The organism is Pseudomonas sp. CH235 (assembly GCF_004368175.1).
In the GTDB taxonomy this organism is placed as follows: domain Bacteria; phylum Pseudomonadota; class Gammaproteobacteria; order Pseudomonadales; family Pseudomonadaceae; genus Aquipseudomonas; species Aquipseudomonas paraglycinae.
In genome coordinates this window covers 1-94,083 of record NZ_RRZJ01000022.1, presented here as the reverse complement: position 1 = coordinate 94,083, position 94,083 = coordinate 1, and the positions used below count along the sequence as shown (strand labels likewise).

Here is a 94,083-nt window from a genome sequence, read left to right as displayed (position 1 = left end):
ATTCCAGGGCATGGTCAGCACCTCCTGACCATGATTGATACCTGTAAACCATGTCCCCGGTCTCAAACGTAAAGGATGTACCCGGTCTTTACCCACCCCAGCCCTCTCCCCCAAGGGGGCGAGGGGGGAAAGGGAGCCGATCTCCATGGGTTTCTAAACCTGAGTTCGACACAAGGTTTTCAGGTCGGCGTAACTCGAACATTCAACTCCGTCAGTCCCCTCTCCCTCGGGGAGAGGGCTAGGGTGAGGGGAAAGGCTTCACGCGGAGGTACTGACCAACGAACCGGAAGTACCGCTATCCGAATCCTGCAACGCCGCCAACAACGCCGCCGTCGCCGTCTGCAATGAAGCCGACGTCGTCGCAATCTGCGACTGCGCCGCCGCAACATCCGCCGCCTTGGCATCCTGGCTTTCCTGCTTCGCCTGAGCCGCTTGCAGCGCCTTTTGCTCTTCCTGCAACTGCTTCTGCAACTCGGCAATCTGCTTGCGCAGTTCTTTCACGGTATCCGATTCTTCGCTGCTGGAACTGCTGTCCCCCGCCGGCGCCGCGCCACCGCCCGCCGCCACTTTGCTGGTGTCGGCTTTCACGCCGGTGCTGGCCGCCGCTGAGGTGGAGGTGTCGTCGGCCGTATCGGCAATCGAGGTTTTGCTGGTGGGCGTGGTGGCGGTCTGATTGATCGAAACAGACGTGATGCTGACCATGGGAAATCTCCAATGCCGGTTATAGATAACCGGGCATCGGCGGCGGTCTGCACCAATTGAGATCGACTGTGTACCGACTCGGTAACCGAACCGGTACACAGTCACTGGCCGGTCAGACGCTCAGGCGAGCGGTGACGTCGTTCAGTTGGCCGGACAGGCCGTGCAGGTTCTGGCTGGCGCTTTCGGTGCGCTGCACGTTGTCGAGGTTGGTGCTGGCGATCGAGGTGATCTCGGTCAGGTTGCGCGAGATGTCTTCGGCGACCGAGGTCTGTTCCTCGGCGGCGGTGGCGATCTGGCGGTTCATGTCGCGAATCGCTTCCACCGCGTGGGTGATGCGCTCGAGCATGGCGCCGGCCTGGGTCACTTGCTCGACGCTTTCATCGCTGCGGGTCTGGCCGCTGTCGATGGCCTGGGCCGCGTCCACCGCACCGGTCTGCACGCTGTGGATGATCTGGTTGATCTCAATGATCGACTCCGCCGTACGCTGCGCGAGGTTGCGCACCTCATCGGCGACCACCGCAAAACCACGCCCCGCTTCACCGGCACGGGCCGCTTCGATGGCGGCGTTGAGCGCCAGCAGGTTGGTCTGCTCGGCGATCCCGCGAATCACTTCCAGCACCTTGCCGATGCGACCGCTGTCAGCTTCCAGACGACGGATCACGGTGGCGGTGTTGGCGATTTCGCCGCGCATCTGGGTGATGCTGTGAATGGTGCTCTGCATGACCTTCTCGCCCTGCTGCGCGGACTGGTCGGCATCGTCGGCCGCACGTGCAGCGTCAGCCGCATGACGGGCGACTTCCTGGGCGGTGGCGGACATTTCGTTCATCGCCGTGGCCACCTGATCGGTGCGGCTGAACTGCTCGTTGGTGCCGCCGGCCATCACGGTGGCGATGGCGTTCAACTCGCCGCTGGCGCTGTCCAGATCCTTGGCGCTGCGTTGCAGATGATTGAAGGTTTCGGCGAGGAAATCGCGCAACGTGTTGGCCGCTGCGGCCAGGTTACCCAGCTCGTCCTGACGGTCGCTGGACACACGCTCGACCAGACGCCCCTTGCTCAACTGGGTGACGTAGTCGATGAGTTTGCGGATCGGCTCGACCAGGTTGCGGTTGACCAGCCACAGGCTGAGCAGACCGATCAGCAAGCCTGACGCGAGCATCACCAACAGCCCCAGCCACACAGTGCGGTCAGCACTGGCGCTGATCTGCGCCGATTGCTCGGTGCCCTGCTTGCGCAGCTCGGCGACCAGCTCGCTCATCTGGTCGCTGACGGCACGGTCGACGCCTTTGACGGCGGCGTCCCCCGCAGTCGGATCGGCACCGGCGGCGACGTAGGCATCACGGCCCTTCTGGTACGCAGCACCAAGCAGACGGTGTTCTTCGCGCAGGCGATCAATGCGGGTTTTCAGCGCAGGCTCGAGGCCTTTCTGGTTGGCCAGCTCACCGAGGATGCCCTGCACATCGCGCTGACGGTCTTCGAACTGGCCCCAGTACTTGGCCAGATCCGCCGGTTGCTTTCCGCGCAGCAGAACGTTTTTCCACTCCTGAACCTGCACCTTGAATTGCAGGTTGGCTTCATCGATCAGTTGCGAGGTGTGCAACGGACCTGCGATCAATTGGCTGTAGTTCTGCACGCCGTTGGACAGGAAATGAAAGCAGGCCAGCGCGATCAACAGCATCGCCAGCAGGCTGCCGCTCAGCAGGGCGAGAATTTGCGCTCTCAGGGATTTTTGCAGCATCACAGGTACTCAGGACAGGGATGAGGCACGCCCGGTAAGACGTGAATTGTTGCCGGACATCCGTGTCGGCGGACCTTGGCTCATGGCCGAAGGCGCGCAACCTAACTCATGCGTGATCGGCGTTCCAGCGCCCTTCTTGAGAAAAATCCGACCCTCGGTAACGCGTTGATTTGACGTCATTTTGCTGTCACACAAACGTCATGTGACATTGCGATGATGCGGCTCAGGTGAATCTGCAAATCCCGCGACAGACGCCTCCTCGCAGCGAGCCTTCATGAACCACAGCCTCGATATCAGTCATCGTGATCCTGACCTGTTCGGCCTGCTTTACGGCTTTCGCTTTCGCCCCGGCGAACGCGGGCGCGAGGTGGATTCGGCGACCGCCCTGCGCTGTCTGCAAGACGACAGCGAGGGCGATGAATTTCTCTGGCTGCACCTGAACCTGGCGCACGCCGCGTGCGAGCGCTGGATGAAAAGCCATCTGCAATTGCCCGAAGAGTTTTTCGAAGCGCTGCACGAAGGTTCGCGCTCGACCCGCATCGAGCATGTGGATTCGGCGTTGCTGGCGGTGGTCAACGATGTGGTGTTCAACCTCAGCAGCATGGTGTCATCGGACGTGTCGACGCTGTGGGTCTGCGTGCGCAGCAAACTGATCGTCAGTGCGCGCCTGCAACCGCTGCACTCGGTGGACAAGCTGCGTTCTTCGGTGAAGTCCGGCGAGTGCTTTCGTTCGCCGCTGGAACTGCTGGTGCACCTGCTGCGCGATCAGGGCGAAGTACTGACCCAGATCGTGCGCAAGACCAGCATGAGCGTCGATCAGGTCGAGGACGAATTGCTCTCCTCACGACTGTCGACCAACCGCGCCGAACTCGGCGCCAACCGGCGGGTGCTGGTGCGCCTGCAACGGCTGCTGGCGCTGGAACCGGGTTCGCTGCTGCGCCTGCTCAACCGACCACCGCCGTGGTTGCAGAAGGAAGACGTGAAGGAGTTGCGCAAGTCCACCGAGGAGTTCGCGCTGATCATCAACGACCTGACCGCCCTCGGCGAGCGGATCAAGCTGTTGCAGGAGGAGATCGCCGCCAACCTCAACGAACAGAGCAACCGCACGCTGTTCACCCTGACCGTGGTCACGGTGCTGGCGCTGCCGATCAACATCATTGCCGGTTTCTTCGGCATGAACGTCGGCGGCGTGCCGCTGGCCACCGATCCGGAAGGGTTCTGGATTCTGGTGGCGCTGGTGGCGACGTTTACCGTGATCGCCGGGCGCTGGGCGTTTCGCAAGCGGCGGGATTACTGACTTACTTTGCAAGATCGTTCCCACGCTCCGCGTGGGAATGCATCAGGTGACGCTCTGCGTCACAGGGACGCGGAGCGTCCCGGGCGGCGTTACCACGCAGAGCGTGGGAACGATCGTCGCATTGGATCTTCATCGCCCTTCAGATCAGCGGCGCGGCTAATCCGCTAAACACTGATCTGTCGCAGCCTCTCTGTAATATTTAGCAACGATCATGGGCGACACTCCTTCCCCCGCTCAGGATTGTCCTCCCATGGCTACTCCCTCCCTGACCGCCAGCCCGGCCCCCGCTGCCAGTGGCAGGCCGGCCCTCGACAAGAAAACCGGCCCGTTCACCTACGTAGTGTTTTTCGCGGTACTGGCGATGGGGATGCTGTTCACCGCCTACAGCCTGATGCACGACATGCACGAACTCGGCACGGTGGTCACCACCTGGACGCCGTTCCTGCTGCTCGGCGTGGCGTTGTTGATTGCGCTGGGCTTCGAGTTCGTCAACGGTTTCCACGACACCGCCAACGCCGTGGCCACGGTGATCTACACCCACTCGCTGCCGCCTAATGTGGCCGTGGTGTGGTCGGGTTTCTTCAACTTCCTCGGGGTGCTGCTGTCGAGCGGCGCGGTGGCGTTCGGCATCATCGCCCTGCTGCCGGTGGAGCTGATTCTGCAGGTCGGTTCGTCCGCCGGTTTCGCGATGATCTTCGCCCTGCTGATCGCGGCGATCCTGTGGAACCTCGGCACCTGGTGGCTGGGCCTGCCGGCCTCGTCATCGCACACGCTGATCGGTTCGATCATCGGCGTCGGCGTAGCTAACGCGCTGATGCACGGCCGCGATGGCACCAGCGGTGTGGACTGGGCCCAAGCGACCAAGATCGGTTACGCGCTGCTGCTGTCGCCGCTGGTGGGCTTCGGTTGTGCGGCGCTGTTGCTGCTGGCGCTGCGCGCGTTCGTGAAGAACCGTTCGCTGTACAAGGCGCCGGAAGGCAACACCCCGCCACCGTGGTGGATTCGCGGTCTGCTGATCCTGACCTGCACCGGCGTGTCCTTCGCTCACGGTTCCAACGACGGCCAGAAAGGCATGGGCCTGATCATGTTGATTCTGGTCGGCACCCTGCCGATGGCTTATGCGCTGAACCGCACCATGCCGGAAGAACAGTCGCTGCAATTCGCCGCTGTCGCCCAAGTGACCCAGCAAGCGCTGGTGAAAAGTGCGCCACTGCCGGCACCGGCCGATCCGCGCGCTGTGCTCTCCGACTACGTGCGCAGCAAGGAAGCCACGCCGCAACTGATCCCCGCCCTCGCCTCCCTGACCGGACACATCGGTGAAGAAGTCAAAGGCTACGGCTCGCTGGCGAAAGTCCCGGCCGAGGCCATGGGCAACGTGCGTAACGACATGTACCTGGCCAGCGAAACCATTCGCCTGATGGACAAGAACAAGGTCGGCACCTTCGACGCCGACACCAGCGGCAAGCTGCAACTGTTCAAGCAACAGATCGACAACGCCACGCGGTTTATTCCGCTGTGGGTGAAGATCGCAGTGGCGATTGCTTTGGGGCTGGGCACCATGGTCGGCTGGAAGCGGATCGTGGTCACGGTCGGCGAGAAGATCGGCAAAACCCACCTGACCTACGCCCAGGGCGCGTCGGCGGAAACGGTAGCGATGCTGACCATCGGCGCCGCCGACATGTTCGGCCTGCCGGTGTCGACCACTCATGTGCTGTCCTCGGGCGTGGCCGGGACCATGGTCGCCAACGGTGGCGGTTTGCAGATGAAGACCATCCGCAATCTGCTGATGGCGTGGGTGCTGACGTTGCCGGCGGCGATTCTGCTGTCGGGCAGTTTGTATTGGCTGTTCACCCAGATCTTCTGATCCAGCCGAATCCCTGTGAGAGCCTTTACTCCCACAGGGATTTGCGGCAGAAATCAGAGCGTCGAACGAATCAAATCCCCCAGCCAGTCCATGAACACCCGCACCCGCAACGGCAGATGCCGCTGCCTCGCGTACAACAGTGAAATGCCCATCGCCGGCGCGGTGTATTGCGGCAGCACCGTCACCACCTCGCCGGTATCCAGATAGGTGTTCATGCCGGTACGCGGCACCTGGATCAGACCGAATCCCCCCAGACACGCCGACTCGTAGGCATCGGTGCTGTTGACCGTCACACTGCCCGCCATTGGCACCCTGTGAACCTGCCCATCCTGCTCGTAGACAAACCCATCCGAACGCGAACCCAGCACCCCCACGTAATGCACCAACCGATGCTGCGCCAGATCTTCCAGAGTCTGCGGCACGCCATAGCGCTCCAGATACGCGGGGCTGGCGCAGTTGATCATGCTGAAGTCCCCCAGGTGCCGCGCCACCACCGACTGATCGGGCTGCGCGCCGATGCGCACCACGCAATCGAAACCTTCGGCGAGCAGGTCGACCCGGCGATCGGTGCTGCTGATTTCCAGCTCCAGATTCGGATGACGGGCCATGAATTCCGGCAGCTTCGGCATGATCAGCCGTCGCGACAGAATGTTCGGCATATCGACCCGGATCCGCCCGGTCAGCGACGCTTCGTCCTGGCGGAACAGGTTCTCGATTTCGTCCATGTGCGACAGCAGATCCTTGCTTCGCTCGTACAGCGCAAGGCCGTCCTGAGTCGCCTGGACCTTGCGCGTCGTGCGTTGCAGCAGCCGCGTGCCGAGCAGGGTTTCAAGCGCCTGTACCTGCTCGGACACCGTTGAACGCGGCAGCCCGAGACTCTCCCCCGCCATCGTGAAACTCGACAATTCGCTGACCCGGACGAAGGTGCGCAGCAGTTCCAGTTTGTTCATGGGCCACCCATTGATTGTTCGGACAATCCGACCAGTGATTCCGGTTTCAGTCTGTTTATCACCTCACAGCGGATAAATAAACTGTGCCCCATCAACCGTCACTGCCATCGAGGAAGACCCATGAACCGCAAAATCGCATTGATCACCGGTGCCAGCCGTGGCCTCGGCAAGAACGCCGCCCTGCACCTCGCCGCGCAAGGCGTGGACATCATCGGCACCTACAACAGCCGCGCCGATGAAGCCCAGGCGCTGGTGCAGGAACTGGAAACCCTCGGCGCCCAAGCCGTGATGCTGCAACTGGATGTCGGGCGCAGCGAAGGTTTTGCCGATTTCGCCGTGCGGGTCGAGCAGGCGCTGCAACAACTTGAACGTCCGCGCTTCGATTTCCTGATCAACAACGCCGGGATTGGCGTGCATGCCTCCTTCGCCGACACCACGCCGGAGCAGTTCGACCTACTGATGAACGTGCAGTTGAAAGGGCCGTTCTTCCTCACTCAGCAACTGCTGCCGCTGATCAACGATGGCGGGCGGATCATCAACATCTCCAGCGGTCTGGCCCGCTTCACCCTGCCGGGTTACGCGGCTTACGCGGCGATGAAAGGCGCGATGGAAGTGCTGACCCGTTATCAGGCCAAGGAGCTGGGGGCGCGGCAGATCGCCGTGAATATCCTGGCACCGGGCGCCATCGAAACCGACTTCGGTGGCGGCGCGGTGCGCGACAATTCGGCGTTGAATGCGATGGTCGCCAGCAACACCGCGCTGGGCCGGGCCGGGCAGCCGGATGACATTGGCGGTGCGCTGGCGCTGTTGCTGTCGCCGGGGGCGCAGTGGATCAACGGTCAGCGGATTGAAGCGTCGGGCGGGATGTTTCTCTAAACCCTGCAAAAACCCAGGACAAAAAAATCGCAGCCCTCACAGGCTGCGATTTTTTTTTCAGTTCTGGCAGACGCTGCGCATCACCAGCCGCTCGCGCACCACGTCATAACCCCAGTGGTAGATGTAGGTGTACGGCAGGAAGAACAGCAGCACGCCGATGTCGAGCAGGAACGCCTGCCACAGACTGACCGACAGCCACCAGGCAATCAGCGGCACGCCCATCACGATCAACCCGCCCTCGAACAGCAGCGCGTGCGCCACTCGCACCCAGGCATTGTGAGCGATGTTCCAGCGCTTGAGCATCCGGTCGAAGAAGCCGTTGAACACCACGTTCCAGCCCAGGGCCAGCAACGCGATTGCGATGGTGACGGCGCCCATTTCGACCAGCGGTTTGCCCATGATCCACGCCAGCAACGGGGTACAGATCAGGATCGCCAGCAGTTCGAAACCGATGGCCTGGAAGATACGCTCAGTGATGGATTTGTTGGCAGTCATGGCCGAAGTCCTCTGTGAAGATGGTTGCCATGATCCAGCACCGAACCGATACTTCATAACCAATAACCATCGATCAAGGCGATAGTTCATGGCATCTCAGGAAGTGTTGCTGGCGTTTGTCCAGGCGGCGACTCAAGGTTCGTTTTCGGCGGCGGCGCGCAAACTCGGGCGCAGTCAGTCGACGGTGAGTGCGGCGGTGGCCAGTCTTGAGATCGATCTGGACCTGGTGCTGTTCGACCGCAGCAGCCGCAAGCCGACGCTGACCCCGGCCGGCCACGTGATGCTACAACGGGCCGAGGCGATTCTGTCGGCCACCAGCCGACTGGAAATGACTGCCCGGCAATTGGCCCAAGGTGTTGAGCCGAAACTCACGGTGGCGATTTCCGACACTTATCAGTCCGACCGTTTCGAAGCCGCATTGGTGGGTTTCGAGCAGCGTTATCCGGATCTGGAACTGGAATGCCTGATCGCCGAGTGCGATGACCTGGTCGAACTGGTGCAGCGCGGTCGGGCGCATCTGGCGTTTGCCGAGATGCAGGACAACTACCCGCCGGACCTGGCAACCGCGACCGTCGCCGAGCGCACTGAAATCGCCTTGTTTGTGGGTCGTGGGCATCCGTTGGCGACTCAGGAATCCATCGATCAAACGGTCCTTGAGCAGCATCGCGAACTGCGCCTGGCCACCATCGTCAATCCCTATGACAGTCGCGGCAAAGGCCGGGTGTGGTCGGCACCGAGTTACCTGATGCTGCTGGAAATGGCCGAGAAAGGTTTTGGCTGGGCCCCGCTGCCACGCTGGCTGGTGGAGCGTTTCGGCAATGATTTGCTGGTGGAACTGAAGGTGCGCGGCTGGCCGAAACCGGTGTTCGTCGATGCGCTGTGGTCGCGGCTGTACCCGCCGGGGCCAGCGGGCAGCTGGTTGCTGAGCAAGATGCTGGAATAGCTCAGGCCGCCTCGATGGCTAGCGGGCGGTTCACCTGAAAATACGTGTGCAACCCGCGCATCGTCGGCAACTCCAGCGCTTGCGCTGCATAGCACAATCCCACCCGCCGGGTCGGCGCCGGCAGGTGCAGCGCGCGCACGACGATGCGTTCATGCCTGCTGACAAGCGACTGCGGCAACATCGCCACGCCGACACCCGCCGCCACCATGTGCAACGCCTGTTGCAGTGAACCGGCATGCCCCGCCACCGCTTCCGGCGAGCGTCCGTACAGCGCCATCAACCGCTGATGTGAAGGATGCTGTGGGCAGGTGATCCAGTCCTCGATCGGCGCCCAGCCGGCCTGCGCGTTTGCCATCGGATGATCGAGAGGCAGCGCCATCACATAGGACTCTTCCCACAGCGGCAGGAACAGTTCGTCCTCGCAGCACATTTCCTCGACCGCCAATCGACCATCGCCGTGACAGCCCTCTTCCAGGGTCAGCAACAGATTGGGCAACGCCTGATGGGCCATCCGCACGAAGGCTTCGATGTGACTGGCGGCGATGTCGCCTTCGATGCCGAGGGTCAGCGGCGCACGGTTTTCGCGGCCGCGAAACATCCGGCTCAGTGCCTCGGACTCGGCCACCATCCGCCGTGCCTGCGGGTATAGAAGACGCGCTTCGTCGCTGACTTCCACACCACGGGGCTGACGCACGAACAGCGTCGCGCCGAGTTCTTCTTCCAGCTGTTTGATGGTCACCGACAACGTGGGCTGACTGATGAACAGCCGTTGCGCGGCGGCGGTGATGTTGCGTTCCTCGAACACCGCGAGGAAGGCTTTGAGATGGCGGATATCCATAGGAGATTCCGATAGCAGACAGAGGAATAAGGCATTTTTCAGCCTCCAGCGGACTAAATATACTGCGTCACGAATCTGGTTATTTGTTTTTCTTATCTCAGGAGTTCAACCATGAGCAAGCCATTGATCATCATCACCGGCGCCAGCTCGGGCATCGGCGAAGCCACCGCCCGCCGCTTGAGCGCTGCCGGCCATCCGCTGCTGTTGCTGGCCCGGCGCATCGAACGCCTCGAAGCAATGGCCCTGCCGAACACCCTCAGCCGCCGCGTCGACATCACCGACCGCGCCGCGTTGCTGGCCGCTGTGGCCGAGGCGGAAGCGCAGTTCGGCCCTGCCGATGCACTGATCAACAACGCCGGGGTGATGCTGCTGGGCGAGATGAGCAAGCAGGACCCGGCGCAGTGGGACCAGATGCTCGACGTCAACGTGAAGGGCCTGCTCAATGGCGTGCACGCGGTGGTCGCCGGGATGATCGAGCGCAAGCACGGCACGATCATCAACGTCAGCTCGGTGGCCGGACGCAAGACGTTCCCGAACCATGTGGCGTATGTCGGCACCAAGTTTGCGGTGCATGGGTTGTCGGAGAATCTGCGTGAAGAGTTGTCGCCGCATAACGTGCGGGTGACCACGATTGCGCCGGGTGCGGTGGAGACCGAGTTGCTGAGCCATACCACGGATGAGGCGATCAAGACCGGGTATCAGGCCTGGAAGCAGGACATGGGTGGCACGGTGTTGAGTGCCGAGGATGTGGCGACGGCGATTGCTTATGCGTATGGGCAGCCGCAGGGGGTTTGTATTCGCGAGATTGTGATGGCTGCGACTCGGCAGCAGGCCTAAAAGCTAAAGGCGAAAGGCAAAATCAAAAGCGCCCTCACCCTAACCCTCTCCCGAAGGGAGAGGGAACTGACCGAGGTGTCTTACGTCATACATCGACTTGAAATATCGAGTCGATTATGGATTCAGAGCAAATCTCTCACGTCGGCGCATATCTCCAATATTCCCGGATCGGTTCCCTCTCCCTCCGGGAGAGGGCTAGGGTGAGGGCAAGCGATCCAAAGCCGAAAGCCGCCCCTCGATAAACCGCCGCTCCGGCTCTTGCCGCGTCAATTCCAGGGCACGCCGATAAGCCGCCCGCGCCTCCTCAACCCGCCCCAACTGCCGACAAAACTCCGCCCGCGCCGAATGCGCCAAGTGGTAATCCTGCAACTCCCCACGCTCCAGAATCCCTTCAACCAGGGTCAACCCCGCCAGCGCCCCGTCACGCTTGGCCACCGCCACCGCCCGGTTCAACTCGATCACCGGCGACGGCACCGCCCGCAACAAAACGTCATACAGCCCGACGATCTGCACCCAGTCCGTCTCCCCTGCCGTCGGCGCTTCGGCATGCACCGCCGCAATCGCCGCTTGCAGGCAGTACGGCCCGAAACGTCCCGTGGTCAGCGCTTTTTCCACCAGTTCACAGCCTTCGGCAATCAGCTCGGCATTCCACAATCCGCGATCCTGATCATCCAGCAAAATCAGTTCACCGCTTGGCGTCGAGCGCGCCGACCTCCGCGACTCATGCAACAACATCAACGCCAGCAGCCCCATAACTTCCGGATCCGGCAATAACTCCAGCAACAACCGCCCGAGGCGGATCGCCTCGCGGGTCAGGTCTTCGCGGGTCACCTGAGCGCCGCCGGACGCCGAATAACCCTCGTTGAACACCAGATAAATCACCCGCAACACGCTGTCGAGGCGCTCGGGCAATTCGCTCAGGCTCGGCACTTGATAAGGAATTTTCGCGTCACGAATCTTCGCCTTAGCGCGCACGATGCGCTGGGCAATCGCCGCCGGGGCCGAGAGAAATGCGCGGGCGATTTCTTCAGTGGTGAGGTCGCAGACTTCACGCAGGGTAAGCGGTACTTGCGCGTCCGCCGCCAGCGCCGGGTGGCAGCAGGTGAAGATCAGGCGCAGGCGATCGTCTTCCACGTCTTCGGCGTCCCATTCGGACTGTTCCAGTTCTTCCAGTTGCGCCAGCAATAACGGCTGCGAGGCCTTGAACCGTGCGCGGCGGCGCAGCACGTCGATCGCCTTGAAGCGCCCGGTGGACACCAGCCAGGTTCGCGGATTGTCCGGCACGCCGTCGCGCTGCCAGCGCTCGACCGCGACGAAGAACGCCTCGTGCAGGGCTTCTTCGGCGAGGTCGAAATCGCCGAGCAGGCGGATCAGGGTCGCGAGGATCCGTCGCGAGTCTTCGCGATAGACCTGCTCGACCCGCGCCCGGACCTCAGACATTCAACTGGCGCACGGGACGCACTTCGACGCTGCCGACCCGGGCCGCCGGAATGTTGCCGGCGACCTGAATCGCTTCGTTGAGATCCCGCGCGTCGATCAGGTAGAAACCGGCCAACTGCTCCTTGGTCTCGGCGAACGGGCCGTCGGTGATCGACAGCTTGCCGTTGCGCATGCGCACCGTGGTGGCGGTCTGCACCGACTCCAGCGCTTCGGCGGCAACCATCCGGCCGCTGCCCTGGATCGACTCGGCGTAGGCCCAGCACTCGGCATCCTCCGGGCTGTCGGGCGACGAATGCAGCAGGCGCTCATCGCTGTAGACCAGGCATAAATACTTCATGGCGTTCTCCTGAATCGGACGGATCAACTATGGCTGAAGATCAGGGTTTCACATCGAACAGGGTCGCGCCGCTCATCGGGTCGAACGGTGCAGACCAGTGCTCGTGGGCGATCTTCCACACCCCGCCAACCTGCCGGTAGCACGCGGTAACGCGCATCCAGCAACTCTGGGTTTCGCCCTTTTCATTGGTCCCGCCGCAGTTGGCGACCCAGTGGGCGAAGGCGATGTTGTCGGCGGCCTCGATCGCGATTTCGTGGAACTCGAAGATGTGCGGGCCGGGGCACATTTCCATGCAGTCCACCCAGTGCGCGCGGTAGGCCTCCTTGCCCTTGAATTGCAGGGCCTTGATCGCATCGAACGAGAGGATGTCGTCGGCGTACAGCGCCATGACTTTTTCCACGTCCTTGGTCATCACCGCCTCGCGGTAGGTGTCGATCAGGGTTTGAATCTGCGCTTGCGTACTCATGGGGTTTCTCCCTGGTTTTTGTTGTGAAGACACCCTTAGTCGTTCGGCGATTTGCCGGATCGACAGTTGAAACAAAAAAATTCCGGAGAAGACAAACTCGCTAGAATCCGAGGCTCATCTTTGTAGGAAAAAGGAAATTCCCGTGTCAGCCCGACTCGTGCCTTACGAAAGCCTGAACGCCACCCAACGCCAACAGGTCGAGGCGATTGAAATCCACGCCGAGCAGATCAAGTTCTCCGGCGATATCCATGGCGCCCTGCACACGCTGCTGTCGAAACCCGGCCCCGGCGTGAAAGGTTTTGCGCTGCTGGCCGAAGACGTGCCGGTGGCGTTCCTGCTGCTCAAACGCCCGCCGGTCCTGCCGGAATGGGCCGACGAACACAGCGCCACCCTGCATGCGTTGCAGGTCGATCACCGCGCACAGGGCAAGGGTTACGGCAAGGCCTGTCTGCTGGCGTTACCGGAAGTTGCGCGCCAGGCCTGGCCGGAAATCAAAGGGCTGGAACTGTCGGTGGACGCCGACAACGACGCCGCGATTGCGCTGTACGCCAAGTACGGTTTCGTCGACAGCGGCGAAGCGTACAAGGGTCGCATCGGTTACGAGCGGCGCATGGGGCTGTTCTTCTAATCGTCGAGGGAGCAACGATGATCGATTCAATCGAAGCGCTGGAAGCCATTTACGGATTGCCCCACGAACGGGCGGTGCGCAAGCAGATCGATTTTCTCAACGAGGACTATCAGGCGATGGTCCGGGTCTCGCCGCTGGTGATTGTCAGCTCAGTCGGAGCTGATGGCATCGACGGTTCCCCGCGCGGTGATGCGCCGGGGTTTGTGCGGATCATTGACGAGCGCACCCTGGCCCTGCCGGATCGTCCGGGCAACAACCGCATCGATACCTTGCGCAACGTGTTGCACGATCCGCGAGTGTCGCTGCTGTTCATCATTCCGGGGATCGGCGAGACGTTGCGGGTCAACGGTACGGCGAGCATCAGCGCTGATCCCGACTTGCTGGAAAGCTTCGCGGTGAACGGCAAACCGGCGCGCACGGTGCTGCTGGTGACGGTGGAGGCGGCGTTCTTTCATTGCTCCAAGGCATTCGTGCGTTCGGATGCGTGGAACCCTGAAACCCACTTGCCGCGCTCGGCGCTGCCGACGGCGGGCGCGTTTCACAAGCGTCTGAATGATGGGCAGTTTGATGCCGAGGCCTATGATCGCGAGGCCCCGGCCAGAGTACGTGACACCCTCTACTGACCCCGCCCACCGATCGTTCCCACGCTCTGCGTGGGAACGATCAGGTCAGGGGTTCTTCTTCAAAGGGTCAGGATCATCTCGTGCCACGCCATCCCGCCGTGGTCGGATTCGGACGGTTTGATGTAGGCAAAACCGAATCCGGCGTACAGCGGGATATGCCGTTCCTTGCACATCAGGTGGATCGTCGCCTTGCCCTGCTCGCGCATGCGTTCGATGAACTCGCCCAGCAGGCGCTTGGCCAGACCCAGGCCCTGATAATCCGGGTGCACCACCACCGACATGATCACCACGTTCGGCCCCGCCGGGTCGTGGCCGATCAGTTCCTTGAATGCCTCGTCGGACATCTGCACATCAAACGCTGCACCGGAGTTGATGAACCCGGCCACCTGCCCGTCCACCTCGGCGACGATGAAACCGTCCGGCCAGGTGGCGATGCGCGTGGCGATCTTCTCGCGGGTCGCGGCTTCGTCGCCCTCGTAGGCGAGGGTTTCGATGGCGTAGCAGCGGTCCAGGTCGGCGGCGGTGACGTGGCGGATGACGGTGTTCATGGCGGCTCGAAATCAGTGGAACAAGGCCGCCAAGGATAAAGGAATAAGGTGTTCATATCGATCCGCACGGGCGGCGTAAAGCCTGCGTATAAGCGCTTTTCTTCGGATTCGGGACGGTCTATTTCTGACGCCTGTCTCTGATCACCCGAGGGGGGAACCGTTTATGAGCAGCGTTGAGATCGGTTTGTTGATGGTGTTGGGCATCAGCTTCTTCGGCTTCATTACCCTGGGCATCGACCTGTTGCGGGCACGACGGATCAAGGGCAAGTGAAACTCGACCGGCAGCGCGAAGCGGGTTCGCGCTGCCGGTTGCCGATCAGGTTTTCTTTTCCACCGGGACGCAGATTTCCAGCTTGCCGGTATTGAGCTTCGGGTTGAAATCGGCGCTGTAGCGTTCCAGCTCCGGGGCGTTGAGCCCTTTGTATTCGGAATTCGGCAGCCAGGTGTTGTAGATGTAGTCAATGGTCTGCGGCAACTGATCCAGCGAACCCTTGTGTTCGAACACCGCGTACTGACGCGGCAGGACTTCGATCCACGGATACTTTTCCTGCGGGAAGTCGTCCAGCTTGCGGATTTCGACCCCGGCCATGTAATCGAAACCGCCGTTGCCGTCGAAATTGCTGCAGACACCGTAGGTCACTTCACCCTTCTGCCCCGGAATATTTCCGATGTGCGGGATCAGTTTTTCCCACAGCGCAGGGATGTCCTGAACGGTCTCTTGAGTGAAGCGATCGCGAAATCCTGCAATCAGCAGGAAGTGTCCATGTTCGAAGCGAGGTTCAGCCACTTCGACGCGTTTTTGCTCATCCATGACTCGACTCCTTGAACGAAAAAAGTGGGTTCGGCTGGGAGTATAGAAGCCAAACCCGATTCGCACATTTACAGCGTATGCAGGGCCTCGGCGGCGCCGGAACCGACGAACTCGTTATAACCGGATACGATCACGTAGACCGCGAAATAGCAGAAGATCGCTGCAGATGCCATGTAGGAATAGCGCAGGAGTTTGTCGCCCAGCAACTTGCCGCCATGGCTCGCGGCGAAGCACAGGCCTGCCGACCACAACAGCCCGGCGCACAGGAAGCCGCCGAGGAACAGCGCCGAGCTCAAAGGACCGCCGCCGCCGGAACGGGCGATCAACGTGCCGCCCACTGCCGCGAACCAGAGGATGGCGCTGGGTGACGACATGGCGAGAAAGATCCCACGGAAGAATTCCTTGCGATGGGAGTTCTGGCCCACTTCGGCGGTCGCCGCCAATTGCGCTTCGTGATGGATCGCCGAATAGATCATCTTCGCCGCGAAGTAGATCAACAGTGCCGAACCGCCGATCCACAACACCCAGCGCACGGTTTCGTATTGCAGCAGAACGGTCATCCCGGCCAGCGCCAGCACCGCGTAGATCAGGTCGCCGACGCAGGTGCCGAGGCCCAGTGCGAAGCCCTGAAAATAGCCGCGCTGCATCGCCAGGGTGATCATCGCGATGTTGGCCACGCCGATGTCCAGGCACAGCGAAAGGCTCAGCAAGAAGCCGCTGGCGAATTCCATTAACCGTTTTCCTTGGGAAAAATTTGTTTACAAAGGCGCTGGACAGTCTGCCATCGCTGCCCTTATCGTCCGCCACAGGTCACCGCAGTGACCAGCGTCGCTCGGACGGTTCCGGGCGCTTACGTTATCCGAGGCAACAATGGCTGAACAAGGTTCGCCGCGCCGCTTTGCGCGCATAGATCGACTCCCCCCTTACGTTTTCAACATCACCGCCGAGCTGAAGATGGCCGCCCGACGTCGCGGCGAAGACATCATCGACTTGAGCATGGGCAACCCCGACGGCGCCACGCCGCCGCACATCGTTGAAAAACTGGTGCAGGTTGCACAACGCGAAGACACCCACGGTTACTCCACGTCCAAGGGCATTCCGCGCCTGCGCCGGGCGATTTCCAACTGGTACAAGGAACGCTACGAGGTCGAGATCGACCCGGAAAGCGAAGCCATCGTCACCATCGGTTCCAAGGAAGGCCTGGCGCACTTGATGCTGGCGACCCTGGATCAGGGCGACACGGTACTGGTGCCTAACCCGAGCTACCCGATTCACATCTACGGTGCCGTGATTGCCGGCGCCCAGGTGCGATCGGTGCCGCTGGTGCCGGGCGTGGACTTCTTCGCCGAGCTGGAACGGGCGATTCGCGGCTCGATCCCGAAACCGAAGATGATGATCCTCGGCTTCCCGTCCAACCCGACCGCGCAGTGCGTGGAACTCGATTTCTTCGAGCGGGTGATTGCTCTCGCCAAACAGTACGACGTGCTGGTGGTGCACGACCTGGCTTACGCCGACATCGTCTACGACGGCTGGAAAGCCCCGTCGATCATGCAGGTGCCGGGTGCCAAGGACATCGCGGTGGAGTTCTTCACCCTGTCCAAGAGCTACAACATGGCGGGCTGGCGCATCGGCTTCATGGTCGGCAACCCGGAACTGGTCAGCGCTTTGGCGCGGATCAAGAGCTACCACGACTACGGCACGTTCACCCCGCTGCAGGTGGCCGCGATTGCTGCGCTGGAAGGTGATCAGCAGTGCGTACGCGACATCGCCGAGCAATATCGCCAGCGCCGCAACGTACTGGTCAAAGGCCTGCATGAACTGGGCTGGATGGTCGAGAACCCGAAAGCTTCGATGTACGTCTGGGCGAAGATTCCCGAAGCCTACGCGCACCTCGGCTCGCTGGAATTCGCCAAGAAGCTGCTGGCCGAGGCCAAGGTCTGCGTCTCGCCGGGTGTCGGCTTTGGTGAGTACGGCGACGATCACGTGCGCTTTGCGCTGATCGAAAACCAGGACCGGATTCGCCAGGCAGTACGCGGGATTCGCGGGATGTTCCGGGCGGATGGCCTCGTGACCAAATCCTGAGGTGATGATCGTTCCCACGTCGAGGCGTCGAACCGTCTGCGTGGGAATGCCTCAATGGACGCTCCGCGTCCGCTTTGGGACGCAGAGCGTCCCGGGCTGCATTCCCACGCGGAGCGTGGGAACGATCCAGGCACAAAAAAACCGCATCGCTGCGTTTTTTTTGTGTCTGGCGTTCGAGGTTAAACGAACAGCGACAGCAACAGAATAAAGCCCAAACCCACCACCGACAGGATGGTTTCCATCGCCGTCCAGGTCTTGAAGGTCTCGGCCACGGTCATGTTGAAGTACTGCTTCACCAGCCAGAAACCGGCGTCGTTGACGTGGGACAGGATCAGCGACCCGGCACCGGTGGCCAGCACCAGCAACTCACGGTTCACGCCCGGAATCATCCCGACCACCGGCACCACAATGCCCGCGCCCGTGATGGTAGCCACGGTGGCCGAACCGGTCGCGATGCGGATCACCGCTGCCACCAGCCACGCCAGCAGGATCGGCGAGATCTGCGCGCTGACCGCCATGTGGCCGATCACGTCGCCCACGCCGCTGGTCACCAGCATCTGCTTGAAGCCGCCGCCGGCACCGATGATCAGGATGATCGCGGCAGTTGGCGCCAGGCTCGCGTCGAGCCATTTGAGCATCTGCTGAGAACCGATGCCCTGCTTGTAGCCGAAGGTGTACAGCGACAGCAGCAATGCCAGCAACAGTGCCGAGATCGGGTGACCGATCATGTCCATCCAGGTGCGGAAGAAATGACCGTCCGGCAGCGCCACGTCGGCGAAGGTTTTCAGCAGCATCAGGAACACCGGCAGCAGCACGGTGACCAGGGTGATGCTGAAGCTCGGCAGATTGGCCGAATCGTTTTCACGGGCCAGTTGATCAACCAGTTCCTGGTTCGGATGACCCGGAATGTGCTTGGCGATGAACGTACCGAAGATCGGACCGGCGATGATTGCAGTCGGCAGTGCGACGATCAGACCGTACAGAATGGTCTTGCCGATGTCGGCACCGAACACGCCGATGGCCAGCAGCGGGCCCGGGTGCGGCGGCACCAGACCGTGCACGGCGGACAGGCCGGCGAGCAGCGGGATGCCGATCTTGATGATCGACACACCGGTGCGGCGAGCCACGATGAACACCAGCGGAATCAGCAACACGAAGCCGATTTCGAAGAACAGCGGAATGCCCACCAGGAAGGCGGCGAACATCATCGCCCACTGGACCTTGTCCTTGCCGAAGGCGCGGATCAGGGTCTGGGCGATCTGATCGGCACCGCCGGATTCGGCCATCATCTTGCCGAGCATCGTACCCAGCGCGAGGATGATGCCGACGAAACCGAGCACGCCACCGAAGCCGTCCTGGAACGCCTTGATGATGGTGCCGATCGGCATGCCGGAGGTCAGGCCGAGGAACGCGGCGGCGATGGTCAGGGCAATGAAGGGGTGAATCTTGAATTTGGTGATCAGGACGATGAGTCCGATCACCGTAACCACTGCATCGAGCAGCAGGTAGGCGTCATGGGACATGCCAAACATGAGGGGGTGTCTCCTGGTTTGTTGTTGTTATTAAAGCGGGTTAATCAGAAGTCGCATGGACAGCGCTATCTTCGCAATCACACTCATACCGCCTGTTTCAGGCCATGGGCCTGCCACCAGACGTGGGCTTGCGATGCGAGCTCTTCAACGCTGTGGATCGAAGCATTCAGGGCCAGGGTCAACGGCTCGCCCTTGGGCGATTCGAGGGTGGCGAACTGGCTTTCGATCAAGGTGGCCGGCATGAAGTGGCCCGGACGGTGGGACACACGTTCGGCGGCGACTTCAGGCGTCAATTCGAGGAACACGAAACCCAGGCCCGGCAAGGCGCTGCGCAGCACTTCGCGATAACTGTGTTTGAGGGCCGAGCAAGTCAGCACCGGGCGTTCGCCCAGGGCATCGACGCGACGCAGTTCATCGCACAGGCTGTCGAGCCAGCCGGCACGGTCTTCGTCATTCAGGGGGATCCCCGCGCTCATCTTTTCGATGTTCGCGGCCGGATGGAAAGTATCGCCTTCAATGGCAGTGGCGCCGCTCAATTGGCACAGGGCCTCGCTGACGCACGTCTTGCCGCAACCGGCAACGCCCATGATGACCAGGGCGGTGATGGGATGATTCATGTAACACCTCAGCGCGCAGACAGCGCTACCTTTGCTAGCTATGACTCTAGTGCACAGGCAGAAGTTGCCGACGCCTTCTTGTCGTTTTTTTGGGTTGCAGCAGGTTTTGTCGGTACGCCAAAAAGCGAGGATCAGGCAGGACCTCGCTTACGCATTTGCAGCTGCATAAGGACAGCGCTACCTTAGTGCCTTGATTTTTGTTTGGCAAGCCGCCCGATGACCACCCCTAAAAACGATAAAAACACCCGCACCACCGGCCGTCCCACCCTCAATGAAGTCGCCCGTCTGGCCGGCGTCAGCCCGATTACCGCCTCCCGCGCCCTGCGTGGGGTCAGCACGGTTGCCACCGAACTGGTGGAGAAAGTCCAGAAAGCCGCGCTGGAACTCAACTATGTGGTCAACCCCGCCGCCCGCGCTCTGGCCTCGGCCCAGAGCCATTCGGTGGTGGTTCTGGTGCCTTCGCTGTCCAACCTGTTGTTCATCGACACCCTGGAAGCCATTCATCGGGTACTGACGCCCAAAGGTTTCGAGGTGCTGATCGGCAACTTCCACTATTCCCGCGATGAAGAAGAAAACCTGCTGCGCAACTACATGGCCTATCAGCCACGCGGTTTGCTGCTCACCGGCTTCGACCGCACTGAAAGCTCGCGGCGGATGATCGAGGCCAGCAACATTCCCTGCGTGTACATGATGGAGCTGGACAGCGCGGCCGGGGTGAACTGCGTCGGTTTCTCCCAGCTCAGCGCCGGGGAAACGGCTGCCGAACATTTGCTGTCCCGTGGCCGCAAGCGTCTGGCGTACATCGGCGCGCAGCTCGATCAGCGCACCCTGCTGCGTGGCGAAGGCTTTCGCAAAGCGCTACAGAAGGCCGGTCGCTACGACCCGGATCTGGAAGTGCTGACCCCGCGTTCATCGTCCGTGGGCCTGGGCGGCGAGTTGTTCCTGCAACTGCTGGCGGCGCATCCGGATGTCGATGCGATCTTCTTCGGTAACGACGACCTGGCTCAGGGCGCCCTGCTCGAAGCGCTGCGCAACGGGATCAAGATCCCCGAGCAAGTGGCGATCCTCGGCTTCAACGACCTGCCGATGTCGGAACACATGGTGCCGCGCCTGAGCAGCATCAACACGCCCCGCGAAGCGATCGGCAAGCGAGCGGCGGAGCAGATGCTGACTCTGATGGCCGGCAATAGCGTGGCGCGGCCGGTCGAAGACATGGGGTTCGAACTGAAGATTCGCGAGAGCACCTGACCCCGCACGGCAATAACCTGTTGATCGTTCCCACGCAGAGCGTGGGAACGATCACCGGCCGAGTATTTCAACAAGCGCCAGCGCCCCCTTCTGCAACGGCTGGCTCTTGAGCCACACCGCGTGCACCGGCAGCACCAGGCCGTTTTCGATATTGCGGAAGTTCAACCGTTTCAGCCGTCCGCTATCGAGCCACGGCTGCACCACCGACAGCGGAAAATTGCCCCAGCCCAACCCAGCCTCGACCATTTCCAGTGCTGTCTCCAGATTGTCGGTGCGCCAGTGGGATTCGGCCACCAGCGGCCGGGTTTCGCTGATCGGCAAGTCGCGGCTGCCGACGACGATCTGCCGCACATGCACCAGGTCCTCAAGAAACAGATCCTGCCCCTGCAACAACGGGCTGTCCGCCGCCAGCGTGGCGATCATCCGCTCACTGCCGACAAACTGAAAACGCTCCAGCACATTCACGCTCAACCCGGCGAACGCCAGACACACGCTGACCCGGCCACTATGGAGCATCGCCAGCACATCATCCTGCGGCGCGGTCAGCACTTCGATGTCGAGCAGTGGATGACGCTCGCTGAGATCCTTGATCGCCGTCAGCAACCGTCGGCGATCGATATCCGCCGCCACGCCAATCGACAATTTGCTCTCAAGCCCCAGCGACAACTGCACCGCATGCACCTGCAATTGCTTGAGCTGATCGGCGATCAACCGAGCATGGGGCACCAGCGACAGCGCCATTGCCGTGGGTTGCGGTTCGCGGTGACTGCGATCAAACAGCGAGTAACCGAGTTCCGCCTCCAGATTGCCGATGGCCATGCTCACCGCCGACGGGACTCTGCCCAATGCCCTCGCAGCGGCGGAAAACGAGCCGCGTTCGATCACGGCGAGAAACAGCTCGATGCTTTCACTGTTGAAATTCACTTCGCACACCTATCAATAAAACTGAAAGCTACTGACTTTTTCTGTCATCTATATTGAAGCTATCTTTCGTCGCCTTCGCCAGTCCCATTGGCCACAAGTCGCAAGAAAGAGGCAATTCCCCATGCAAGGCGTCAAACGCAAACTGGTCTATGTGTCGCTCTATGAAGTGATCGGCATGACCTTCTCGGCCCTCGGCCTCGCCCTGTTGTCCGGCACATCGCCCGGCAGCACCGGTCCGCTGGCGGTGATCATCACCACCATCGCCGTGACCTGGAACTTCATCTACACCTCGCTGTTCGAGCGCTGGGAAAGCCGCCAGGTGTCACGCACCCGCACGGTGAAACGGCGCATCGCCCACGCCGTCGGGTTCCAGCTGACGCTGATCGTATTCCTGATTCCGCTGATCGCGTGGTGGATGAACATCAGTCTGGTGCAGGCCTTTTTGCTGGATCTGGCGCTGATCGTGTTCATCCCTTGCTACACCTTCGCGTTCAACTGGCTGTTCGACCGGGTATTCGGCTTGCCAGCGTCTGCGCTGCCCGATCCGGCGCCCGCGACATAAATCGTTAATTGGTAAGCGGATATTGCAAGAAATCGGCGGTTTTACCGCGCCAACCGCCGATATAAACAATCCTTGATTTCCGATAGCCGGCTAAGCTTTTCCATCAATAAAAAATGGATCAGCCCATGACTGCACACGCCCCCGCCGCGCAACGCGACGGTATCGACCCGATACGCGCCGCCGAGATTTCCGCCCGCATCGACCGCCTTCCGGCCGTCGCCACGATCTGGCGGCTGGTGGCGCTGCTGTCGATCGGTGGTTTCTTCGAACTCTACGACCTGTTCCAGACCGCCTATATCAGCCCCGGCCTGATCCGCGACGGCATCTTCGCCACCGGCAATCAGGGCGTGTTCGGTTTCTCCGATCAGGCTGCGTTCGCCTCGGCGACGTTCCTCGGTTTGTTTCTCGGCGCCAGCCTGCTGAGCCCGATGGCGGATCGGTTCGGGCGGCGCGCGATCTTCACCTTCGCGCTGGTTTGGTACACCGTGGCCACGGTGCTGATGGGCGTGCAGAGTTCGGCACTGGGGATCATCTGTATGCGTTTTCTGGTGGGCATCGGCCTCGGCATCGAGCTGGTGACCATCGACGCCTATCTCTCGGAACTGGTGCCCAAGCGCATGCGTAGTTCGGCGTTTGCCTTCGCATTTTTCGTGCAGTTCCTGTCGGTACCGGCAGTGGCGTTGATGTCCTGGTGGCTGGTGCCACAGGCGCCGTTCGGGGTGTCCGGCTGGCGTTGGGTGGTGTTGGCGAGCGCGGTGTTTGCGCTGTTCATCTGGTGGCTGCGCAAGCGTCTGCCGGAGTCGCCGCGCTGGCTGGCCCAGCACGGCCGCTTCGATGAGGCGAACCGGATTCTCGATGGCATCGAGGCGCGCTGCGAGAAAGATCACCGTCAGCCACTGGATGCGCCGGAAGCGGTAGCAGTGGATGTCGAAGGCAAGGGCCGTTTCGCCGACATCTGGCAGCCACCTTACCGGCGTCGCGCTCTGATGCTGATCGTCTTCCACATCTTCCAGGCCATCGGTTTCTTCGGCTTCGGCAACTGGCTGCCGGCGTTGCTCTCCGGTCAGGGTGTCAGCGTCACTCACAGCCTGATGTACGCGTTCATCATCACCCTCGCCTACCCGCTCGGGCCGCTGCTGTTCGTCAAATTCGCCAACCGCTTCGAGAACAAATGGCAGATCGTCGGCTCGGCCCTCGGCGCCATGACCTTCGGCACTCTGTTCGCATTGCAGACCAGCGCCTTCGGCCTGATCTTCTGCGGTGTGATGATCACCTTCTGCAACGCCTGGCTGAGCTTCAGTTACCACTCCTATCAGAGCGAACTGTTCCCCACCAACATCCGCGCCCGGGCGGTGGGGTTCTGCTATTCGTTCAGTCGTTTGTCGACGGTGTTCAGCAGCCTGTTGATCGGTTTGTTCCTCGACCACTTCGGCACACCGGGCGTGTTGGCGTTCATCGTCGCCAGCATGTTGATCGTGATGCTGACCATCGGCTATTTCGGCCCTCGCACCCGTAACCTGGCGCTGGAAAACATCGCCCATCGCTGACGGACAACGGTCATCCTCTGCCGCCCTCCGGCAAGGGATGACCGCTTTGCCGGTTCACCAAAAACCACAAGCCATTGAAATAAAAGAACTTATTAGATAGGCATGGTAATTGCTCCCTAGGGCTGACAGTCATTACCTACAGGTCCTTTCATCATGTTGGTCAGTGCAAAACAACAGCAAATCATTCACCTGCCCAAGCCGCTGAATGACGATGCAACCGCCACGGCCGCGGCCGGCCTGCAAGGCGGTCTGCATGGCGCGATGCTGCAAACCCTGCAAAACCAGGCCCAGGCGCAAACCGCCGAAGCCACCGCCAAAGTGCAGGAATCGGCCACCCAACTGGCGACCCAGCAAGTCAGCGAAGCTACGCGCATCAGCGACAACGTCGACGAAGCATTCGCCAAGACCCGCGTCGCCCTGCAAACCTCCGATACTTCGCCGACCAAATCCTCAGGTTCATCGGCGCTGGACGAGTTCAAGGACTACATGAGCAAAACGCCGGAACAGCGTCTGCGCGACAGTATCCTCAAGGAAATGGGTCTGACCGAGGACGACATCAAAGCCATGCCGCCGGAGAAACAACTGGCCATTGGCAAAGAGATCGCCGAGCGACTGCAGGATAAGATGAAGCTGGCTGAAGCCGAGAAGCAGAACAAGCAAGACGCCGAATCGGCGAAGATCAGCGACGAGTCGGCAGACAAGTTCCTCGCTTCGCTCTGATTCGCCTCGATCTGAAAAGTGGCGCAATAAAAAAGGATCCCCACGGGGATCCTTTTTTCAGCCGTGAAATTGTCAATTCAACTGCAACGTCTCGTTGAACTGACTGATCGCATCCACCACATGCCGCGAGCCCTGCTGAATCTCCCGGATCGCGTCGCCCGCCTCGTTCGCCAGTTCCACCCCGAGCCCGGTGCGGCTCAGGCTCGACTGCATGCTCGACACTGCGCTCAGTGACAGCTCATGGTTTTTGCGCACCACATCGACGATCTCCAGAGTCGCCTGACTGGTCCGCGCCGCGAGGCTGCGCACTTCGTCCGCCACCACCGCAAAACCACGCCCGTGCTCACCCGCCCGCGCCGCCTCGATGGCTGCGTTGAGCGCCAGCAGGTTGGTCTGGTCGGCGATTCCGCGAATGGTCTGGACGATGGTGCCGATGATGTCCGACTGCTTGCTGACGGCATCGATGCTCAGCGCCGCTTCGTTGAGGTCGCGGGAAATGTCCTGAATGATCTGCACCGTTTGCTGCACGACCTGTGAGCCTTTTTGCGCGCAGGCGTCGTTTTGTACCGAAGTGCTGTGGGCCGATTCCGCAGCAGTCTGCAAGGTGGTCATCTGGTGGGTGATGTCACTGGCGAACTTCACCACTTTGTACAGCCGGCCCTTGGCGTCGAACAGCGGGTTGTACGACGCTTCCAGGTAAACGGTCTGCCCGGACTTGTTCTTGCGCTCGAAGCGGTGCGAGTGATATTCGCCGCGATTGAGCGACGCCCAGAACGCCTTGTACTGCGCGGACTCGGCCTCGACCCGGTGACAGAAAAGACTGTGGTGATGGCCGACGATTTCGTTGAGCGAGTACTGCATGGTCTTGAGGAAGTTGTCGTTGGCCGTGATCACATTGCCTTCCGGAGTGAACTCGATCACTGCCATCGACCGGCCGATGGCAGCGAGCATGCTTTCTTCTTCCTTTTCCTTGTTCACGCGCGCCGTTATGTCCGACGCCACTTTGATCACACTGCGGACCTGTTTGTCCGGGCCATACACCGGCATGTAACTGGCCTCGAGCCAGATCTCCCGGCCGCTTTTGTTCAAGCGCAGGAAAGTGCCGCTGATGGGTTCGCCCCGGGCCAGGTCACGCCACAACTTGGCGTATTCCTCGCTGCGATAAAATTCTTCTTCACAAAAGATCCGGTGATGTTTGCCACGCACTTCATCGGCGCTGTAGCCCATGGTCTTGCAGAAGTTTTCATTGGCATCCAGAACGATGCCCTCGGGGGTGAATTCGATCATTGCCATCGAACGGCTGATCGCCGCCAGCTTGGCGTTGGCTTCGGTCAGGGCACAACTGAAACGTTCGATTTCCTGCAGATCAGCCTTGTGATGTAGGTTGAACATGTCTCGATCACCTTCCGCGCGTTCTTTTGATTTGATGAAAGTTCAGGTCTTTCAGAATCCACCACTACGTTCCACAGAACAGGCACACGCCTTCCTCCATGGGAGGAAGTTGTCAGGTGATAAACGATGATTAATCGGAGAGTCCATGCGACGACGCTCTAATCAAGGCATCCTTTTCTTGATAGCCCGGTGATGGGCCATTCCTAACATGCAGAAGAACTTCCATTTAAAAAACAGCTCCCTGTCGGTCAAGTGTCGGTGCCTTGGATTGCGCACTCTGGCAACTTTGAGATCGGTAACCACTAGCGGTCGAAACGCATTGGATGGCGTTCGGCATAGTTAGTTATGAATGAGCATAGACAGCGCGAATGCTTGCGCAAGGCCACTAGTCGGCCAGTAATGAGGGAATTCGGACAGGAAGCGGACGAGAAACGGTTCAGCGCAAAAAAGTTTTGTCTGGTCGAACGCCATCGCGGGCAAGCCACGCTCCCACAGGTACCACGCAGGCTTGAACATCGCGCAGAACCTTGTGGGAGCGGGCTTGCCCGCGATGGTATCGGTGCAGCACTACAGAAATATCAGAAACGAACTACAGACTCCCGCTCACCTTGTTTGCCACATCACCCGGCACCCAAGGCTTCCACACTTGCGGCTGATCGCGCAGGAACGCCTCGGCCACCTGCCGTGGTTGCTGGCGTTTCTCGCTCATCCCGGCCAGGGTCTGGTTCAGCAGATCGATCGGCAAATCGACTTTCTCAAAGAACGTCACCAGCTCCGGATACTGCGCCTTGAACGGCGCCGACACGCCAATCGCCAGGCTCGCCGGCATCGAGCGGGTGCCTTTCGGGTTGGGGTTGTTGGCGTCGGCCAGGGTTTTCCAGGCTTCGGCGTCGAACGGCGGCTCTTCCAGCTTCACCAGTTTGAAGCGACCGAGCAGCGGCGTTGGCGACCAGTAGTAGAACAGCACCGGTTTGCCGCGCTTGATCGACGACGCCACTTCGGCATCCAGCGCCGCGCCGGAGCCGGTGCGGAAGTTGACGAAGCTGTCGTTCAGCGCATACGCCTTGAGCTTCTGGCTGTTGACGATTTCCGAGGTCCAGCCGGTCGGGCTGTTGAGGAAGCGCCCACGGCTCGGGTCTTCCGGATCCTTGAACACATCCTTGTAGCGCGGCAGGTCGGCCACCGATTTCAGCTCCGGTGCCAGCGGTTTGATCCCGCGCTCGGGATCGCCCTTGATCACGTACTCCGGCACCCACCAACCCTCGGTGGCGCCCTTCACCGTGTCACCGAGGCCGAACACTTTGCCCTCGGCGGCAGCCTTGACCCACGCCGGACTGCGCCCGGCCCACTCTTCGCCGATCACTTGAATATCGTTTTTCGCCAGCGCCGCTTCCAGGCTGACGGTGCTGCCCGGCAGCGTGTCCGTCGGGTAGCCGTAGCCTTTTTCGACGATCAGGCGCAGCACTTCGGTGATGAAGCTGCCGCTTTCCCAGGTGATGTCGCCGAAGTGGATCGGCGCGGTTTTTTCCGCTGCCACGACGTGCCCGGCAGTCAGGGTCAGGGCCAGCAGCGAACTGCCGAGCAGGGTTTTGATCGATCTCATGCGGACCTCTTGTTCTGGGAGGAAATCAGGGTTTGGTTGGCGCTATGGCGGTTGCACAGGGCCTGGGAACGGGTCATGTACAGGCTCACCGAACGCTGGGAGATGCCCAGTTCGGCAGCGATTTGCGGATAGGTCAGGCCGTCGATGCGCGCCAGCAGAAAGGTCGAGCGCACCTTGCCTGGCAGGCGCCGGAGTGTCCGGTCCAGGTGCTTGAGGCTCTGCGACAGGTCGGCGAGTTCTTCGGGAGACGGCGCGTGATCGAGGTCACCTTGTTGCAGTTGGTGCAGATGCCGACGCTCCAGATCGCCCCGCCGCCAGCGCTCATACAGCAGACGTTGGGCGATGGTGGTGAGCAAGGCGCGGGGTTCGCGAATGGCGGTCAGCCCCGGCGCTTCGAGCAGTTGCGCGAAGGTTTCGGCGGCGATGTCTTCGGCCGTGGCCGCATCATTCGATTGCCGACGCAGACGTGTGCACAACCACTGGTAATGGTCGCGAAACAACGTGTTCACATGATTGCGATGGGATGAGTCGGCGCCGGACATGGGGGCTCCTTGGTAAAGGGTCGCTGATGTCCGGTCGTCCGGTGGCGCGATCCTAGCAAGGTGCCTTATGCGTTAAAAATACTTAAAAAGAATTTTTATATTCCATTAGTGAATTACAAGAAGCCGCTAACGCAAGCGGCCATAACCCAGTTCTTCGGCCTCGCGCTGGTAACCCAGCAAGACGAGGTAATCGCTTTCGCTGGCGGGCAATACTTCGGGCAAACCGAGGGTGCGGGCCACATCGGGCAGGTCGTGAAGACTGCGGTTCATGGCCCGGCGCAGGTGTTCGATCTGTCCGTCAGTCGTGCTGGCCGAAGTGATGAAGGGCAATGTCGGACTGAACGCGCTGCGCGCTACCACTCGCAATCCGCTGACCTCTTCGGCGGCGTACTGCGCCAGGTACGCAAAGGTCACGCTGTCGATGGCCGCCAGATCGGCACGGTCTTCGCGCAACCAAAGCAGGCTTTCGCGATGTCCGCCACTGATGCCGACCGAGGCGAAAAACTGCCCGTCCCGGTGCAATGGGGCCAGGCGCTGGCGCAACAGGTTCATGCCGCTGTTGGAATCTTCGCTGTTGATCACCCCGCGACTGTCGAAGAACTCCGCCAGGCTGCGGCGTGGATCATCGGCGCGGGCGAGGATCAGGCTGCAATGATTGCCGGCGCTGGCGTCCGGCAATTCGTAGCGCGGACGGCCAACAATCCTCACCTGCCCACGCAGCGCGGTCATCAGCGGATAGCCGCAGGTCTGGGTCAGCAGCAACTCAGGCGAGCGCCAGAGTTCGAGCAACGACTGACCGTCGGCATCAAGCCGCGAACGGCCGAGGTGTTCAAGGATCCGCGCCAGCCACTGCTCGTTCGCCGCGCGGATCGGCTCGGGTGCGATGTACATCAACAGCTCTGCGTAACCTGACGTCATGGTCGCCTCAAATAAACGGATGCTGCGGGCTGTCGATCGGCTTGATGCCGTGCCGGCGCCACAGTTGCCCATAACCTTGCACCAGAAATCCGCCGCTGCGCGCCACCCATTGCTCCCGGCGCATGCGGTAGGCCTCGGGCAAGTCGTACCACGACAGCTTCGGCAAATCGTGATGCACCAGATGGAAATTCAGGTTCAGGAACAGCCAGCGCCACGGCCATCCGGCTTCGTTGAGTACCGTGCGCTGCTCCGGTTGCGTGTGCGGCCGGTGTTCATAGTAGGAGCGAACCATCGCTATCGACAGCGCCGGCACGCTAATCAAAAAAAGGTAATGCCAGACCGGCAACACGCTGTAGCGGGCGATGAAAAACAGCATCAGCACGGTCAGGGCGCCGTGGGTCAGCCACATCAGCCAGGCCTGACGCTCGCGGTTTTTCAGACGTTGCAATTCTTCACCGGCCAGCGCCAGCAACGCCAGCGGCGCGCCTAGTACAAAACGGCCGAGCACGGTCTTGTTCAGCCAGTGCAGGCTGCGCTCGAACAGCGAACTGCCCTGCCAGCGTTCGGCACTCAGGTAACGGCTTTCGGGATCGACGCCGGGAATCGTCAGGTCTTCGTCGCGATGGTGCTGCAAATGGCTATCGCGATAGAGCGTGTACGGATACCACACCGCGAATGGCGCGTAGCCGAGGACTTTGTTGACGAAGGTCCAGCGCGTCGGATGACCGTGGAGCAATTCGTGCTGCACCGACAGCCACAGTACCAGCAGCGGAATCAGCAGCAGCGTGCTCCACCAGACGCCAAGCCGTTCGCTGCCCAGCACAATCGCGAACCAGCCGCCGTACACGCCGATCAGCAGCAGCCAGGTCGGCCACTCGGTGCGGGCGGTGAAGCGCTGGCGCAGGGTTTCGATTTGCTGACGATGCTGATCGTCAAAGTAATGGGCCATGGCGTTGCTCGGAAAAGGAGTCCATTCCTTCTGTGCAACGACAACGGAAATTCTTGCAGATTATTTTTTCAGGCTGTTTTCAAGGACAAGACAGGAGCCCGGATCCGGGCTCCCGAACGGCGTGATCAATGGCCAAAGATGTCGACTTTCTTCGCCCTTTTCTCGTGGCGTTTTTCGATGGCGGTCTTGGCCGGTTTCTTCTTCGCAGCTTTCTTCGAATCCATACCTTTGGACATGATGCGTACTCCACTCAGAGGGGATGTGAGATCAGGTATACACCTATCCCGGCGGGCACGTTGTTTTATAATCCGCGGCTTTTGCACCGGCAGTCCGATTCATGACCGACATCCGTTACAGCCAGCTCGACGACCTGTCCTGGCCCTTGATGAACAAGTTCTACCGCCAGCATCAATCGTCGATGAAAGCGGTGCGCGAGGCGCAATTGTGGGTGGCGCGGCGGGAGGAAATCGTGGCGGCGCTGTGTCTGCGGCCGGTGTTCGGCGGGCATTGGCTGACCGGGTTGTTCGTCGATCCGGCCTGTCGCGAACAGGGCATTGCCGCGCAGTTGATTGCCGAAGCGGTGAAGGGCGTCGAGGCGCCGGTGTGGCTGTTCTGCCACCCGGACTTGCGCGGTTTCTACGAGCGGCGCGGCTTCACTTTCGCCCCCGCCCTGCCCCAAGCCATGGCCGAGCGCTTGAGCCGTTATGCGCGGAGCAAGCCGATGATTGCCATGGAGCTGGTGCCGCGCGCGGACTAGTCAGTCGTCTGCGTTGGGATCGAGGTCCGGGAAAATCACTTCGGTGAAACCGAACTTGCTGAAATCGGTAATGCGCGACGGGTACAGCCGCCCGATCAGGTGATCGCATTCATGCTGCACCACCCGCGCATGGAACCCCGAGGCCACACGCACAATCGGCTCGCCCTTGGGGTCGACGCCTTCGTAACGGATCTGCTGATAACGATCCACCGCGCCCCGCAGGCCAGGCACCGACAGGCAGCCCTCAAAACCCTCTTCCATCAACGGACTGAGCGGCGTGATCAGCGGGTTGATCAGGATCGTCTGCGGCACCGCTTCGGCGTCCGGGTAACGCTCGCTGTGCTCGAAACCGAAGATCACCAGTTGCAGGTCGACACCGATCTGCGGCGCGGCCAGGCCGACCCCGCCCACGCTTTCCATGGTCTGGAACATGTCGTCGATCAGTTGCCATAGTTCCGGGCTGTCGAGCATTTCGGCGGGCACTGGCGGGGCGATGCGCAGCAGGCGTTCGTCGCCCATCTTCAGGATTTCACGGATCATGATCAGGCTTCGTCAGTGTTCGGCTTGAGCGAGTGATCGCGCCCGAGGCCGGAAACGTGTTGTTTGGGATGTTCATCGAGTTCGCCGGGGACTTTCTCGCCCGAATCCTTGCCCTCGCTGGACATATGTTCGATTACCGCATTCATCTCCGCGCCGAGCAGCAACACGGCGGCGGAAATGTAGAAATACAGCAACAGCACGATGATCGCACCGATGCTGCCATACATGGCGTTGTAGTTGGCGAATGTCTTGACGTAGAACGCGAACCCCAGGGACGCGATGATCCACACCACCACCGCCAGCACCGAACCCGGGGTGATGAAGCGAAACTCCTGTTTGACGTCTGGCATCACGTAGTAGATCAGCGCCACGGCCACCATCATCAGGATCACGATCACCGGCCAGCGGGCGATCGTCCACAAGGTGACAATGACTTCTTCCAGCCCGACCTGCGCGGCGATCCAGCCCATCACCTGCGGACCGAGCACCATCAGCGCAGCGGCGACCAGCAACATGCCGGCGATGCCGACGGTGTAGATGATCGACAGCGGGAAGCGCTTCCACAGGGGCCGTCCTTCGACCACGTCGTAGGCTGCGTTCATCGCACTCATCATCAGGCGCACGCCGGCAGACGCGGTGTACAGGGCGACAACGATACCGACCGAAAGCAGGCCGCCCTTGGATTGCTGCAGTTGATCGATCACCGGATTGACCTGTTCCAGCGCCTGGGGCGGCAACACCAGCTCCGATTGCAGGCGGAGCCAGGAGAAGAAGTCCGGCAGGTGCAGGAAGCCGATCAGGGCAATCAGGAACAGAATGAACGGGAACAGCGAGAACAGCATCTGGTAGGCCAGTGCCGAGGCATAGGTCGACATCTCGTCGTCGACGAATTCAGTGACCGTGCGCACCATCACCCGGTGCAGGGGCAGACCTTTCATGTCCGGAAAAATCATTCGCGTCTCCTTTCGCCGCAAAACAGGTTGAAGTCGTGGCGACTCAGGGGCCGTTTTTCTCTCATCAAAGTAGCTTACTTGGCGACTTTGAAACACTGTGATCCGTGACCGCATATGAACGGGACACGAAAACGGCCATCCTTGGATGGCCGCTTCGTTGTTTCGTTCAAGGCTCTATCAAGCCTTGTCGACGCCTTTCTTGACCGCGTCCTTGGCTTTGCCCACCGCTTGCTGGGCCTCGCCTTTCTTCTCTTGCACTTTACCTTCGGCCTGCAGTTTGGTGTTGTCGGTGGCTTTGCCGACACCTTGCTTGATGTTGCCGACGGCTTCGTTGGCCATGCCTTTCACTTTATCGCTCGTGCTACCCATGGTGATTCTCCTTGGAACATTAACGGGGAAAGTCAGTACGTAATGATTGACTGGCCCGGTTTGCGCCAAGTTTCATTTATTTTCACGGCTTCATTTCGTCGCGGCGTGCAGGTTGGGCTTTATGTTTGCGAGCGTACCCACGAGAATGCCCACCATAAGGGCGCCATGCGCCACAGAACCGATCCCGCAGGAATGTTATGAAACTCGATAAAAAGCAGGCCATCGCCCGTCGCAACCAGGAACTGGGCGGTGCCGTGCTCGGCACCAACAACTGCCACTTCGCCGAACTGAACCGCAACCGCAACATCTGGTGGTTCGACTTGCCGGTGTCGCGCCTGGCCATCGGTCAGTACGAGTGGATTCACCTGTTGATGCACACCCCGGCCACCGACGAACTGCTGCACCTGAAAGTGCCGACCGTGTTTCTGCGCGAAAAGCTCGAAGGCCTGGTGATCCGCAATGAAGGCAAACGCAAGGCAGCCCTGAGCCTGGAACTGAGCGCCGACAAGGACTCGTACCTGCAGGACATGCGCCCGGCGGGCACCAATGTGAACTTCGCGCCGTTCCGCCAGTAAGATTTCGGGGGCCCCTCCCCCCTCACCCTAGCCCTCTCCCAGAGGGAGAGGGGACCGACCGAGGTGATTGGACAAGGTACGTCGACCTGAGATATCGAGCCGAACTCGGGTTTTGAACAGCCCCCCCCGATCGGCTCCCTCTCCCTCGGGAGAGGGCTGGGGTGAGGGGCAGGTTCACCGCATAATCCAGGCCCTGCTCTGCACCAACAAAAAGCCCCGCATCTGCGGGGCTTTCTGTTTTATGCGGCGCTCTTCGCCTTGATCTTCTTCAGCTCTTCGTCGCGCAACTCGCGACGCAGGATTTTGCCGACGTTGGTGGTCGGCAGCGCATCGCGGAATTCAACGGAACGCGGCACCTTGTAGCCGGTGACATTGGCGCGCATGTGCTCCATCACCTGTTCCTTGGTCAGCGTGACACCCGGTTTGGCGACGATGAAGATCTTGATCGCCTCGCCGGACTTCTCGTCCGGAACGCCGATGGCTGCGCACTGCAACACGCCCGGCAGGGCCGCCAGCACGTCTTCCAGTTCGTTCGGATACACGTTGAAACCGGACACCAGAATCATGTCTTTCTTGCGATCGACGATGCGCATGTAGCCGTCCGGCTGGATCAGCGCGATGTCACCGGTTTTCAGCCAGCCTTCGCTGTCGAGCATTTCATCGGTGGCTTCCTGACGCTGCCAGTAACCCTTCATCACTTGCGGGCCCTTGACGCACAGCTCGCCGATTTCGCCCAGCGGCTGCTCGACACCGGCGTCGTCAATGACTTTGCACAGGGTCGACGGCACCGGAATGCCGATGGTGCCGATCTGGATGTTCTGGATCGGGTTGACCGTGGCCACCGGGCTGGTTTCGGTCATGCCGTAACCTTCGCAGATCGGGCAACCGGTGACCGCTTTCCAGCGCTCGGCCGCGGCCAGTTGCAGGGCCATGCCGCCGGACAGGGTGACTTTCAGCGCCGAGAAATCCAGCTTGCGGAAACCTTCGTTGTTGCACAGGGCCACGAACAGCGTGTTGAGGCCGACGAAACCGCTGAACTTCCACTTCGACAGCTCCTTGACCATCGCCGGCAGGTCGCGCGGGTTGCTGATCAGGATGTTGTGGTTGCCGATCAGCATCATCGCCATGCAATGAAAGGTGAACGCATAGATGTGGTACAGCGGCAGCGGGGTGATCAGGATCTCGCAACCTTCATTGAGGTTGGAGCCCATCAGCGCCTTGCACTGCAGCATGTTGGCGACGAGGTTGCGATGGGTGAGCATCGCGCCCTTGGCCACGCCGGTGGTGCCGCCGGTGTATTGCAGCACCGCGACGTCGCCGCTGTCCGGGTTGGCTTCGGCGACCGGCTGGCCCTGGCCCTTGCTCAGCACGTCGTTGAACTTGACGGCTTTTGGCAGGTGATAGGCCGGAACCATTTTCTTCACGTACTTGATGACGCTGTTGATCAGCAGGCGCTTGATCGGCGGCAGCAGGTCGGCGACTTCGGTGACGATGACGTGCTTGACGCCGGTTTTCGGCACCACGGCTTCGGCCAGGTGCGCCATGTTCGCCAGGCACACCAGCGCCTTGGCACCGGAGTCGTTGAATTGGTGTTCCATTTCCCGCGCGGTATACAGCGGGTTGGTGTTGACCACGATCAGCCCGGCGCGAATGGCACCGAAGACGGCGACCGGGTACTGCAACACATTGGGCAGTTGCACGGCGATTCGATCACCGGGCTGCAAATCGGTATGCTGTTGCAGATAAGCGGCAAACGCACCGGACAACTCGTACAGTTCACCGTAGGTGATGGTCTTGCCCAGGTTGCTGAACGCCGGTTTGTCGGCGAAGCGTTGGCAGGATTGCTTCAACACTGCCTGAATATTCGGGTACTCGTCTGGATTGATGTCGGCAGCAATTCCAGCGGGGTACTTATCCTTCCAAAAGTCTTCGATCATGGAAGCCCACTCCTCAGCAACGCGAATTCAGCACCGCATTTGATGCGATTATTATTGGTGTTTGTTTATTGGTGAGTCTGGCTTTTTACAAGGCCGAGAAGTCACAAAGCGCGCCGAGAGTAGCAGCTTTGCCAAGGGTCGACTAGAGCCAAAAGCGGCCCCTACAGTCATTTTAATGACTCAAGAACTACTGGCAGTCATTTTAGAGCAAAAATCCTATAACACCTTGAAAGTCCCGGTTTTCGGGGACAACGTCGCGGATAGAAAGCGAAAATCGCAGCCTCCCCTAGCTTGAGGTAGCCGCCAGAGACTGCGATCTTTCGTACTCAACGGGTACGCATCACCGATCAGGCGATATCGCGCAACTCTCTGCGCAGGATTTTCCCGACAGGCGTCATCGGCAACGACTCACGCAGCACGATGTGTTTCGGCACCTTGTACGCCGTGAAATTCTCTTTGCAGTAAGCCTTCAGCTCTTCCAGGCTCACCCCGGTTTCCCGCGCCACCACAAACAGCTTCACCGCCTCACCGGAACGCTCATCCGGCACGCCGATCACTGCGCAGTTGGCGACTTTCGGGTGAGCCATCACCACATCTTCGATTTCGTTCGGGTACACGTTGAAACCCGAGACGATGATCATGTCCTTCTTGCGGTCGACGATGCGCACGAAACCGTCCGGGTCGATTACCGCGATGTCGCCGGACTTGAACCAGCCCTCGGCATCCAGCACTTCGGCGGTGGCTTCGGGTTTCTGCCAATAACCCTTCATGATCTGCGGGCCCTTGATGCACAGCTCGCCGCGCTCGCCCAAAGGCTGCTCGACGCCGTCGTCATTGATGACTTTCAATCGGGTGCCCGGCACCGGCAGGCCGACCGTGCCGATCCGCGACAGCTCGCCGTACGGGTTGGTGCAGGCCACCGGCGAGGTTTCTGTCAGACCGTAGCCTTCGGTGATCCGGCAACCGGTGATCTGCTCCCAGCGCTCGGCGGTGGCCTTGACCAGCGCGGTGCCGCCGGAGTTGGTGAGCTTGAGGGTGGAGAAGTCCAGTGTCTTGAAGTCCGGATGATCCATCAGCGCGACAAACAGCGTGTTCAGCCCCAGCAGCGCCGAGAACTTCCAGTTCTTCAGCTCCTTGATGAAGCCGCCGATGTCACGCGGGTTGGTGATCAGTACGTTGTGATTGCCCGACACCATCATGCACATGCAATTCGCGGTGAACGCATAGATGTGGTACAGCGGCAGCGGCGCGATCATCACCTCCTGCCCTTCGCGCAACAACGGCTGGCCGTCGCTGCCGAACTGACCGAGACAGGCACGCACCTGCTGCATGTTCGCCACCAGATTGCCGTGGGTCAGCATCGCGCCCTTGGCCAGGCCGGTGGTGCCGCCGGTGTATTGCAGAACGGCGATGTCATCCAGGCCGACCTTCAACGGCTTGATGCCCAGGCCCCGGCCCATGCGCAACGCGCTCTTGAAGGAAATCGCCTGGGGCAGCGAATACGCCGGGACCATTTTCTTCACTTTGCTGACCACGGTGTTGACCAGCCAGCCCTTGGCGGTGGGCATCAGGTCGCCCATCTTCGCTTCGATCAGGTACTGAATGTCGGTGTCCGGCAGCACTTCCTGAACCTTCTGACCGAACATGTTCAGGTACACCAGCGCCCGGGCGCCGGAGTCCTTGAACTGGTGACGCATCTCCCGCGCGGTGTACAGCGGGTTGGTGTTGACGACGATCAGCCCGGCACGCAAGGCGCCGAACACGGCAATCGGATAATGCAGGACGTTGGGCATCTGCACCGCAATGCGATCCCCCGGCGCCAGGTCGGTGTGGGCTTGCAGATAACCGGCGAACGCGGCGCTCTGGCGCTCCAGCTCGGCATAGGTCAGGGTCACGCCCATGTTGCTGAACGCCGGGCGATCAGCGAATTTCTTGCAGGAACGCTCGAACACCTCGATCACCGACTTGAATTCACCCGCGTCGATGTCCAGGGGTACGCCCGCCGGGCGTTTGTCATTCCAGAAATCAGGTTGCATTGTTCTTGTCCTCTTTACCTGAGCCGATCCGGGGCCGCTTCGCTGTCATTTCTTTCTGTCCCTGAAAAAGTCGAGAGCAAAAAGCGGGGCTTCACGGACACTAGCAGCTATGGTCAATCAGGCAAATATGGGCAAGGTCGTCATTGATCGTGTGAATCTTCCTGCCGTGGCGTGAGCTGATCGGACGCGCTATACAATGCAACCTCTGCACGACGCTTGAGCAAAAACAGGCCGCAAAAGGAATCGCCATGATCCACGACACCTTCTGGCTGGACGCGAGTGACCGCAGCCGCCTCTTCGTCAACCTGTGGCTGCCGAACGCGCCGCTGAAGGCGGTGATCCTGCTGGCTCACGGCATGGCGGAACACAGTGCCCGCTATGCAAGGCTGGCAGAAGCATTCTGTGCTGAAGGCTACGGCGTGTACGCGCCCGACCAGCGCGGCCATGGCAAAACCGCCGATCATGGGACGCTGGGGCATTTCGCCGATGACGATGGCTGGTGCAAGGTGGTCGGTGATCTCGCGAGCCTCAACCAGTTCCTCGGCCAGCGCCATCCGGGGGTGCCGATCGTGCTGCTCGGGCACAGCATGGGCAGTTACATCGCTCAGGCTTATCTACTGCATCACAGCGCCAGCCTGCATGGCGCGATTCTCAGCGGCTCGAATTTCCAGCCGGTTGCGCTGTATCGCGCGGCCCGGCAGATCGCCCGGTTTGAAAAGCTGCGCCAGGGCGCCAAGGGTCGCAGCGCGCTGATCGAATGGCTGTCGTTCGGCTCGTTCAACAATAAATTCAAACCGGCGCGCACCGCGTTTGACTGGCTGAGTCGCGACCCGGCCGAGGTCGACAAGTACGCCACCGACCCGCTGTGTGGCTTTCGCTGCACCAATCAACTATGGATCGACTTGCTCGGCGGGTTGCAGCAAATCAGCAAAGCGTCCAATCTCGCCCAGATCGATCCGGGCCTGCCGCTGCTGGTGATCGGCGGCGAATGTGATCCGGTGAGCGAAGGCAAGCGTCTGACTGATCTGGCCAACGCCTTGCGCGCGGCCGGCAGCCAGAACCTGCAACTCAAGATCTACCCGCAGGCGCGGCACGAATTGTTCAACGAGAGCAACCGCGACGAAGTGACCGCCGATGTGCTGGTCTGGATCGACCAGGCCCTGAGCCATCGCCGGCCGCACCGCAGCGAATAATTTTTTGTGGATTCATTTCATCCGTCACAGGAATTCAGACCCATGACCCAGGTTACCAATATCCCTTACGAAGTCCTCGAAGTGGGCCAGACCGCGAGCTACAGCAAGACTGTCGAGGAACGCGACATTCAGCTGTTCGCCGCGATGTCCGGCGACCACAACCCGGTGCACCTGGACGCCGAGTTCGCCGCCGCCAGCATGTTCAAGGAACGCATCGCCCACGGCATGTTCAGCGGCGCGCTGATCAGTGCGGCAGTGGCTTGCGAGCTGCCAGGACCGGGCACCATTTATATCGGCCAGCAGATGAGCTTCCAGAAGCCGGTGAAGATCGGCGACACCCTGACCGTGCGCCTGGAAATCCTCGAGAAACTGCCGAAGTTCCGCGTGCGCATCGCCACTCGCGTATTCAACCAGCGCGATGAGCTGGTAGTAGATGGCGAGGCCGAAATTCTGGCGCCGCGCAAGCAGCAGACTGTTACCCTGCCGACGTTGCCGGCCATCAGCATCGGCTGATCGTCCTCGGTTAAATCCGGACACAAAAAAACGCCAGACCAGCTGGCGTTTTTTGTGGGCTTCGAACGCTTACGAGCGTGCGCGAGCCTGGTTACGCAGCGCCTTCACCTGATCGTGATTGCGTTGTACGCCGTGGTACTGGCGTTCGACCAGATCACGAATGCCGACCAGGTTGTGCTTGTTGATCTTCTCGATCGCTTCACGATAAGCCTTCAGGGCGTGGTCTTCACCGCGCTCGGCTTCGTTGAGCACCGCTTCTTCATCTTTGCCGGTGAACATCGCTTTGACGTCGACCCAGCGACGGTGCAAATCACCGCTGACACTGGTCGAGGTTTCCGGATCGCCACCCATCGAACGCACCGCGGCTTGCAGCTCGGCCGCAGCCGTTGCGCAATCGGCGGAGCGTTTCACGAACAGGGTTTTCAGCTCTGGGTGCTTGATGTCTTCAGCGCAGGTCTTGAACCCTTCCTGACCGTCCTTGCTGGTTTCGATCAGGTCGTTGAGGACGGAGATGGCTTCTTTATTCATGTCAGTCATTTTTTCAATTCCTTGCGTGGGTGAAAGATGCAAGGAGTATTGCAGTGGTCATGCCAGCTTTTCGAAAAGAAATTAATCGTTAATTTTCAATAACTTATAAATAAAACGAAAATCTGTATGCCTGTTATTTGCATGATCTGTCATTTGGCCTGCATGCAGAATGCCTGTATTTTCCGAAGTGTTTTCAAAGCCAGACGATTCCAACGATGAACCCTGAAAAGCTCGAACTGCTGATCACCCGCGAAATGCCCTTCGGCAAATACAAGGGCCGGATCATTGCCGACCTGCCGGGCCCCTACCTGAACTGGTTTGCCCGGGAAGGATTTCCCCATGGCGAACTGGGCGGGCTGTTGGCGTTGATGCAGGAAATCGATCACAACGGCCTGTCGGAACTGCTCGAACCGCTGCGCGCCAAACACGGCAAACCTGCCCCACGCCACTAAGGCGTCACCCTGATCCGAGTCGAGTCGACCATGCCCGATAACACCCGCCGTGCCCGAGACGAAGCCTTCTGGCAAACCTTCGCTGACCGTTACGACCGCCACCCCGGCCCGGTGAATCTGGAGAATGGCTACTTCGGGCGCATGTCGCGCACGGTGGTCGAGGAGTACCAGCGCAACATCGAGCTGATCAACAACAGCAACTCGATCTACGTGCGACAGCGTTTCGAGCAGCACGACAGCCTCGACATCCGCGCGCAACTGGCCGAGCTGATCGGCGTCCGCGCGCAAAGCGTGGCGTTCACCCACAACGCCACTGCCGGCCTGCAATCGCTGATCCGCAACTACAACCGTCTGCAGCCTGGCGACCAGGTGCTGATCTGCGATCTGGAGTACGACACGGTCAAGGGCGCCATGCGCTGGCTGGCAAAGCATCGCGGGGTCGAGGTGATCGAGATCGAGCACGCCCACCCCGCCACCTTCGACAGCCTGCTGGCGACTTACCGCGAAGCCTTCATCCGCTATCCGAAGCTCAAGCTGATGGCGCTGACCCACGTCACCCACCGCACCGGGCTGGTGATGCCGGTGCAGGCCATTGCGTCGCTGGCCAAGGAGCACGGCGTCGATATCATCCTCGATGGCGCCCATGCCCTTGGTCAGATCGAGTTCGACCTGGAAGCGCTCGGCATCGCCTTCGCCGGGTACAACCTGCACAAGTGGATCGGCTCGCCGCTGACCCTCGGCTTTATCTACATCGCTCCACAGCGCCTGGCCGACATCGATCCGGACATGGGCGAGATGCATTTTTCGGCTGGCGACATCCGTTCGCGCACGCCTTACAGCACGCCGAACATTCCGGCGCTGATGACCTTGCCACTGGTGTTCGAGGAACACCGCGCACTGGGTGGCGCGGCCGCCAAAGGCGCGCGGGTGAATTACCTGCGCAACCTGTGGGTCAGCGCCGTGCGTAACCTGCCGGGCATCGAAGTCACGACCCCGGACGATCCGCGCCTGTACTGCGGCATCACCTCTCTGCGCTTTACCCGTCATGCGGACCAGCAGGCGATGGTCGAACGCCTGCTCAACGACTACGATCTGTTCACTGTCGTGCGCAACGGCGCAGCCTGCGGGCCGTGCATCCGTGTCACGCCGTCGCTGACCACCACGGCGGCGGAGATTCAGTCGCTGATTCAGGCGCTGAACGAACTGCGTTAAACCGTGTACTTGTCGAAGTCCTCGGGCTTGATCTGCGACGACACAGCAAAGGTGTCGATGCCGATCGTGAGGTGGCCGAAGTAACCGTCCTCGTGCGAATCGCGGCTGATCGGCCACACCGTCAGGGTCGACTCTTCACCGCCCATGTTGGCGTAATAGGCATCGTCGGTGTTGCACACCGGCAGCGAGCTGCGCCCGCGATAGGCCTTGGCATTGAGCACGCCACGGGACACCATCTCCGGAAAATAAAGCTGCCCGACCCAGGCCACGTTGCGCTCCTCGAGGTACTCATTGCCGGCAACGATGCGTACCGCCACGTGAATGTGCAGCGCTCGCCCGGCATAGAAACCCGGATAGATCGTGGTGAAGCGCACCCTGCCCTTGTGGTCGCTGAACTGGCCGCCGCGCAGATAGGTGTCGTCGTCGGTTCGCGGGATCGCGCCAATGTCCTCGACGTCGACTTCCAGATCCGGGTTCACCCGACTCCAGCCGGAATACGCGCCGCGTGCGTTGCAGTGCCAGATATCCACCAGCGCACCGCTGACCGGCTCGGCGGTCATGGCATCGACGATGGTCAGGCGCAGCAACAGCGGCAGGCCTTCGGCGCCTTCACTGATGTTGCGGCGCAGCAGTTTGGGATTGCGGAAATACGGCCCGGCGACTTGCTCGGGGGCCAGTTGATAAACCGATGGAGCTGAAGGCTGGTTATCCATGACGCGTTCTCTCTTCCTTAAGATGAACGCAGGTTAACGCCACGCGCGCAGCCAGGTGCGGTAACTATGTATCTCAAGATAACGAAGTTTTTTACGGGCAAAAAAAAACGGTGCACCGACCAAGCGCACCGTAAAGCCGTAGAACACACAACGAAGTGTCGGGTGAAGCGATCAGTCCAGCAGCGCCAAAGCCTCAGCGGTGCATTCCTGAATACGGGCCCAGTCGCCGTTCTTGATCCACTCAGGATCGAGCATCCAGCTACCGCCCACGCACATGACGTTTTTCAGCGCCATGTAGCTCTTGATGTTGGCAGGGCCGACGCCGCCAGTCGGGCAGAATTTCACTTCGCCGAACGGGCCGCCGAGGGCCTTGATCGCTGCCACGCCACCGCTGACTTCAGCCGGGAACAGCTTGAAGCGGCGATAACCCAGGCCATAACCTTCCATGATGCCGGAGGCATTGCTGATGCCCGGCAGCAGCGGGATCGGGCTTTCGACGCTGGCTTCCAGCAGGTCACGGGTGATGCCCGGAGTGACGATGAATTGCGAACCGGCGGCTTCGGCCGCAGCCAGCATGTTGCGGTCGAGCACGGTGCCGGCACCGGTCACCAGTTCCGGGCGCTGTTCGCGCAGGATCTGGATCGCCTTGAGGCCGAACTGCGAACGCAGGGTCACTTCCAGCGCGGTCAGACCACCGGCGGCCAGGGCGTCGGCCAGCGGCAGCACGTCCTGTTCACGGGCGATGGTAATCACCGGCAGGATCCGCGCCTTGGCGCAGAGGCTGTCGATCAGGGCAACTTTGTCCGCCATGGAAACGGTCGGGGATGGGGTTTTCATAGCGGCTGTTCCTTGGCTCATGGGCACCAGTAAATCTCTAACGTAGGTTGCAGAAACGCGCGAACCGGCATGGCGGCGACGTCGTTGGATGCCAGTGCGGCATTCAGGGTGGTCAGTTTCGACTGACCGGAAATCGACAGAATCTTGTGCCTCGCCGACGCCAGCAGTGCGCGGCTCATGGTCAGGCGCTGACGCGGCACGCTTGGCGCGAGCATCGGCCAGCAGCGACGGGTGCCGTCGGCTTGCAGGGCTTCGGCCAGGTTCGGGCTGTCCGGGAACAGCGACGCGGTGTGACCGTCATCGCCCATGCCCAACACCAGCACGTCGATGGGCGGCAACTCGGCGAGCAAACGATCGGCCTGCTCCGCAGCCTGCTCGACGTTGGCCGCCGCGCTGTAGAGGCTGAGGAACTGCGCCTTGGCCGCCGGGCCCTTGAGCAGATACTGCTTGAGCAGACCGGCATTGCTGTCGGCATGTTCGACCGGTACCCAGCGCTCGTCGGCCAGGGTCACGACGACCTTCGACCAGTCCAGTTCCTGCTTGGCCAGGTGCTGGAAAAACGCCACCGGGCTACGGCCGCCGGACACCACCAACACGGCGTTGCCACGTGCCGCCAGCGCTTCGCTCAATTGCTTGGCGACATTCAGCGCCAGGCCTTCGGCGAGCAGCACCGGGCTCTTGAATTCGCGGGCATTCACGCCCTCGGGCAGTTTCACATCAGATATCGCCATACCACGACCTCCCGTCCCGCGTGATCAAAGCAATGGAGCTCATCGGCCCCCACGACCCGGCCGCATACGGCTTGGGCGCGTCACCGGATTTTTTCCACCCGGCGATCAGCTGGTCACACCATTTCCACGCGGCTTCGATTTCATCTTTACGGACAAACAGGTTCTGATTGCCGTTCATCACTTCCAGCAACAACCGCTCGTAGGCATCGGGGATCCGAGCGCTGCGCCAGGTGTCGGAAAAATTCAGTTGCAGCGGGCCGCTGCGCAGTTGCATGCCCTTGTCCAGGCCTTGCTCTTTGGTCATCACGCGCAAGGAAATACCTTCGTCCGGTTGCAGGCGGATGATCAGTTTGTTGCTGATCTGCAGGCGCTGCTCGGGGGCGAAGATGTAGTGCGACGGTTCCTTGAAGTGGATGACGATCTGCGACAGTTTTTGCGGCATGCGCTTGCCGGTACGCAGGTAGAACGGCACGCCGGCCCAGCGCCAGTTGCGGATGTCGGCACGCAGGGCAACGAAGGTTTCGGTATCGCTCTGGGCGTTGGAATTCGGCTCTTCAAGGTAGCCCGGCACGGACTTGCCTTCGCTGTGCCCGGCGATGTACTGGCCGCGCACCACTTGCGTGGTCAGGCCTTCCGGACTGATCGGCGCCAGGGCTTTGAGCACTTTCACTTTTTCATCACGGATGCTGTCGGCGGACAGGTCGGCCGGCGGGTCCATGGCGATCAGGCAGAGCAGTTGCAGCAGGTGGTTCTGGATCATGTCCCGCAGCTGACCGGCCTTGTCGAAGTAACCCCAGCGGCCTTCGATGCCGACCTTCTCGGCCACGGTGATTTCCACGTGGGAGATGTAGTTCTGGTTCCACTGGGTTTCGAACAGGCTGTTGGCGAAACGCAGGGCGATCAGGTTCTGAACGGTTTCTTTGCCCAGGTAGTGGTCGATGCGGTAGGTGCGGTTCTCCGGGAAGAACTGCGCCACGGCGTCGTTGACCTTGCGCGAGGATTCCAGGTCGGAACCGATCGGCTTTTCCAGCACCACGCGGGTGTTTTCCGCCAGACCGACGTTCGCCAGGTTCTCGCAGATCGCGCCGTACACCGCCGCCGGGGTGGCGAAGTAGGCAATCATGCGTTGCGTGCTGCCGGCCAGTTCGGCCAGCGCCACATAATCTTCAGCCTTGAGGAAGTCGACGTGCAGGTAGGTCAGACGCGCCAGAAAGCGCTCGGCCACGGCCTCGTCCAGTTCCTTGCCCACGTAACGGCGCAACTCGGCGGCGATGAACGCCAGGTGCTGCTGCTCGGTGCCCGCCTCACGGGCCAGTGCGATAATGCGCGTGTCCTCGTGCAGCAGGCCGGCGCCATCAAGGTGATAAAGGGCAGGAAACAGCTTGCGCAGGGCCAGATCGCCCAAGGCGCCGAACAAGGCGAAGGTGCACGGTTCAACCGTAATCGAAGGCATGATGTTTGTTCTTTTATCAAGTTAAGCTACAAATACCTTTTTTCAAGGCATCACTCAAGGGAAAATGTAGTAATAACCACAACATTTTCGCAAAATACAGATTCCGAGTGGTGGTCGGTCGGAGCCATCAGTAGGATAGGCCACCGTCACGGGCCACATCAAAGGCCCAATTTGCATAGCCGCGCGCTTATCGGCGCCGGTGAATCTAGGAATTCTTATGGACCGCGTGCGAAATTTACTGGAACAGATCCAGAGTCGCCTTGAAGAGCTGAACAAGGCCGAACGCAAAGTCGCCGAAGTGATCCTGCTCAACCCACAGCAGGCCACCCGCTTCAGCATCGCCGCCCTCGCCCAGGCGGCGTCGGTCAGTGAACCGACGGTCAACCGTTTCTGCCGTTCGTTCGGCGTCAGCGGCTACCCCGAACTCAAGCTGCAACTGGCCCAGAGCCTGGCCAGCGGCGCGGCGTATGTCAGCCGCGCAGTAGAAGCCGACGACAACCCCGAGGCCTACACGCAGAAGATTTTCGGCAGTGCGATCGCGTCGTTGGACAGCGCTTGCCAGGCGCTGGACCCGAACCTGATCAGCCGCGCCGTCGACCTGTTGATCCAGGCCCGGCAGATCCACTTCTTCGGCCTCGGCGCTTCGGCGCCGGTGGCGCTGGATGCGCAGCACAAGTTCTTCCGTTTCAACCTCGCGGTCACCGCCCACGCCGATGTGCTGATGCAGCGGATGATTGCCTCGGTGGCGCACACCGGCGAGCTGTTCGTGATCATTTCCTACACCGGCCGCACCCGCGAACTGGTGGAAGTGGCGCGCATCGCCCGGGAGAACGGCGCTTCGGTGCTGGGCCTGACGGCAGAGAATTCGCCACTGGCCAAGGCCAGTACGCTGAGCCTGAATATTCCGCTGCCGGAAGACACCGACATCTACATGCCGATGACCTCGCGGATCATTCAGTTGACCGTGCTGGATGTACTGGCGACGGGGATGACGCTGCGTCGCGGGGTGGATTTCCAGCCGCATCTGCGCAAGATCAAAGAGAGCTTGAATGCGAGCCGGTATCCGGTGGGTGACGAGTTCAACTGAAGATCAAAAGCCCCTCACCCTTACCCTCTCCCGGAGGGAGAGGGGACTGACCGAAGTGTCTTGCGCTATACATCGACTTGAAAGATTGGGTCGATTATGGATTCAAAGACATTCGTTCAATTCGGTGAATCTCTTGAATATCCCCCAATCGGTCCCCTCTCCCCCTGGGAGAGGGTTAGGGTGAGGGCAGCGGTCGAATTGACACACTCAAGCCCCAGCCCAAGCCTGCAAACTCAAATGCGCCTTCTCCCCCGGCGCCAGATGCAGGCTGTCGGTCCCGCCCGCCGCCGCTTCAACACAGACAAATTCCGAAATCTCATCCCAGCTCACACCCAGCAACGGCCGCGCACCCGGATGCCACACCACCGTGTCCGCGCTGTCACCGGTATCGATGCACAACTCGCGCTGCCAGGCGTGATCCTTGAGCTGTAATTCGCCGTCATGCTGAAACACCCGCTGACAGCCGCCATCAACCCGCAACTCGCCTTCCTGCTGACAAATCTCACGGTTCAACTGGTCGTAACCCTGCGCCCCTTCGAGCCCAGACAGCGCTATCTCACTCACATCGCCAATACGCCAGTAAGCGTGCAAAGCCTGGCTCAACTGGCACGGCATGTCGTCCTGATGCTCGGTGCTCAGGCGCAATTCCATGCGTTCACCGAGGTGCGCGTGCAGGTCCACCTGCCAGTCGCACAACTGCAATTGCCAATGCAGGCGCACGCCGTCATCGCCGGTGCTGCTGTCGAGCAGTTTCCAGTCCAGCAGTCGCGCCCAGCCATGGGACGGCCACGCGTTTTCGCTCGGGTGACGGCCATACCACGGCCAGCATACCGGCACGCCGCCGCGAATCGCGCCGACATGCGGCCATTTCGCCGCGCACCACAGCCACGGTTTCTGCCCGCGCGGCTGAAAGTGCAGCAACTGCGCACCCTGACGACTGAACACCGCCTGACACAGCGGATGATCGATCACCAGCACATCGCGCATCTGATAGCGCTCCCAGGCGAACACCGGTCGCTCGCGCAGGGATTTGAAGAAGCGTTGCAGCGGATGCTCATGCATGGGCCACGGTTCCAGATTCAACTTTCATGGGCTGCGACACCCCTGTCCAAAAAAAAGCGGACAGCCTTGGCTGTCCGCAAATATGCGCACATAGAGAGGAGCTTATCGCAGACGCGTCAGAACGTAGACTGAATTTTCAGGCCAGCGACCAAAGCGTTATCCACTTCATCCACACCGCCCGGATGAGTGATGTATTGCAGGTTCGGGCGTACGGTCAGCCAGTTGGTCACGTGGAAGCCGTAGTTGATCTCGTAGTTGTATTCGGTTTCACGAATCGGCGAGAACACCGGATTGTCGTAGTCCGAAACACCGTTGGCGACGTTGAGCAGTTCGGCGTTTTTCTTCACGTCATTGTTGACGTGAATACGTGCCGCACCGATACCGACGTCATCTTTCGGACGTGCGTCGAACGGGCCTTTGTACACAAACATCAAGGACTGGTAGTTGTCGATGAAGTTGGTGTCCTTGTCATGGAACGTGGCGTTGGCAGCGATGTTCAGACCACGGCTCTTGTCACCGTTGTGGCTGGTGAGTTGCTGTTGCGCAACGAACCAGTAACCGTGCTTGCTGCTGTGGGTGCGGTAGGCGTCACCAGTGGTCGCCGCGTCGAAACCGTTGACGTCTTCGCGAACGTCGTCGGCATCGGCCGTGCTCTTGTAGTAACCGACACGGTATTCGCCCGGCAGGCCGTTCGGGTTAGGCAACCAGACCAGCTCCACTGGCAACACGGTGCCTTTGGTGCCACTGCCGCTCAACTTGAAGCCGTTGCCGTGTTCCAGTTGCGACGGATTCTGGTTGTACGCACCGATCTGCGCGTAGAGCTCGTCGTTGATGTTGTATTTGACGCGAATGGCCGCCTGGCTGACCGGCCAGTTGTACCAGATGTTGGTCGCCCAGTTACCCACTTGCGAACCGCAGAACGCCAGGTTCTGGAACTCGCACGGGAAGGTGTTGAAGTCTTCGCCTTCGCCGAAGTAACCGGCCTTGATGTCGAGTTTGTTGTCGAAGAACTGATGTTTGATCCACAACTGGGTCAGACGCACCATGTGGCCACGACCGTAGACTTCCTGCGAGGAGCTCAGGGTGCCGGCACGCGGATCGCCAACGCGATCGTTGGAAATGTTGTAGCCGTTACGGTTGGTGAACTGGATCTTGGCCTGGGTGTTGTCCCAGCCCCACAGTTTTTGCAGATCCAGCGCCACGCCCAGACCGAACTGGTCGGCGTAACGCGCTGTCTTGTCGTCGTTGAAACCGCCGTGAAGGTTGCCGCCCACTTCACCGACGTAGTCCATCTTGATGTCGATACCCTGCTCGATCAGCTTGGTACGTTCGCCCCCCCAGTCCCCGGTCATCCACTCCGAATCGGAGCTGAACGCGTCAGCCGCGTGGACGCTACCGGCCAGCATCATTGCCGCAACTGCTGACAACTGGCCGATTCGCTGAGCGTTGTTGTTCTTCTTCATCCCTACATCCTCGTTTTATTGTTATTAACTGTTCTTCTTATTTAACGCGGTTTACATCTGATGCGGCGCGCGACAGGCCACGCACCGCGTGCTCCCTGCAGGAACGGGCGAACCCGCTCCCGCATTGGTTGATCAGCGACCCTTGAACTGGGCCACGTTGGCGCTGTGCGATTCGGTTTTCGGCAGGCCTGCAACCCCCAGGCGCTCACCGGACTTGGCGTCGAACAGCAGCACTTTCGACGGATCGAATTGCAGGGTCAGGGTTTCGCCCACCTGCGGCGCCACGTCCGGCGCCAGACGGCAGCAGACCTTGGTGTCGTTGAGGTTGACGAACACCAGGGTGTCCGGACCGGTCGGCTCGGTGACCTGCACTTCAGCCTTGATGCTCGGCAAGCCATTGCCCTCGCCGTAGGCCAGAGCAATCTGCTCCGGGCGCAGGCCGAGGATCACTTCGCGGTCTTCGAGTCCGGCGTCCTGCATCGCCATCGGCAATTCGCAACGGGCCTGGCCGCTGTCGAGCAGCGCCACCAGACGGCCGTCCTTGCGTTGCAGACGCAGCGGGATGAAGTTCATCGGCGGCGAACCGATAAAGCTCGCCACGAACAGGTTGGCCGGGTCGTTGTAGATCTCTTTCGGCGTACCGAACTGCTGGATGATCCCGTCCTTCATCACCGCCACTTTGTCGCCCAGGGTCATCGCTTCGATCTGGTCGTGGGTCACGTAGACCGTGGTGGTTTTCAGACGCTGGTGCATCAGTTTCATTTCGGTGCGCATCTCGACGCGCAGTTTGGCGTCGAGGTTGGACAGCGGTTCGTCGAACAGATAGATCTTCGGCCGACGCGCCAGGGCACGGCCCATCGCCACGCGCTGTTGCTGGCCGCCGGAGAGCTGACCCGGCTTGCGATTGAGCAGGTGCTCGATCTGCAGCAGCTTGGCCACGCGGGCGACTTCTTCGTCGATCGCCGACTGGCTCATCTTGCGGATCTTCAGACCGAACTCGATGTTCTCGCGCACGCTCATGGTCGGGTACAGCGCGTAGGACTGGAACACCATGGCGATGTCGCGATCTTTCGGGCTCATGCCGCTGACGTCCTGGTCACCGATCATGATCGCTCCGCCGGTGATGGTTTCCAGGCCGGCGATGCAGTTCATCAGGGTCGACTTGCCGCAGCCCGAGGGCCCGACGAGGATCAGGAACTCACCGTCCTTGATCGACAGTTCGATGTTCTTCAGGGTGTCCGGCAGGCCGGTACCGTAGGTCTTGTTTACATTGCGAAGTTCGAGCGTAGCCATGATTACCCCTTGACTGCGCCGGCCGTCAGCCCGCGCACGAAATACTTGCCTGCGACCACATAGACCAGCAGGGTCGGCAGCCCGGCGATCATCGCCGCCGCCATATCCACGTTGTATTCCTTGGCCCCGGTGCTGGTGTTGACCAGGTTGTTCAGCGCCACCGTGATCGGTTGCGAATCACCGCTGGAGAACACCACGCCGAACAGGAAGTCGTTCCAGATCTGGGTGAACTGCCAGATCAGGCAGACCATGATGATCGGAGTGGACATCGGCAGGATGATCTGGCGGAAGATCGTGAAGAACCCCGCGCCATCGAGACGCGCGGCCTTGATCAGCGCATCCGGAATGCTCACGTAGTAGTTACGGAAGAACAGCGTGGTGAACGCCAGACCGTAGACCACATGGATGAACACCAGGCCGGTAGTGGTGCTCGCCAGGCCCATCTTGCCGAGGGTGAACGACGCCGGCAGCAGCACGGTCTGGAACGGCAGGAAGCAGCCGAACAACAGCAGGCCGAAGAACAGCTGCGAACCGCGGAAGCGCCAGAACGACAGCACATAACCGTTCAACGCACCGATGGCGGTGGAGATGATCACGGCCGGAACGGTGATCTTGATCGAGTTCCAGAAGTAGCCGTCAACGGTGGCCCAGGCTTTCACCCAGCCGATGCCGCTGACCACGGTCGGCCAGCTCAGCAGGTTGCCGGTGGAGATGTCTTCCGGGGTCTTGAAGCTGGTCAGCAGCATGACCACCAGCGGTACCAGATACAGCAGGACCGCAAGGATCAGCACCGCGTAGATCGCGATGCGACTCAGGCTGATGGCCGGTTTGGAGGCGAGACTAGTCATGACGCTTGGTCCTCAGCTCGGAGTACAGGTAAGGCACGATGATCGCGAGGATCGCACCGAGCATCAGGATTGCACTGGCCGAGCCCATGCCCATCTGTCCACGGCTGAAGGTGAACGAGTACATGAACATCGCCGGCAAATCGGAGGAATAACCCGGGCCGCCGGCCGTCATGGCCGCCACCAGGTCGAAGCTCTTGATCGCGATGTGCGCCAGGATCATCACCGCACTGAAGAACACCGGACGCAGGCTTGGCAGCACAACCTTCCAGTAGATGCGCGGCATGCTCGCGCCGTCGATCTGGGCGGCACGAATGATCGATTGATCGACGCCACGCAGACCGGCGAGGAACATCGCCATGATGAAGCCCGAAGCCTGCCAGACCGCCGCGATCACCAGGCAATACACCACGCGATCCGGGTCGATCAGCCAGTCGAGACGGAAGCCTTCCCAGCCCCAGTCCCGCAGCAATTTGTCCAGGCCCATGCCCGGGTTGAGCAGCCATTTCCACGCAGTACCGGTGACGATCATCGAGAGCGCCATCGGGTACAGGTAAATGGTGCGGATAAAGCCTTCGCGACGGATTTTCTGGTCGAGGAAAATCGCCAGTGTCACGCCGATTACGAGGGTGATGCCGATGAACATGCCGCCGAACACGGCCAGGTTCTTGCTCGCCACCCACCAACGGTCGTTGTCGAACAGACGCTCGTATTGCGCCAGGCCTGCCCACTTGTAGTTCGGCAGGAAGGTCGACGTGGTGAACGACAGGACAAACGTCCAGAGGATATAGCCATAGAAGCCCACCAGAACGATGAACATGCTCGGCGCCAGCACCAGTTTCGGTAGCCAGCGCTGCAATGCGTCGAACGGCGAGGCCTTGCTGAACACAGCAACAGAACTCATGGGAAGATCCAATAAAAAAAGAGAAGAGCAGCTACGAGTTGAGAGCTGCAAGACCAGCAGAGCAGCGCTCTTGTCTCGCAGCTTGTAGCTCGCAGCTCGTCGCTACCGCTTACTTGGCAGCCTTGATGGCAGTGCCGAGTTTTTTGGCAGCGTCGGCCGGGTCGGCTTTCGGGTCGTTGATGTAGTTGGTCACGACATCAAAGAACGCACCCTGCACGGCCAGCGTGGTCGCCATGTTGTGCGCCATGCTCGGTTGCAGGCCGCCGTTCTTGGCGTCTGCCAGGAAGTCCTTGGCAGCGGTCTGGGCGCAGGAGTCGAAACCGTACTTGCCCATGTCGGCGAGCATGTCGTTACGCACCGGGATCGAGCCCTTGTTGATGCTGAAGACTTTCTGGAAGTTTTCACCCAGCACGACTTTGGCGATGTCCTGCTGACCGGCCGCGGTGCCCGCGTCCTTCTGCTTGAACACGGCCAGCGAGTCGATGTTGTAGGTGAACGCCTTGTCGGTGCCCGGGAAGGCTACGCACTCGTAGTCCTTGCCGGCGACTTTCTTGGCGGCGGTCCATTCGGACTTGGCCCAGTCACCCATGATCTGCATGCCGGCCTTGCCGTTGATGACCTTGGCCGCTTCCAGGTTCCAGTCCTGGCCTTTGCCGTCCTGGTCCATGTAGGTCGCGACTTTCTTCAGCTCGGTCAGGGCCTTGACCATTTCCGGGCCGGTCAGGGCAGCGTTGTCCAGGTCGACCAGGGCTTTCTTGTAACCATCAACGCCCATCACCGACAACACGACCGCTTCGAACACGGTGCTGTCCTGCCATGGCTGGCCGCCGTGAGCCAGCGGGATGAAGCCCGCCGCTTTCAGCTTGTCGCCGGCGGCGTAGAATTCTTCGAGGGTGGTCGGGGCTTTTTCGATACCGGCTTTCTTGAAGACTTCCGGGTTGATCCACAGCCAGTTCACGCGGTGAATGTTCACCGGGACGGCCACGTAATCACCTTCGAACTTCACGGTGTCGGAGACTTTCTTGTCGAGCAGGCTGTCCCACTTCTCGGACTTGGAAACGTCTTTCAGGACGTCAGTGTCGAGCAGACCGGTCGACGCCCATTCCTGGATGTCCGGGCCTTTGATCTGGGCAACGCCTGGCGGGTTGCCGGCTACCGCGCGGCTTTTCAGCACGGTCATGGCAGTCGCACCGCCACCACCGGCGACAGCGCCGTCTTTCCAGGTGAAACCGTCTTTCTCGACTTGTGCCTTGAGCACATCGACGGCAGCTTTTTCGCCACCGGACGTCCACCAATGCACGACTTCCACCGAACCTTTGGATTCGGCAGCGGAAACACTCAGGGGCAGCACGGCGAGCGGGAACAGGGAGGCGACAGAAATGACAGTAGCGAGGCGAGAAATCGCATTCATCTGAGATGTACCTTTCTTGTTGTTATGCATGCAAGTCTGGTGCTTGCGCTGCACACGAGTTTAAACAGAGCGTTTCCCCTCGCAGGTAACGAAGGGACGCGCGAATGTCACCACATGGTTACACAGGAACGCTTCGAGACAGGTGTGCCAGAGCACTGGCCATGCTCGGTGCCAGCGGCAGACGCGGAATCAGAACAGCCTGCCAAGCGTGGTACAGATCCGGTTTGCCCGCCCAGATATCGGCACTTGGGCGGTTTTGCGGGTCGAGTTCGTGATGCCAGCTGCCGTCGCAGCGGTCGATGAAATGCGTTTCGCAAAATTCCCAGAACAGGCGATACCAGGTTTCGTACTGCGCATCGCCGGTGCGTTTGAGCAAGGCACTGGCGGCCGCGCTGGCCTCGGCGTGGGTCCAGTGCAGGCGATGACGCACCACCGCTTTGTTGTTCCAGTCGAGGGTGTAGACGATGCCCGGCGCGCCATCGACGTCCCAGCCATGACGGCAGTTGTTCTCGAACAGCTTTTGCGCGTCAGTGGCCAGCCAGCCGGGCGTGAGCATGCCGGCCTGAACCCGCGCGGCTTCGAGGTGCAGCAACAGCCGCGCCCACTCGAAACCGTGGCCCGGCGTGGTGCCGTAGGGACGGAAACCGTCGGCAGGATTGTCATGGTTGTATTCACGCAGCGGCTGCCAGTCGCGGTCGAAATGTTCGATCACCAGGTAATCGTTGGCGGCAGCGTGACCGTGAATCACCCGCTCGACGATGCGTTGCGCACGCACCAGCCAGCGCGGGTCTTCGGTGACATCGGCCAGCGCAAGGAAGGCTTCGGTGGCGTGCATGTTGCTGTTGGCGCCGCGGTAGGCTTCTTCTTCGCGCCAGTCGCGATTGAAGAATTCGCGCATGGCGCCCTCTTCTTCGCTCCAGAAATACGTGTCGATGATGTCGACGGCGTCATCCAGCAACGCCTGCGCGCCGGGGCGTTGCGCGACCACCGCGGAACTCGCCGCGAGGGCGACGAAGGCGTGCAGATAGGCGTTTTTGCCGGTATTACCGTCACGGTGTTCAGCGACGGCGAACCAACCGCCGTGCAACGCATCGCGCAACGGGCCGCGCAGGGCCGCAATGCCGTGATCGACCAGTTCGGCGAATCCCGGCAGACCCTGAATGTGGGCCATGGCGAAGCTGTGGGTCATGCGTGCGGTGTTCATGGTTTCGGCTTGCGCGCCGGCCTGGAGCTGGCCGCGCTCATCGAGATTGCCGAAGCCTTCGGGCAATCGCGAAGCCTTGGCAAATGCCAGCAGGCGCAGGCCTTCGTCGGCGAGCCATTGCTGGTGGGCAGGGGCGTTCAGCCAACTGCTGAAGCCCGGATTGAAGTGATCCATGGGTGGCCTTTTTTGTTGTTATGACTGCGGGCAGTCTAAACAACGAGCCGGGAGGGGCTTGTAACGAAGGGGGCGGGTTTTGTCACCGATCGGTGACAAAAGAGCAACCCTCACCCCAGCCCTCTCCCGGAGGGAGAGGGAGCTGACCGAGGTGTCTGGCGTCATACATCGACCTGAAAAACCGAGTCGATTATGGATTCGGTAAAGCAGGATCAAGTCGATGCATCTTTAAAGCATCCCCCGATCGGTCCCCTCTCCCTCCGGGAGAGGGTTAGGGTGAGGGCAAGCCTTTGACTTAATCCACCGAACGCGGCAATTGCAGGGTCACGCGCAATCCACCCTCACGCAGATTCTGCAACGTCACCTCACCGCCATGGCTATGGGCAATGTTGCGGGCGATCCCCAAACCGAGACCGTAACCCTGCTGCTGCCCCGCCAACCGGAAGTGCGGCTCAAACACCTGCTCCAACCGCTGCTCCGGCACCCCCGGACCTTCATCATCGACATGCAGCACGAATGCGCTTTCGTCGTCATCGATGTGCAAGTGCGCGTTCTGGCCGTACTTCAACGCGTTGTCGATCAGGTTGCCGATGCAGCGCTTGAGCGCCAATGGCTTGCCCGGATAAGCCGCCAACGCCCGTCCCTGCTGGGTCACGCGACCGTTGCCGTTGGGTGCCAGATACGGCTCCACCAGACAGTCGAGCACATGGTTCAGGTCCACCGGCTCGATGTTTTCGTGAATGTCGGTGTCCTTCACGCATTGCAGCGCGCCTTTGACCAGCAGCTCCAATTCATCCAGATCGCGGCCGAACTTGGTTTGCAGTGTTTCGTCTTCCAGCAGTTCGACACGCAGACGCAGACGGGTAATCGGCGTGCGCAGATCGTGGGAAATTGCGCTGAACAACTGGCTGCGCTCGGTCAGGTAACGGCTGATCCGCTCGCGCATGGTGTTGAAGGCGCGGCCCACTTCGACCACTTCGCTGCCGCCGCCCTCGGCCACCGGCTCGACGTCGGCACCCAGCGACAAGTCCCGCGCGGCCCGCGCAAGACGCTTGAGCGGCCGACTCTGCCAGTGCACCAGCAGGCCGATGAACAACAACAGGAAACCGCTGGTGAAGACGATGAACCACACCTGCTGAGTCGGCAGGCCCTGTTCTTCAAGACTGGTGTAGGGTTCGGGCAGCAGTGAGGCGATGTACAGCCATTCACCCGGCGCCAACTGAATCTGCGTGACCAGCACCGGCGGATTCACCGGTTCCAGGGTCAAGGCGTAATGCGCCCACGAACGCGGCAACTCATCGAGTTTCAACCCGGCGTTGAAGATCCGTAAGTCATCGGGGCTGACGAAGGTCACCAGAATGTCGGTGTCCTGGCCCAGCGACTGACGCAGCACTTCATCCACCGCTTTCAGTACCGCCGCCTTGCGTGGCGTCACCGGCAGCACTTCCATGCCCAGCGGTTTGTCATTCAGCGTCACAACAAAACGCGTGCCGCCCATGCTGCGCAACTGGTCGAGCACCAGCGGCCGATAGGCCACCGGCAACGAGCGGAAGTAACTGACGCTGGCGGTCATCGAATGGGCGAGGCTGCGGGCGCTGGTGACCAGGCCTTCGAGCTGGGTCGCGCGCAATTGGGAAACCCAGATCACGCTGGACAGCGTCTGGGCGAACAACACCGCGAGCAACGTCAGCAGCAGCATCCGCCCGAGCAGCGAACGCGGCATCGGCACTTTGCGCGCGGTGGTACGCAGGAACTCAGTGACCATTGCCGGCAACCACATTGGCTGCCAGCTGGTAGCCGCTGCCACGCACGGTGCGGATCAGGCGCGGCGGTTTTTCAGTGTCGCGCAGACGCTGGCGCAGGCGGCTGACGGCCATGTCGACGATGCGGTCGAGGGGCATCAGGTCGCGGCCACGGGTGGCGTTGCCGATGGTGTCGCGGTCGAGGATTTGCTGGGGATGATCGAGGAACAGTTTCAACAGGGCGAAGTCGGCGCCGGACAGAATCACTTCCTCGCCGTCGGCGTGAAACAGCCGATGGCTGACCATGTCCAGCCGCCATTCATCGAACGCCAGCACTTCACTGCCGCCGCGTTCCTGGCCGAATTGGGCGCGACGCAGCAGGGCCTTGATCCGGGCTTGCAGTTCGCGGGGGCTGAAAGGTTTGCCGAGGTAATCGTCGGCGCCGAGCTCCAGGCCGATGACCCGGTCGGCTTCGTCGGAACTGGCGGTGAGCATGATGATCGGCACCTGGGCCTGACGCGGATGCTGGCGCACCCAGCGGCACAGGCTGAAGCCGTCTTCATCGGGCAGCATCACATCGAGGATCACCAGATCGCTCGGTGCTTCGTTCAGCGCCTGACGAAAACCGGCGCCATCCGCCGTGGCCCGTACCTGAAAACCCGCGCGGGTCAGGTAGGTTTCCAGCAACTCGCGTATCTCCTGGTCGTCATCGACCAACAAAATCGACTTGTTGACTGAGCTCACTTCGAAGGCATCCTTGTTGTTGGAATTGGGCGGATTATGCCTGATGTGTCGAGGGTTCCCACGCTCGGCGTGGGAATGATCATTTACCGGATTGTTCGAGCGCCACTCCTGCACCGACGAGCCCGGAATACGGCGCCGTCACCAGCCACACCGGGATCCCCTTGAAGTAATCGCTCATGCAGCCCTTGTCGGCGAAGCTGCGGGCGAAACCGCTTTCGAGGAAGAAATCGGCGAAACGCGGAATCACGCCGCCCACGATGTACACCCCGCCACGGCCGCCAGTGGTCAGCACGTTGTTGCCGGCCACGCGACCGAGCCAGCAGCAGAACTGCTCCAGCACTTCCAGGGCGATCGGGTCGCCTGCAAGACCTGCCGCAGTGATGGCTTCCGGCGTATCGAGTTTCGGTTCATGACCATCCACCGCGCAGATCGCCCGGTAGACCCGCGGCAAGCCGCCGCCGCTCAACGCGGTTTCCGCGCTGACGTGGCCGATCTCATTGTGGATGTGCTGCCAGAGCTGGGTTTCACGCGGACTGCTCAGCGGCAGATCGACGTGACCGCCCTCTCCCGGCAACGCGGCAAACCGACCTTCACCCAGATCAAGCAACGTGCCGACGCCCAGACCAGTGCCCGGGCCGATCACCACCGCCGGGCGCAATGGCTCCGGCGTGCCTTCGCAGACCACGCGGAATTCGCCTGGCTGCAAACGGGTCATGCCCAGCGCCATGGCCGAGAAATCGTTGACCAGCAACAACTGCTCGACCTGCAAGGTCTGGCAGAACGCCTTGCGGCTCAGGCGCCAGTGGTTGTTGGTGAACTTGAATTCATCGCCGCTCACCGGCCCCGCCACCGACAGGCACACCGAACCGATGGCGCCCGGCGCCAGACCGAGCCCGCTCAGATAGAGGCTGATCGCCTCTTCCGGGCTGGCATGGTCGGCCGTGGCCAGCACCTGAACCGATTCGAGCTGCTGATCTTTCCACAACGCGAACCGCGCGTTGGTGCCTCCGATGTCACCGACCAAAGCCAGTTTCAATTAAGCGTCTCCAGGGCAGAAGTGAAGGCGCTGGCGCCCTGCTCCGCCGAGCTGAAGGCCAAACGCATGAAGCCAAACAGTTCGCGACCGCTGCCGATGTTGTTGCCCAACAGGCCTTTGGCGGGTTCGCGCGCTGCGAATTCGGCGGCGTCCACCTTGAGTTCCAAAGTGCCTTTGACGCCATCGACGCTGATGATATCGCCCTCTTGCACCCGCGCCAAAGCGCCGCCGACATAAGCTTCGGGGCTGACATGAATGGCCGCCGGAATTTTCCCGGATGCGCCGGACATACGTCCGTCAGTTACCAGCGCAACCTTGAAGCCGCGATCCTGCAGCACGCCGAGGAACGGCGTCATCTTGTGCAGCTCAGGCATGCCGTTGGAACGCGGACCCTGGAAGCGCATCACCGCGACAAAATCCTTCTCCAGCAGACCGGCCTTGAAAGCGTCGGCCAGATCCTGCTGATCCTGGAACACCATGGCCGGCGCTTCGACGATCTGGTTTTCCAGCGCCACGGCGGACACCTTCATCACGCCACGACCGAGGTTGCCTTCCATCACGCGCAAGCCGCCCTCTGCCGAGAACGCACGGGCCACCGGGCGCAGGATGTTTTCGTCGAGGCTGTCGGTCGGGCCTTCGCGCCACACCAGCTTGCCGTTATCGAGGAACGGCTCCTTGGTGTACTGGCTCAGGCCGTGGCCAAGCACGGTGTTGACGTCTTCGTGCAGCAGGCCGGCTTCGAGCAGTTCGCGAATCAGGAACGACATGCCGCCCGCCGCCTGGAAGTGGTTGATGTCGGCCTTGCCGTTCGGATAGACGTGGCTCAGGGTCGGCACGACTTCGGAGAGGTCGGCCATGTCCTGCCAGGTCAGTTGAATGCCCGCCGCCATGGCGATGGCCGGCATGTGCAGGGTGTGGTTGGTCGAACCGCCGGTGGCGTGCAGCGCGACGATCGAGTTGACCAGCGCCTTCTCGTCGACAATTTCGCCGATCGGCATGAAGTTGCCGTTCTGTTTGGTCAGGCGGGTGACCTGATGCGCGGCTTCGCGGGTCAGGGCCTCACGCAGCGGCGTGTTCGGGTTGACGAACGATGCGCCCGGCAAGTGCAGGCCCATGACTTCCATCAGCAACTGGTTGGTGTTGGCGGTGCCGTAGAAGGTGCAGGTGCCCGGGCTGTGGTAGGACTTCATCTCCGATTCCAGCAGCTCTTCGCGGGTTGCCTTGCCTTCGGCGTACTTCTGCCGCACGTCGGCTTTTTCCTTGTTGGAAATCCCCGAGACCATCGGCCCGCCCGGGACGAAAATCGTCGGCAAGTGACCGAAACGCAGAGAGCCCATCATCAGGCCCGGCACGATCTTGTCGCAGATGCCGAGCATCAGCGCGCCGTCGAACATGTTGTGGGACAGCGCCACCGCCGTCGACATCGCGATCACTTCGCGGCTCGGCAGGCTCAGCTCCATGCCCGGCTCGCCCTGGGTCACGCCGTCGCACATGGCAGGCGTGCCGCCGGCGAACTGGCCGACCGAGCCGATTTCGCGCAGGGCGTTCTTGATTTGTTCCGGGAAGACTTCGTAAGGCTGGTGCGCCGAGAGCATGTCGTTATATGACGAAACAATTGCGATGTTCGCCGAGTTCATCATCCGCAGGCTGTGCTTGTCTTCGCTGCCACACCCGGCCACGCCATGGGCGAAGTTGGCGCATTGCAGTTTGCCGCGCATCGGCCCGTCAGTTGCAGCGCCGCGAATCAGCGCAAGGTAAGCCTGACGCGTGGCGCGGCTGCGGGCGATAAGCCGTTCGGTGACCTCAAGAACGCGGGGATGCATGTGTAGAACTCCAGGCTAACGGATGTGGCGACCTGATTGTCTATGCTGATCAAAAGCCCGTTCGCGTGGGATGACGAACGGTTTTCTTGATCATTCGGACCAGTTGATTCAGGTCACTCGTTGTAGATAAAACAAAATATTGCCACTAAAAAGGCTTGTTTTCTATTTTTATGCGAATAATCTTGTAATTCCAACAACAAAACGACGGCGGCGCTGTTCAATGACTCTTCGAATCGCAATCAATGGTTTTGGCCGCATCGGCCGTAATGTCCTGCGCGCACTGTATACCCAAGGCTATCGTCAGGATTTGCAGATCGTCGCCATCAACGATCTGGGCGACAGCGCGATCAATGCGCATCTGCTCAAATACGACACCGTTCATGGCACATTCGACGCCGAAGTGGCTCATGACAACGAGAGCCTGACCGTCAACGGCGACCGCATTTCGGTCAGCGCCATCCGCAATCCGGCCGACCTGCCATGGGCCGCGGAAAAGATTGATGTGGTGTTCGAATGCACCGGTCTGTTCACCGACCGGGCCAAAGCCGCCGCGCATATTACCGCCGGCGCACGCAAAGTGATTATCTCGGCCCCGGCCAAAGGCGCCGATGCCACCGTCGTTTACGGTGTGAACCACGACATTCTGCGCCAGTCGCACCAGATCATTTCCAACGCGTCGTGCACCACCAACTGCCTGGCCCCCGTGGCTCAGGTGCTGCACCGCGAACTGGGCATCGAAAGCGGTCTGATGACCACCATCCACGCCTACACCAACGACCAGAACCTGACCGACGTCTACCACACCGACCCGTACCGCGCGCGCTCCGCCACCCAGAACATGATCCCGAGCAAGACCGGCGCCGCCGAAGCCGTGGGCCTGGTGCTGCCGGAACTGGCGGGCAAGCTGACCGGCATGGCCGTGCGCGTGCCGGTGATCAATGTGTCGCTGGTTGACCTGACCGTGCAGTTGAAGCGCGAAGCCTCGGCCGATGAAGTCAACGCATTGATGAAAGCGGCGAGCCAGCACTCGAAGATCCTCGGCTACAACACCCTGCCGCTGGTATCGAGCGACTTCAACCACAACCCGCTGTCGTCGATCTTCGACGCCAACCACACCAAAGCCAGCGGCAAACTGCTGAAAGTCTTGGCTTGGTATGACAACGAGTGGGGCTTCTCCAACCGTATGCTCGATAACTGCCTGGCCCTGTGCAACGCGGAATAAAACCGCTGGCGCCGTTTTGAGGGCGGGCAAAAGCTTTACCCACCTTTGACAAATCAACACTTGACCACTCGGGCGGATGATAAGCATTATCATTCGCTCGAAATGGATCAGGTCTTCCCGTGAGTCAATCACACTTCAACCACGTCTTCCTCGCCCAGCGCACCTCGCTGCTGCGGACGCTGGAACGGATGGTCAACAACCACAGCACCGCCGAAGACCTGTTGCAGGAAACCTACCTGCGCGTCACCCGGGCGCTGAGCGAACGGGCCATCGATCACCTTGAACCCTTTGTCTTCCAGACCGCGCGCAACCTGGCACTGGATCATTTGCGTGCGCGCAAGATTCATTCGCGGACCATGGTCGATGACGTGCCGCAGGACGTGGTGCACAGCGTCGCCGCCCCCGCCAGCAGCGCCGAAGACGCTGCCCACGCCGAACAATTGCTGGAGCGCCTGAACGTGAGCCTCGGTGAACTCAGCCCCCGCCAACAGCAAATCTTCATCCTCAGCCGCCTGCACGGGCACAGCTATCAGGAAATCGCCGAAGAACTGAGCGTATCCCTCAGCACGGTGCAGAAAGAACTCAAACTGATCATGACCATCTGCATCGGTGTCGCCGAGCGCCTGAACGGCGACTGATCTGCAAGCCTTGTCGGTATTCGACAGGATCGACTGCACTGATCATCGGGCTTTGTTACCCTTGCCCGACTTTTACGCTTCACTAAAAAAACAGCCGTGCACAGACACTGCCGAGGAACCACCGTGACGGACATCCACCGCTCTCCTTCGCCTTCATCGGCGCAGGACGCCGCCAGCGCAATGGACCAAGCTCTGGACTGGCTCATCGTGCTCGGCAGTCCGGACGAGGAGCAGACCCGGCAATTCCATGCCTGGCTGGCGGCCGATCCGTTGAATGCCGAGGCGTTCGCCAAGGCTCAGGCAATCTGGGACGGCCCGCAGATCGCTCAGTGCGCGCAAAACCTCGCGGCCAAACCGAAGAAAGTTACCGTCCTCACTCGCCTGCGTCCGCACTGGAAACCGCTGGCCACCGCCGCGGTGCTGCTGCTCGGGCTGTTCAGTTTCAGCAACCTGCCGATGCGTCTGCAGGCCGATCACCTGACCGTAGTCGGCGAGCGTCAGCGCCTGCAGCTTGAGGACGGCTCGAAAGTCCTGCTCAACACCAATTCCGCGTTCTCCAGCACGATCAACGATCAGCAGCGAGTCGCGCGGTTGTATCAGGGCGAAGCGTTTTTCGAGATCCCGGCCAGCCGCAGCCAGCCGCTGGAAATCGACGCCGGGCCGGTGAAGGCCAGCGTGCGCGACACTGCGTTTGCCGTGCGTTATCTGGACGGCGTGGCGCAGGTGCGGGTGCAGCGCGGCGATGTCGATCTGCGGGCGACCCGTGACGATGCGCGGGTGCGGCTTTCCGCCGGGGAAAGCATCCGCATCGGCCCGAACGGTTTCGACCGCCCGGCCAAGGTCGACGCCGCCACCGATCTGGCGTGGGTGCAGGGTCGGCTGATCTTCGAAAACTGCCCGCTTAACCAGGTGCTGGCCGAACTGCGCCGCTACTACCCGGGCTTCATCATCAACACCAACGAGCAGTTGGCCGACGTCGCCGTCACTGGCAATTACCGTCTCGACCAGCCGCTGGACGTGGTGCGTTCGCTCGCTCACATCACCTCGGCCAAGCTTCAGGAATTCCCGGCGCTGGTGATCTTGAACTAAATGAGAATTATTTTTACTCGATAGCCGAAGCTCGTTCGTCTCGTTATAGCCAATGCAATTGATTCGCATCTCGCGAGATCAATCAGCACCTATAAAGATTCGTGCGACACGGAGCGCTATCGATGTCCTCTCGCCTTACCCGCCAGACTTCTTCCCCTTCCCGCGTGCTGTCGCTGCTGACCGCCGCCATTCTGATGGCCGGCACCGCGCCGCTGATGGCCGCCACCGAACAGCCGACGCGCAACATGGGCAACTACTCGTTCGCTATTGCCCAACAGCCGCTGGTGTCGGCGCTCAATGCGTTCACCGCGGTCACCGGCTGGCAGGTCGGTTTGCCGGCGGAATTGGGTCAAGACGTGTCGTCGCCGGGCGTGCGCGGTTCGCTGCCACCGGAAAAAGCCCTGGAGCGTCTGTTGGTGGGGACCAACCTGAGCTTCCGCAAACTGAGCAACAACAACGTCGTGCTGGAAAAACGCGCCAGCAGCGGCGCACTCAATCTTGATCAGGTAACCATCAGCGCCACCCGTCAGGAACAGTCGATCAACAGCGTGCCGGCCACCGTCACCGTGCAGACTCGTCAGGATCTGGACCGCAACAACGTCAACACCATCAAGGATCTGGTGCGCTACGAGCCGGGCGTATCCGTGGGCGGCGCCGGCCAGCGTGGCGGGATCAGCGGCTACAACATTCGCGGCATCGACGGCGACCGCATCCTGACTCAGGTCGACGGCGTCGAAGTGCCGGACGGTTTCTTCAACGGTCCGTACGCCAAGACCCAGCGCAATTACGTCGATCCGGAAATCGTCAAACGCGTCGAAATTCTTCGCGGCCCGGCCTCGGTGCTGTACGGCAGCAACGCCATCGGCGGCGCCGTCAGCTACTACACCCTCGACCCGGACGACATCATCAAGCCCGGCAAAGACGTCGGCGCCCGCCTGAAAACCGGCTACAGCTCCGCCGACGAGAGCTGGCTGAAGTCCGCCACCGTCGCCGGTCGCGCCGACCAGTTCGACGGCTTGTTGCACTACAGCCAGCGCGACGGTCATGAAACCGATTCCTACGGCAGCAACAACGGCACCGGCCTTGAGCGCACCGCCGCCAACCCGGAGGACGTGAAAGCCGCCAACGTGCTGGCCAAGATCGGCTGGAACTACAACGAAGGTTCGCGCCTGGGCCTGACCTACGAAAAGTACAAGGACGATCGCGACACCGATCAGAAAAGCGCTTACGGCGGCCCGTACTTCAACGGTGCCCCGACGATCCCGAACAGCGTGCTGCCCGGCGGCATGTACCAGTGGCGCACCGGCAACGACACCATCACCCGCGAGCGTTTCGGCCTGGAGCACAGCTTCGGGCTCGACAGCCTGCTGGCGGACAACGTGAAGTGGAGCCTCAACCACCAGACCGCCAAGACCGACCAGAGCACCGACGAGTTCTATTACCCGATCACCCGTAAAGTGCTGCGCACCCGCGACACGATCTACGAAGAAAAACAGTGGGTCTTCGACGCGCAACTGGACAAGGCATTCGCCATCGGTGACACCGATCACGTGCTGACTTACGGCACCACAATCAAGCAGCAGAAAGTTACCGGCTCGCGCAGCGGCGACGGCAAGTGCCTGGCGGTCGGTCGCGGCTGCACCGCCATCGGCGCCACCAGCGCAGCCGACGTGCTGAAAAAATCCAGTGACTTCCCGGACCCGACCATCAACACCTACAGCCTGTTCGCCCAGGATCAGATCAGCTGGAACAACTGGACCTTCCTGCCAGGCCTGCGCTACGACTACACCCAGCTCAAGCCGCACATCACCCAGGAATTCCTCAACACCGTGGCAGCCGACGGCAACGGCACGGTCAGCGACGAGAACAAGACCTGGCATAAAGTCTCGCCGAAATTCGGCCTGACCTACGCACTGACCGACAACTACACCTGGTACGGCCAATACGCCGAAGGCTTCCGCACCCCGACCGCGAAAGCGCTGTACGGCCGCTTCGAGAACAGCACCACCGGCTACAACGTGGCGCCGAACCCGGACCTGGAACCGGAAAAGAGCAAAAGCTATGAAACCGGCCTGCGCGGCAACTTCGAGCAAGGCTCGTTCGACGTGGCGGTGTTCTATAACAAGTACCGCGACTTCATCAACGAAGACGCCGTCACCCCGGGCTACAGCGAGCTGACGTTCCAGTCCAGCAACATCAAGCACGCCACCATCAAGGGTGCCGAAGTCAAAGGTCGTCTGAACCTGGATTCCTTCGGCGCGCCGCAAGGCTTGTACACCCAGGGTTCGATCTCCTACGCCTATGGACGCAACAACGACAACGGCGAGCCGTTGAACAGCGTCAACCCGCTGACCGGCGTGTTCGGCCTCGGTTACGACCAGGACAACTACGGCGGCCTGCTGAGCTGGACCGTGGTCAAGAAGAAGGATCGCGTCGACGACAGCAACTTCAAATCGCCGGACGGTGTGAGCAGTCAATTCAAGTCGCCGGGCTTCGGCATTCTCGATCTGGCCGGTTATTACAAGGTCACCGACGACGTCACCGTCAGCGGCGGCATCTACAACCTGACCGACAAGAAGTACTGGCTGTGGGATGACGTGCGTGGTTACGACAGCGTCGGCGAAGCCTCGGTGACACAACCGGCCAACCTCGATCGCCTGACCCAGCCGGGTCGCAACTTCGCGATCAACCTGGTCTGGGATATCTGATCCGGATGACCTCACGGCGCGCATGCATTGCCGCGCCGTGAGGTTTTTTTACTGTCCGGCGCTTGCCCGTACGTCTCGTTATCAAGCGCCTCTTCTTTTCAAGGACATCTCATGAGCACCCCGGAAAAAGCCCTGCGTTCGCAACGCCTGAACCAGATCACCCACGAGCCGCACAGCAAGCTCGATGCCCTGGTCAAGGCCCACGCGCCGTTCGAGACCCGCGCCAATTTCGCCCGTTTCGTGGTCGCGCAGTACCTGTTCCAGTCGGAGCTGGTGGCGCTGTACAACGATGCCGAACTGACCGCCATCGTCCCTGACCTGCCGGCCCGTTGCCGCGCCGAAGCGGCCAGGGCCGACCTCGCCGACCTTGACACCGAAGTGCCTGCGCCAGTCGCCGGCGCCGTAAAAAACCCGAGCAAGGCCCGCGCCCTGGGCTGGATCTTCGTCTCCGAGGGCTCCAAGCTCGGCGCCGCGTTCCTGATCAAACGCGCGGTCGCGCTGGACCTGAGCGAAACCTTTGGCGCCCGTCATCTGGGCGAGCCTGAAGGCGGTCGCGCCGAAGGCTGGAAGCGCTTTGTACGCACCCTCGATTCGCTGCAATTCAGTGCTGAAGAAGAAGCGGAAGTGGAGCAAGGTGCGATTGACGCGTTCAACCGCTTTACCGTGCTGCTGGAACAGGCTTACGCCACAGAAGCCGAACCGGTCTGATCCCAGCCACACCGTAAAACCTGTGGGAGCTGGCTTGCCAGCGATGACGGCGTGTCAGACAACATCCCTGTCGACTGACCGGACGCTATCGCTGGCAAGCCAGCTCCCACAAGGAATTGCGTAAGTCTGTAAGATTCCCACCCTGTCACATTAGCCTCTCGCTGAGCCCATGCCCCAACCCGCCTCCTCCCGACTCGCCCGCCTGCTGTTCGGTCTGCTCGCCTATGTCAGCCTCGGCATCGGTCTGATCGCCATCGTCGTGCCCGGCCTGCCGACCACCGAGTTCATCCTGCTCGCCGCCTGGGCCGCGACCCGCAGTTCGCCGCGCCTGACTGCCTGGCTGGAAAACCATCGGCTGTTCGGCCCGATCCTGAGTAACTGGCGCAACGGCAAGATCATCGCCCGCAAAGCCAAGGTCAGCGCCACGGTCAGCATGCTGCTGTGCGCCACGCTGATGCTGGTGATGCTCGATCACGGCTGGCCGATCTATCTGGCGATTGCCGGGATGACGGTGGGCAACCTGTGGATCTGGTCGCGACCGGAAGCGCTGCCGAAGATTTCCTGATTTTTCTCTTGTTTTCAGGGCATTTACTCGCGCAAACGTTTAGTCGTGACCGTTCGTCGGCTTGCAACTCATGCGTACCCGCCTCGCGCCGATGAGCATTGAATGGCGCTGAATGGATTTGGCGAACCGGGCACCTTCCTGCCTCTTAGCCAACCGCTCATCCATTCGCGAGAACGTCCCATGTTCGACTCTCTGTCCATTCGCCTGAAAATCGTCCTGCTCTCCGGCCTCTGCCTGCTCGGTGTGGTCGCGCTGATCGTTGGCATCAACATTTACCAGACCAACCAGAACGACGAACTGGTCAGTGCTTCCAGCAGCAAGATGCTCACCGCCAGCGTGCAGGACCTGTTGCAGGCCAAGGCTGCCGAGCAAGCGGTGCGGGTCCAGAAAACCTTCGGCGAGAGCCTGTTGGTGATCACCGCCCTGGCCGACCAGATCAAGGACATGCGAGTGATGGCCGCCAAGCGTTCGCTGGACGCCGGCGCCCTGCGTGAAGAGTTGAACCAGAGCCTGAAAACCGCCTTCGAGCGCAACAGCAAGGTGCTTGGCATCTGGCTGGCGTTCGAACCCAACGGACTGGACGGCAAGGACAGCGAATTCGCCAACGATGCCGCGCGCCAGTCCAACGAGGCGGGACGTTTCGCCAGTTACTGGAGCCGTGCTGCGGGTCCGTCGCTGAACACGATCATGGTCGAAGACGACATGAACAAGACCACCCTCAGCGTCAGCGGCACGCCTTACAACAGCTGGTACACCTGCCCTCGCGACAACAAACGTACCTGCCTGCTTGATCCTTACGCCGACACCGTGGGCGGCAAGGAAATGCTCATGACCACCATTTCCGTACCGTTGCTGGTGGACGGCAAGGCCATCGGCGTGGTTGGTGTCGACATCGCCCTCGACGCCCTGCAAGCGGCGGCCGTGGACTCTCAGCGCGACCTGTTCAACAGCGCCGGGCACATGCTGATCGTCTCCGGCAGCGGCGTGCTCGGTGCTTACAGCGCTGATGCCGGCAAGGTCGGCAAGAGCATCGGCGACACCCTCGGCGCCGAGGGCAAGGACGTGCTGCAACTGCTGAGTGCCGGCACACCGAAGATTCTCGAGCGGGGCGACCTGATCCGCGCCGTGTATCCGGTCAACCCGATTGCCGACTCCAAGGCCTGGGGCGTGGTCATCGACCTGCCGAAACAAGTGCTGCTGGCCGACTCGGTCAAGCTCCAGGCAGTGCTCGACGACGCGCAGCAAACCGGCACGATTACCGCATTGGCGGTGGCCGTGATCGCCGGCCTGATCGGTCTGTTGCTGATCTGGCTCACCGCCTCCGGCGTGACCCGTCCGATCAACAGCGTCGCCGAAATGCTGAAGAACATCGCCAGCGGTGAAGGTGATCTGACGCAGCGCCTGAACTACACCAAGAAAGATGAACTGGGCGAACTGGTGAACTGGTTCAACCGCTTCCTCGACAAGCTGCAACCGACCATCGCCCAGATCAAACAGAGCATCACCGAGGCCCGTGGCACCGCCGATCAGTCATCGGAAATCGCCCGCCAGACCAGCGAAGGCATGCAGGTGCAGTTCCGCGAGATCGATCAGGTAGCGACCGCCTCCAACGAAATGAGCGCCACCGCTCACGACGTGGCGAACAGCGCGTCGAATGCGGCCAACGCGGCGAAAGGCGCCGATCAGTCGGCCAAGGACGGGATGTCGATCATCGAGCGCAGCACCCGCGACATCAACCAACTGGCCGATGAAGTCAGCAAAGCCGTGACCGAAGTTGAAGAGCTGGCAGTCAACAGCGAGCAGATCGGTTCGGTGCTGGAAGTGATCCGCAGCATTGCCGAGCAGACCAACCTGCTGGCGCTGAACGCCGCGATCGAAGCGGCCCGTGCCGGTGAAAGCGGTCGTGGTTTTGCGGTGGTGGCAGATGAAGTCCGTAACCTCGCCAAGCGCACCCAGGATTCGGTCGAAGAAATCCGCGTGGTGATCGAGCGCATCCAGACCGGCACCCGTGGCGTGGTCGCGACCATGCACTCGAGCCAGACCCAGGCTCACAACAACGCCGGGCAGATCCGCCAGGCCGTGGACGCCCTCGGCAAGATCAGCGACGCGGTTACCGTGATCAGCGACATGAACCTGCAGATCGCCAGCGCCGCCGAACAGCAAAGCGCGGTGGCCGAAGAGGTCAACCGCAACGTCTCGGCGATCCGTACCGTCACCGAAACCCTGACCGAACAGGCCACCGAATCGGCGGCGATCAGCAGCCAGCTCAACGCCCTGGCCAGCCAGCAGATGAAATTGATGGATCAGTTCCGCGTCTGATTTGATCTATGATCAGGCCCTCTTCCGGAGGGCCTTCGATGACTGATCTGCTCACGTCCATTCAAGCCGCGCTCGGCTTGTCCCGCACACCGATTCCGTTCACCGCCCAAGGCGCCCTGCCCTCGGCGTTTGCCGTCACCGACCTTGCCTGCGCGAGCATTGCCGCTGCCGGGCAAGCTGTCGCCGAACTCCTTCAGCAGCAAACCGGCGACTTGCCCACTGTAGAAGTCGACCGCCGCCTCGCCTCGTTCTGGTTCGCCACGTCGCTGCGACCGATCGGCTGGGAAGTGCCGCCGCTGTGGGATCCGGTGGCCGGCGACTACGCAACCCGAGACGGCTGGATCCGCCTGCACACCAACGCCCCGCATCACCGCGCCGCCGCTGAAAGCGTGCTCGGCGCCTGTGCCGACCGCGCGGCAATGGCGGCGAAAGTCGCGCAGTGGGCCAGTGCCGATCTGGAGCGAGCGGTGGTCGAGGCCAAGGGCTGTGCGGCTGAAATGCGCAGCTGGGAACAGTGGCAGAAGCATCCCCAAGGGCTGGCGGTGAATGCCGAACCCTTGGTGCATTTCAGTGATGAGAAAGAAGAAAGTCATCAACCCTGGCAAGGCTCGGTGGCGCGGCCATTGGCGGGGCTCAAGGTGCTTGATCTGACCCGCGTACTGGCCGGCCCGACCGCCAGCCGCTTCCTCGCGGGGTTGGGCGCCAATGTGCTGCGCATCGACCCGCCGACCTGGAATGAACCCGGCGTGGTGCCGGAAGTGACCCTCGGCAAACGTTGTGCGCGACTGGATCTGCATGAGCCGGCGGATCGCGCAGTGTTTGAAGGTTTGCTCAAGGATGCCGACATTCTTCTGCACGGTTATCGTGCCGACGCCCTTGAACAGCTTGGCTTCGGCATAGAGCGTCGCCGGCAACTGGCGCCGGGGCTGATTGATGTCTGCCTCAACGCCTACGGCTGGAGCGGCCCGTGGCAGAACCGTCGGGGTTTCGACAGTCTGGTGCAGATGAGCAGCGGGATTGCCGAGGCCGGACAGCGCTGGAAGCAAGCGGACAAACCGACACCGCTGCCGGTACAGGCGCTGGATCATGCGACGGGGTATCTGATGGCGGCGAGTGTGATTCGGTTGCTGGCTGAACGGTTACGCAGTGGTCGAGGTGGATCGGCGCGGTTGTCGCTGGCACGGACGGCGAAGTTGTTGATTGAGCATGGGGCTGGGACGGATGAAACGTTGCGTCCGGAAAATCCACAGGATCAAAGCTCGCTGGTGGAGCAGACACCTTGGGGGCCGGCACGTCGGCTTCAAGCCCCGCTGAAGATTAGCGGGACGCCTCTGCAGTGGGTTTTGCCGGCAACTGAGTTGGGGTCGCATCGTCCGCAGTGGATTTAAGGTTTGTGCATGGTTTGAGACTGCTGCCCTCACCCCAGCCCTCTCCCGGGGGGAGAGGGAGCCGACCGAGTTGCCTGGCGCCATGCATCGACCTGAGAGATCGAGTCGATTTTGAATTCGGTGCATAACGTTCAAGTCGGTGTACTTCTCAAATATCCCCCAATCGGCTCCCTCTCCCTCCGGGAGAGGGCTGGGGTGAGGGCAGCGGTTTCAAGACGGATACGAAAAATTCAGTCAAAGCGACTCAAGGATGTCCACAACACCTGCGCCGCATACCCCCGAAACGGCCGCCAGGCCTCTGCCCGAACAGACAACTCCCGCGCCGTCATCCGTTCCCCTTCCTGCACCTCCAACGCCCGCAGCAATCCCACATCGCCAGTCGGAAACCCGTCCATGTCCCGCAACTGGCGCAGGGCAATGTACTGCGCCGTCCAGTCGCCAATCCCGTGCAGCGCCAGCAACCGCGCCGTCCCGGAGGCAAACAGCAGCGGATCGTCCAATGACGCCTGCGCCACCCCGGACAAGGTCCGCCCGCGACTTTTCGGCATGCCCAGCGCCGCCAGATCAGCGTTTGCCAAAACCTTTGCCTGAGGAAAGACGTGGGTCAGGCCCGGCACTGAAGAACGTAAAGGCTCGCCATACTGCGCCACCAGTTTCCCCGCCAGCCGAATCGCCGCCACCACGGTGATCTGCTGCCCCAGCACCGCGCGAAACGCCAGTTCCAGACCATCCCACGCCCCCGGCACCCGCAACCCCGGCCGTTCGGCGATCAGCCGCGCCAGCAGCGGATCTACCGCCAGATGCCGCTGCATCGTGGGTAGATCCGCATCCAGATCAAACATCCGTCGCAAACGCGCAACAATCTCGGGAACCGCCGACGGATCCGGGAAATCCAGCTCCACCTCCAGCGCATCACCGTCGCCGGGCCGGACCGAAACCGTGCCGTGAAACCCGTTCAACCCGATGCTGCGCGAATACACGCCATCGGCCACCGTCTCCATCCCGACCACTGCGCGGGCCGCGAGAAACTCGAGCATTGCCGGCCAGTCGCAGGATCCCTGATAGTCGAGCCGCAATCTCACAGGGATAACACGCCGCTGTACAACCCATACGCCGCGAGCCCGGCCCCGGCGATCACGCAGGTGAAAATCCCCTTCTCGAGCGTGGTGAACAGCGGCTCGCCCTGCTCATGTTTGGCCTTGGCGAACAGGATCACCCCCGGCGCATACAGCAGCGCCGACAGCAGCAGGTATTTCACCCCGCCGGCATACAACAGCCACACCGCGTAACACAGCGCGATGCCGCCGATCAGCAGATCCTTGGTGCGTTCGGCGGAGGCATGTTCATAGGTTTCCCCCCGTCCGCTGAGCAATACGGCGTAGGCCGCCGACCACAGATACGGCACCAGAATCATCGAGGAGGCGAGGTAAATCAGGCTGGTGTAAGTGCCGGCGGAAAACAGCGTGATCAGGAGGAAAATCTGGATCATCACGTTGGTCAGCCACAACGCATTGACCGGCACATGGTTGGCGTTTTCCTTCTTCAGGAACGCCGGCATCGTATTGTCCTTGGCGGTGGCAAACAGAATCTCCGCGCACAACAGTGCCCACGACAACAACGCACCGAGCAACGAAATGGCCAGGCCCACGCTGATCAGCAGTGCGCCCCATGGCCCGACAATGTGTTCCAGCACGGCGGCCAGCGACGGGTTCTGCAAGGTCGCCAGTTCCGGCTGACTCATGATCCCCAGCGACAACACATTGACCAGCACGAGCAGCGCCAGCACACCGATAAAACCGATCACCGTGGCGCGGCCCACATCCGAGCGTTTCTCCGCCCGGGCCGAGTAAACGCTGGCGCCTTCGATACCGATGAACACGAACACGGTGACCAGCATCATGTTGCGCACCTGATCCATCACGCCGCCGAAATTCGGGTTGCTGCGGCCCCAGATGTCGCGGGTAAACACGTCCGCCTTGAAGGCCACGGCGGCGATGACCACGAACATGATCAACGGAATAATCTTGGCCACCGTGGTCAGCTGATTGATCAGCGCTGCCTCCTTGATCCCGCGCATGACCAGAAAATGCACGGCCCACAGCAACACCGAAGCGCAGCCGATGGCAATCGGCGTGTTGCCTTGGCCGAACACCGGAAAGAAGTAGCCGAGGGTGCTGAACAGCAACACGAAATACCCGACGTTGCCCAGCCAGGCACTGATCCAGTAACCCCACGCGGACGAAAAACCCATGTAGTCGCCAAACCCGGCCTTGGCGTAGGCATACACGCCGGAGTCCAGTTCCGGTTTGCGGTTGGCCAGGGTCTGGAACACGAAGGCCAGGGTGAGCATGCCGATCGCCGTGATGCCCCAGCCGATCAGGATGGCGCCGGCATCGGCGCGGGCCGCCATGTTCTGCGGCAGGGAAAAAATCCCTCCGCCAATCATCGAACCCACCACCAGGGCGATCAGTGCGCCAAGGCGCAGCTTTTGCGTCGGTTGCGACATTCCAGCGTCTCCAAGTTCCAGAGCGGCGAATGCCGCGAAACCGTTATGCAACCGGCTTTTAACTAAATGGATAAAGCGTAATGACGTTTATTGAATAACGCCAACTTGCGCCCTTTATATATAGCCATTGGCGCTAACGCCGTAGCACGCTCAGACAGTTTTGTGCGCGAATCCTAATAAATCAATTCTGTACTGAAAACAGCGGTGAAAAATTTGCCAAAACCTGAAAAGGAACTAGCGTGATAATTCGAAAGTAATAGGATCCATTCTTAACCACTTTTGACAAAACGCCTCTAGGACGGGCCTTCCAGACAATAGCTTTATGCCTTCAGACGTTTCATAAGTCATTCATTAACAATGGAATGTGACCATGCACTGATCTAAGTCAGCTGTTTGAAAAGCCAACAGAACTACGCTGTGAACTCTTCTCTCCTGCAATGGAGTCATGCAATGTCTGAAGCTCCCGGAAAACTACGACTAGGTGCACTGGTCGCGTTGGTAGTCGGCTCAATGATCGGTGGCGGGATATTCTCTTTGCCACAAAACATGGCCGCCAGTGCCGACGTCGGCGCGGTACTGATTGGCTGGGCCATCACCGCAGTCGGCATGCTTACCCTCGCTTTCGTCTTTCAAACCCTCGCCAATCGCAAGCCTGACCTGGACGGCGGTGTCTACGCCTACGCCAAGGCCGGTTTCGGCGATTACATGGGTTTCTCCTCGGCCTGGGGTTACTGGATCAGTGCCTGGCTGGGCAACGTCGGTTACTTCGTTCTGCTGTTCAGCACCCTCGGGTATTTCTTTCCGGTTTTTGGGGAAGGCAACACCGTTGCTGCAGTGATCGGCGCCTCTGTCCTGTTGTGGGGCGTGCACTTTCTGGTGCTGCGCGGGATCAAGGAGGCGGCGTTCATCAACCTGGTGACCACCGTCGCCAAGGTCGTGCCGCTGCTGCTGTTCGTATTGATCGCGATCTTCGCCTTCAAACTGGACATCTTCACCGCTGACATCTGGGGCGTGAAAAACCCGGATCTGGGCAGCGTGATGAACCAGGTGCGCAACATGATGCTGGTCACCGTGTGGGTGTTCATCGGCATCGAAGGCGCGAGCATCTTCTCGGCCCGGGCGGAAAAACGTTCGGACGTCGGCAAGGCCACCGTGATCGGTTTCATCACCGTGCTGCTGTTCCTGGTGCTGGTGAACGTGCTGTCGCTGGGCGTCATGACCCAGCCGGAACTGGCCAAACTGCAGAACCCGTCGATGGCCGCCGTGCTGGAGCACGTGGTCGGTCACTGGGGCGCGGTGCTGATCAGCGTCGGTCTGATCATCTCGCTGCTGGGGGCGTTGCTGTCGTGGGTGCTGCTGTGTGCGGAGATCATGTTCGCCGCCGCCAAGGACCACACCATGCCGGAGTTCCTGCGCAAGGAGAACGCCAACCACGTGCCGGTCAACGCCCTGTGGCTGACCAACGCGATGGTGCAGCTGTTCCTGATCATCACTCTGTTTTCGGCCAGCACTTACCTGTCGCTGATCTACCTCGCCACTTCGATGATTCTGGTGCCGTACCTGTGGTCGGCGGCCTACGCCCTGCTGCTGGCGGTGCGCGGCGAAAGCTACGAAGGCTTCGCGGCCGAACGGCGCAAGGACCTGATCATCGGCGCCATCGCCCTGATCTACGCGGTCTGGCTGCTCTACGCCGGTGGCGTGAAGTACCTGCTGCTGTCGGCCCTGCTCTATGCCCCCGGCGCGATCCTGTTCGCCAAGGCCAAGCTCGAACTCAAACAACCGGTTTTCACCAACGTCGAGAAGCTGATTTTCGCCGCAGTGGTCGTGGGCGCCCTGGTGGCAGCCTACGGACTGTATGACGGCTTCCTGACTCTGTAATTGCCCAACGTTTTCACTCTGGAGGATCACTGAAATGACCACGGAAAAAGCTAAGTACGGCGTCCATTCCGAAGCCGGCAAACTGCGCAAAGTCATGGTTTGCTCCCCAGGTCTGGCCCATCAGCGGCTGACCCCGAACAACTGCGATGAACTGCTGTTCGACGACGTGCTGTGGGTCGCCCAGGCCAAGCGCGACCACTTCGACTTCGTGACCAAGATGCGCGAGCGCGGGATCGACGTGCTGGAAATGCACAACCTGCTGACCGACATCGTCGCCATCCCTGAAGCGCTGGACTGGATCCTCGAGCGCAAGGTCACCGCCGATTCGGTGGGCCTGGGCCTGATCAACGAAGTCAAATCCTGGCTGAAAAGCCTGGAGCCGCGACACATCGCCGAATTCCTGATTGGCGGCGTGTCCGCCGACGACCTGCCGGACAGCTTCGGTGGCAAGACCATCCAGATGTTCCGCGACTTCCTCGGCCACTCCAGTTTCATTCTGCCGCCGCTGCCGAACACCCAGTTCACCCGCGACACCACCTGCTGGATTTACGGTGGCGTGACGCTGAACCCGATGTACTGGCCGGCGCGTCGTCAGGAAACGCTGCTGACCACCGCCATCTACAAATTCCATCCGCAATTCACCAACGCCGATTTCGAGATCTGGTACGGCGATCCGGACAAGGATCACGGCAGCTCGACCCTCGAAGGCGGCGACGTCATGCCAATCGGCAACGGCGTGGTGCTGATCGGTATGGGCGAGCGTTCATCCCGTCAGGCCATCGGCCAACTGGCACTGAACCTGTTCAAGAACAAGGCCGTGGAAAAAGTCATCGTCGCTGGCCTGCCGAAGTCTCGAGCGGCGATGCACCTGGATACCGTGTTCAGCTTCTGCGACCGCGACCTCGTCACGATCTTCCCGGAAGTGGTCAACCAGATCGTCGCCTTCACCCTGCGCCCTGACGAAAGCAAACAGGGCGGCATCGACATCCGTCGCGAAGAAGGCACCTTCCTCGACGTCGTGGCCAAAGCCCTCAACCTGCCGAAACTGCGCGTCGTCGAAACCGGCGGCAACAGCTTCGCCGCCGAACGCGAGCAATGGGATGACGGCAACAACGTGGTGGCCGTGGAGCCGGGCGTGGTCATCGGCTACGACCGCAACACCTACACCAACACCCTGCTTCGCAAGGCGGGCGTGGAGGTCATCACCATCAGCGCCGGCGAACTCGGTCGTGGCCGCGGCGGCGGCCACTGCATGACTTGCCCGATCATCCGCGACCCTATCGATTACTAAACGACCATCTCCCCGGCCGCACCTATCCCGTAGCGGCCGGGCCGATTACCGAATCCAAGGAGAATCATCATGGCGTTCAACATTCACAACCGTAACCTGCTCAGCCTGGAACACCACACCCCACGTGAGCTGCGCTACCTGCTCGACCTGTCCCGCGACCTCAAGCGCGCCAAGTACACCGGCACCGAGCAGCAACACCTGAAGGGCAACAACATCGCCCTGATCTTCGAAAAAACCTCGACCCGCACCCGCTGCGCGTTCGAAGTCGCCGCTTATGACCAGGGCGCCAACGTCACCTACATCGACCCGAACTCCTCGCAAATCGGCCACAAGGAAAGCATGAAGGACACAGCCCGCGTGCTGGGTCGCATGTACGACGCCATCGAGTACCGTGGCTTCAAGCAGGAAATCGTCGAAGAGCTGGCCAAGTTCGCCGGCGTGCCGGTGTTCAACGGCCTGACCGATGAATATCACCCGACCCAGATGATTGCCGACGTGCTGACCATGCGTGAGCACGCCGACAAGCCGATCCACGAGATCAGCTACGCCTACCTGGGCGACGCGCGCAACAATATGGGCAACTCGCTGCTGCTGATCGGCGCCAAACTCGGCATGGACGTGCGCATCTGCGCGCCGAAAGCCCTGTGGCCGCACGACGATCTGGTCGATCGCTGCAAAAAATACGCAGAGGAAAGCGGCGCCCGCATCACCCTGACCGAAGACCCGAAAGCGGCGGTCAAAGGCGTGGACTTCATCCACACCGACGTCTGGGTATCGATGGGCGAGCCGGTGGAAGCCTGGGCCGAGCGAATCCAGCAACTGCTGCCGTATCAGGTCAACGCCGAGCTGATGAAAGCCACCGGCAACCCGCGCACCAAGTTCATGCACTGCCTGCCGGCGTTCCACAACAGCGATACCAAGGTCGGCAAACAGATTGCCGAACAGTATCCGCACCTGAAAAACGGCATCGAAGTGACCGACGACGTGTTCGAGTCGCCAGCCTGCATCGCCTTCGAGCAAGCGGAAAACCGCATGCACACGATCAAGGCGATTCTGGTGTCGACTTTGGCAGACCTGTAACTGGCTGAAGATGATCGTTCCCACGCTCCCGCGTGGGAATGCATCCCGTGACGCTCTGCGTCACAGCGGACGCGGAGCGTCCGTGGCGGCATTCCCACGCGGACGGTTCGACGCCTCGACGTGGGAACGATCAGCGATCAACACGAAAAAAGGACATGCACCATGCGTATCGTCGTAGCCCTGGGCGGTAACGCCCTGCTCCGCCGTGGCGAGCCGATGACCGCTGACAACCAGCGCGCCAACATCCGCATCGCCACCGAGCAAATCGCCAAGATCCATCCCGGCAATCAACTGGTCATCGCCCACGGCAATGGCCCGCAAGTCGGCCTGCTGTCGTTGCAGGCAGCGGCCTACACCTCTGTCACCCCTTACCCGCTGGACGTGCTAGGCGCCGAAACCGAAGGCATGATCGGCTATATCATCGAACAGGAACTGGGCAACCTGCTGGACTTCGAAGTCCCGTTCGCCACCCTGCTCACCCAGGTCGAAGTCGATGCCAACGACCCGGCTTTCAAGAATCCGACCAAACCGATCGGCCCGGTCTACGAGAAGGCCGAAGCAGAAAAACTCGCCGCTGAAAAAGGCTGGGCCATCGCCCCGGACGGCGACAAGTTCCGCCGTGTGGTGGCCAGCCCGCGGCCGAAACGCATCTTTGAAATCCGCCCGATCAAGTGGCTGTTGGACAAGGGCAGCATCGTGATCTGCGCCGGTGGTGGCGGCATCCCGACCATGTATGGCGCTCACGGCAAGCTGCAAGGCATCGAAGCGGTGATCGACAAGGACCTGTGCTCGGCGCTGCTGGCCGAACAGCTGGAGGCGGACTTGCTGGTGATCGCCACCGACGTCAACGCGGCGTACATCGACTTCAAGAAACCCACCGAGAAAGCCATCGCCCAGGCCCACCCGGACGAACTCGAACGCCTGGGCTTCGCCGCCGGCTCCATGGGGCCGAAGGTGCAGGCAGCCTGTGAATTTGCACGCCATACTGGCAAGGTCGCGGTGATCGGTTCGCTCTCGGACATCGAAGCCATCGTCCAGGGCACCGCCGGTACGCGGGTCAGCACGGCAGCGCCGGGCATCACCTACCGATAAAAAGAAACTCCGGGGGCAGACTTCATGTCTGCCCTTCTCCCATGCCTTGAAAGGAGAAACCCATGGCCCAGTTCGAACCCGGTCATTTGCATATTGAGCGGCATGCGTTGACTGACGACGACGTCAATTACAACGTGCACCTCGACTATGAAGTGTTCACCGATCCCCAGAAAGGCAAAGGGATACAGTTCACCCTGCACGGCAGCATGCAGGGCAAGGACATGAAGGAGACGTTTTTCCTGCCCAAGGAAGAGGCCTACAACTTCGCCCGCGACGTGACCCGGATTGCCGAGAAATACGGGATTCCCAAGGCGCACAGCCAGATCGGCTCGGTGCACAAGCATTACGACTTGATGTTTGAAGACATCCGCAAGCAGCTGAATATGCAATCCGGGGATCCGGTTAATCCCGAGCATTTCGAGTAACCCCAAAAGCCCCCTCACCCTAACCCTCTCCCGGAGGGAGAGGGAACTGATCCGGGGATGCTTCAGGGTTACGCCGACCTGAAAGCTCTTCGCTGAATCCATAATCGACTCGATTCTTCAGGTCGATGTATCACGCAATACACCTCGGTCAGCTCCCTCTCCCTCCGGGCGGTCCGACGCTTCGGGAGGGCTGGGGTGAGGGGTGATTTTCGAGCACGACGCCGATCTCAAGATTTCACCCCAGTCCCCCATCAAGGCATACTTGCCCCCCTCCGCACTCCAGAACCCAGAACCGCCCCATGCGTATCCACGTCAGCTTCATCGACCGCGTCGGCATCACCCAGGAAGTCCTGGCTATCCTCGGCGGGCGCAATCTCAATCTGGATGCGGTGGAGATGATCCCGCCCAACGTCTACATCGACGCCCCGACCTTGAGCCCGCAAGTACTCGAAGAACTGAAAGATGCGCTGTTTCGCGTGCGTGGTGTAGAAGCAGTAACCGTGGTCGACATCCTCCCCGGCCAGCGTCGGCACTTGCAGCTCGACGCGTTGCTCGCGGCAATGACCGACCCGGTGCTGGCGCTGGACAGCGCCGGCAAGGTGCTGCTGGCCAACCCGGCACTGATCGCCCTGTACGGCCGTGAGCCGGCGGGTGAAAGCGTTTCGGAACTGTTCAACGATCCGGGCCTGCTCGAAACCCTGCTCGAACAAGGCTTCCGCCTGCCGCTGCGAGAAATCACCGTCAACGGCCAGACCCTGTTGCTCGACGCCACGCCGATCACCGACGCCGGCGCGCTGCTGACCCTGTATCAGCCGAACCGCATCGGCGAACAACTCTCGGCGCTGCATCACGATCACGCCGAAGGTTTCGATGCGCTGCTCGGTGAATCGCCGCCAATCCGCACCCTCAAGGCCCGCGCCCAGCGCGTCGCGGCCCTCGATGCGCCGCTGCTGATCCAGGGCGAAACCGGCACCGGCAAAGAACTGGTGGCCCGCGCCTGCCACGCCATCAGCGCCCGGCACAGCGCGCCATTCCTCGCACTGAACTGCGCGGCCCTGCCGGAGAACCTCGCCGAGAGCGAACTGTTCGGCTACGCCCCCGGCGCCTTTACCGGCGCACAACGCGGCGGCAAACCGGGGCTGATGGAACTGGCCAACCAGGGCACGGTGTTCCTCGACGAGATCGGCGAGATGTCGCCGTACTTGCAGGCCAAACTGCTGCGTTTTCTCAATGACGGCAGCTTCCGTCGGGTCGGCGGCGATCGTGAGGTAAAGGTCAACGTGCGGATCCTCAGCGCGACCCACCGCGACCTGGAAAAAATGGTCAGCGAAGGCCTGTTCCGCGAAGACCTGTTCTACCGCCTCAACGTGCTCAACGTTGAAGTGCCGCCGTTGCGCGAACGCGGTCAGGACATTCTGTTGCTGGCGCGCTATTTCATGCAGCAGGCCTGCGCGCAGATCCAGCGCCCGGTCTGCCGCCTCGCACCGGGCACCTACCCGGCGCTGCTCGGCAACCGCTGGCCGGGCAACGTGCGGCAATTGCAGAACGTGATCTTCCGCGCCGCCGCCATCTGCGAAAGCAGCCTGGTGGACATCGGCGACCTCGATATCGCCGGCACCTCCGTGGCACGCCAGACCGACACCGACGTCGACAGCCTCGAAGAAGCCGTCGAAGCCTTCGAGAAATCGCTGCTGGAAAAACTCTACGTCAGCTATCCCTCGACCCGCCAACTGGCCAGCCGCCTGCAAACCTCGCACACCGCAATTGCCCATCGGCTGCGCAAGTACGGGATTCCGGACAAAGCCTGAGACCGCGCCAAAAACGACCTCCATCTGTACTGAAAGCGCTACAGCGGAACGATATCGCTACACCCTCCTTCGATCACCGCTGTGCAAGGCTTTGATCCGGTTCAGCTTTTTTCTTCGCCTCACGCTGTAGCGATTTCGCTACAGCCAACGTGATCGCGCTCGCTCACAAATCGATCAAACCATTGATTTATAACGATATTTTTATGTTGGCCGCGTTCTTGCTAAGTAACCGCTCATAAAATCAGGGCATTGCCGCCCGAGTATTCCACCGCGTCCACCAGACGAGTCTGGCCCCTAGGAGATTCCATGAGCGAGTTGCGTTTTACTGAAGATCACGAATGGCTGCGCGCCGAAGCCGATGGTTCTGTCACCGTTGGCATCACCGCTTTTGCGCAGAACGCCCTGGGCGACGTGGTGTTCGTGCAACTGCCTGAATTGCAGGCGTACGAGAAAGGCGCCGAAGCCGCCACCGTGGAATCGGTAAAAGCCGCCAGCGGCGTTTACATGCCACTGGACGGTGAAGTCCTGGCCACCAACCCGGCCCTGGAAGACAGCCCTGAGCTGGTCAACGAAGATCCGCTGGGCGAAGGCTGGTTCTTCCGCTTCAAGCCAGCCGACGCTTCGGCCGTCGCCAAGCTGCTGGATCAAGACGCCTACGACCGCCTGATCAAAGCCCAAGCCGAAGCCTGAGGAACCTGACATGACCCAAGTAAATCTCGGCACCGCCAACGAATTCATCGCCCGTCACATCGGCCCGCGCGCCGGTGACGAGCAAGCCATGCTCAACAGCCTCGGCTTCGATTCGCTCGAAGCCCTGAGCGCCAGCGTCATCCCGGAAAGCATCAAGGGCACCAGCGTGCTAGGCCTCGACGACGGCCTGAGCGAAGCCGATGCCCTGGCGATGATCAAAGGCATCGCCGGCAAGAACCAACTGTTCAAGACCTACATCGGCCAGGGCTACTACAACTGCCACACGCCGTCGCCGATCCTGCGCAACCTGCTGGAAAACCCGGCCTGGTACACCGCTTACACCCCGTACCAGCCAGAAATTTCCCAAGGCCGTCTCGAAGCGCTGCTGAACTTCCAGACCCTGATCAGCGACCTCACCGGCCTGCCGATCGCCAACGCATCCCTGCTCGACGAAGCCACCGCCGCTGCCGAAGCCATGACCTTCTGCAAACGCCTGAGCAAGAACAAGGGCAGCCACCAGTTCTTCGCCTCGATCCACAGCCACCCGCAAACCCTCGACGTGCTGCGCACCCGTGCCGAGCCGCTGGGCATCGACGTGGTCGTGGGCGATGAACGCGAACTGACCGACGTGACGCCGTTCTTCGGTGCGCTGCTGCAATACCCGGCCAGCAACGGTGATGTGTTCGACTACCGCGAACTGACCGAACGCTTCCACGCTGCCAACGCACTGGTGGCCGTCGCCGCTGACCTGCTGGCCCTGACTCTGCTGACTCCGCCGGGCGAATTCGGCGCCGACGTGGCGATCGGCAGCGCCCAGCGTTTCGGCGTTCCGCTGGGCTTTGGTGGCCCGCACGCGGCTTACTTCTCCACCAAAGATGCGTTCAAGCGCGACATGCCCGGCCGTCTGGTCGGTGTTTCGGTTGACCGCTTCGGCAAGCCGGCCCTGCGTCTGGCGATGCAGACCCGCGAGCAACACATCCGCCGCGAGAAAGCCACGTCGAACATCTGCACCGCGCAAGTGCTGCTGGCCAACATCGCCAGCATGTACGCCGTGTACCACGGCCCGAAAGGCCTGACCCAGATCGCCAACCGCGTGCATCACCTGACTGCGATCCTGGCCAAGGGCCTGAGCGCACTGGGCGTGACCGTCGAGCAAGCCAGCTTCTTTGATACCCTGACCCTGGCCACCGGCGCGCAAACCGCCGCGCTGCACGACAAGGCTCGCGCCCAACAGATCAACCTCCGTGTGATAGACGCTCAGCGTCTGGGTCTGTCGGTCGACGAAACCACCACCCAGGCCGACATCGAAACCCTGTGGGGCCTGTTCGCCGACGGCAAAACCCTGCCTGATTTCGCCGCTCTCGCCGCTGCCGCGCAAAGCACCATTCCTGCCGCGCTGGTTCGTCAGTCGCCGATCCTGAGCCACCCGGTGTTCAACCGTTATCACTCGGAAACCGAGCTGATGCGCTACCTGCGCAAGCTGGCGGACAAGGACCTGGCACTGGATCGCACCATGATCCCGCTGGGCTCGTGCACCATGAAACTCAACGCCGCCAGCGAAATGATCCCGGTGACCTGGGCCGAATTCGGCGCCCTGCACCCGTTCGCCCCGGCCGAGCAAAGCGCCGGTTACCAGCAACTGACCGACGAACTGGAAGCGATGCTCTGCGCCGCCACCGGTTACGACTCGATCTCGCTGCAGCCGAACGCTGGTTCCCAGGGTGAGTACGCAGGTCTCCTGGCGATTCGCGCCTATCACCAGAGCCGTGGCGAAGACCGTCGCGACATCTGCCTGATCCCGTCGTCCGCCCACGGCACCAACCCGGCGACCGCCAACATGGCCGGCATGCGCGTAGTCGTGACCGCGTGCGACGCCCGTGGCAACGTGGACATCGAAGACCTGCGCGCCAAGGCCATCGAGCACCGCGAACACCTCGCGGCACTGATGATCACTTACCCGTCGACCCACGGCGTGTTCGAAGAAGGCATCCGCGAAATCTGCGGCATCATTCATGACAACGGCGGCCAGGTGTACATCGACGGCGCCAACATGAACGCGATGGTCGGCCTCTGCGCACCGGGCAAGTTCGGCGGCGACGTCTCGCACCTGAACCTGCACAAGACCTTCTGCATCCCGCACGGCGGTGGCGGCCCGGGCGTCGGCCCGATCGGCGTGAAATCGCACCTGACTCCGTTCCTGCCAGGCCACGGCCACATGGAACGCAAGGAAGGCGCGGTCTGCGCAGCACCGTTCGGCAGCGCGAGCATTCTGCCGATCACCTGGATGTACATTCGCATGATGGGTGGCGCAGGCCTGAAGCGCGCTTCGCAACTGGCGATCCTCAATGCCAACTACATTTCCCGTCGCCTGGAAGAGCACTACCCAGTGCTCTACACCGGCAGCAACGGTCTGGTGGCGCACGAGTGCATCCTCGATCTGCGTCCGCTGAAAGACAGCAGCGGCATCAGCGTCGATGACGTCGCCAAGCGTCTGATCGACTTCGGCTTCCACGCCCCGACCATGTCGTTCCCGGTGGCCGGCACGCTGATGATCGAGCCGACCGAAAGCGAATCCAAGGAAGAACTGGATCGCTTCTGCGACGCCATGATCCGCATCCGCGAAGAAATCCGCGCAGTGGAAAACGGCACCCTGGACAAGGACGACAACCCGCTGAAGAACGCTCCGCACACCGCAGCGGAACTGGTTGGCGAGTGGACTCACCCGTACAGCCGCGAACAGGCGGTGTACCCGGTGGCGTCGTTGATCGAAGGCAAATACTGGCCGCCGGTCGGTCGCGTCGACAACGTGTTCGGCGACCGCAACCTGGTCTGCGCCTGCCCGTCGATCGAAAGCTACGCTTGACCTGTAAAGGGGCGGGTTAGCCCGCCCCTTTCATGCGTGCCTGATGTGCCTATAACAAGAAACCGGAGAACAACCATGTCGTTAAGCGTGTTCGACCTGTTCAAGATTGGCATCGGCCCCTCCAGCTCCCACACCGTCGGCCCGATGCGCGCGGCTGCGCGCTTCGTCGAAGGCCTGCGTCGGGAAAACCTGTTGTCGGCCACCACCAGCGTCAGGGTCGAGTTGTACGGATCCCTCGGCGCCACTGGCAAGGGTCACGGCAGCGACAAGGCCGTACTGCTGGGCCTGGAAGGTGAACACCCGGACACCGTGGATACCGAAACCGTCGCCGCCCGTCTCGCGGAGATTCGTGGCAACGGGCGTTTGAACCTGCTCGGTGAACACAGCATTGCGTTCAACGAGAAAGAACACCTGGCAATGATCCGCAAGCCGTTGGCCTATCACCCCAACGGCATGATCTTCCGCGCCTTCGATGCGGCGGGATTGCAGATCCGCAGCCGCGAGTACTACTCGGTCGGCGGTGGGTTTGTGGTCGACGAAGACGCGGCCGGCGCCGACCGGATCGTCGAAGACGCCACCCCGCTGACCTTCCCGTTCAAAAGTGCCAAGGACTTGCTCGGTCACTGCGCCACCTACGGGCTGTCGATCAGCCAGGTGATGCTGACCAACGAAAGCGCCTGGCGCCCGGAAGCGGAAACCCGCGCCGGCCTGCTGAAAATCTGGCAAGTGATGCAGGACTGCGTGGCCGCCGGCTGTCGCAACGAAGGCATCCTGCCGGGTGGCCTCAAGGTCAAGCGGCGGGCGGCGGCGTTGCACCGGCAACTGTGCAAGAACCCGGAATCGTCGCTGCGCGATCCGCTGTCGGTGCTGGACTGGGTCAACCTCTACGCCCTCGCCGTCAACGAAGAAAACGCCAACGGCGGGCGCGTGGTCACGGCACCAACCAATGGCGCAGCGGGGATCATCCCTGCGGTGCTGCATTACTACATGCGCTTCATTCCCGGTGCGAACGATGACGGCGTGGTGCGCTTCCTGCTCACCGCCGCGGCCATCGGCATTCTGTACAAGGAAAACGCCTCGATCTCCGGTGCCGAAGTCGGTTGTCAGGGCGAGGTCGGCGTGGCCTGTTCGATGGCGGCCGGCGCGTTGTGCGAAGTCCTTGGCGGCAGCGTGCAACAAGTCGAAAACGCCGCTGAAATCGGCATGGAACACAACCTCGGCCTGACCTGCGATCCGATTGGCGGGCTGGTGCAGGTGCCGTGCATCGAGCGCAACGCCATGGGTTCGGTCAAGGCGATCAACGCCGTGCGCATGGCCATGCGCGGAGACGGGCAGCACTTCGTCTCCCTCGACAAGGTCATCCGCACCATGCGCCAGACCGGCGCCGACATGAAAAGCAAATACAAGGAGACCGCCCGTGGCGGTCTGGCGGTCAACATTATCGAGTGCTGATCGCGCCATAAACTCGCTCTCCCTTTGGGAGAGAACACAAAACTGGCCCCCTCTCCCTCCGGGAGAGGGTTGGTGTGAATCAAGGAGTCACGCATGTCCACCGAACAACTGTCGAAAACCCCGCTGCACGCTCTGCACATCGAACTCGGCGCCCGCATGGTGCCGTTCGCCGGCTACGACATGCCGGTGCAATACCCGCTGGGCGTGATGAAAGAACACCAGCACACCCGTGAGCAGGCCGGGCTGTTCGATGTCTCGCACATGGGCCAGATCCGCCTGACCGGCGCCAATGCCGCCAAAGCCCTGGAAACCCTGGTGCCGGTGGACATCATCGACCTGCCGGTGGGCATGCAGCGCTACGCGATGTTCACCAACGAAACCGGCGGCATCCTCGATGACCTGATGGTCGCCAACCTCGGCAATGACGAGCTGTTCCTGGTGGTCAACGCCGCGTGCAAGGACCAGGACCTGGCCCATCTGCAGAAACACATCGGCGACCAGTGCAAGATCGAGCAACTGTTCGAAGAACGCGCCCTGCTCGCCCTGCAAGGCCCGGCTGCCGTGACCGTGCTGGCGCGCCTGGCGCCGGAAGTGGCGAAAATGACTTTCATGCAATTCACCCGCGTGAAGCTGCTGGGCGTTGACTGCTTTGTCAGCCGTTCGGGCTACACCGGTGAAGACGGTTTCGAAATCTCGGTTCCGGCAGCCGACGCAGAAAAACTCGCCCGCGCCCTGCTGGCCGAACCGGAAGTCGCCGCCATCGGCCTCGGCGCCCGTGACTCGCTGCGCCTGGAAGCCGGCCTGTGCCTGTACGGCCACGACATGAACACCGAGACCACCCCGATCGAAGCCAGCCTGCTGTGGGCAATCTCCAAGCCTCGGCGTGCCGATGGTGCACGTGCCGGTGGTTTCCCGGGTGCAGAACAGGTCTTCGCTCAACAGCAGAACGGCGTTCAGCACAAACGCGTCGGCCTGTTGCCGCAAGAGCGTACGCCGGTCCGTGAAGGTGCAGAAATCGTCAACGAAGCGGGCGAGATCGTCGGCAGCGTGTGCAGCGGCGGTTTCGGCCCGACCCTGGGCGGTCCGTTGGCCATGGGTTACCTGGACAGCGCCTACGTCGCACTCGACACGCCAGTTTGGGCGATTGTTCGTGGGAAAAAGGTGCCATTGCTTGTAAGCAAAATGCCATTTGTTCCACAACGCTACTATCGCGGTTGATTGACTGTTTCTATAAGTAACGCGATTGCGTTATGCGTGCACTAATGTGTAACGCGATCGCCATAAAACAGTGCACTCCGTTTACATTCGATTCGAATATGAACTTGGCTTATAACGTTCGAAAACAATTGAACAAGCCAATCGAATAAGCCGGACTAGTGGACCGACTAAGTGCCAGCAAGCGCAGGAAAACCGGGGCCTTCGCGGGGCTTGTTTTTTCTCCCGTAGTTGGCGTAGAGTTTGTCCACTGTGTTTGCATGGGTCAGCTTGGAATCGTGACCTGGGCAGTAGCCTACAAGTTAGCTACATCCCGTTCGACGTCTTCTTACTCTCCTGCAACCAGCCCCAGTACTCTTTCATGAGAAGGAGACTGTCATCAATTTTTGCGTCAAAGGAAATAAGAAATGTCCCAACGTCAGAGCGGTACCGTCAAGTGGTTTAACGACGAGAAAGGTTTTGGTTTTATCACTCCAGAAAGCGGTCCGGATCTGTTCGTGCATTTCCGCGCCATTCAGGGCAACGGCTTCAAGAGCCTGAAAGAAGGCCAGAAAGTGACCTTCGTTGCAGTGCAAGGCCAGAAAGGCATGCAAGCTGACGAAGTCATCGCAGAAGCCTGATTTTCTGTAACGAAAAAGCCCCTGATATTGATATCAGGGGCTTTTTTGTGGGCGCAAATCCGTAAAATGGCGCTTCACTTTCCGTCCAGAGGCTGCCATGTCGAAACACCTGCTCACTCCCCAGGGCGATTTCCCCGCCGTCGGCCTGGGCCGTCGTCTGGCAGCGATGTTCTATGACTTTCTGCTGTGCACCGCCCTGCTGATCGTGACCGGTGGCGTCTACAAGATGATTCAGGCCGCGATCATCGGTGAAGAGCGTCTGCGGGTTCTGACCGACGCCGGGCAACTGGATGGCGATCCCCTGTACTCCACGGTGCTGCTGCTGGTGTTGTTCGGCTTCTTCGCCAAGTTCTGGACTCACGCCGGGCAGACCCTGGGCATGCAGGTCTGGGGCATCCGCGTGCAGAACGCCGATGGCACGGCGATCAGCCTGTGGCAGGCGTTACTGCGGTTCATGGTGTCGATTGCGTCGTGGCTGTGCCTGGGCCTGGGGTTCTTCTGGTCGCTGTTCGACAAACAGAAACGCGCCTGGCATGACATCTACTCCGACACGCAGCTGGTGCGAATCCCGAAGAAAACCAAATAATCCTCCAGATGCAAAAACGCCCCGATCCAATCGGGGCGTTTTTGTTTGCGTCGCAAGGTCAGGCGTTGCCGGCCAGTTTCATACGCGCGGCCTGAGTGAAATCGAGCATGCGCTTGAGCGGGCGGATCGCCTGAGGAATGAGAGCCGGGTCGACGAAGATCTCGTTCGAGCCCTCCTTCAGGCACTTGAGCGTGCGTTCAAGGGTGTTCATGGCCATCCACGGGCAATGTGCGCAACTGCGACACGCCGCGCCGTTACCGGCGGTTGGCGCTTCGATGAAGACCTTGTCCGGGCACAGCTGCTGCATCTTGTAGAAGATGCCGCGATCGGTGGCGACGATCAGGGTCTTGTTCGGCAGCGATTGCGCGGCAGCAATCAACTGACTGGTGGAGCCGACGGCGTCCGCCAGTTCGATCACCGAGGTCGGCGACTCCGGGTGCACCAGAATGGCGGCGTCCGGGTACAGCGCTTTCATGTCTTCCAGTTGCTTGGACTTGAACTCTTCGTGGACGATGCAGGCACCGTCCCAAAGCAGCATGTCGGCGCCGGTTTTACGCTGGATGTAGGTGCCCAGATGCTTGTCCGGGCCCCAGATAATGGTTTCGCCGTTGTCCATAAGGCTTTCGACGATTTCCAGTGCGCAACTGGAGGTCACTACCCAGTCGGCGCGGGCTTTGACCGCGGCCGAGGTGTTGGCATAAACCACCACGGTGCGCTCCGGATGCTGATCGCAGAACGCCGAGAACTCGTCCACCGGACAACCCAGATCCAGCGAGCAGGTCGCTTCCAGGGTCGGCATCAGCACGCGCTTTTCAGGATTGAGAATCTTCGCGGTCTCGCCCATGAATTTCACGCCGGCAACCACTACGGTCTTGGCCGGATGGGCGTTGCCGAAGCGAGCCATTTCCAGGGAATCGGACACGCAACCGCCGGTTTCTTCGGCGAGGGCCTGGATGATCGGATCGCAATAAAAGTGGGCAACCAGCACCGCGTCCTGAGCCTTGAGCTCGGCGGCGATGGCGGAACGGTAATAAGCCTCTTCCTCGGCCGTCAGCGGCTTGGGCTGCTTGGCGTCGAGGTGGGCTTGTACCAGAAGGCGTTCGGAAATCTGCGTCATGTTCGCAAGACCTGCAGGCGCATTCGCGCGAAAGTCGAGTATACACCCGGCTCCGGACCGCTTGAGGGTACCGCCGGGAGAGTGAGTATTATCAGGCACGGACAGCATTGAAGCTGCGCAAGGCTACAGAATATCCCGTTGATACAAAAGATGATTCTGACCTGCGTCACGGCGGGAAGAAACGAAGGGAGGGATGCCCGAATCGCAGGCAAAAAAAAACCCGGAAATCCTCACTTTCGTGGGCCTTCCGGATTTTCTAAACCGCCAAATATGGTGGGTCGTGTGGGATTCGAACCTACGACCAATTGGTTAAAAGCCAACTGCTCTACCAACTGAGCTAACGACCCGCTGTGTGGTGGCGCGTATAATACTGATTTTTAAGGACTATTCAACACCTAATTTGAAAAAAATCAAAAATAAGGTGTCGGGTCGCTGATTCCGGCCGCCGCGAAGCCTTCTGCACGCAGTCGGCAGCTGTCGCATTTACCGCAAGCGCGGCCGTCATCGTCGGCCTGATAGCAGGAAACAGTCAGCCCGTAATCAACGCCAAGCTTCACGCCCGCCTGGACGATCTGCGCCTTGCTCAGGTTCTGCAGCGGTGCCTGGATGCGGAAACCATTGCCTTCGACGCCAGCCTTGGTTGCCAGATTGGCCATGCGCTCGAACGACTCGATGAACTCCGGACGGCAATCCGGGTAACCGGAGTAGTCCACCGCGTTGACGCCGATAAAGATGTCACGGGCGCCGAGCACTTCAGCCCAGCCCAGAGCCAGCGACAGGAAAACCGTGTTGCGCGCCGGCACGTAAGTCACCGGGATGCCTTCGCCCAGCTCTTCCGGGATATCGATGCTGGTGTCGGTCAGGGCCGAACCGCCCATACCGTTCAGGTTCAGGCCGATCACCTTGTGCTCGACCACACCCAGATCGCGGGCAACGCGAGCAGCGGCATTCAGTTCAGCGTGAGAACGCTGACCGTAATCGAAACTCATGGTGTAACAGGCGTAGCCTTCAGCGCGGGCCATGGCCACGACAGTGGCGGAATCCAGACCACCCGACAGCAGGATTACCGCACGTTTCTGGCTAGTGTTCAGTTGTTCAGTCATCTCAGCGCCCCGGCTCATCATTCCATAGATATTTATGCAGCTGCAGTTGCAGGCGCACTGGCAGGTTATCCGCCACCACCCAGTCCGCCAGATCCCGAGCGTTCAGGTCGTGGTGACTTGGAGAAAACAGCACTTCACCCGCACGTCGCTCAAGACCGTACTGGATCAGCTTCGATACCGCCCAGTCGTAGTCCTCCCTCGAGCAGATGACAAACTTCACCTGATCGTTGGGCGTCAGCAGTTCGATGTTCTCGTAACGGTTGCGATGGGCTTCTTTGGAGTCAGGCGTCTTCAGGTCGACCACCCGACTGACTCGCGGATCGACCGCCGAAATATCGAGGGCACCGCTGGTTTCCAGCGAGACTTCGTAGCCGGCATCGCACAACTGCTTGAGCAAAGGGATGGCATTGGGTTGTGCCAGCGGCTCACCGCCAGTGACGCAGACGTAGCGCGGGCGAAAGCCGGCCACTTGCTCGAGGATGTCGTCGAGGGTACGGATCGTGCCGCCGCTGAACGCGTAGGCGCTGTCACAGTATTGGCAACGCAACGGGCAACCGGTCAGGCGCACGAAAACAGTGGGCAGCCCGGCAGTCCGCGTTTCCCCCTGCAACGAGTAGAAAACTTCGGTGATTCTCAATGTGTCTTGCATAGTCGCCACGGGCGTAACAGCTAAACAGGCTGTCCGCCTCCGTCAGGCACTTCAGGCAACCCCGCCAACGCGTAGATCACCAGAAGCGTGTTTCATAAAAGGGCGTGAATTCTAACGAAAAAACCCGCGACAAGCGCGGGTTTCTTCCAAACGGGTCAAAGCTGTTACATGCGTTGCAGATCGCGCTGGGCCAACTGAGCTGCGGACGTGCCCGGATACTGGGCCACCACCTGCTGCAGAATGCCTTTGACCTTGTCGGTATGACCGAGGCGGCGTTCTACGTCAGCCAGCTTGTACAGCGAATCCGGCACTTTGGCGTGCTTGGGATACAGCTGCGAAACCTTGGCGAAAGCCTGACCTGCACCTTGCAGATCGCCTTTGGCCAGGTTCACTTCACCCAACCAGTACTGGGCGTTCCCCGCGTATTGGCTGTTCGGGTATTTACGCAGGAAAGCGGCAAACGCCTGGCTGGCCTTGTCGAAATCCTTGGCCTTGATCAGGTCGAAAGCTGCGTCGTAATACAGCTTTTCCTTGGCCGGATCAGCCGGTTCGCCACCCGCGGCAGGTGCCTGGGCGGCCGCAGCGGCCCCGGCTCCAGCGGCGGCACCGGCAGCAGCACTTGCATCGCCACCGGCAGAAGAATTCTCGGGAGTCGCGGCAGGTGCAACGCCGGATCCTATGCGCCGATCAAGATCCTGGTATCGCTCCAGGGATTCCTGCTTCATGCGCGAAACTTGGTTCTGCAGTTCTTCGATCACGCCTTGCTGGCGCGATATCTGATCCTGCATTTGTTGCAGTTGGTTGAACAGCATGCCGTTTGCCGAGGCAGGGGCCGAAGCCGCTCCCCCGGCATAGGCGCCGTTCGTACCGTAACCTGCAGGCGGATAACTGCTCCCGCTATTGTTATAACCGGAGTTGTCATCGACCACAGGAACCGCAGCCCATGCCGCAAGCGGCGCGAGGCTGAGAGCCAGAACAGTTACAGCACGACGGCACGTTCGCATATCGAATTACTTACGCAGTTCGACGCGACGGTTTTGAGCCCAGGACTGCTCGTCGTTGCCGGTAGCAACTGGACGCTCTTCGCCGTAGGAAACCAGTTCCAGCTGAGCTGGGGAAACACCTTGCAGTACCAGGTAGCGCTGAACGGCTTTCGCACGACGCTCGCCCAGTGCCATGTTGTACTCACGAGTACCACGTTCGTCGGTGTTGCCTTCCAGAACAACGCGAGCGCCGTTTGCTTTCAGGTCTTTGGCGTGAACGTCCAGAGCGCGCATGGCTTCTGGCTTCAGGTCCGAGCTGTCGTATTCGAAGTAGAAGGTGGTGATTGCGCGCAGAGCAGCTTCTTCGCTCAGGGAACCGTCAACTGCACCAGTGTTTGCGCCGTAACCAGCGTTTGGATCAACAGCGCCTTCACCGGCGTTGTCGCCGCCTTTGGACGAGCAACCTACAGCTACAGCCATGGCCAGAGCCAGCGCAGCAAATTTACCAAACTTCAGCATTTCCATCGTGAAACTCCTAATGAACCCCAGTGTGTTAAGTAAAACGTAAAGCGCCGCGTCAGTTCAGGTAAGGGGACCAGGACGGTTCTCTGACTTCGCCTTGAGCGGTAGGAAGCGGGAGCCTCACGCGTCCATTAATGGACACGAGCATCAAGACTCCCCGGCCCTGCTGGCGGGTGGCGTAGATTACCATGGTGCCGTTGGGCGCAACAGTAGGCGACTCGTCCAGAGTGCTATCAGTGAGGATTTTTACACTTCCGCGCTGCAAATCCTGGGCCGCCACTTTGAAATTGGTGAAACCGTCCTGACGATGGATCATCACCAGGGTCTTTTCATCCGCCGAAAGCTTGGGGTTGGCGTTGTAGTTGCCCACGAACGTCACACGCTCGGCACCACCGCCACCGGCACTGGTCTTGTAGATCTGCGGCTTGCCACCACGGTCGGAGGTGAAGTAGATGGTCGAACCATCCTTGCCCCAGTACGGTTCGGTGTTGATGCCAGGACCTGCGGTCACACGGGTGATCTGACGCGAACCGAGGTTCATCACGTAGATGTCCGGGTTACCATCTTTCGACAGCACGAACGCCAGGCGATTGCCGTCCGGCGACCAGGCTGGCGCGCCATTCAGGCCTTCGAAGTTGGTGATCTGCTCGCGGCGACCGGTGTCGATGTTCTGCATGAAGATGCGCGGACGCTTCTGTTCGAACGACACGTAGGCGATACGCTTGCCGTCCGGTGCAAAACGCGGCGACAGGATCGGCTCGCGCGATTGCAGCAGGGTCACGGCCCGGGCGCCGTCATAGTCCGAACGCTGCAGGGTGTAACGGGTGTTCTTCTCGGAGAAACGCTCGGCTGTGACGTACAGCAGGCGAGTCGAGAATGCACCTTTAATGCCGGTCAGTTTTTCGAACGACTGATCGGAGATGAAGTGCGCCATGTCACGCAGTTGTTCGGTGGTACCGGACACACTGCCGTCAGCCACTTTCTGCTCGGTGGCGACGTTGAACAGAGCCCACTGCACCTGCAGACGGCCACCGGCCGGCGCGATGCTGCCGACCATCATGTATTGCGCGCCCACCGCCTTCCAGTCACGGAAAATAATTTCGCTCGGCTGGCTTGGCTGGCTGATCATGTTTTGCTTTGGAATCGGCGAGTAATAGCCCGAGTTGCGCAAATCGTTACCAATGATTTCAGCCATGTCATCCGGCAGGACGGCACCGCCCTGAAAACCGAACGGTACGACGGCGATCGGCGTTGCCCGATCGCTGCCGCTGGTGACCAGAATGTTCTTTTCATCCGCCATCGCGATCCCTGCCATGCAGCAGATCACGACCAGCATTCCTCGAAGAAGGTTTCTCACAAGGCTAGATCCTCAGGTGTGAATGTCATCTTGAATGAACGATACGGAGCGAAATCGCTCGGCTTCATTCCCTGCATTTCCGTCAAACGTCCAATATTCTTGACCGCTGCCACTGCCGACGCATCGAACGGACCGTCGCCACTGGACTTGGCCACGCTGACCGAAGTCACCGTACCGTCCGGCAACATGCCGATCTGCAGCACAACCGTCATGCCTTTGCGTGCCGAAGGTGGACGTGCCCAGCCTTCCGCTGCCCGCGCACGAATCAGGTCATCGAAACTGCCCGCGACTTCATCGCCCTGCTCATCGGCCAAGGCCTGCTGGCGCTGCGGCGTGTCGGAAAGCAAATCTGCCAGGGCCTGAGCCTTTTTGTCTTCGGCGGATTTACGTGCCGCGTCCTGCGCTTTCTTCTTCGCAGCATCGGCAGCAGCTTTCTTCTTCGCGTCTTCGGCGACTTTCTTCTTCGCCTCTTCAGCTTCAGCTTTCTTCTTGGCGTCTTCGGCGGCTTTCTTCTTCGCGTCTTCGACGATCTTCTTCTTGGCTTCTTCAGCGGCCGCTTTCTTGGCCTCTTCTTCAGCAGCCTTCTTGGCTTCTTC

Annotated in this window: 87 protein-coding genes, 1 tRNA gene and 4 pseudogenes; 40 read left to right on the top strand and 52 right to left on the bottom strand. The window is 60.9% G+C overall.

Going from position 1 to position 94,083, the window contains the following annotated elements; translation table 11 throughout:
• Positions 1 to 258: 258 nt before the first annotated feature.
• From EIY71_RS20800 to EIY71_RS28950, 3 genes and pseudogenes are all read right to left on the bottom strand, one after another.
• Complete coding sequence (locus EIY71_RS20800) at positions 259 to 702, bottom strand: hypothetical protein (protein ID WP_134022955.1); 444 nt, start codon at positions 700 to 702, stop codon at positions 259 to 261.
• Positions 703 to 814: 112 nt separating this feature from the next.
• On the bottom strand, positions 815 to 1,519 hold the full coding sequence (locus tag EIY71_RS28955; protein ID WP_371921029.1) for a methyl-accepting chemotaxis protein: 705 nt from the start codon (positions 1,517 to 1,519) through the stop codon (positions 815 to 817).
• 228 nt (positions 1,520 to 1,747) lie between these two features.
• Positions 1,748 to 1,858: pseudogene (locus tag EIY71_RS28950) on the bottom strand (hypothetical protein); the annotation flags it as partial.
• An 853-nt stretch (positions 1,859 to 2,711) separates the two neighbouring features.
• Here EIY71_RS28950 and EIY71_RS20790 point away from each other — a divergent pair.
• Both EIY71_RS20790 and EIY71_RS20785 read left to right on the top strand, forming a co-directional pair.
• Positions 2,712 to 3,734 (top strand): transporter, encoded by a 1,023-nt coding sequence (locus EIY71_RS20790; protein ID WP_085606510.1) that lies wholly within the window; start codon positions 2,712 to 2,714, stop codon positions 3,732 to 3,734.
• Positions 3,735 to 3,984: 250 nt separating this feature from the next.
• Positions 3,985 to 5,598, top strand: coding sequence for an inorganic phosphate transporter (locus EIY71_RS20785; RefSeq protein WP_102687290.1), 1,614 nt, complete (start codon positions 3,985 to 3,987; stop codon positions 5,596 to 5,598).
• A gap of 53 nt (positions 5,599 to 5,651) precedes the next feature.
• Here EIY71_RS20785 and EIY71_RS20780 read toward each other — a convergent pair whose 3' ends face one another.
• Positions 5,652 to 6,548: a LysR family transcriptional regulator gene (locus tag EIY71_RS20780; protein ID WP_134022951.1), complete on the bottom strand. Its 897-nt coding sequence runs from the start codon at positions 6,546 to 6,548 to the stop codon at positions 5,652 to 5,654.
• 120 nt (positions 6,549 to 6,668) lie between these two features.
• Between EIY71_RS20780 and EIY71_RS20775 the strand changes: the two genes are divergently transcribed.
• On the top strand, positions 6,669 to 7,424 hold the full coding sequence (locus tag EIY71_RS20775) for an SDR family NAD(P)-dependent oxidoreductase (RefSeq protein ID WP_102687288.1): 756 nt from the start codon (positions 6,669 to 6,671) through the stop codon (positions 7,422 to 7,424).
• 57 nt (positions 7,425 to 7,481) lie between these two features.
• On the opposite strand, the gene EIY71_RS20770 is transcribed toward EIY71_RS20775, so the two are convergent.
• On the bottom strand, positions 7,482 to 7,919 hold the full coding sequence (locus tag EIY71_RS20770) for a multidrug/biocide efflux PACE transporter (RefSeq protein ID WP_085745155.1): 438 nt from the start codon (positions 7,917 to 7,919) through the stop codon (positions 7,482 to 7,484).
• 88 nt (positions 7,920 to 8,007) lie between these two features.
• On the opposite strand from EIY71_RS20770, the gene EIY71_RS20765 reads away from it, so the two are divergent.
• The gene (locus tag EIY71_RS20765; RefSeq protein ID WP_129974171.1) at positions 8,008 to 8,862 is read left to right on the top strand and encodes a LysR family transcriptional regulator; all 855 of its coding nucleotides are present in this window, start codon (positions 8,008 to 8,010) and stop codon (positions 8,860 to 8,862) included.
• A 1-nt stretch (position 8,863) separates the two neighbouring features.
• On the opposite strand, the gene EIY71_RS20760 is transcribed toward EIY71_RS20765, so the two are convergent.
• Positions 8,864 to 9,700 (bottom strand): LysR family transcriptional regulator, encoded by an 837-nt coding sequence (locus EIY71_RS20760; protein ID WP_134022949.1) that lies wholly within the window; start codon positions 9,698 to 9,700, stop codon positions 8,864 to 8,866.
• Positions 9,701 to 9,811: 111 nt separating this feature from the next.
• Between EIY71_RS20760 and EIY71_RS20755 the strand changes: the two genes are divergently transcribed.
• Entirely contained in the window at positions 9,812 to 10,537 is a 726-nt protein-coding gene (locus EIY71_RS20755) for an SDR family oxidoreductase (protein ID WP_134022947.1), read from the top strand.
• A 195-nt stretch (positions 10,538 to 10,732) separates the two neighbouring features.
• On the opposite strand, the gene EIY71_RS20750 is transcribed toward EIY71_RS20755, so the two are convergent.
• Genes EIY71_RS20750 through EIY71_RS20740 form a run of 3 tightly spaced genes read right to left on the bottom strand, consistent with a single transcriptional unit; the run spans position 10,733 to position 12,780 of the window.
• On the bottom strand, positions 10,733 to 11,977 hold the full coding sequence (locus EIY71_RS20750) for an RNA polymerase sigma factor (RefSeq protein ID WP_134022945.1): 1,245 nt from the start codon (positions 11,975 to 11,977) through the stop codon (positions 10,733 to 10,735).
• Positions 11,970 to 12,314 carry a YciI family protein gene (locus tag EIY71_RS20745; RefSeq protein ID WP_007951101.1) on the bottom strand — a complete coding sequence of 115 codons (345 nt, stop codon included), beginning with the start codon at positions 12,312 to 12,314 and terminating at the stop codon, positions 11,970 to 11,972. The genes EIY71_RS20750 and EIY71_RS20745 overlap by 8 nt, the downstream gene beginning before the upstream one ends.
• A 40-nt stretch (positions 12,315 to 12,354) precedes the next feature.
• Positions 12,355 to 12,780, bottom strand: coding sequence for a nuclear transport factor 2 family protein (locus EIY71_RS20740; RefSeq protein WP_134022943.1), 426 nt, complete (start codon positions 12,778 to 12,780; stop codon positions 12,355 to 12,357).
• 142 nt (positions 12,781 to 12,922) lie between these two features.
• Between EIY71_RS20740 and EIY71_RS20735 the strand changes: the two genes are divergently transcribed.
• Together EIY71_RS20735 and EIY71_RS20730 are read left to right on the top strand one after the other, a co-directional pair.
• Positions 12,923 to 13,408, top strand: a complete 486-nt coding sequence (locus tag EIY71_RS20735) for an N-acetyltransferase (protein WP_074688267.1) — start codon at positions 12,923 to 12,925, stop codon at positions 13,406 to 13,408.
• A gap of 17 nt (positions 13,409 to 13,425) precedes the next feature.
• Positions 13,426 to 14,031: a pyridoxamine 5'-phosphate oxidase family protein gene (locus tag EIY71_RS20730; RefSeq protein ID WP_134022941.1), complete on the top strand. Its 606-nt coding sequence runs from the start codon at positions 13,426 to 13,428 to the stop codon at positions 14,029 to 14,031.
• A 59-nt stretch (positions 14,032 to 14,090) separates the two neighbouring features.
• On the opposite strand, the gene EIY71_RS20725 is transcribed toward EIY71_RS20730, so the two are convergent.
• The 3 genes from EIY71_RS20725 to EIY71_RS20715 form a co-directional block, all read right to left on the bottom strand.
• Entirely contained in the window at positions 14,091 to 14,579 is a 489-nt protein-coding gene (locus EIY71_RS20725; RefSeq protein ID WP_007951113.1) for a GNAT family N-acetyltransferase, read from the bottom strand.
• Between the two features lie 316 nt (positions 14,580 to 14,895).
• On the bottom strand, positions 14,896 to 15,390 hold the full coding sequence (locus EIY71_RS20720) for a GyrI-like domain-containing protein (protein WP_085745162.1): 495 nt from the start codon (positions 15,388 to 15,390) through the stop codon (positions 14,896 to 14,898).
• Positions 15,391 to 15,458: 68 nt separating this feature from the next.
• The gene (locus EIY71_RS20715) at positions 15,459 to 16,121 is read right to left on the bottom strand and encodes a LysE family translocator (protein WP_134022939.1); all 663 of its coding nucleotides are present in this window, start codon (positions 16,119 to 16,121) and stop codon (positions 15,459 to 15,461) included.
• Positions 16,122 to 16,260: 139 nt separating this feature from the next.
• On the opposite strand from EIY71_RS20715, the gene alaC reads away from it, so the two are divergent.
• Positions 16,261 to 17,472 carry an alanine transaminase gene (alaC, locus tag EIY71_RS20710; RefSeq protein WP_085606535.1) on the top strand — a complete coding sequence of 404 codons (1,212 nt, stop codon included), beginning with the start codon at positions 16,261 to 16,263 and terminating at the stop codon, positions 17,470 to 17,472.
• Positions 17,473 to 17,651: 179 nt separating this feature from the next.
• Here the strand turns inward: alaC and EIY71_RS20705 are convergent, their stop codons facing one another.
• A complete protein-coding gene (locus EIY71_RS20705) occupies positions 17,652 to 19,004 on the bottom strand; it encodes a GntP family permease (protein WP_064598879.1) in 1,353 nt (450 codons plus the stop codon).
• An 83-nt stretch (positions 19,005 to 19,087) separates the two neighbouring features.
• On the bottom strand, positions 19,088 to 19,621 hold the full coding sequence (locus EIY71_RS20700; protein WP_064598881.1) for a gluconokinase: 534 nt from the start codon (positions 19,619 to 19,621) through the stop codon (positions 19,088 to 19,090).
• A gap of 216 nt (positions 19,622 to 19,837) precedes the next feature.
• Here EIY71_RS20700 and EIY71_RS20695 point away from each other — a divergent pair, with 216 nt between their 5' ends.
• The gene (locus EIY71_RS20695; RefSeq protein WP_007951123.1) at positions 19,838 to 20,869 is read left to right on the top strand and encodes a LacI family DNA-binding transcriptional regulator; all 1,032 of its coding nucleotides are present in this window, start codon (positions 19,838 to 19,840) and stop codon (positions 20,867 to 20,869) included.
• Positions 20,870 to 20,920: 51 nt separating this feature from the next.
• On the opposite strand, the gene EIY71_RS20690 is transcribed toward EIY71_RS20695, so the two are convergent.
• The gene (locus EIY71_RS20690) at positions 20,921 to 21,793 is read right to left on the bottom strand and encodes a LysR family transcriptional regulator (RefSeq protein ID WP_134022937.1); all 873 of its coding nucleotides are present in this window, start codon (positions 21,791 to 21,793) and stop codon (positions 20,921 to 20,923) included.
• Between the two features lie 121 nt (positions 21,794 to 21,914).
• Here EIY71_RS20690 and EIY71_RS20685 point away from each other — a divergent pair, with 121 nt between their 5' ends.
• From EIY71_RS20685 to EIY71_RS20675, 3 genes are all read left to right on the top strand, one after another.
• Positions 21,915 to 22,355, top strand: coding sequence for a PACE efflux transporter (locus EIY71_RS20685; protein WP_102687278.1), 441 nt, complete (start codon positions 21,915 to 21,917; stop codon positions 22,353 to 22,355).
• A 125-nt stretch (positions 22,356 to 22,480) separates the two neighbouring features.
• A complete protein-coding gene (locus EIY71_RS20680; RefSeq protein ID WP_007951130.1) occupies positions 22,481 to 23,902 on the top strand; it encodes an MFS transporter in 1,422 nt (473 codons plus the stop codon).
• A 153-nt stretch (positions 23,903 to 24,055) separates the two neighbouring features.
• The gene (locus tag EIY71_RS20675) at positions 24,056 to 24,622 is read left to right on the top strand and encodes a hypothetical protein (RefSeq protein ID WP_134022935.1); all 567 of its coding nucleotides are present in this window, start codon (positions 24,056 to 24,058) and stop codon (positions 24,620 to 24,622) included.
• Between the two features lie 72 nt (positions 24,623 to 24,694).
• On the opposite strand, the pseudogene EIY71_RS28945 reads toward EIY71_RS20675, so the two are convergent.
• From EIY71_RS28945 to EIY71_RS20650, 6 genes and pseudogenes are all read right to left on the bottom strand, one after another.
• Positions 24,695 to 25,123: pseudogene (locus tag EIY71_RS28945) on the bottom strand (methyl-accepting chemotaxis protein); the annotation flags it as partial.
• A gap of 120 nt (positions 25,124 to 25,243) precedes the next feature.
• Positions 25,244 to 26,014: pseudogene (locus EIY71_RS28940) on the bottom strand (PAS domain-containing protein); the annotation flags it as partial.
• A gap of 589 nt (positions 26,015 to 26,603) precedes the next feature.
• Positions 26,604 to 27,617 (bottom strand): ABC transporter substrate-binding protein, encoded by a 1,014-nt coding sequence (locus tag EIY71_RS20665; RefSeq protein ID WP_134022933.1) that lies wholly within the window; start codon positions 27,615 to 27,617, stop codon positions 26,604 to 26,606.
• Positions 27,614 to 28,159: a sigma-70 family RNA polymerase sigma factor gene (locus EIY71_RS20660; RefSeq protein ID WP_085745171.1), complete on the bottom strand. Its 546-nt coding sequence runs from the start codon at positions 28,157 to 28,159 to the stop codon at positions 27,614 to 27,616. The genes EIY71_RS20665 and EIY71_RS20660 overlap by 4 nt, the downstream gene beginning before the upstream one ends.
• Positions 28,160 to 28,285: 126 nt before the next feature.
• Positions 28,286 to 29,077: a phosphate/phosphite/phosphonate ABC transporter substrate-binding protein gene (locus tag EIY71_RS20655; protein WP_134022931.1), complete on the bottom strand. Its 792-nt coding sequence runs from the start codon at positions 29,075 to 29,077 to the stop codon at positions 28,286 to 28,288.
• A 7-nt stretch (positions 29,078 to 29,084) separates the two neighbouring features.
• Positions 29,085 to 30,026 carry a fatty acid desaturase gene (locus EIY71_RS20650; RefSeq protein ID WP_134022930.1) on the bottom strand — a complete coding sequence of 314 codons (942 nt, stop codon included), beginning with the start codon at positions 30,024 to 30,026 and terminating at the stop codon, positions 29,085 to 29,087.
• Between the two features lie 337 nt (positions 30,027 to 30,363).
• On the opposite strand from EIY71_RS20650, the gene EIY71_RS20645 reads away from it, so the two are divergent.
• On the top strand, positions 30,364 to 30,783 hold the full coding sequence (locus EIY71_RS20645; protein ID WP_134022928.1) for a GNAT family N-acetyltransferase: 420 nt from the start codon (positions 30,364 to 30,366) through the stop codon (positions 30,781 to 30,783).
• Here EIY71_RS20645 and def read toward each other — a convergent pair whose 3' ends face one another.
• The 3 genes from def to EIY71_RS20630 all read right to left on the bottom strand — a co-directional run bounded on the left by def (position 30,784) and on the right by EIY71_RS20630 (position 32,645).
• Complete coding sequence (gene def, locus EIY71_RS20640) at positions 30,784 to 31,323, bottom strand: peptide deformylase (protein WP_134022926.1); 540 nt, start codon at positions 31,321 to 31,323, stop codon at positions 30,784 to 30,786.
• A 2-nt stretch (positions 31,324 to 31,325) separates the two neighbouring features.
• Positions 31,326 to 32,276, bottom strand: coding sequence for a YihY/virulence factor BrkB family protein (locus EIY71_RS20635; RefSeq protein ID WP_134022924.1), 951 nt, complete (start codon positions 32,274 to 32,276; stop codon positions 31,326 to 31,328).
• A 177-nt stretch (positions 32,277 to 32,453) separates the two neighbouring features.
• On the bottom strand, positions 32,454 to 32,645 hold the full coding sequence (locus EIY71_RS20630) for a CsbD family protein (protein ID WP_102687273.1): 192 nt from the start codon (positions 32,643 to 32,645) through the stop codon (positions 32,454 to 32,456).
• 197 nt (positions 32,646 to 32,842) lie between these two features.
• On the opposite strand from EIY71_RS20630, the gene EIY71_RS20625 reads away from it, so the two are divergent.
• A complete protein-coding gene (locus tag EIY71_RS20625) occupies positions 32,843 to 33,220 on the top strand; it encodes a hypothetical protein (protein WP_007951149.1) in 378 nt (125 codons plus the stop codon).
• A gap of 239 nt (positions 33,221 to 33,459) precedes the next feature.
• Here the strand turns inward: EIY71_RS20625 and fadD1 are convergent, their stop codons facing one another.
• Positions 33,460 to 35,157 (bottom strand): long-chain-fatty-acid--CoA ligase FadD1, encoded by a 1,698-nt coding sequence (gene fadD1 / locus EIY71_RS20620; RefSeq protein WP_064598913.1) that lies wholly within the window; start codon positions 35,155 to 35,157, stop codon positions 33,460 to 33,462.
• 347 nt (positions 35,158 to 35,504) lie between these two features.
• Positions 35,505 to 37,193, bottom strand: a complete 1,689-nt coding sequence (fadD2, locus tag EIY71_RS20615) for a long-chain-fatty-acid--CoA ligase FadD2 (RefSeq protein ID WP_085745177.1) — start codon at positions 37,191 to 37,193, stop codon at positions 35,505 to 35,507.
• 248 nt (positions 37,194 to 37,441) lie between these two features.
• On the opposite strand from fadD2, the gene EIY71_RS20610 reads away from it, so the two are divergent.
• Positions 37,442 to 38,386, top strand: coding sequence for an alpha/beta hydrolase (locus EIY71_RS20610; protein ID WP_102717279.1), 945 nt, complete (start codon positions 37,442 to 37,444; stop codon positions 38,384 to 38,386).
• A gap of 42 nt (positions 38,387 to 38,428) precedes the next feature.
• Complete coding sequence (locus EIY71_RS20605; RefSeq protein ID WP_134022922.1) at positions 38,429 to 38,899, top strand: MaoC family dehydratase; 471 nt, start codon at positions 38,429 to 38,431, stop codon at positions 38,897 to 38,899.
• A gap of 69 nt (positions 38,900 to 38,968) precedes the next feature.
• Here the strand turns inward: EIY71_RS20605 and EIY71_RS20600 are convergent, their stop codons facing one another.
• On the bottom strand, positions 38,969 to 39,436 hold the full coding sequence (locus EIY71_RS20600; RefSeq protein ID WP_007951153.1) for a PA2169 family four-helix-bundle protein: 468 nt from the start codon (positions 39,434 to 39,436) through the stop codon (positions 38,969 to 38,971).
• Between the two features lie 206 nt (positions 39,437 to 39,642).
• On the opposite strand from EIY71_RS20600, the gene EIY71_RS20595 reads away from it, so the two are divergent.
• Positions 39,643 to 39,879: a DUF3820 family protein gene (locus tag EIY71_RS20595; protein WP_003213031.1), complete on the top strand. Its 237-nt coding sequence runs from the start codon at positions 39,643 to 39,645 to the stop codon at positions 39,877 to 39,879.
• Between the two features lie 30 nt (positions 39,880 to 39,909).
• Positions 39,910 to 41,091 carry an aminotransferase class V-fold PLP-dependent enzyme gene (locus EIY71_RS20590; RefSeq protein ID WP_134022920.1) on the top strand — a complete coding sequence of 394 codons (1,182 nt, stop codon included), beginning with the start codon at positions 39,910 to 39,912 and terminating at the stop codon, positions 41,089 to 41,091.
• Here EIY71_RS20590 and EIY71_RS20585 read toward each other — a convergent pair.
• The 4 genes from EIY71_RS20585 to zwf form a co-directional block, all read right to left on the bottom strand.
• The gene (locus tag EIY71_RS20585; protein WP_085745180.1) at positions 41,088 to 41,804 is read right to left on the bottom strand and encodes an intradiol ring-cleavage dioxygenase; all 717 of its coding nucleotides are present in this window, start codon (positions 41,802 to 41,804) and stop codon (positions 41,088 to 41,090) included. The genes EIY71_RS20590 and EIY71_RS20585 overlap by 4 nt on opposite strands.
• 171 nt (positions 41,805 to 41,975) lie before the next feature.
• On the bottom strand, positions 41,976 to 42,641 hold the full coding sequence (locus EIY71_RS20580) for a bifunctional 4-hydroxy-2-oxoglutarate aldolase/2-dehydro-3-deoxy-phosphogluconate aldolase (protein ID WP_064383724.1): 666 nt from the start codon (positions 42,639 to 42,641) through the stop codon (positions 41,976 to 41,978).
• 17 nt (positions 42,642 to 42,658) lie between these two features.
• A complete protein-coding gene (gene pgl, locus EIY71_RS20575) occupies positions 42,659 to 43,372 on the bottom strand; it encodes a 6-phosphogluconolactonase (RefSeq protein ID WP_085606568.1) in 714 nt (237 codons plus the stop codon).
• Positions 43,359 to 44,825 (bottom strand): glucose-6-phosphate dehydrogenase, encoded by a 1,467-nt coding sequence (gene zwf, locus EIY71_RS20570; RefSeq protein ID WP_011335604.1) that lies wholly within the window; start codon positions 44,823 to 44,825, stop codon positions 43,359 to 43,361. The genes pgl and zwf overlap by 14 nt, the downstream gene beginning before the upstream one ends.
• Positions 44,826 to 45,051: 226 nt before the next feature.
• Between zwf and EIY71_RS20565 the strand changes: the two genes are divergently transcribed.
• Positions 45,052 to 45,912, top strand: coding sequence for a MurR/RpiR family transcriptional regulator (locus EIY71_RS20565; RefSeq protein WP_169842436.1), 861 nt, complete (start codon positions 45,052 to 45,054; stop codon positions 45,910 to 45,912).
• A 207-nt stretch (positions 45,913 to 46,119) separates the two neighbouring features.
• On the opposite strand, the gene EIY71_RS20560 is transcribed toward EIY71_RS20565, so the two are convergent.
• From EIY71_RS20560 to edd, 11 genes are all read right to left on the bottom strand, one after another.
• A complete protein-coding gene (locus EIY71_RS20560) occupies positions 46,120 to 46,974 on the bottom strand; it encodes a D-hexose-6-phosphate mutarotase (protein WP_134022918.1) in 855 nt (284 codons plus the stop codon).
• Between the two features lie 116 nt (positions 46,975 to 47,090).
• Positions 47,091 to 48,437, bottom strand: a complete 1,347-nt coding sequence (locus EIY71_RS20555) for a carbohydrate porin (protein WP_085745182.1) — start codon at positions 48,435 to 48,437, stop codon at positions 47,091 to 47,093.
• A 132-nt stretch (positions 48,438 to 48,569) separates the two neighbouring features.
• Positions 48,570 to 49,730: an ABC transporter ATP-binding protein gene (locus tag EIY71_RS20550; RefSeq protein WP_085606573.1), complete on the bottom strand. Its 1,161-nt coding sequence runs from the start codon at positions 49,728 to 49,730 to the stop codon at positions 48,570 to 48,572.
• Between the two features lie 2 nt (positions 49,731 to 49,732).
• Complete coding sequence (locus EIY71_RS20545) at positions 49,733 to 50,578, bottom strand: carbohydrate ABC transporter permease (RefSeq protein ID WP_007951164.1); 846 nt, start codon at positions 50,576 to 50,578, stop codon at positions 49,733 to 49,735.
• On the bottom strand, positions 50,571 to 51,479 hold the full coding sequence (locus EIY71_RS20540) for a carbohydrate ABC transporter permease (protein WP_007951166.1): 909 nt from the start codon (positions 51,477 to 51,479) through the stop codon (positions 50,571 to 50,573). The genes EIY71_RS20545 and EIY71_RS20540 overlap by 8 nt, the downstream gene beginning before the upstream one ends.
• 109 nt (positions 51,480 to 51,588) lie before the next feature.
• Entirely contained in the window at positions 51,589 to 52,890 is a 1,302-nt protein-coding gene (locus EIY71_RS20535) for an ABC transporter substrate-binding protein (protein WP_007951167.1), read from the bottom strand.
• A 118-nt stretch (positions 52,891 to 53,008) separates the two neighbouring features.
• Positions 53,009 to 54,268: an AGE family epimerase/isomerase gene (locus EIY71_RS20530; protein ID WP_134022916.1), complete on the bottom strand. Its 1,260-nt coding sequence runs from the start codon at positions 54,266 to 54,268 to the stop codon at positions 53,009 to 53,011.
• A gap of 295 nt (positions 54,269 to 54,563) precedes the next feature.
• Positions 54,564 to 55,991, bottom strand: coding sequence for an ATP-binding protein (locus EIY71_RS20525; protein ID WP_166673442.1), 1,428 nt, complete (start codon positions 55,989 to 55,991; stop codon positions 54,564 to 54,566).
• Positions 55,992 to 56,022: 31 nt separating this feature from the next.
• Positions 56,023 to 56,754: a response regulator gene (locus EIY71_RS20520; RefSeq protein ID WP_134022912.1), complete on the bottom strand. Its 732-nt coding sequence runs from the start codon at positions 56,752 to 56,754 to the stop codon at positions 56,023 to 56,025.
• Positions 56,755 to 56,833: 79 nt separating this feature from the next.
• Positions 56,834 to 57,790, bottom strand: coding sequence for a glucokinase (locus EIY71_RS20515; protein ID WP_085606579.1), 957 nt, complete (start codon positions 57,788 to 57,790; stop codon positions 56,834 to 56,836).
• Complete coding sequence (edd, locus tag EIY71_RS20510) at positions 57,787 to 59,613, bottom strand: phosphogluconate dehydratase (RefSeq protein WP_134022910.1); 1,827 nt, start codon at positions 59,611 to 59,613, stop codon at positions 57,787 to 57,789. The genes EIY71_RS20515 and edd overlap by 4 nt, the downstream gene beginning before the upstream one ends.
• A gap of 220 nt (positions 59,614 to 59,833) precedes the next feature.
• Here edd and gap point away from each other — a divergent pair, with 220 nt between their 5' ends.
• The 9 genes and pseudogenes from gap (at position 59,834) to EIY71_RS20470 (ending at position 70,250) form a co-directional block, all read left to right on the top strand.
• A complete protein-coding gene (gap, locus tag EIY71_RS20505) occupies positions 59,834 to 60,835 on the top strand; it encodes a type I glyceraldehyde-3-phosphate dehydrogenase (RefSeq protein ID WP_085689348.1) in 1,002 nt (333 codons plus the stop codon).
• A 119-nt stretch (positions 60,836 to 60,954) separates the two neighbouring features.
• Positions 60,955 to 61,473 (top strand): RNA polymerase sigma factor, encoded by a 519-nt coding sequence (locus EIY71_RS20500; RefSeq protein WP_007951175.1) that lies wholly within the window; start codon positions 60,955 to 60,957, stop codon positions 61,471 to 61,473.
• Between the two features lie 123 nt (positions 61,474 to 61,596).
• Complete coding sequence (locus tag EIY71_RS20495; protein WP_085606584.1) at positions 61,597 to 62,562, top strand: FecR domain-containing protein; 966 nt, start codon at positions 61,597 to 61,599, stop codon at positions 62,560 to 62,562.
• Between the two features lie 122 nt (positions 62,563 to 62,684).
• Positions 62,685 to 65,270, top strand: coding sequence for a TonB-dependent receptor (locus EIY71_RS20490; protein WP_134022908.1), 2,586 nt, complete (start codon positions 62,685 to 62,687; stop codon positions 65,268 to 65,270).
• Between the two features lie 111 nt (positions 65,271 to 65,381).
• Positions 65,382 to 65,978, top strand: a complete 597-nt coding sequence (locus tag EIY71_RS20485; RefSeq protein WP_134022906.1) for a biliverdin-producing heme oxygenase — start codon at positions 65,382 to 65,384, stop codon at positions 65,976 to 65,978.
• 169 nt (positions 65,979 to 66,147) lie between these two features.
• Complete coding sequence (locus EIY71_RS20480; protein WP_134022904.1) at positions 66,148 to 66,543, top strand: YbaN family protein; 396 nt, start codon at positions 66,148 to 66,150, stop codon at positions 66,541 to 66,543.
• A gap of 102 nt (positions 66,544 to 66,645) precedes the next feature.
• A pseudogene (locus tag EIY71_RS28935) lies at positions 66,646 to 68,004 on the top strand (HAMP domain-containing protein); the annotation flags it as partial.
• A 102-nt stretch (positions 68,005 to 68,106) separates the two neighbouring features.
• Positions 68,107 to 68,862, top strand: coding sequence for a methyl-accepting chemotaxis protein (locus tag EIY71_RS28930; RefSeq protein ID WP_371320921.1), 756 nt, complete (start codon positions 68,107 to 68,109; stop codon positions 68,860 to 68,862).
• Between the two features lie 38 nt (positions 68,863 to 68,900).
• Entirely contained in the window at positions 68,901 to 70,250 is a 1,350-nt protein-coding gene (locus EIY71_RS20470) for a CoA transferase (RefSeq protein ID WP_134022902.1), read from the top strand.
• Positions 70,251 to 70,480: 230 nt separating this feature from the next.
• On the opposite strand, the gene EIY71_RS20465 is transcribed toward EIY71_RS20470, so the two are convergent.
• Both EIY71_RS20465 and arcD (EIY71_RS20460) read right to left on the bottom strand, forming a co-directional pair.
• The gene (locus EIY71_RS20465; RefSeq protein ID WP_085745193.1) at positions 70,481 to 71,332 is read right to left on the bottom strand and encodes a DNA-3-methyladenine glycosylase; all 852 of its coding nucleotides are present in this window, start codon (positions 71,330 to 71,332) and stop codon (positions 70,481 to 70,483) included.
• Positions 71,329 to 72,756 carry an arginine-ornithine antiporter gene (arcD, locus tag EIY71_RS20460; protein ID WP_007951183.1) on the bottom strand — a complete coding sequence of 476 codons (1,428 nt, stop codon included), beginning with the start codon at positions 72,754 to 72,756 and terminating at the stop codon, positions 71,329 to 71,331. The genes EIY71_RS20465 and arcD (EIY71_RS20460) overlap by 4 nt, the downstream gene beginning before the upstream one ends.
• A gap of 450 nt (positions 72,757 to 73,206) precedes the next feature.
• Between arcD (EIY71_RS20460) and arcD (EIY71_RS20455) the strand changes: the two genes are divergently transcribed.
• The 12 genes from arcD (EIY71_RS20455) (at position 73,207) to EIY71_RS20400 (ending at position 87,756) form a co-directional block, all read left to right on the top strand.
• Positions 73,207 to 74,634, top strand: a complete 1,428-nt coding sequence (arcD, locus tag EIY71_RS20455) for an arginine-ornithine antiporter (protein WP_102687260.1) — start codon at positions 73,207 to 73,209, stop codon at positions 74,632 to 74,634.
• A gap of 34 nt (positions 74,635 to 74,668) precedes the next feature.
• Positions 74,669 to 75,925: an arginine deiminase gene (arcA, locus tag EIY71_RS20450; protein ID WP_039766042.1), complete on the top strand. Its 1,257-nt coding sequence runs from the start codon at positions 74,669 to 74,671 to the stop codon at positions 75,923 to 75,925.
• Positions 75,926 to 75,994: 69 nt separating this feature from the next.
• Positions 75,995 to 77,005 carry an ornithine carbamoyltransferase gene (locus EIY71_RS20445; RefSeq protein WP_011335626.1) on the top strand — a complete coding sequence of 337 codons (1,011 nt, stop codon included), beginning with the start codon at positions 75,995 to 75,997 and terminating at the stop codon, positions 77,003 to 77,005.
• 162 nt (positions 77,006 to 77,167) lie between these two features.
• Positions 77,168 to 78,097 (top strand): carbamate kinase, encoded by a 930-nt coding sequence (gene arcC / locus EIY71_RS20440; protein WP_007951187.1) that lies wholly within the window; start codon positions 77,168 to 77,170, stop codon positions 78,095 to 78,097.
• A 62-nt stretch (positions 78,098 to 78,159) separates the two neighbouring features.
• Positions 78,160 to 78,522 carry a DUF5064 family protein gene (locus EIY71_RS20435; RefSeq protein ID WP_085689376.1) on the top strand — a complete coding sequence of 121 codons (363 nt, stop codon included), beginning with the start codon at positions 78,160 to 78,162 and terminating at the stop codon, positions 78,520 to 78,522.
• Between the two features lie 299 nt (positions 78,523 to 78,821).
• On the top strand, positions 78,822 to 80,330 hold the full coding sequence (locus tag EIY71_RS20430) for a sigma-54-dependent transcriptional regulator (RefSeq protein WP_085745196.1): 1,509 nt from the start codon (positions 78,822 to 78,824) through the stop codon (positions 80,328 to 80,330).
• Between the two features lie 306 nt (positions 80,331 to 80,636).
• Positions 80,637 to 81,020, top strand: a complete 384-nt coding sequence (gcvH, locus tag EIY71_RS20425; protein WP_007951190.1) for a glycine cleavage system protein GcvH — start codon at positions 80,637 to 80,639, stop codon at positions 81,018 to 81,020.
• 10 nt (positions 81,021 to 81,030) lie between these two features.
• A complete protein-coding gene (gene gcvP, locus EIY71_RS20420; RefSeq protein ID WP_102687257.1) occupies positions 81,031 to 83,883 on the top strand; it encodes an aminomethyl-transferring glycine dehydrogenase in 2,853 nt (950 codons plus the stop codon).
• Between the two features lie 75 nt (positions 83,884 to 83,958).
• Positions 83,959 to 85,335: an L-serine ammonia-lyase gene (locus EIY71_RS20415; protein ID WP_007951192.1), complete on the top strand. Its 1,377-nt coding sequence runs from the start codon at positions 83,959 to 83,961 to the stop codon at positions 85,333 to 85,335.
• Between the two features lie 93 nt (positions 85,336 to 85,428).
• Positions 85,429 to 86,553, top strand: a complete 1,125-nt coding sequence (gene gcvT / locus EIY71_RS20410) for a glycine cleavage system aminomethyltransferase GcvT (RefSeq protein ID WP_134022900.1) — start codon at positions 85,429 to 85,431, stop codon at positions 86,551 to 86,553.
• A 404-nt stretch (positions 86,554 to 86,957) separates the two neighbouring features.
• Complete coding sequence (locus EIY71_RS20405) at positions 86,958 to 87,170, top strand: cold-shock protein (protein ID WP_011335634.1); 213 nt, start codon at positions 86,958 to 86,960, stop codon at positions 87,168 to 87,170.
• 97 nt (positions 87,171 to 87,267) lie between these two features.
• Positions 87,268 to 87,756: an RDD family protein gene (locus tag EIY71_RS20400; protein WP_085606612.1), complete on the top strand. Its 489-nt coding sequence runs from the start codon at positions 87,268 to 87,270 to the stop codon at positions 87,754 to 87,756.
• Between the two features lie 58 nt (positions 87,757 to 87,814).
• Here EIY71_RS20400 and nadA read toward each other — a convergent pair whose 3' ends face one another.
• The 8 genes from nadA to tolA form a co-directional block, all read right to left on the bottom strand.
• A complete protein-coding gene (gene nadA, locus EIY71_RS20395; protein ID WP_085689392.1) occupies positions 87,815 to 88,873 on the bottom strand; it encodes a quinolinate synthase NadA in 1,059 nt (352 codons plus the stop codon).
• Between the two features lie 271 nt (positions 88,874 to 89,144).
• Positions 89,145 to 89,220: transfer RNA gene (locus tag EIY71_RS20390), tRNA-Lys, on the bottom strand.
• Positions 89,221 to 89,283: 63 nt separating this feature from the next.
• Entirely contained in the window at positions 89,284 to 89,976 is a 693-nt protein-coding gene (queC, locus tag EIY71_RS20385; RefSeq protein ID WP_102687254.1) for a 7-cyano-7-deazaguanine synthase QueC, read from the bottom strand.
• A gap of 1 nt (position 89,977) precedes the next feature.
• Entirely contained in the window at positions 89,978 to 90,625 is a 648-nt protein-coding gene (gene queE, locus EIY71_RS20380; protein ID WP_007951198.1) for a 7-carboxy-7-deazaguanine synthase QueE, read from the bottom strand.
• Between the two features lie 164 nt (positions 90,626 to 90,789).
• Positions 90,790 to 91,629 (bottom strand): tol-pal system protein YbgF, encoded by an 840-nt coding sequence (gene ybgF / locus EIY71_RS20375; protein WP_007951199.1) that lies wholly within the window; start codon positions 91,627 to 91,629, stop codon positions 90,790 to 90,792.
• A gap of 6 nt (positions 91,630 to 91,635) precedes the next feature.
• Complete coding sequence (gene pal, locus EIY71_RS20370) at positions 91,636 to 92,133, bottom strand: peptidoglycan-associated lipoprotein Pal (protein ID WP_003178634.1); 498 nt, start codon at positions 92,131 to 92,133, stop codon at positions 91,636 to 91,638.
• A gap of 52 nt (positions 92,134 to 92,185) precedes the next feature.
• The gene (tolB, locus tag EIY71_RS20365; protein ID WP_162831782.1) at positions 92,186 to 93,466 is read right to left on the bottom strand and encodes a Tol-Pal system beta propeller repeat protein TolB; all 1,281 of its coding nucleotides are present in this window, start codon (positions 93,464 to 93,466) and stop codon (positions 92,186 to 92,188) included.
• 17 nt (positions 93,467 to 93,483) lie between these two features.
• Positions 93,484 to 94,083 (bottom strand): cell envelope integrity protein TolA (tolA, locus tag EIY71_RS20360; protein WP_134022898.1); only part of this gene is annotated, 600 nt, incomplete at its 5' end.

What these genes read in the sequence shown, in the direction of transcription:
- EIY71_RS20800 (WP_134022955.1), bottom strand. Translation starts at nt 702, where the DNA reads ATGGTCAGCATCACGTCTGTTTCGATCAATCAGACCGCCACCACGCCC.
- EIY71_RS28955 (WP_371921029.1), bottom strand. Translation starts at nt 1,519, where the DNA reads ATGTCCGCCACCGCCCAGGAAGTCGCCCGTCATGCGGCTGACGCTGCA.
- EIY71_RS20790 (WP_085606510.1), top strand. Translation starts at nt 2,712, where the DNA reads ATGAACCACAGCCTCGATATCAGTCATCGTGATCCTGACCTGTTCGGC.
- EIY71_RS20785 (WP_102687290.1), top strand. Translation starts at nt 3,985, where the DNA reads ATGGCTACTCCCTCCCTGACCGCCAGCCCGGCCCCCGCTGCCAGTGGC.
- EIY71_RS20780 (WP_134022951.1), bottom strand. Translation starts at nt 6,548, where the DNA reads ATGAACAAACTGGAACTGCTGCGCACCTTCGTCCGGGTCAGCGAATTG.
- EIY71_RS20775 (WP_102687288.1), top strand. Translation starts at nt 6,669, where the DNA reads ATGAACCGCAAAATCGCATTGATCACCGGTGCCAGCCGTGGCCTCGGC.
- EIY71_RS20770 (WP_085745155.1), bottom strand. Translation starts at nt 7,919, where the DNA reads ATGACTGCCAACAAATCCATCACTGAGCGTATCTTCCAGGCCATCGGT.
- EIY71_RS20765 (WP_129974171.1), top strand. Translation starts at nt 8,008, where the DNA reads ATGGCATCTCAGGAAGTGTTGCTGGCGTTTGTCCAGGCGGCGACTCAA.
- EIY71_RS20760 (WP_134022949.1), bottom strand. Translation starts at nt 9,700, where the DNA reads ATGGATATCCGCCATCTCAAAGCCTTCCTCGCGGTGTTCGAGGAACGC.
- EIY71_RS20755 (WP_134022947.1), top strand. Translation starts at nt 9,812, where the DNA reads ATGAGCAAGCCATTGATCATCATCACCGGCGCCAGCTCGGGCATCGGC.
- EIY71_RS20750 (WP_134022945.1), bottom strand. Translation starts at nt 11,977, where the DNA reads ATGTCTGAGGTCCGGGCGCGGGTCGAGCAGGTCTATCGCGAAGACTCG.
- EIY71_RS20745 (WP_007951101.1), bottom strand. Translation starts at nt 12,314, where the DNA reads ATGAAGTATTTATGCCTGGTCTACAGCGATGAGCGCCTGCTGCATTCG.
- EIY71_RS20740 (WP_134022943.1), bottom strand. Translation starts at nt 12,780, where the DNA reads ATGAGTACGCAAGCGCAGATTCAAACCCTGATCGACACCTACCGCGAG.
- EIY71_RS20730 (WP_134022941.1), top strand. Translation starts at nt 13,426, where the DNA reads ATGATCGATTCAATCGAAGCGCTGGAAGCCATTTACGGATTGCCCCAC.
- EIY71_RS20725 (WP_007951113.1), bottom strand. Translation starts at nt 14,579, where the DNA reads ATGAACACCGTCATCCGCCACGTCACCGCCGCCGACCTGGACCGCTGC.
- EIY71_RS20720 (WP_085745162.1), bottom strand. Translation starts at nt 15,390, where the DNA reads ATGGATGAGCAAAAACGCGTCGAAGTGGCTGAACCTCGCTTCGAACAT.
- EIY71_RS20715 (WP_134022939.1), bottom strand. Translation starts at nt 16,121, where the DNA reads ATGGAATTCGCCAGCGGCTTCTTGCTGAGCCTTTCGCTGTGCCTGGAC.
- alaC (WP_085606535.1), top strand. Translation starts at nt 16,261, where the DNA reads ATGGCTGAACAAGGTTCGCCGCGCCGCTTTGCGCGCATAGATCGACTC.
- EIY71_RS20705 (WP_064598879.1), bottom strand. Translation starts at nt 19,004, where the DNA reads ATGTTTGGCATGTCCCATGACGCCTACCTGCTGCTCGATGCAGTGGTT.
- EIY71_RS20700 (WP_064598881.1), bottom strand. Translation starts at nt 19,621, where the DNA reads ATGAATCATCCCATCACCGCCCTGGTCATCATGGGCGTTGCCGGTTGC.
- EIY71_RS20695 (WP_007951123.1), top strand. Translation starts at nt 19,838, where the DNA reads ATGACCACCCCTAAAAACGATAAAAACACCCGCACCACCGGCCGTCCC.
- EIY71_RS20685 (WP_102687278.1), top strand. Translation starts at nt 21,915, where the DNA reads ATGCAAGGCGTCAAACGCAAACTGGTCTATGTGTCGCTCTATGAAGTG.
- EIY71_RS20680 (WP_007951130.1), top strand. Translation starts at nt 22,481, where the DNA reads ATGACTGCACACGCCCCCGCCGCGCAACGCGACGGTATCGACCCGATA.
- EIY71_RS20675 (WP_134022935.1), top strand. Translation starts at nt 24,056, where the DNA reads ATGTTGGTCAGTGCAAAACAACAGCAAATCATTCACCTGCCCAAGCCG.
- EIY71_RS20665 (WP_134022933.1), bottom strand. Translation starts at nt 27,617, where the DNA reads ATGAGATCGATCAAAACCCTGCTCGGCAGTTCGCTGCTGGCCCTGACC.
- EIY71_RS20660 (WP_085745171.1), bottom strand. Translation starts at nt 28,159, where the DNA reads ATGTCCGGCGCCGACTCATCCCATCGCAATCATGTGAACACGTTGTTT.
- EIY71_RS20655 (WP_134022931.1), bottom strand. Translation starts at nt 29,077, where the DNA reads ATGACGTCAGGTTACGCAGAGCTGTTGATGTACATCGCACCCGAGCCG.
- EIY71_RS20650 (WP_134022930.1), bottom strand. Translation starts at nt 30,026, where the DNA reads ATGGCCCATTACTTTGACGATCAGCATCGTCAGCAAATCGAAACCCTG.
- EIY71_RS20645 (WP_134022928.1), top strand. Translation starts at nt 30,364, where the DNA reads ATGACCGACATCCGTTACAGCCAGCTCGACGACCTGTCCTGGCCCTTG.
- def (WP_134022926.1), bottom strand. Translation starts at nt 31,323, where the DNA reads ATGATCCGTGAAATCCTGAAGATGGGCGACGAACGCCTGCTGCGCATC.
- EIY71_RS20635 (WP_134022924.1), bottom strand. Translation starts at nt 32,276, where the DNA reads ATGATTTTTCCGGACATGAAAGGTCTGCCCCTGCACCGGGTGATGGTG.
- EIY71_RS20630 (WP_102687273.1), bottom strand. Translation starts at nt 32,645, where the DNA reads ATGGGTAGCACGAGCGATAAAGTGAAAGGCATGGCCAACGAAGCCGTC.
- EIY71_RS20625 (WP_007951149.1), top strand. Translation starts at nt 32,843, where the DNA reads ATGAAACTCGATAAAAAGCAGGCCATCGCCCGTCGCAACCAGGAACTG.
- fadD1 (WP_064598913.1), bottom strand. Translation starts at nt 35,157, where the DNA reads ATGATCGAAGACTTTTGGAAGGATAAGTACCCCGCTGGAATTGCTGCC.
- fadD2 (WP_085745177.1), bottom strand. Translation starts at nt 37,193, where the DNA reads ATGCAACCTGATTTCTGGAATGACAAACGCCCGGCGGGCGTACCCCTG.
- EIY71_RS20610 (WP_102717279.1), top strand. Translation starts at nt 37,442, where the DNA reads ATGATCCACGACACCTTCTGGCTGGACGCGAGTGACCGCAGCCGCCTC.
- EIY71_RS20605 (WP_134022922.1), top strand. Translation starts at nt 38,429, where the DNA reads ATGACCCAGGTTACCAATATCCCTTACGAAGTCCTCGAAGTGGGCCAG.
- EIY71_RS20600 (WP_007951153.1), bottom strand. Translation starts at nt 39,436, where the DNA reads ATGACTGACATGAATAAAGAAGCCATCTCCGTCCTCAACGACCTGATC.
- EIY71_RS20595 (WP_003213031.1), top strand. Translation starts at nt 39,643, where the DNA reads ATGAACCCTGAAAAGCTCGAACTGCTGATCACCCGCGAAATGCCCTTC.
- EIY71_RS20590 (WP_134022920.1), top strand. Translation starts at nt 39,910, where the DNA reads ATGCCCGATAACACCCGCCGTGCCCGAGACGAAGCCTTCTGGCAAACC.
- EIY71_RS20585 (WP_085745180.1), bottom strand. Translation starts at nt 41,804, where the DNA reads ATGGATAACCAGCCTTCAGCTCCATCGGTTTATCAACTGGCCCCCGAG.
- EIY71_RS20580 (WP_064383724.1), bottom strand. Translation starts at nt 42,641, where the DNA reads ATGAAAACCCCATCCCCGACCGTTTCCATGGCGGACAAAGTTGCCCTG.
- pgl (WP_085606568.1), bottom strand. Translation starts at nt 43,372, where the DNA reads ATGGCGATATCTGATGTGAAACTGCCCGAGGGCGTGAATGCCCGCGAA.
- zwf (WP_011335604.1), bottom strand. Translation starts at nt 44,825, where the DNA reads ATGCCTTCGATTACGGTTGAACCGTGCACCTTCGCCTTGTTCGGCGCC.
- EIY71_RS20560 (WP_134022918.1), bottom strand. Translation starts at nt 46,974, where the DNA reads ATGCATGAGCATCCGCTGCAACGCTTCTTCAAATCCCTGCGCGAGCGA.
- EIY71_RS20555 (WP_085745182.1), bottom strand. Translation starts at nt 48,437, where the DNA reads ATGAAGAAGAACAACAACGCTCAGCGAATCGGCCAGTTGTCAGCAGTT.
- EIY71_RS20550 (WP_085606573.1), bottom strand. Translation starts at nt 49,730, where the DNA reads ATGGCTACGCTCGAACTTCGCAATGTAAACAAGACCTACGGTACCGGC.
- EIY71_RS20545 (WP_007951164.1), bottom strand. Translation starts at nt 50,578, where the DNA reads ATGACTAGTCTCGCCTCCAAACCGGCCATCAGCCTGAGTCGCATCGCG.
- EIY71_RS20540 (WP_007951166.1), bottom strand. Translation starts at nt 51,479, where the DNA reads ATGAGTTCTGTTGCTGTGTTCAGCAAGGCCTCGCCGTTCGACGCATTG.
- EIY71_RS20535 (WP_007951167.1), bottom strand. Translation starts at nt 52,890, where the DNA reads ATGAATGCGATTTCTCGCCTCGCTACTGTCATTTCTGTCGCCTCCCTG.
- EIY71_RS20530 (WP_134022916.1), bottom strand. Translation starts at nt 54,268, where the DNA reads ATGGATCACTTCAATCCGGGCTTCAGCAGTTGGCTGAACGCCCCTGCC.
- EIY71_RS20525 (WP_166673442.1), bottom strand. Translation starts at nt 55,991, where the DNA reads ATGCCGCGTTCGCTGCTCGGGCGGATGCTGCTGCTGACGTTGCTCGCG.
- edd (WP_134022910.1), bottom strand. Translation starts at nt 59,613, where the DNA reads ATGCATCCCCGCGTTCTTGAGGTCACCGAACGGCTTATCGCCCGCAGC.
- gap (WP_085689348.1), top strand. Translation starts at nt 59,834, where the DNA reads ATGACTCTTCGAATCGCAATCAATGGTTTTGGCCGCATCGGCCGTAAT.
- EIY71_RS20490 (WP_134022908.1), top strand. Translation starts at nt 62,685, where the DNA reads ATGTCCTCTCGCCTTACCCGCCAGACTTCTTCCCCTTCCCGCGTGCTG.
- EIY71_RS20485 (WP_134022906.1), top strand. Translation starts at nt 65,382, where the DNA reads ATGAGCACCCCGGAAAAAGCCCTGCGTTCGCAACGCCTGAACCAGATC.
- EIY71_RS20480 (WP_134022904.1), top strand. Translation starts at nt 66,148, where the DNA reads ATGCCCCAACCCGCCTCCTCCCGACTCGCCCGCCTGCTGTTCGGTCTG.
- EIY71_RS28930 (WP_371320921.1), top strand. Translation starts at nt 68,107, where the DNA reads ATGCAGGTGCAGTTCCGCGAGATCGATCAGGTAGCGACCGCCTCCAAC.
- EIY71_RS20470 (WP_134022902.1), top strand. Translation starts at nt 68,901, where the DNA reads ATGACTGATCTGCTCACGTCCATTCAAGCCGCGCTCGGCTTGTCCCGC.
- arcD (WP_007951183.1), bottom strand. Translation starts at nt 72,756, where the DNA reads ATGTCGCAACCGACGCAAAAGCTGCGCCTTGGCGCACTGATCGCCCTG.
- arcD (WP_102687260.1), top strand. Translation starts at nt 73,207, where the DNA reads ATGTCTGAAGCTCCCGGAAAACTACGACTAGGTGCACTGGTCGCGTTG.
- arcA (WP_039766042.1), top strand. Translation starts at nt 74,669, where the DNA reads ATGACCACGGAAAAAGCTAAGTACGGCGTCCATTCCGAAGCCGGCAAA.
- EIY71_RS20445 (WP_011335626.1), top strand. Translation starts at nt 75,995, where the DNA reads ATGGCGTTCAACATTCACAACCGTAACCTGCTCAGCCTGGAACACCAC.
- arcC (WP_007951187.1), top strand. Translation starts at nt 77,168, where the DNA reads ATGCGTATCGTCGTAGCCCTGGGCGGTAACGCCCTGCTCCGCCGTGGC.
- EIY71_RS20435 (WP_085689376.1), top strand. Translation starts at nt 78,160, where the DNA reads ATGGCCCAGTTCGAACCCGGTCATTTGCATATTGAGCGGCATGCGTTG.
- EIY71_RS20430 (WP_085745196.1), top strand. Translation starts at nt 78,822, where the DNA reads ATGCGTATCCACGTCAGCTTCATCGACCGCGTCGGCATCACCCAGGAA.
- gcvH (WP_007951190.1), top strand. Translation starts at nt 80,637, where the DNA reads ATGAGCGAGTTGCGTTTTACTGAAGATCACGAATGGCTGCGCGCCGAA.
- gcvP (WP_102687257.1), top strand. Translation starts at nt 81,031, where the DNA reads ATGACCCAAGTAAATCTCGGCACCGCCAACGAATTCATCGCCCGTCAC.
- EIY71_RS20415 (WP_007951192.1), top strand. Translation starts at nt 83,959, where the DNA reads ATGTCGTTAAGCGTGTTCGACCTGTTCAAGATTGGCATCGGCCCCTCC.
- gcvT (WP_134022900.1), top strand. Translation starts at nt 85,429, where the DNA reads ATGTCCACCGAACAACTGTCGAAAACCCCGCTGCACGCTCTGCACATC.
- EIY71_RS20405 (WP_011335634.1), top strand. Translation starts at nt 86,958, where the DNA reads ATGTCCCAACGTCAGAGCGGTACCGTCAAGTGGTTTAACGACGAGAAA.
- EIY71_RS20400 (WP_085606612.1), top strand. Translation starts at nt 87,268, where the DNA reads ATGTCGAAACACCTGCTCACTCCCCAGGGCGATTTCCCCGCCGTCGGC.
- nadA (WP_085689392.1), bottom strand. Translation starts at nt 88,873, where the DNA reads ATGACGCAGATTTCCGAACGCCTTCTGGTACAAGCCCACCTCGACGCC.
- queC (WP_102687254.1), bottom strand. Translation starts at nt 89,976, where the DNA reads ATGACTGAACAACTGAACACTAGCCAGAAACGTGCGGTAATCCTGCTG.
- queE (WP_007951198.1), bottom strand. Translation starts at nt 90,625, where the DNA reads ATGCAAGACACATTGAGAATCACCGAAGTTTTCTACTCGTTGCAGGGG.
- ybgF (WP_007951199.1), bottom strand. Translation starts at nt 91,629, where the DNA reads ATGCGAACGTGCCGTCGTGCTGTAACTGTTCTGGCTCTCAGCCTCGCG.
- pal (WP_003178634.1), bottom strand. Translation starts at nt 92,133, where the DNA reads ATGGAAATGCTGAAGTTTGGTAAATTTGCTGCGCTGGCTCTGGCCATG.
- tolB (WP_162831782.1), bottom strand. Translation starts at nt 93,466, where the DNA reads ATGCTGGTCGTGATCTGCTGCATGGCAGGGATCGCGATGGCGGATGAA.